The 115,343-nt window shown below is 63.6% G+C and carries 84 protein-coding genes, 1 tRNA gene and 1 pseudogene (1 of these 86 only partly in view); 39 read left to right on the top strand and 47 right to left on the bottom strand.

Going from position 1 to position 115,343, the window contains the following annotated elements:
* The 3 genes in view from LOY54_RS18265 to LOY54_RS18255 are tightly spaced (at most 5 nt apart) and all read right to left on the bottom strand, a layout consistent with a single transcriptional unit that may run on beyond the window.
* Window positions 1–413 carry the start of an alpha-L-glutamate ligase-like protein gene (locus LOY54_RS18265; RefSeq protein WP_045194737.1) on the bottom strand. 565 nt of this gene lie to the left of the window's left edge, so only the first 413 of its 978 coding nucleotides appear in the window; the start codon lies at window positions 411–413; the stop codon falls past the left edge of the window.
* Window positions 413–1,945, bottom strand: a complete 1,533-nt coding sequence (locus tag LOY54_RS18260; protein WP_258607495.1) for an inactive transglutaminase family protein — start codon at window positions 1,943–1,945, stop codon at window positions 413–415. The genes LOY54_RS18265 and LOY54_RS18260 overlap by 1 nt, the downstream gene beginning before the upstream one ends.
* Window positions 1,946–1,950: 5 nt before the next feature.
* Window positions 1,951–2,487, bottom strand: a complete 537-nt coding sequence (locus tag LOY54_RS18255) for an ATP-dependent zinc protease (RefSeq protein ID WP_026001282.1) — start codon at window positions 2,485–2,487, stop codon at window positions 1,951–1,953.
* 293 nt (window positions 2,488–2,780) lie between these two features.
* Here LOY54_RS18255 and LOY54_RS18250 point away from each other — a divergent pair, with 293 nt between their 5' ends.
* The 6 genes from LOY54_RS18250 (at window position 2,781) to prpD (ending at window position 11,161) form a co-directional block, all read left to right on the top strand.
* Window positions 2,781–3,491: a GntR family transcriptional regulator gene (locus LOY54_RS18250; protein ID WP_045194728.1), complete on the top strand. Its 711-nt coding sequence runs from the start codon at window positions 2,781–2,783 to the stop codon at window positions 3,489–3,491.
* Window positions 3,488–4,378, top strand: a complete 891-nt coding sequence (gene prpB, locus LOY54_RS18245) for a methylisocitrate lyase (RefSeq protein ID WP_045194726.1) — start codon at window positions 3,488–3,490, stop codon at window positions 4,376–4,378. Before LOY54_RS18250 ends, prpB begins: the two co-directional genes overlap by 4 nt.
* Window positions 4,379–4,455: 77 nt before the next feature.
* Window positions 4,456–5,583, top strand: coding sequence for a 2-methylcitrate synthase (prpC, locus tag LOY54_RS18240; RefSeq protein ID WP_258607494.1), 1,128 nt, complete (start codon window positions 4,456–4,458; stop codon window positions 5,581–5,583).
* A 160-nt stretch (window positions 5,584–5,743) separates the two neighbouring features.
* Window positions 5,744–8,335, top strand: coding sequence for a Fe/S-dependent 2-methylisocitrate dehydratase AcnD (gene acnD / locus LOY54_RS18235; RefSeq protein WP_258607493.1), 2,592 nt, complete (start codon window positions 5,744–5,746; stop codon window positions 8,333–8,335).
* A gap of 99 nt (window positions 8,336–8,434) precedes the next feature.
* Complete coding sequence (prpF, locus tag LOY54_RS18230; protein ID WP_258607492.1) at window positions 8,435–9,625, top strand: 2-methylaconitate cis-trans isomerase PrpF; 1,191 nt, start codon at window positions 8,435–8,437, stop codon at window positions 9,623–9,625.
* 51 nt (window positions 9,626–9,676) lie between these two features.
* Window positions 9,677–11,161, top strand: coding sequence for a 2-methylcitrate dehydratase (gene prpD / locus LOY54_RS18225; protein ID WP_258607491.1), 1,485 nt, complete (start codon window positions 9,677–9,679; stop codon window positions 11,159–11,161).
* Window positions 11,162–11,245: 84 nt separating this feature from the next.
* Here prpD and acnB read toward each other — a convergent pair whose 3' ends face one another.
* The gene (gene acnB, locus LOY54_RS18220; protein WP_045194717.1) at window positions 11,246–13,855 is read right to left on the bottom strand and encodes a bifunctional aconitate hydratase 2/2-methylisocitrate dehydratase; all 2,610 of its coding nucleotides are present in this window, start codon (window positions 13,853–13,855) and stop codon (window positions 11,246–11,248) included.
* Between the two features lie 406 nt (window positions 13,856–14,261).
* Between acnB and LOY54_RS18215 the strand changes: the two genes are divergently transcribed.
* Window positions 14,262–14,729 carry a DUF1289 domain-containing protein gene (locus tag LOY54_RS18215; protein ID WP_093381002.1) on the top strand — a complete coding sequence of 156 codons (468 nt, stop codon included), beginning with the start codon at window positions 14,262–14,264 and terminating at the stop codon, window positions 14,727–14,729.
* Window positions 14,730–14,778: 49 nt separating this feature from the next.
* On the opposite strand, the gene LOY54_RS18210 is transcribed toward LOY54_RS18215, so the two are convergent.
* Complete coding sequence (locus tag LOY54_RS18210; RefSeq protein ID WP_258607490.1) at window positions 14,779–15,642, bottom strand: universal stress protein; 864 nt, start codon at window positions 15,640–15,642, stop codon at window positions 14,779–14,781.
* Window positions 15,643–15,800: 158 nt separating this feature from the next.
* Here LOY54_RS18210 and LOY54_RS18205 point away from each other — a divergent pair, with 158 nt between their 5' ends.
* The 4 genes from LOY54_RS18205 (at window position 15,801) to LOY54_RS18190 (ending at window position 19,781) form a co-directional block, all read left to right on the top strand.
* A complete protein-coding gene (locus LOY54_RS18205; RefSeq protein WP_258607489.1) occupies window positions 15,801–16,406 on the top strand; it encodes a tRNA-(ms[2]io[6]A)-hydroxylase in 606 nt (201 codons plus the stop codon).
* Between the two features lie 136 nt (window positions 16,407–16,542).
* Window positions 16,543–17,016 carry a MarR family winged helix-turn-helix transcriptional regulator gene (locus LOY54_RS18200; protein ID WP_093381004.1) on the top strand — a complete coding sequence of 158 codons (474 nt, stop codon included), beginning with the start codon at window positions 16,543–16,545 and terminating at the stop codon, window positions 17,014–17,016.
* Between the two features lie 39 nt (window positions 17,017–17,055).
* The gene (locus tag LOY54_RS18195; protein ID WP_045194706.1) at window positions 17,056–18,252 is read left to right on the top strand and encodes an HlyD family efflux transporter periplasmic adaptor subunit; all 1,197 of its coding nucleotides are present in this window, start codon (window positions 17,056–17,058) and stop codon (window positions 18,250–18,252) included.
* On the top strand, window positions 18,249–19,781 hold the full coding sequence (locus LOY54_RS18190) for a DHA2 family efflux MFS transporter permease subunit (protein ID WP_258607488.1): 1,533 nt from the start codon (window positions 18,249–18,251) through the stop codon (window positions 19,779–19,781). Before LOY54_RS18195 ends, LOY54_RS18190 begins: the two co-directional genes overlap by 4 nt.
* A gap of 63 nt (window positions 19,782–19,844) precedes the next feature.
* Here LOY54_RS18190 and lpxH read toward each other — a convergent pair whose 3' ends face one another.
* Both lpxH and LOY54_RS18180 read right to left on the bottom strand, forming a co-directional pair.
* On the bottom strand, window positions 19,845–20,567 hold the full coding sequence (lpxH, locus tag LOY54_RS18185) for a UDP-2,3-diacylglucosamine diphosphatase (RefSeq protein WP_045194702.1): 723 nt from the start codon (window positions 20,565–20,567) through the stop codon (window positions 19,845–19,847).
* Window positions 20,564–21,067, bottom strand: a complete 504-nt coding sequence (locus LOY54_RS18180; RefSeq protein WP_045194699.1) for a peptidylprolyl isomerase — start codon at window positions 21,065–21,067, stop codon at window positions 20,564–20,566. Before LOY54_RS18180 ends, lpxH begins: the two co-directional genes overlap by 4 nt.
* 216 nt (window positions 21,068–21,283) lie before the next feature.
* On the opposite strand from LOY54_RS18180, the gene LOY54_RS18175 reads away from it, so the two are divergent.
* Both LOY54_RS18175 and cysS read left to right on the top strand, forming a co-directional pair.
* On the top strand, window positions 21,284–22,987 hold the full coding sequence (locus LOY54_RS18175; RefSeq protein ID WP_045194697.1) for a glutamine--tRNA ligase/YqeY domain fusion protein: 1,704 nt from the start codon (window positions 21,284–21,286) through the stop codon (window positions 22,985–22,987).
* A gap of 9 nt (window positions 22,988–22,996) precedes the next feature.
* Window positions 22,997–24,379, top strand: a complete 1,383-nt coding sequence (gene cysS, locus LOY54_RS18170) for a cysteine--tRNA ligase (protein ID WP_045194695.1) — start codon at window positions 22,997–22,999, stop codon at window positions 24,377–24,379.
* 55 nt (window positions 24,380–24,434) lie between these two features.
* Here cysS and LOY54_RS18165 read toward each other — a convergent pair whose 3' ends face one another.
* From LOY54_RS18165 to LOY54_RS18150, 4 genes are all read right to left on the bottom strand, one after another.
* Entirely contained in the window at window positions 24,435–25,823 is a 1,389-nt protein-coding gene (locus tag LOY54_RS18165) for a HAMP domain-containing sensor histidine kinase (RefSeq protein ID WP_045194693.1), read from the bottom strand.
* The gene (locus tag LOY54_RS18160) at window positions 25,801–26,481 is read right to left on the bottom strand and encodes a response regulator transcription factor (RefSeq protein WP_045194691.1); all 681 of its coding nucleotides are present in this window, start codon (window positions 26,479–26,481) and stop codon (window positions 25,801–25,803) included. Before LOY54_RS18160 ends, LOY54_RS18165 begins: the two co-directional genes overlap by 23 nt.
* 138 nt (window positions 26,482–26,619) lie before the next feature.
* Window positions 26,620–27,639, bottom strand: a complete 1,020-nt coding sequence (locus tag LOY54_RS18155) for a branched-chain amino acid aminotransferase (RefSeq protein WP_093381010.1) — start codon at window positions 27,637–27,639, stop codon at window positions 26,620–26,622.
* A 131-nt stretch (window positions 27,640–27,770) separates the two neighbouring features.
* On the bottom strand, window positions 27,771–28,406 hold the full coding sequence (locus LOY54_RS18150) for a LysE family translocator (RefSeq protein WP_258607486.1): 636 nt from the start codon (window positions 28,404–28,406) through the stop codon (window positions 27,771–27,773).
* A gap of 133 nt (window positions 28,407–28,539) precedes the next feature.
* Here LOY54_RS18150 and LOY54_RS18145 point away from each other — a divergent pair, with 133 nt between their 5' ends.
* Window positions 28,540–29,040 carry an Lrp/AsnC family transcriptional regulator gene (locus tag LOY54_RS18145; protein ID WP_045194685.1) on the top strand — a complete coding sequence of 167 codons (501 nt, stop codon included), beginning with the start codon at window positions 28,540–28,542 and terminating at the stop codon, window positions 29,038–29,040.
* A 194-nt stretch (window positions 29,041–29,234) separates the two neighbouring features.
* Window positions 29,235–29,765 carry a cysteine hydrolase family protein gene (locus LOY54_RS18140; RefSeq protein WP_258607485.1) on the top strand — a complete coding sequence of 177 codons (531 nt, stop codon included), beginning with the start codon at window positions 29,235–29,237 and terminating at the stop codon, window positions 29,763–29,765.
* Here the strand turns inward: LOY54_RS18140 and LOY54_RS18135 are convergent.
* From LOY54_RS18135 to LOY54_RS18090, 10 genes are all read right to left on the bottom strand, one after another.
* Entirely contained in the window at window positions 29,742–31,349 is a 1,608-nt protein-coding gene (locus tag LOY54_RS18135; RefSeq protein WP_258607484.1) for an ABC-F family ATP-binding cassette domain-containing protein, read from the bottom strand. The genes LOY54_RS18140 and LOY54_RS18135 overlap by 24 nt on opposite strands.
* Window positions 31,350–31,504: 155 nt before the next feature.
* Window positions 31,505–31,747: a hypothetical protein gene (locus LOY54_RS18130; protein ID WP_258607483.1), complete on the bottom strand. Its 243-nt coding sequence runs from the start codon at window positions 31,745–31,747 to the stop codon at window positions 31,505–31,507.
* Window positions 31,748–31,761: 14 nt separating this feature from the next.
* The gene (locus LOY54_RS18125; protein ID WP_093381016.1) at window positions 31,762–32,010 is read right to left on the bottom strand and encodes a hypothetical protein; all 249 of its coding nucleotides are present in this window, start codon (window positions 32,008–32,010) and stop codon (window positions 31,762–31,764) included.
* A gap of 8 nt (window positions 32,011–32,018) precedes the next feature.
* A complete protein-coding gene (locus LOY54_RS18120; RefSeq protein WP_258607482.1) occupies window positions 32,019–32,504 on the bottom strand; it encodes a hypothetical protein in 486 nt (161 codons plus the stop codon).
* Window positions 32,505–32,652: 148 nt separating this feature from the next.
* Complete coding sequence (locus tag LOY54_RS18115) at window positions 32,653–32,895, bottom strand: hypothetical protein (protein ID WP_093381029.1); 243 nt, start codon at window positions 32,893–32,895, stop codon at window positions 32,653–32,655.
* Window positions 32,896–32,907: 12 nt separating this feature from the next.
* Window positions 32,908–33,387: a hypothetical protein gene (locus LOY54_RS18110; protein ID WP_258607481.1), complete on the bottom strand. Its 480-nt coding sequence runs from the start codon at window positions 33,385–33,387 to the stop codon at window positions 32,908–32,910.
* Between the two features lie 118 nt (window positions 33,388–33,505).
* Entirely contained in the window at window positions 33,506–34,894 is a 1,389-nt protein-coding gene (locus LOY54_RS18105; protein ID WP_258607480.1) for a hypothetical protein, read from the bottom strand.
* Window positions 34,895–34,915: 21 nt separating this feature from the next.
* Window positions 34,916–35,773 (bottom strand): ammonia-dependent NAD(+) synthetase, encoded by an 858-nt coding sequence (gene nadE, locus LOY54_RS18100; RefSeq protein WP_258607479.1) that lies wholly within the window; start codon window positions 35,771–35,773, stop codon window positions 34,916–34,918.
* 11 nt (window positions 35,774–35,784) lie between these two features.
* Window positions 35,785–36,990, bottom strand: a complete 1,206-nt coding sequence (pncB, locus tag LOY54_RS18095; RefSeq protein WP_045194661.1) for a nicotinate phosphoribosyltransferase — start codon at window positions 36,988–36,990, stop codon at window positions 35,785–35,787.
* Window positions 36,991–36,992: 2 nt separating this feature from the next.
* Complete coding sequence (locus LOY54_RS18090; protein ID WP_258607478.1) at window positions 36,993–37,637, bottom strand: nicotinamidase; 645 nt, start codon at window positions 37,635–37,637, stop codon at window positions 36,993–36,995.
* Between the two features lie 99 nt (window positions 37,638–37,736).
* Here LOY54_RS18090 and LOY54_RS18085 point away from each other — a divergent pair, with 99 nt between their 5' ends.
* From LOY54_RS18085 to LOY54_RS18075, 3 genes are read left to right on the top strand one after another with little or no spacing between them, the layout of a single operon-like run.
* Window positions 37,737–38,297, top strand: coding sequence for an adenylyltransferase/cytidyltransferase family protein (locus LOY54_RS18085; RefSeq protein ID WP_258607477.1), 561 nt, complete (start codon window positions 37,737–37,739; stop codon window positions 38,295–38,297).
* Window positions 38,294–39,004 carry an NrtR DNA-binding winged helix domain-containing protein gene (locus tag LOY54_RS18080; protein ID WP_093381042.1) on the top strand — a complete coding sequence of 237 codons (711 nt, stop codon included), beginning with the start codon at window positions 38,294–38,296 and terminating at the stop codon, window positions 39,002–39,004. Before LOY54_RS18085 ends, LOY54_RS18080 begins: the two co-directional genes overlap by 4 nt.
* 25 nt (window positions 39,005–39,029) lie before the next feature.
* Window positions 39,030–39,497 (top strand): GNAT family N-acetyltransferase, encoded by a 468-nt coding sequence (locus LOY54_RS18075; RefSeq protein WP_093381044.1) that lies wholly within the window; start codon window positions 39,030–39,032, stop codon window positions 39,495–39,497.
* Window positions 39,498–39,501: 4 nt separating this feature from the next.
* Here LOY54_RS18075 and LOY54_RS18070 read toward each other — a convergent pair whose 3' ends face one another.
* Entirely contained in the window at window positions 39,502–40,167 is a 666-nt protein-coding gene (locus tag LOY54_RS18070; protein ID WP_258607475.1) for a hypothetical protein, read from the bottom strand.
* A gap of 82 nt (window positions 40,168–40,249) precedes the next feature.
* Between LOY54_RS18070 and LOY54_RS18065 the strand changes: the two genes are divergently transcribed.
* Complete coding sequence (locus tag LOY54_RS18065) at window positions 40,250–41,038, top strand: suppressor of fused domain protein (protein WP_258607473.1); 789 nt, start codon at window positions 40,250–40,252, stop codon at window positions 41,036–41,038.
* Window positions 41,039–41,103: 65 nt separating this feature from the next.
* On the opposite strand, the gene LOY54_RS18060 is transcribed toward LOY54_RS18065, so the two are convergent.
* Window positions 41,104–41,745, bottom strand: a complete 642-nt coding sequence (locus LOY54_RS18060) for a LysE family translocator (protein ID WP_258607471.1) — start codon at window positions 41,743–41,745, stop codon at window positions 41,104–41,106.
* A gap of 145 nt (window positions 41,746–41,890) precedes the next feature.
* Window positions 41,891–42,949 carry an NAD(P)-dependent alcohol dehydrogenase gene (locus LOY54_RS18055; RefSeq protein WP_258607469.1) on the bottom strand — a complete coding sequence of 353 codons (1,059 nt, stop codon included), beginning with the start codon at window positions 42,947–42,949 and terminating at the stop codon, window positions 41,891–41,893.
* Window positions 42,950–43,129: 180 nt separating this feature from the next.
* Between LOY54_RS18055 and LOY54_RS18050 the strand changes: the two genes are divergently transcribed.
* Window positions 43,130–44,476 carry a VWA domain-containing protein gene (locus LOY54_RS18050; protein WP_258607467.1) on the top strand — a complete coding sequence of 449 codons (1,347 nt, stop codon included), beginning with the start codon at window positions 43,130–43,132 and terminating at the stop codon, window positions 44,474–44,476.
* A 7-nt stretch (window positions 44,477–44,483) separates the two neighbouring features.
* Here the strand turns inward: LOY54_RS18050 and LOY54_RS18045 are convergent, their stop codons facing one another.
* Together LOY54_RS18045 and LOY54_RS18040 are read right to left on the bottom strand one after the other, a co-directional pair.
* Entirely contained in the window at window positions 44,484–45,245 is a 762-nt protein-coding gene (locus LOY54_RS18045; RefSeq protein WP_258607465.1) for a hypothetical protein, read from the bottom strand.
* 26 nt (window positions 45,246–45,271) lie between these two features.
* A complete protein-coding gene (locus tag LOY54_RS18040; protein ID WP_258607464.1) occupies window positions 45,272–45,835 on the bottom strand; it encodes a hypothetical protein in 564 nt (187 codons plus the stop codon).
* Between the two features lie 163 nt (window positions 45,836–45,998).
* On the opposite strand from LOY54_RS18040, the gene LOY54_RS18035 reads away from it, so the two are divergent.
* From LOY54_RS18035 to LOY54_RS18010, 6 genes are all read left to right on the top strand, one after another.
* The gene (locus tag LOY54_RS18035; RefSeq protein WP_038994517.1) at window positions 45,999–46,223 is read left to right on the top strand and encodes an MbtH family protein; all 225 of its coding nucleotides are present in this window, start codon (window positions 45,999–46,001) and stop codon (window positions 46,221–46,223) included.
* 9 nt (window positions 46,224–46,232) lie between these two features.
* The gene (locus LOY54_RS18030) at window positions 46,233–46,952 is read left to right on the top strand and encodes a thioesterase II family protein (protein WP_045194635.1); all 720 of its coding nucleotides are present in this window, start codon (window positions 46,233–46,235) and stop codon (window positions 46,950–46,952) included.
* A 63-nt stretch (window positions 46,953–47,015) separates the two neighbouring features.
* Complete coding sequence (locus LOY54_RS18025; protein ID WP_045194633.1) at window positions 47,016–47,567, top strand: hydrolase; 552 nt, start codon at window positions 47,016–47,018, stop codon at window positions 47,565–47,567.
* Window positions 47,568–47,581: 14 nt separating this feature from the next.
* A complete protein-coding gene (locus LOY54_RS18020; protein WP_258610731.1) occupies window positions 47,582–48,076 on the top strand; it encodes a DUF1543 domain-containing protein in 495 nt (164 codons plus the stop codon).
* Between the two features lie 72 nt (window positions 48,077–48,148).
* Window positions 48,149–48,817: a hypothetical protein gene (locus tag LOY54_RS18015; protein WP_258594161.1), complete on the top strand. Its 669-nt coding sequence runs from the start codon at window positions 48,149–48,151 to the stop codon at window positions 48,815–48,817.
* A gap of 60 nt (window positions 48,818–48,877) precedes the next feature.
* Window positions 48,878–49,957 (top strand): DUF1615 domain-containing protein, encoded by a 1,080-nt coding sequence (locus LOY54_RS18010; protein WP_258607463.1) that lies wholly within the window; start codon window positions 48,878–48,880, stop codon window positions 49,955–49,957.
* 81 nt (window positions 49,958–50,038) lie between these two features.
* On the opposite strand, the gene LOY54_RS18005 is transcribed toward LOY54_RS18010, so the two are convergent.
* The 8 genes from LOY54_RS18005 to LOY54_RS17970 are packed head-to-tail and all read right to left on the bottom strand — an operon-like array spanning window position 50,039 to window position 56,148.
* The gene (locus LOY54_RS18005) at window positions 50,039–50,959 is read right to left on the bottom strand and encodes a metal ABC transporter solute-binding protein, Zn/Mn family (protein WP_258607462.1); all 921 of its coding nucleotides are present in this window, start codon (window positions 50,957–50,959) and stop codon (window positions 50,039–50,041) included.
* The gene (locus LOY54_RS18000; protein WP_045194622.1) at window positions 50,956–51,855 is read right to left on the bottom strand and encodes a metal ABC transporter permease; all 900 of its coding nucleotides are present in this window, start codon (window positions 51,853–51,855) and stop codon (window positions 50,956–50,958) included. Before LOY54_RS18000 ends, LOY54_RS18005 begins: the two co-directional genes overlap by 4 nt.
* A complete protein-coding gene (locus LOY54_RS17995) occupies window positions 51,855–52,604 on the bottom strand; it encodes a metal ABC transporter ATP-binding protein (protein WP_258607461.1) in 750 nt (249 codons plus the stop codon). The genes LOY54_RS18000 and LOY54_RS17995 overlap by 1 nt, the downstream gene beginning before the upstream one ends.
* Entirely contained in the window at window positions 52,601–53,518 is a 918-nt protein-coding gene (locus LOY54_RS17990) for a metal ABC transporter substrate-binding protein (protein ID WP_258607460.1), read from the bottom strand. The genes LOY54_RS17995 and LOY54_RS17990 overlap by 4 nt, the downstream gene beginning before the upstream one ends.
* A 14-nt stretch (window positions 53,519–53,532) precedes the next feature.
* Window positions 53,533–54,102, bottom strand: a complete 570-nt coding sequence (locus LOY54_RS17985) for a DUF6162 family protein (protein ID WP_213603813.1) — start codon at window positions 54,100–54,102, stop codon at window positions 53,533–53,535.
* Complete coding sequence (locus tag LOY54_RS17980) at window positions 54,099–54,416, bottom strand: hypothetical protein (protein WP_408980525.1); 318 nt, start codon at window positions 54,414–54,416, stop codon at window positions 54,099–54,101. Before LOY54_RS17980 ends, LOY54_RS17985 begins: the two co-directional genes overlap by 4 nt.
* Window positions 54,413–54,949: a thiamine pyrophosphate-binding protein gene (locus tag LOY54_RS17975; protein ID WP_258607458.1), complete on the bottom strand. Its 537-nt coding sequence runs from the start codon at window positions 54,947–54,949 to the stop codon at window positions 54,413–54,415. The genes LOY54_RS17980 and LOY54_RS17975 overlap by 4 nt, the downstream gene beginning before the upstream one ends.
* Window positions 54,946–56,148, bottom strand: coding sequence for a PepSY domain-containing protein (locus LOY54_RS17970; RefSeq protein ID WP_045194614.1), 1,203 nt, complete (start codon window positions 56,146–56,148; stop codon window positions 54,946–54,948). Before LOY54_RS17970 ends, LOY54_RS17975 begins: the two co-directional genes overlap by 4 nt.
* A gap of 225 nt (window positions 56,149–56,373) precedes the next feature.
* On the opposite strand from LOY54_RS17970, the gene LOY54_RS17965 reads away from it, so the two are divergent.
* From LOY54_RS17965 to LOY54_RS17935, 7 genes are all read left to right on the top strand, one after another.
* Window positions 56,374–65,640: a non-ribosomal peptide synthetase gene (locus LOY54_RS17965; protein WP_258607456.1), complete on the top strand. Its 9,267-nt coding sequence runs from the start codon at window positions 56,374–56,376 to the stop codon at window positions 65,638–65,640.
* Between the two features lie 69 nt (window positions 65,641–65,709).
* On the top strand, window positions 65,710–66,768 hold the full coding sequence (locus tag LOY54_RS17960; protein ID WP_045194609.1) for a TauD/TfdA family dioxygenase: 1,059 nt from the start codon (window positions 65,710–65,712) through the stop codon (window positions 66,766–66,768).
* A gap of 9 nt (window positions 66,769–66,777) precedes the next feature.
* Window positions 66,778–69,882 carry an amino acid adenylation domain-containing protein gene (locus LOY54_RS17955; protein WP_258607455.1) on the top strand — a complete coding sequence of 1,035 codons (3,105 nt, stop codon included), beginning with the start codon at window positions 66,778–66,780 and terminating at the stop codon, window positions 69,880–69,882.
* Between the two features lie 2 nt (window positions 69,883–69,884).
* A complete protein-coding gene (locus tag LOY54_RS17950; RefSeq protein WP_258607454.1) occupies window positions 69,885–82,256 on the top strand; it encodes a non-ribosomal peptide synthase/polyketide synthase in 12,372 nt (4,123 codons plus the stop codon).
* Entirely contained in the window at window positions 82,256–85,669 is a 3,414-nt protein-coding gene (locus LOY54_RS17945; RefSeq protein ID WP_258607453.1) for an amino acid adenylation domain-containing protein, read from the top strand. The genes LOY54_RS17950 and LOY54_RS17945 overlap by 1 nt, the downstream gene beginning before the upstream one ends.
* Window positions 85,670–85,682: 13 nt before the next feature.
* Window positions 85,683–94,850, top strand: coding sequence for an amino acid adenylation domain-containing protein (locus tag LOY54_RS17940; RefSeq protein ID WP_408980524.1), 9,168 nt, complete (start codon window positions 85,683–85,685; stop codon window positions 94,848–94,850).
* A 65-nt stretch (window positions 94,851–94,915) separates the two neighbouring features.
* Complete coding sequence (locus tag LOY54_RS17935) at window positions 94,916–95,875, top strand: alpha/beta hydrolase (protein ID WP_258607451.1); 960 nt, start codon at window positions 94,916–94,918, stop codon at window positions 95,873–95,875.
* Between the two features lie 75 nt (window positions 95,876–95,950).
* Here the strand turns inward: LOY54_RS17935 and LOY54_RS17930 are convergent, their stop codons facing one another.
* The 6 genes from LOY54_RS17930 to pvdM all read right to left on the bottom strand — a co-directional run bounded on the left by LOY54_RS17930 (window position 95,951) and on the right by pvdM (window position 105,141).
* Window positions 95,951–98,410 carry a TonB-dependent siderophore receptor gene (locus LOY54_RS17930; RefSeq protein WP_258607450.1) on the bottom strand — a complete coding sequence of 820 codons (2,460 nt, stop codon included), beginning with the start codon at window positions 98,408–98,410 and terminating at the stop codon, window positions 95,951–95,953.
* Between the two features lie 93 nt (window positions 98,411–98,503).
* Window positions 98,504–100,153 carry a cyclic peptide export ABC transporter gene (locus LOY54_RS17925; protein ID WP_123565538.1) on the bottom strand — a complete coding sequence of 550 codons (1,650 nt, stop codon included), beginning with the start codon at window positions 100,151–100,153 and terminating at the stop codon, window positions 98,504–98,506.
* Between the two features lie 14 nt (window positions 100,154–100,167).
* On the bottom strand, window positions 100,168–101,514 hold the full coding sequence (locus LOY54_RS17920) for a lysine N(6)-hydroxylase/L-ornithine N(5)-oxygenase family protein (protein WP_045194596.1): 1,347 nt from the start codon (window positions 101,512–101,514) through the stop codon (window positions 100,168–100,170).
* Between the two features lie 112 nt (window positions 101,515–101,626).
* The gene (locus LOY54_RS17915) at window positions 101,627–102,490 is read right to left on the bottom strand and encodes a formylglycine-generating enzyme family protein (protein WP_045194593.1); all 864 of its coding nucleotides are present in this window, start codon (window positions 102,488–102,490) and stop codon (window positions 101,627–101,629) included.
* Window positions 102,491–102,502: 12 nt separating this feature from the next.
* Entirely contained in the window at window positions 102,503–103,774 is a 1,272-nt protein-coding gene (locus LOY54_RS17910; protein ID WP_258607448.1) for an aminotransferase class V-fold PLP-dependent enzyme, read from the bottom strand.
* Between the two features lie 17 nt (window positions 103,775–103,791).
* On the bottom strand, window positions 103,792–105,141 hold the full coding sequence (pvdM, locus tag LOY54_RS17905; protein WP_258607447.1) for a pyoverdine-tailoring dipeptidase-like protein PvdM: 1,350 nt from the start codon (window positions 105,139–105,141) through the stop codon (window positions 103,792–103,794).
* A 225-nt stretch (window positions 105,142–105,366) separates the two neighbouring features.
* On the opposite strand from pvdM, the gene LOY54_RS17900 reads away from it, so the two are divergent.
* Entirely contained in the window at window positions 105,367–105,777 is a 411-nt protein-coding gene (locus LOY54_RS17900) for a hypothetical protein (protein ID WP_258607446.1), read from the top strand.
* Between the two features lie 39 nt (window positions 105,778–105,816).
* Here the strand turns inward: LOY54_RS17900 and pbpG are convergent, their stop codons facing one another.
* Entirely contained in the window at window positions 105,817–106,740 is a 924-nt protein-coding gene (gene pbpG / locus LOY54_RS17895; protein ID WP_082075415.1) for a D-alanyl-D-alanine endopeptidase, read from the bottom strand.
* A 228-nt stretch (window positions 106,741–106,968) separates the two neighbouring features.
* Window positions 106,969–107,151 carry a hypothetical protein gene (locus LOY54_RS17890; protein WP_093381111.1) on the bottom strand — a complete coding sequence of 61 codons (183 nt, stop codon included), beginning with the start codon at window positions 107,149–107,151 and terminating at the stop codon, window positions 106,969–106,971.
* A 256-nt stretch (window positions 107,152–107,407) separates the two neighbouring features.
* On the opposite strand from LOY54_RS17890, the gene LOY54_RS17885 reads away from it, so the two are divergent.
* Window positions 107,408–108,226 carry a shikimate 5-dehydrogenase gene (locus tag LOY54_RS17885; RefSeq protein ID WP_045194586.1) on the top strand — a complete coding sequence of 273 codons (819 nt, stop codon included), beginning with the start codon at window positions 107,408–107,410 and terminating at the stop codon, window positions 108,224–108,226.
* An 85-nt stretch (window positions 108,227–108,311) separates the two neighbouring features.
* Here LOY54_RS17885 and LOY54_RS17880 read toward each other — a convergent pair whose 3' ends face one another.
* From LOY54_RS17880 to nhaR, 3 genes are all read right to left on the bottom strand, one after another.
* The gene (locus LOY54_RS17880; RefSeq protein ID WP_258607445.1) at window positions 108,312–108,956 is read right to left on the bottom strand and encodes a YceH family protein; all 645 of its coding nucleotides are present in this window, start codon (window positions 108,954–108,956) and stop codon (window positions 108,312–108,314) included.
* Window positions 108,957–109,052: 96 nt separating this feature from the next.
* The gene (gene sstT, locus LOY54_RS17875) at window positions 109,053–110,264 is read right to left on the bottom strand and encodes a serine/threonine transporter SstT (protein ID WP_258607444.1); all 1,212 of its coding nucleotides are present in this window, start codon (window positions 110,262–110,264) and stop codon (window positions 109,053–109,055) included.
* Between the two features lie 198 nt (window positions 110,265–110,462).
* Complete coding sequence (nhaR, locus tag LOY54_RS17870; RefSeq protein ID WP_045194578.1) at window positions 110,463–111,359, bottom strand: transcriptional activator NhaR; 897 nt, start codon at window positions 111,357–111,359, stop codon at window positions 110,463–110,465.
* A gap of 137 nt (window positions 111,360–111,496) precedes the next feature.
* Between nhaR and LOY54_RS17865 the strand changes: the two genes are divergently transcribed.
* Window positions 111,497–111,739, top strand: a complete 243-nt coding sequence (locus LOY54_RS17865) for a hypothetical protein (protein ID WP_045194576.1) — start codon at window positions 111,497–111,499, stop codon at window positions 111,737–111,739.
* 32 nt (window positions 111,740–111,771) lie between these two features.
* On the top strand, window positions 111,772–112,521 hold the full coding sequence (locus tag LOY54_RS17860) for a TerC family protein (protein WP_045194575.1): 750 nt from the start codon (window positions 111,772–111,774) through the stop codon (window positions 112,519–112,521).
* 77 nt (window positions 112,522–112,598) lie between these two features.
* On the opposite strand, the gene LOY54_RS17855 is transcribed toward LOY54_RS17860, so the two are convergent.
* On the bottom strand, window positions 112,599–112,775 hold the full coding sequence (locus LOY54_RS17855) for a hypothetical protein (RefSeq protein ID WP_177329140.1): 177 nt from the start codon (window positions 112,773–112,775) through the stop codon (window positions 112,599–112,601).
* A 161-nt stretch (window positions 112,776–112,936) separates the two neighbouring features.
* On the opposite strand from LOY54_RS17855, the pseudogene LOY54_RS17850 reads away from it, so the two are divergent.
* Window positions 112,937–113,675 (top strand): annotated as a pseudogene (locus LOY54_RS17850) (peptidase C39 family protein).
* Window positions 113,676–113,697: 22 nt separating this feature from the next.
* Here LOY54_RS17850 and LOY54_RS17845 read toward each other — a convergent pair.
* The gene (locus LOY54_RS17845; protein ID WP_045194571.1) at window positions 113,698–114,981 is read right to left on the bottom strand and encodes an FAD-binding oxidoreductase; all 1,284 of its coding nucleotides are present in this window, start codon (window positions 114,979–114,981) and stop codon (window positions 113,698–113,700) included.
* Between the two features lie 186 nt (window positions 114,982–115,167).
* On the opposite strand from LOY54_RS17845, the gene LOY54_RS17840 reads away from it, so the two are divergent.
* Window positions 115,168–115,244 (top strand) — tRNA-Val (locus LOY54_RS17840).
* Window positions 115,245–115,343: the final 99 nt, after the last annotated feature.

Here is a 115,343-nt window from a genome sequence, read left to right as displayed (position 1 = left end):
TCGCGGTGACCGCCCAGGGAGTACAGGCCGGTGAGGATGCTGGAGATCTGGTGCTCGATTTCCTCGTGGCTGATGATCTTGCCCGAGACCGTGCGGTAACGGTCTTCGAAGCGATCGGCAACCACCAGGATGCCGTCGCCGCCGGCACCCTGGGCAGGCTTGACGACGAAGTCGCTGCGCCCGCCGATGATCTCGCCGAGCTTGTCGATCTCTTTCTCGGTGGAGATGATCCCGTACATTTCCGGCACATGGATGCCGGCCTGGATCGCACGCTCCTTGGTGATGATCTTGTCGTCGACGATCGGGTACAAATGGCGCTTGTTGTACTTGAGGACGTAGTCCGCATTGCGCCGGTTGATACCCATGATGCCCCGGGCCTCCAGGGCTTTCCAGGTTTTCCAGAGACCGAACATCAGGCGTCAGCCTTCACGAAAGCCTTGAAACGCACCAGCTCCGTCAGGCGGTAGCCGCGGTAGCGACCCATCGCCAGCATGAAGCCCACCAGAATCAGCAGTACCGCCGGGAAGGTGAAGACGAAGTACACCAGCTCCGGCACGCTCATCAACAGATGCGCCAGGGAGGCAGCGAACAGGGTGCCGATCGCCACTTTCATGGCATGGCCGCCGCCGCGTTCTTCCCAGGTGATCGACAGGCGTTCGATGGTCATGGTCAGGATCACCATCGGGAACAGCGCGACCGACAGGCCGCGTTCCAGGCCCAGCTTGTGGCTGAACAGGCTGATGGCGGCGATCAATACCACGACGAAGGTCAGCACCACCGACAGGCGCGGCAGCATCTGCAACTTGAGGTGTTCAAGGTAGGAGCGTAGCGACAGCCCGAGCGCGGTAATCACCGTGAACAGGATGATGCCGAAGCCCAGCTGGGTTTCGCGGAAGGCCAGGGCGATCAGCACCGGGGTGAAGGTACCCAGGGTCTGGATGCCGATCAGGTTGCGCAATACCAGGATCACCAGCACGCCGATCGGGATCATCACCATGATCATGAAGGTCTGCTGGGTCTGCAGCGGCAGGCCGTACAGCGAGTACTCGAGGAAGTCGGCGTCGGTATTCTCGTCGGTCAGCTTGGCCAGGCGAATGGCGTTCATTTCGCTGTTGTTGAGGCTGAAGCTGACGTTGGCTTTCTTGCCGCCATCGACGGTGATCAGGTTGTCGTCACCGGTCCACCACAGCAGGCGGTCGGCCGGCAGGCCTTGCTCGCCGGTGTCCGGGTTGAAGTACAGCCAGTCGGTGCCGTTGAAGCTGCGCAGCCACAGTTCAGGGGTTTGCGGCTGGTCGGCGACCAGGCGGATGGTGTGGACCTTCTCCACCGGCACGTGGGCAATCGACAGCAGCAGGTCGATGACCTTGGCCTTGTTCAGCGACGAGGTATCGCCGGCCAGCAGCAGCTTGACGTTGTCGTCGTTGAGGTTGTTGACCCGCTTGATGGTCTCGCCAACGAAGGTTTCGACGTCGGCCGAGTGCTGGCGAATAGGCGCCATCAGGGCTTCGGCGGCGATCTTCTCGGGGCCTTCGACCGCCAGGCTGTCGCGGAAGGTCGGGCCCTTGATCTTGGCTTTTTCGGTGCTGTAGCGCTTGGTCAGCACCAGGCGGTAGTAGAGGGTCTGGTTGCCGCTGGCGCGACGGGCCGACCAGGTCACCTTGCGGTTGCCGTCGACGCGGTTGACGCTGACGCCGTAGTTGTTGGAGATGAAACTCTCGTTGAGGCTCACATAGTCGCGGCTCAGCGGCGGCACGAACATCTGGACCTTGACCGGGTCCTTGGGGCTGGCGACGAACTCGACCTTGGCGTCGATGTTCCACAGGTCATCGGTTTCGTCCTCGGTCACCGGAATGCCGAGAAAGAAGATCTGATAGGCCGTGACCAGGATGCCCAGTAGCACCAGGACGGTAATCAGGACTTTCAGATGGAGGGTAAGAGAGCGCATCAGGATTACTCTGCGGTGTGAGCGTCAGTGGCGCAGGCGGGTTTGCCGGCAGCGTATTTAAGGCTTGGATCGACCAGCGCGTCGAAGTGCTTGAGGGCCTCGGAGCCGATCAGCAGCGGATACTGGAACGCGCTGCGGTCGGTCAGGTTCACTTCGATGCTGCGCAGGGCCGTACCCATGCAGATGTTCATGGCAATCACCGGGCGGGCGGTATAGGCCTTGCCTTCGTCCGGGTCGTAATCTCCGGCGCGTCGCTTGATCTTGCTGACGCGGGCCAGTGGTCGTTCTATCGGATGCGAGTGGGCAGCGTCAATTGCCAGGTAGAAGCGCACCCATGACTCACCATTGCGCTTGAAGCGCTTGATGTCGCGGGCACTGAGCGAGGCGGTCTTGGCCCCGGTGTCGAGTTTGGCCGCCACTTCCAGGTCGATATCGGCCAGGCGGGCGTATTCATTAAGGCCGTACACGGTCTTTTCCGCAGCCTGGCCCAGGGCCGGCAACAGACAGAGGCTGAACAACAGGGGAAGGGGCGTAAGTCTCATAAATCCTGGCGCGGTGCTGTGCGATGTTCGGGTCAAGGCCACTGGCAGTACTGCGCAAGCTTCCTCGTTTACCTGGCACCTGCATAAACAGATGACAGACACACTATTCGTGCCCCGTCGGGAGGCGCGGCATTCTATCACGCTGGTGTGCTGGCGCCAGCGGCTGGACTCAGACAACAGTGGACACCTTGAAGTTCGTTCTTAGACGATTGTCGACAATGTTCATTTTGTCTTTGACTCCGCATGCTGTTTTAGCTAGTTTTGCCCTCATTGATTTATGAGGTGTCGACAATATGCTGGACACAGCCCAAGCCCCCGGCACAGTGGCAGACGACAGCGAAACCCTCTCGGAAAACGTCTTCCGGCGTATCCAGGCGGCCATCGTCAAAGGCGAGATCGCCCCCGGCAGCAAGATCTCGGAGCCGGAGCTGGCACGCACCTACGGCATCAGCCGCGGGCCGCTGCGCGAGGCCATCCACCGCCTGGAAGGCCAGCGCCTGCTGGTGCGCGTACCGCATGTCGGGGCGCGGGTGGTGTCGCTCAGCCATGCCGAGCTGATCGAGCTGTACGAGATCCGCGAGTCCCTCGAAGGCATGGCCTGCCGCCTGGCCGCCGAGCGTATGAGCGTAGCCGAGATCGACGAGCTGCGCCGGGTGCTCGACACCCACGAGCGCGACGCCACCTTCCAGGCCGGCCTGGGCTATTACCAGCAGGAAGGCGATTTCGACTTCCATTACCGGATCATCCAGGGCAGCGGCAACCGCACCCTGGTGCAGATGCTCTGCGGCGAGCTGTATCAACTGGTGCGCATGTACCGCATCCAGTTCTCCGCCACGCCCAACCGGCCACGCCAGGCGTTCGCCGAACACCACCGGATTCTCGATGCCATCGCCGACCGTGACGGTGAACTGGCCGAGCTCTTGATGCGCCGGCACATCGGCGCCTCCAAACGCAATATCGAGCGTCACTATCTGGACGCTACCAGCCCACGAGGTGAGTCATGAGTCAGAAAAGCAGTCCCGGCCAGCGCTTTCGCGATGCAGTTGCCGCCGAACACCCGTTGCAGGTGGTCGGTGCGATCAACGCCAACCACGCGCTGCTGGCCCAGCGTGCCGGTTTCAAGGCCATCTACCTGTCTGGTGGCGGTGTTGCCGCAGGCTCCCTGGGCCTGCCTGACCTGGGCATCAGTGGCCTGGACGACGTGCTGACCGACGTACGGCGCATCACCGACGTCTGCGACCTGCCGCTGCTGGTCGACGTCGATACCGGTTTTGGCTCCTCGGCGTTCAACGTCGCCCGTACGGTCAAGTCGATGATCAAGTTCGGCGCTGCCGCCATTCATATCGAAGACCAGGTCGGCGCCAAGCGCTGCGGCCACCGCCCGAACAAGGAGATCGTCACCCAGCAGGAGATGGTCGACCGCATCAAGGCCGCCGTTGATGCCCGTACCGACGACAGCTTCGTGATCATGGCGCGTACCGACGCCCTGGCCGTTGAAGGCCTGGAAGCGGCCCTGGACCGCGCTGCCGCCTGCATCGAAGCCGGCGCCGACATGGTCTTCCCGGAAGCCATCACCGAGCTTTCGATGTACAAGACCTTTGCCGACCGGGTCAAAGCCCCGATCCTCGCCAACATCACCGAATTCGGCGCGACGCCTTTGTACACCACCGAAGAGCTGGCCTCGGTCGATGTCTCGCTGGTGCTGTACCCGCTGTCGGCCTTCCGCGCCATGAACAAGGCCGCGGAAAACGTCTACACCGCGCTGCGCCGCGACGGCACGCAGAAAAACGTCATCGACACCATGCAGACTCGCATGGAACTGTACGACGCCATCAACTACCACGTGTTCGAGCAGAAGCTCGACGCCCTGTTCGCCCAGAAAAAGGGCTGAATGCTCGAACCTGTAGGCGCGGGCTTGCCCCGCGATTAGCCAAGATTCCATAACAATTTCAAAAGTGGAGAAAGACAATGGCCGAAGCAAAAGTACTCAGCGGTGCCGGCCTGCGTGGTCAAGTGGCCGGGCAAACCGCACTGTCGACCGTGGGCCAGGCCGGTGCCGGCCTGACCTACCGTGGTTACGACGTGCGCGACCTGGCCGAGCACGCGCTGTTTGAAGAAGTCGCCTACCTGCTGCTGTACGGCGAGCTGCCGAGCAAGGCGCAACTGGCCGAGTACCAGCAAAAGCTGAAAACCCTGCGCGACCTGCCGCAGGCCCTCAAGGAAGTGCTTGAGCGCATTCCGGCCAACGCCCACCCGATGGATGTCATGCGTACCGGTTGCTCGGTGCTCGGCACCCTGGAGCAGGAGCTGACCTTTGCGCAGCAGCACGACAAGACCGACCGCTTGCTGGCGCTGTTCCCGGCGGTTATGTGCTACTGGTACCGCTTCAGCCACCATGGCGTGCGCATCGACTGCACCAGCGACGAAGACACCCTCGGCGGCCACTTCCTGCACCTGCTGCACGGCAAGAAGCCGAGCGAGCTGCACGTCAAGGTGATGAACGTCTCGCTGATCCTTTACGCCGAGCACGAATTCAACGCCTCGACCTTCACCGCGCGGGTTTGTGCCTCGACCCTGTCCGACCTGTACTCCTGCGTCACCGCCGCCATCGGCTCGCTGCGCGGCCCGTTGCACGGCGGCGCCAACGAAGCGGCGATGGAGCTGATCGAGCGCTTCCAGAGCCCGCAGGAAGCGGTCACCGAGCTGCTGCAGATGCTCGCGCGCAAGGACAAGATCATGGGCTTTGGCCATGCCATCTACAAAGAGTCCGACCCACGTAACGAAGTGATCAAGGCCTGGTCGAAGAAGCTGGCGGACGAGGTGGGCGATACCGTGCTGTACCCGGTGTCCGAAGCCATCGACAAGACCATGTGGGAGCAGAAGAAACTGTTCCCCAACGCCGACTTCTACCATGCCTCGGCGTACCACTTCATGGGCATCCCGACCAAGCTGTTCACCCCGATCTTCGTCTGCTCGCGCCTGACCGGCTGGGCGGCGCATGTGTTCGAACAGCGTGCCAACAACCGCATCATCCGCCCGAGCGCCGAGTACACCGGCGTCGAACAGCGCAAGTTCGTGCCAATCGAACAACGCTGAGACTAGGCCGAGCTGCAAGCTTGAAGCGCCAAGCTGCAAGTAACAGCAGGGATGTGCCCCGGCAGTAAATGCTGACGCACCACTCATCTGCTTTGCTTGCCGCTAGTGGCTTGGGGCTTGTAGCTGGCTTTCGACCCTACCGTGATTGAGTCCCTGTGCCATGAATAGTGAATTTCGCAAGAACCTGCCGGGCACTGGCCTGGATTATTTCGACGCCCGCGCGGCTGTCGATGCGATCAAGCCCGGCGCCTATGACCGTCTTCCCTATACCTCGCGGGTGCTGGCGGAAAACCTTGTGCGCCGCTGCGACCCGGCCAGCCTCAATGCTTCGCTGGGCCAGCTGATCGAGCGCAAGCGCGACCTCGACTTCCCCTGGTTCCCGGCCCGTGTGGTGTGCCACGACATTCTTGGCCAGACCGCGCTGGTCGACCTCGCCGGCCTGCGCGACGCCATTGCCGAAGGCGGCGGTGACCCGGCCCAGGTCAACCCGGTGGTGCCGGTGCAACTGATCGTCGACCACTCCCTGGCAGTGGAATGCGGTGGTTTCGACCCGCAGGCGTTCGAGAAGAACCGCGCCATTGAAGACCGCCGCAACGAAGACCGTTTCCACTTCATCAACTGGACCAAAAAGGCGTTCAAGAACGTCGACGTGATTCAGCCAGGCAACGGCATCATGCACCAGATCAACCTGGAGAAAATGTCGCCGGTGATCCATGCCGAGCGCGGCGTGGCCTACCCGGACACCTGCGTCGGCACCGACAGCCACACCCCGCACGTCGATGCCCTGGGCGTGATCGCCATCGGCGTCGGCGGCCTTGAGGCCGAAAACGTCATGCTCGGCCGTGCCTCGTGGATGCGCCTGCCGGAGATCGTCGGCGTCGAGCTTTCGGGCAAGCCGCAGCCGGGCATCACCGCCACCGACGTGGTGCTGGCCTTGACCGAATTCCTGCGCAAGGAAAAGGTCGTTGGCGCCTACCTTGAATTCTACGGCGAAGGCGCTCGCGCCCTGACTCTGGGCGACCGCGCGACCATCTCCAACATGGCCCCGGAATACGGCGCCACCGCGGCGATGTTCTCCATCGACCAGCAGACCATCGACTACCTCAAGCTCACCGGCCGTGAAGACCAGCAGGTCAAGCTGGTAGAAACCTACGCCAAGGTCGCAGGCCTGTGGTCCGACAGCCTGGCCAGCGCCGAGTACGAGCGAGTGCTGCGTTTTGACCTGTCCAGCGTGGTGCGCAATATGGCCGGGCCGTCCAACCCGCACGCCCGGGTCGCCACCAGCGACCTGGCGAGCAAGGGCATCGCCGGCCAGTGGGAGGAAGTACCGGGGCAAATGCCCGATGGCGCGGTGATCATCGCTGCCATCACCAGTTGCACCAACACCAGCAACCCGCGCAACGTGATTGCCGCCGGTTTGCTTGCGCGCAACGCCAACAAGCTGGGCCTGGTGCGCAAGCCGTGGGTCAAGTCTTCGCTGGCACCGGGTTCCAAGACGGTTGCCCTGTACCTGAAAGAGGCGGGCCTGGATGACGAGCTGGAGCAGCTCGGTTTTGGCATCGTCGCCTTTGCCTGCACCACCTGTAACGGTATGTCTGGCGCGCTGGATCCGCTGATACAGCAGGAAATCATCGACCGCGACCTGTACGCCACCGCCGTGCTCTCGGGCAACCGCAACTTCGACGGGCGGATTCACCCATACGCCAAGCAGGCGTTCCTGGCGTCGCCGCCGCTGGTGGTGGCCTACGCAATTGCCGGCACCATCCGTTTCGACATCGAGAAGGACGTGCTGGGCGTGGTCGACGGCAAGGAAATCCGCCTGAAAGACATCTGGCCAAGCGACGAAGAGATCGACGCGGTGGTCAAGGCCGCGGTCAAGCCCGAGCAGTTCCGCCAGGTGTACATCCCGATGTTCGCCGTGCAGGAAGACACAGGGCCCAAGGTCACCCCGCTGTACGACTGGCGCCCGATGAGCACCTACATCCGCCGCCCGCCGTACTGGGAAGGCGCCCTGGCCGGCGAGCGCACGCTCAAGGGCATGCGCCCGCTGGCGGTGCTGCCGGACAACATCACCACCGACCACCTGTCGCCGTCCAACGCCATCATGCTCGACAGCGCCGCCGGTGAATACCTGGCGAAAATGGGCCTGCCGGAGGAAGACTTCAACTCCTACGCCACCCACCGTGGTGATCACCTGACCGCTCAGCGCGCAACCTTTGCCAACCCGAAACTGTTCAACGAAATGGTCCAGGAAAACGGCAAGGTCAAGCAGGGTTCGCTGGCGCGCCTCGAGCCGGAAGGCAAGGTCACGCGCATGTGGGAGGCGATCGAAACCTACATGCAGCGCAAACAGCCGCTGATCATCGTTGCCGGTGCCGACTACGGCCAGGGCTCGTCCCGTGACTGGGCGGCCAAGGGCGTGCGCCTGGCCGGTGTCGAAGCCATCGTCGCCGAAGGCTTCGAGCGTATCCACCGTACCAACCTGGTGGGCATGGGCGTGTTGCCGCTGGAGTTCAAGGCGGGCGTCAACCGCAAGACCCTGGGCATCGACGGCACTGAAACCTTCGACGTGCTCGGTGAGCGCACCCCGCGGGCGACCCTGACCCTGGTCATCACCCGGGCCAACGGCGAGCGCGTCGAGGTGCCGGTGACCTGCCGCCTGGACACCGCCGAAGAAGTCTCGATCTACGAAGCGGGCGGGGTGCTGCAGCGCTTTGCCCAGGACTTCCTCGAATCGGCAGTCGCGGTTTGAGGTAGGGCCTCATCGCGGGTCAAGCCCGCTCCCACTGAACTGTGGGAGCGGGCTTGACCCGCGATAGCTCCCCCAAAGCACTCACAGGACAACTCAGCCATGGCTCACGTACCCCAGATCAAAATCCCCGCCACCTACATTCGTGGCGGCACCAGCAAGGGCGTATTCTTTCGCCTCGACGACCTGCCGCAAAGTGCGCAGATCCCGGGCCCGGCCCGCGACGCGCTGCTGCTGCGGGTAATCGGCAGCCCCGACCCCTACGGCAAGCAGATCGACGGCATGGGCGGCGCGACGTCGAGCACCAGCAAGACCGTGATCCTCTCGCGCAGCATCAAGCCCGGGCACGATGTCGACTACCTGTTCGGCCAGGTCTCGATCGACACCGCGTTCGTCGACTGGAGCGGCAACTGCGGCAACCTTTCGGCAGCCGTTGGTTCGTTCGCCATCAGCTCCGGCCTGGTCGACAGCAGCCGCATCCCGCACAACGGCGTGGCCGTGGTGCGCATCTGGCAGGCCAATATCGGCAAGACCATCGTTGCCCACGTGCCGATCACTGACGGTGAAGTGCAGGAAACCGGCGACTTCGAACTGGACGGCGTGACCTTCCCGGCCGCCGAAGTGCAGCTCGAATTCATGGACCCGGCCGCCGACGAAGACGGCGAGGGCGGCTCGATGTTCCCCACCGGCAACCTGGTCGATGACCTGGTGGTGCCCGGCGTCGGCACCCTGAAAGCCACGCTGATCAATGCCGGCATCCCGACCATCTTCATCCAGGCCGAGGCCCTCGGCTACACCGGTACCGAGCTGCAGGATGCGATCAACAGCGACTCGCAGGCTCTGGCCCGTTTCGAAACCATCCGTGCCTATGGCGCGGTGCGCATGGGCCTGATCGAGCATATCGACGAGGCCGCCAAGCGCCAGCACACACCGAAAGTCGCCTTTGTCGCGCCAGCGGCGGCTTATCAGTCATCCAGTGGTAAAGCCGTGGCCGCCGGCGACGTTGATCTATTGGTACGGGCGCTGTCCATGGGCAAGCTGCACCACGCCATGATGGGCACCGCTGCGGTTGCCATTGGTACTGCCGCGGCAGTGCCTGGCACCCTGGTCAACCTCGCCGCCGGTGGTGGCGAGCGCACGGCCGTACGTTTCGGTCACCCCTCGGGCACCCTGCGCGTGGGTGCTGAAGCCCGCCAGGTGAACGGTGAGTGGACTGTCACCAAAGCAATCATGAGCCGCAGCGCTCGCGTACTGATGGAGGGCTGGGTACGGGTACCCGGTGATGCCTTCTAACCAGTAGCGGCGCTTGGCTCCCTGTTACCTACGTCAACAGAGAGATGTGAAATGAGTGCCAACGTTGATCTGAATAACCGTCCCGACTACGACCGGGTGCTGCAGGACATCGCCGATTACGTCCTCGGCTACAAGGTCGAGTCGCAGGAAGCGCTGGACACCGCGCGCAACTGCCTGATGGACACCCTGGGCTGCGGCCTGCTGGCCCTGCGCTTCCCGGAATGCACCAAGCACCTGGGGCCGCTGGTGGAGGGCACGGTGGTGCCGTTCGGTGCGCGGGTGCCGGGTACCCGCTACCGCCTGGACCCGGTCAAGGCCGCCTGGGACATCGGTTGCATCGTCCGTTGGCTCGATTACAACGACACCTGGCTGGCTGCCGAATGGGGCCACCCCTCGGACAACCTCGGCGGTATCCTGGCCGTCGCCGATCACCTCTCGCAAAAACGCGTGGCCAATGGCGAAGCGCCGCTGAGCATGCGCGTAGTGCTTGAGGCGATGGTCATGGCTCATGAGATCCAGGGTGTGATTGCCCTGGAAAACTCCTTCAACCGCGTTGGCCTCGATCATGTGCTGCTGGTCAAGGTCGCCTCGACCGCGGTGTGCGCCAAGCTCATGGGCGCCAATCGCGAACAGCTGCTGGCGGCGTTGTCCCACGCCTTTGTCGATGGGCAGGCGTTGCGTACTTATCGCCATGCGCCGAACGCCGGCTCGCGCAAGTCCTGGGCGGCGGGCGATGCCTCCAGCCGTGGCGTGCGCCTGGCCGATATCGCCCTGCGTGGCGAGATGGGCATCCCCGGGGTGCTGACGGCGCCGCAGTGGGGCTTTTATGACGTGCTGTTCAGCCACACCAACAAGGACCTGGCGCTCAAACCCGAAGGCCAACGTGCTTTCAGCCTGAGTCAGAAGTACGCAAGCTACGTGATGGAAAACGTGCTGTTCAAGATCAGCTTCCCGGCCGAATTCCATGCCCAGACTGCCTGCGAAGCGGCAGTCACCTTGCACCCGCAGGTGCGCAACCGCCTGCATGAAATCGAGCGTATCGTCATTACCACCCATGAGTCGGCGATCCGCATCATCTCCAAGGTTGGCACCCTGGCCAATGCCGCCGACCGTGATCACTGCATCCAGTACATGACCGCCGTGCCGCTGATTTTCGGCAACCTGGTGGCCGAGCAGTACGAAGATGATTTCCATGCTGCGCACCCGATCATTGACCGTCTGCGCGAGAAGATGGAGATCGTCGAAGAGCCGCGATTCACCCGCGAGTACCTGGAGGCCGACAAGCGCTCGATCGCCAATGCCGTGCAGGTGTTCTTCAACGATGGTTCGAGTACCGAGCAGGTGGTGGTGGAGTACCCGATCGGCCATCGCCGGCGCCGGGCCGAGGGCATTCCGCTACTGGAAGAGAAGTTCAAGGCCAACCTGGCGACGCGGTTTACCGGGCAGCGCAGCGCCGAGATCTTTGCCCTGTGCAAGGACCAGCAGGCGCTTGAGGCGACGGCGGTGCAGCGGTTTGTGGATTTGTTTGTGATCTGAGGGCCTCATCGCGGGGCAAGCCCGCTCCTACAGGCTCAATAAAAAACCCCGCCAATTGGCGGGGTTTTTTTACGCTAAGTCAGCTTAGGCTTGAACAACCGGGATCTTGGCGTTCGCAGCGGCTTCACGGAACTCGGCGATCTGGTCGAAGCTCAGGTAGCGGTAAACGTCGGCAGCCATGCTGTCGATGTTCTTCGCGTACTCCATGTACTCTTCGACGGTTGGCAGCTTGCCCAGGATCGAGGCAACAGCGGCCAGCTCGGCAGAGGCCAGATAGACGTTGGCGCCATCACCCAGACGGTTCGGGAAGTTACGGGTCGAAGTCGACACTACGGTCGAGTTCGCCGCAACGCGTGCCTGGTTACCCATGCACAGCGAGCAGCCCGGCATTTCCATGCGCGCGCCAGCCTTGCCGTAGATGCCGTAGTAGCCTTCTTCGGTCAGCTGGTGAGCGTCCATCTTGGTGGGCGGCGACAGCCACAGACGGGTCGGGATCGAGCCTTTGACCTTGTCCAGCAGCTTGCCGGCAGCGCGGAAGTGACCGATGTTGGTCATGCACGAACCGATGAACACTTCGTCGATCTTCTCGCCCTGTACCGAGGACAGCAGACGGGCGTCGTCCGGGTCGTTCGGGGCGCAGAGCACAGGCTCTTTGACGTCGGCCAGGTCGATCTCGATGATCTCGGCGTATTCGGCGTCCTTGTCGGCAGCCAGCAGTTGCGGGTTGGCCAGCCAGGCTTCCATCGCTTGCGCGCGGCGTTCCATGGTGCGGGCATCGCCGTAGCCTTCGCTGATCATCCAGCGCAGCAGGGTGATGTTCGACTTCAGGTACTCGGCAACGGCTTTTTCTGGCAGCTTGATGGTGCAACCGGCAGCCGAACGTTCGGCCGAGGCGTCGGACAGTTCGAACGCTTGCTCGACGGTCAGCTCGTCCAGGCCTTCGATTTCCAGGATGCGGCCGGAGAAGGCGTTGATCTTGCCTTTCTTCTCGACGGTCAGCAGGCCTTTCTGGATGCCGTAGTAAGGGATGGCATGGACCAGGTCACGCAGGGTGATGCCTGGCTGCAGCTTGCCCTTGAAGCGCACCAGTACCGACTCCGGCATATCCAGCGGCATGACGCCGGTGGCCGCGGCGAAGGCGACCAGGCCGGAACCTGCAGGGAACGAGATGCCGATCGGGAAGCGGGTGTGCGAGTCACCACCGGTACCGACGGTGTCCGGCAGCAGCATGCGGTTCAGCCAGCTGTGGATGATGCCGTCGCCTGGACGCAGGGACACGCCGCCACGGGTGCGGATGAAATCCGGCAGGGTGTGGTGGGTGGTGACGTCGATCGGCTTTGGATAGGCCGCGGTGTGGCAGAACGACTGCATGACCAGGTCGGCGGAGAAGCCCAGGCACGCCAGGTCTTTCAGTTCGTCACGGGTCATCGGGCCAGTGGTGTCCTGGGAGCCGACGGTGGTCATCTTCGGTTCGCAGTAGGTGCCTGGACGCACGCCTTTGCCTTCCGGCAGGCCGCAGGCTTTACCGACCATCTTCTGTGCCAGGGTGTAGCCCTTGCCGGTGTCGACAGGTGCTTCAGGCAGCTTGAACAGGTCGGTTGGGCCCAGGCCCAGCTCGGCGCGGGCTTTCTCGGTCAGGCCACGGCCGACGATCAGCGGGATACGGCCGCCAGCGCGGACTTCGTCGAGCAGCACCGGGGTCTTCAGTTCGAAGGTGGTGATGACGTCTTCGGTGCCGTGCTTGCAGACTTTGCCAGCGTGCGGGTAAACGTCGATGACGTCGCCCATGTTCAGGTTCGACACGTCGAACTCGATCGGCAGGGCGCCGGCGTCTTCCATGGTGTTGTAGAAGATCGGGGCGATTTTCGAGCCGAAGCAGAAGCCGCCAGCGCGCTTGTTCGGTACGTACGGGATGTCGTCGCCGAAGAACCACAGCACCGAGTTGGTGGCGGATTTACGCGAGGAACCGGTACCGACCACGTCACCGACGTAGGCAACCGGGAAGCCTTTGGCTTTGACTTCTTCGATCTGCTTGAGCGGGCCGATGGCGCCTTGTTGCTCAGGCACGATGCCGTCACGGGCCATTTTCAGCATGGCCAGGGCGTGCAGCGGGATGTCAGGGCGCGACCAGGCATCCGGGGCAGGGGACAGGTCGTCGGTGTTGGTTTCGCCAGGGACCTTGAACACGGTCAGGCTGTACTTGTCAGCGATGGCTGGCTTGCTGGTGAACCACTCACCGGCGGCCCAGGATTCCAGCACGGCCTTGGCGTGGGCATTGCCCGCCTTGGCTTTTTCGGCGACGTCGTGGAAGGCATCGAACATCAGCAGGGTGTGCTTGAGCTGTTCGGCGGCCACAGGGGCCAGTTCGGCGTTGTCCAGCAGCTCGACCATGGTGGCGATGTTGTAGCCGCCCTGCATGGTGCCCAGCAGCTCAACGGCGCGCTTCTTGTCGATCAGCGGTGAGGTGGCTTCGCCTTTGGCGATGGCGGAAAGGAAACCGGCCTTGACGTAGGCGGCTTCGTCCACTCCTGGTGGAACGCGATTGGTGATCAGGTCGACGAGGACTGCTTCTTCGCCAGCAGGGGGATTCTTCAGCAGCTCGACCAGGCCTGCGGTTTGTTCGGCGTTAAGCGGCTGGGGCACGATACCCTGGGCGGCACGCTCTTCGATGTGTTTGCGGTAGGCTTCAAGCACAGTTATTACCCTCATCAGTGGTCCCAAATGGGTGTCCGGGACGCTCATCCAGAAATTCCGGCAGCCATGCGCAATACGGCTTCTTGGGCCGCGTAGCCAGGGTTGCAGGAAATCCTTACAGAAGCTGCTTTCAAAGTTTTACGCCTGTAGAACGGAGGCTGATGAGGGCTGGCGCGGGACATGCGCGAAGCGAATATCCCGGGCCAACGCCGTTCTACCGGATGAACTGTGCTCGTGACGCTTTGAAAACAGCTTCTAACGGACATTGCTGCCTTAAAAAGGCCGGATGATTCTACGGTAAAAAGTCGATAAAGGTAAGGCGCGCTGGATGACTTTAGCGGGTGACCCTCGTTAGACAAAGGGCTAACATGGCAGCCTGTTCCACCGCCAAGCTGTCGGTTTTTTCATGTCCAATCAGTCAATTAAAACGCCTTGCGTCGGCCTCTGTTCCACGGTTTACGGGGACTTGGTGTGCCGTGGCTGCAAGCGTTTTCACCATGAAGTGATCAACTGGAACGGCTACAACGAAGATGAAAAGCGTGCGGTGTGGCTGCGCCTGGAGCAATTGCTGGTGCAGGTCATGGTGGCCAAACTTGAAGTCTTTGATGCCACGCGTCTGCGCCAGCAACTGGAGCTGCGCAAGGTCCGCTTCGTAGCGCATCAGTCTGAATATTGCTGGGCTTATCAACTGATTGCCCGCGGCGCACGGGTGATCCGTGAGCTGGAGGCTTACGGCATGGTGCTGCTGCCGGAGTTTCGCGACTGGGAATTGCCCGAGCTGCGCGATGCCATTGATCGGGAATTCTTCCTGCTGTCGGAGGCCCATTACCAGCGCTATATCGCGCCAGGCTTTCTCAAGGATGCCTTGGGGTAGGTGGTCAAGCCTGCTCCTGTAGGAGCGGGCTTGACCCGCGATGAGGCCCTCAGCCCCTGGCCAGTTCCGTCAGCTGCACCTTCACCTCCTCGGTCTTGAGCACCAGCACATCACACTCCAGCGCATCGAGCACCACTTCCGCGGTGTTGCCGATCAGCGCCCCGGAAATCCCGGTACGGGCCACGGTGCCAATCACCGTCACCGCCGCTTCGTACTTTTTCGCCGTATAGGGAATCAGCACATCGGCCGGCCCTTCGGCAACATGCAGGCGCTCGTCCTTGATGTCGAACTCGGCCTGGAACGCTGCGCATTCCTCGCGGTACTTGCGCTCGATGGTGTCCTTGAGCTGGTACACCGGGTCTGCCGCTGACAGCATCGGCGACGGGTGGGCACTGATTACATGCAGCTCGCCCTTGGCCAGGCTGGCGATCGCATAGCCGTGATCGATGATGCTGGTGTGCAGCAGGCGATGGGCCTCGTCGTGGTTGCCGACGTCGACTGCGGCAAGGATCACCCCGCCGGTCCAGGGCCGCTCGCTCTTGACCATCAATACCGCGCACGGGCACTGGCGCAGCAGCTTCCAGTCGCTGGGGGTGAGCAGGGCGCGCTTGAGCGGGTTGTCCGGGCGATGCTCCTTGATCACCAGCTCGCAGCCTTCGGCCTGCTGCACACTGACGATCGACTCGTGCAAGGTGTCGTGCCAGGCCTGCTCATGGGTCACGTTGTTGTAGCCGTCATCATGCAGCTGGCTGGCCAGCAGGCTGAGCAGGGCGCTGTGGTCGTGTTTCTTGTCGCACATCAGCAAGTGCAGGCGCGCGCCGGTGACCCCGGCGATCAGTTTGGCCCGGGTCAGCGCCCGGCTGTGAGCGTGATCGGGATCCAGTACCACCAGGATGCTGCGTACTTCTTGCATGAGCGTGAACTCCCTTCATAAATGGCGGCCAATGCCTGACTATAGTCGGCGCCAACTGCACCGGGCGTTGATATGTATCAAGCATAGTTCACTGGTGATCGGCGCTGCTGCCGGTATAATCGCCGGTCTTGCCGTTTGCCCTGCCTGTTTGTGAGCCTATGTCCCTTATCCCTGAAATCGAAGCCTTCCTTGGTTGCCGTACCCCTGATGCCTGGGTCCAGGCGGCGCTCGCCGACCAGGAAACCCTGCTGATCGATCACAAGAACTGCGAGTTCAAGGCTGCCAGCACCGCCCTGAGCCTGATGGCCAAGTACAACACGCACCTGGACCTGATCAACATGATGTCGCGCCTGGCCCGCGAAGAGCTGGTGCACCATGAGCAGGTACTGCGCCTGATGAAGCGGCGCAAGATCGCCCTGCGGCCGTTGTCGGCCGGGCGCTATGCCTCGGGCCTGCGCCGGGTGGTGCGCACCCACGAGCCGGTGAGGCTGGTCGACACCCTGGTGGTCGGCGCCTTTATCGAGGCGCGCAGTTGCGAGCGCTTTGCCGCCTTGGTGCCGCACCTGGATGAAGAGCTGGGCAAGTTCTATCACGGCCTGCTCAACAGCGAAGCGCGGCATTATCAGGGTTACCTCAAGCTTGCCCATCAATACGGCGATGGCGCAGATATCGAGCGGGTGGTGGAGAAGGTCAGGGCGGTCGAGGCCGACCTGATCAGCAGCCCGGATGAAGAGTTCCGTTTTCATAGCGGCGTGCCGGCCTGACTGACCTGTTTTGATCGGGGGCTGCCTTGCAGCCCCTTTTATCAGCCAAATACTAAGCTAGCTAATTAATGCCTTGACGTTAGCTGCCTAAGCAGTAACATTATGTAACTTACTGCCTAAGCAGGTATCTGTGTCCATGCAGCACTACACCCCGGAAAACTTCCAGAACTGCACCCTCGGCATGCTTCTGGGCCGCACCGCGCTGGTCAAGGACCGCATCATCGACAGCCACATGCAGCCTTACGGCGTGACTGCCGCGCAGTTCAAGGTGCTGATCATCGTCGCCCAATACGGCGTCGACACCCCGGCCGAGCTGTGCCGCTACCTGTCGGTTGACAGCGGTTCGATGACGCGCATGCTCGACCGCCTCGAACAGAAAGACCTGATCATCCGCCGCCGTTGCCCGGACGACCGTCGGCAGATTCGCCTGGGTCTGAGCGAAGAAGGCCAGAAGCTCGCCGACCTGCTGCCACAGATCGGCGCTGCGGCGATGAACGAGCTGGTCGGTGTGCTCGAGCCCAGCGAGCTGGCCACCCTCGAAGCGATCCTGAGCAAGGTGCTGCTGGCCGCCGGCGACACCCTGACGGCCATGCGCCTGGGCGCCAAGTAAGCGCCCATTTCACCCATTCACTCAGCCAAGGTATTAGCAATGGCCACTACTTCTTCTGCGCACGACACCACGCAGGACCTCAACAACCAGCGCAAGCGCAAGACCTGGCTGTTGGCCCTGGCGTTGCTGATCGTCGTCGCCGGCGCTGGCGTCTGGGCCTGGCACGAGCTTTACGGGCGCTGGAGCGAAGAGACCGACGATGCCTATGTCAACGGCAACGTAGTGGAGATCACCCCGCTGGTCACCGGCACTGTGGTCAGCATCGGCGCGGACGATGGCGACCTGGTCCACGAAGGCCAGATGCTGCTCGAATTCGACCCCAGCGACGCCGAGGTCGGCCTGCAGGCTGCCGAGGCCAAGCTGGCGCGTGCGGTGCGCCAGGTGCGTGGCCTGTACAGCAACGTCGATGGCAAGAAGGCCCAGGTGGCTGCGCGCCAGGCCGAGCTGAAAAAAGCGCAGGAGAACTTCAACCGGCGACAAACCCTGGCCGCCGGTGGGGCGATCTCCAAAGAAGAGCTGTCCCATGCCCGCGACGACCTGTCTTCGGCGCAAAGCGCCTTGAATGATGCAAAACAGCAGCTCAACACCACAGCGGCGCTGGTCGATGACACCGTGGTGTCGTCGCACCCCGAGGTGATGGCCGCGGCCGCCGAGTTGCGCCAGGCCTACCTCAACAACGCCCGCACCACCCTGGTGGCGCCGGTCACCGGCTACGTCGCCAAGCGCACCGTGCAATTGGGCCAGCGCCTGCAACCGGGCACTGCGACCATGGCAGTGATCCCCCTCGACCAGCTGTGGATCGACGCCAACTTCAAGGAAACCCAACTGCGCAACATGCGCATCGGCCAGCCGGTCGATATCGTTGCCGACCTGTACGGCAGCGACGTCAAGTACAGCGGCACCATCGACAGCCTCGGCGCCGGCACTGGCAGCGCCTTTGCCCTGTTGCCGGCGCAGAACGCCACCGGCAACTGGATCAAGATCGTCCAGCGGGTGCCGGTGCGTATTCATATCAATGCCGAGCAACTGGCCAAGCATCCGCTGCGGATCGGCCTGTCGACCCAGGTCGAGGTCGATCTGCATGACCAGAGCGGCCCGGTGCTGGCCCAGCAGCCGCCGCAGAAGGCCTCGTTCGCCACCCAGGTGTACGACCGTCAACTGGTCGAGGCTGATCGCCTGATCACCAGGCTGATCCATGACAACAGTGCCGGTTCCAGCAAGACGGCGCAGCGATGAGCGCCAATCAGGCTTCCTTTACCCCGCCAAGCCTGTTGCTGACTACTATCGGCCTGTCGCTGGCGACCTTCATGCAGGTGCTCGACACCACCATCGCCAACGTGGCATTGCCAACTATTTCCGGCAACCTCGGCGTCAGTTCGGAGCAGGGCACCTGGGTCATTACCTCGTTTGCGGTGAGCAACGCCATTGCCTTGCCGCTGACCGGCTGGCTCAGCCGGCGCTTCGGTGAGGTCAAGCTGTTCATCTGGGCCACGCTGCTGTTCGTGCTGGCTTCGTTCCTTTGCGGCATTGCCCAGTCGATGCCCGAGCTGGTCGGCTTTCGCGTGCTTCAGGGCATCGTCGCCGGGCCGCTGTATCCGATGACCCAGACCCTGCTGATCGCAGTCTATCCGCCGGCCAAGCGCGGCATGGCCCTGGCGTTATTGGCGATGGTCACGGTGGTGGCGCCGATTGCCGGGCCGATTCTCGGCGGCTGGATCACCGACAGCTACAGCTGGCCGTGGATCTTCTTCATCAACGTGCCGATCGGCCTGTTCGCCGCCGCCGTGGTGCGCCAGCAGATGCGCACGCGTCCGGTCAGCACCAGCCGCCAGCCGATGGACTACATTGGCCTGCTGAGCCTGATCATCGGCGTCGGCGCCTTGCAGATCGTGCTCGACAAGGGCAATGACCTGGATTGGTTCGAGTCGAATTTCATCGTCATTGGCAGCCTGATCTCGGTGGTGTTCCTGGCGGTGTTCATTATCTGGGAGCTGACCGACAAGCACCCGGTGGTCAACCTGCGGCTGTTCGTGCACCGCAACTTTCGCATCGGCACCATCGTGCTGGTCGGCGGCTATGCCGGCTTCTTCGGCATCAATCTGATCCTGCCGCAGTGGCTGCAGACGCAGATGGGCTACACCGCCACCTGGGCAGGCCTGGCGGTGGCGCCGATCGGCCTGTTGCCGGTGCTGATGTCGCCGTTTGTCGGCAAGTACGCGCACAAGTTCGACCTGCGGGTGCTGGCGGGGCTGGCGTTCCTGGCGATTGGCACCAGTTGCTTCATGCGTGCCGGTTTCACCAACGAAGTCGACTTCCAGCACATCGCCCTGGTGCAGCTGTTCATGGGGATCGGCGTGGCGCTGTTCTTCATGCCGACCTTGAGCATCCTGCTCTCCGACCTGCCGCCGCACCAGATCGCCGACGGCTCGGGGCTGGCGACCTTCCTGCGGACCCTGGGCGGCAGTTTTGCCGCGTCGCTGACCACCTGGATCTGGATTCGCCGGGCAGACCAGCACCATGCCTACCTGAGCGAGAGCATCAGCACCTACGAGCCTGCGACCCGCGAGGCGTTGAACCAGCTGGGCGGGGCGAGCGGGCAGTCGTATGCGCAGCTGGAGCGGATGCTCAGCAGTCAGGCGTACATGATGTCGACGGTGGATTACTTCACCCTGATGGGCTGGATTTTCGCAGGCTTGATATTGCTGGTGTGGCTGGCCAAGCCGCCGTTTGCGGCCAAGGCCGGGCCGGCGTCGGCGGGGCACTGATAATCGCGGGGCAAGCCCGCTCCTACCAGGAATGTAGGAGCGGGCTTGCCCCGCGATCAGTCTTCAGGGAAAAGCAAAAGGCTGCAGTTGAAACCCTTGCTCATCCACCTCCAGCGCCCAGCCTTGGCGGTCCCAATCGCCCAGCACGATACGCCGCGCCGGTTGATCGCCGACCACCAGCTTGTGAATCGCCGGCCGATGGGTGTGGCCATGCACCAGGGTGCGCACACCGTATTGCTGCATGATCCGCGGCACTTCCTCGGCGGTCACGTCGACAATGTCGTTGGCCTTCATCCGCGTCTGTGCCCGGCTTTCGCTACGCAGCTTGCGTGCAAGCTTCTGCCGGGTGCTCAGCGGCAGATGCCGAAGAATCCACAGGCTCAACGGGTTGCGCAGGTAACGACGCATCTTCATGTAGGCCAGGTCGCGGGTGCACAGGCTGTCGCCGTGCATCAGCAACACCGGCTCGCCGCCCATCTCGACCACGCTCGGGTCGGCCAGCAGGGTGCAGCCAGCGGCCTTGCAAAAGGCCTGGCCGAGCAGGAAGTCGCGGTTGCCGTGCATCACAAAGACCTGCGTGCCGCTGTCGCTCAAGGCGCGCAGGGCCTGGCAGATCGAGGTCTGGAAGGGCGTCATGGCGTCGTCGCCGATCCATGCCTCGAAAAAATCGCCAAGGATGTACAGCGCCTCGGCGTGCCGCGCACGACCGTCGAGCAGATCAACAAACGCCCGGGTAATGTCCGGGCGTTCTTCTTGCAGGTGCAGATCAGAGATCAGCAGTATCACTCAATGATCTCGGCTTTCTCGATGATCACGTCGTCCTTCGGCACGTCCTGGTGACCGGACTTGGAACCGGTGGCGACTTTCTCGATGGCGTCGACAACCTCGGTACCTTCGGTCACTTTGCCGAATACCGCGTAACCCCAGCCCTGCACGTTCTTGCCGCTGTGGTTGAGGAAGTCGTTGTTCGAGGCGTTGATGAAGAACTGCGCCGAGGCCGAATGCGGCTCCATGGTGCGAGCCATGGCGATGGTGTACTTGTCGTTCTTCAGGCCGTTGTCAGCTTCGTTCTGGATGCTGGCACGCTTGTCACGCTTCTCGTTCATGCCTGGCTCAAAACCGCCGCCCTGGATCATGAAACCCTTGATCACACGGTGGAATACGGTGTTGCTGTAGTGGCCAGCGTTAACGTATTCGATGAAGTTGGCCACGGTGATCGGGGCTTTCTCGGCGTTCAGCTCGATGACGATGTCACCGTGGTTGGTAGTCAGTTTGACTTTGGACATGCTTGAAACTCGCTCTGTTCGGGGGTTTTGCGGTGGTGTAGCTTCAAGCTTCAAGTGGCAAGCTGCAAGAAAAAGCGCACGGCGTTCGTCTTGGAGCGTGTTGCTTGTAGCTTGAAGCTGCTATTTGACCTGTCGGCAGCTCGACCGCTTCGGCTATGATAAGCGCTTTGATTCAGTCGGCCTACCCAGGCCGTGCACCCCGTATTCAAGGATCCTATGAGCAAGCCCACTGCCGACACCGCTCCCAACGCCGCTGCCAAAGGCGCTCCCGCCATCCCTGCGAACTTCCTGCGTCCGATCGTGCAGGCAGACCTGGACTCGGGCAAGCACAGCAGCATCGTCACCCGTTTCCCGCCAGAGCCCAACGGTTACCTGCACATCGGCCATGCCAAGTCGATCTGCGTGAACTTCGGCCTGGCCCAGGAATTCGGTGGGGCCTGTCACCTGCGTTTCGATGACACCAACCCGGCCAAAGAGGACCAGGAGTACATCGACGCGATCCAGAGCGACATCAAGTGGCTGGGCTTCGAGTGGACCGGCCCGGTGCGCTACGCTTCGCAATATTTCGACCAGTTGCACGACTGGGCGGTCGAGCTGATCAAGGCCGGCAAGGCCTACGTCTGCGACCTGACCCCGGAGCAGGCCAAGGAATACCGTGGCAACCTGACCACCCCTGGCCAGAACAGCCCGTTCCGCGAGCGCTCGGTTGCAGACAACCTCGACCTGTTCGCGCGCATGAAAGCCGGTGAGTTCAAGGATGGCGAGCGCGTGCTGCGGGCCAAGATCGACATGGCCTCGCCGAACATGAACCTGCGCGACCCGATCCTCTACCGCATTCGTCATGCCCATCACCACCAGACCGGTGATGCCTGGTGCATCTACCCCAACTACGACTTCACCCACGGTCAGTCGGATGCCATCGAAGGCATCACCCACTCGATCTGCACCCTCGAGTTCGAAGGCCATCGCCCGCTCTACGAGTGGTTCCTCGACAACCTGCCGGTGCCGGCCAAGCCGCGCCAGTACGAGTTCAGCCGCCTGAACCTGAACTACACCATCACCAGCAAGCGCAAGCTCAAGCAACTGGTCGACGAGCAGCACGTCAACGGCTGGGACGACCCGCGCATGTCGACCCTGTCGGGTTTCCGCCGTCGCGGCTACACCCCGGCGTCGATCCGCAACTTCTGCGAAATGGTCGGTACCAACCGCTCCGACGGCGTGGTCGACATGTCGATGCTCGAATTCAGCATCCGTGACGACCTTGACCGCACCGCGCCACGCGCCATGTGCGTGCTGCGCCCGCTGAAAGTGGTCATTACCAATTACCCAGAAGGCCAGGTCGAGAACCTCGAACTGCCGCGCCACCCCAAAGAAGACATGGGCGTGCGCGCACTGCCATTCGCCCGCGAAATCTACATCGACCGCGACGACTTCATGGAAGAGCCGCCCAAGGGCTACAAGCGCCTGGAGCCGGCCGGTGAAGTGCGCCTGCGCGGCAGCTACGTGATCCGCGCCGACGAGGCGATCAAGGACGCTGACGGCAACATCGTCGAGCTGCGCTGCTCGTACGACCCCGACACCCTGGGCAAAAACCCTGAAGGCCGCAAGGTCAAGGGCGTGATCCACTGGGTGCCGGCCGCGGCCAGCGTCGAATGCGAAGTACGCCTGTACGACCGCCTGTTCCGCTCGGCCAACCCCGAGAAGACTGAAGATGGCGGCAACTTCCTTGACAACATCAATCCTGATTCGCTGCAGGTGCTGACGGGTTGTCGTGCGGAACCTTCCCTGGGCCAGGCCCAGCCAGAAGACCGCTTCCAGTTCGAGCGCGAAGGCTACTTCTGCGCCGACCTGAAAGACTCCCAGCCGGGTCGCCCGGTGTTCAACCGCACCGTGACCCTGCGCGATTCGTGGGGCAGCTAAGGAACTCTCGTGCTTACCATCTACAACACGCTCAGCAAGACCAAGGAAGTCTTCAAACCGCTTGAAGGCAACAAGGTGCGGATGTACGTCTGCGGCATGACCGTCTACGACTTCTGCCACCTGGGCCACGGGCGCAGCATGGTCGCCTTCGACCTGGTGACCCGCTGGCTGCGTTACAGCGGCTACGACCTGACCTATGTGCGCAACATTACCGACATCGATGACAAGATCATTAACCGGGCCAACGAAAACGGCGAAAGCTTCGACGCCCTGACCGCCCGCATGATCGACGCGATGCACGAAGACGAGCGCCGCCTGAACATCCTGCCGCCGGACCAGGAGCCGCGTGCCACCGACCATATCGCCGGCATGCACGCGATGATCCAGACCCTGATCGACAAGGGCTATGCCTACGCGCCGGGCAACGGCGACGTGTACTACCGGGTCGGCAAGTTCGTCGGCTACGGCAAGCTGTCGCGCAAGAAGATCGAAGACCTGCGCATCGGCGCCCGCATCGAGGTCGACGAAGCCAAGCAGGACCCGCTCGACTTCGTCCTCTGGAAGGGCGTCAAGCCCGGCGAGCCGAGCTGGGAATCGCCCTGGGGCGCGGGTCGTCCGGGCTGGCACATCGAGTGCTCGGTGATGTCCACCTGCTGCCTGGGCGAGAGCTTCGACATCCACGGCGGTGGCAACGACCTGGAGTTCCCGCACCACGAGAACGAAATCGCCCAGAGCGAGGCCGCCACCGGCAAGCAGTACGCCAATTCGTGGATGCACTGCGGCATGATTCGCATCAATGGCGAGAAGATGTCCAAGTCCTTGAACAACTTCTTCACCATTCGCGACGTGCTCGACAAGTATCACCCGGAGGTGGTGCGCTACCTGCTGGTGTCGAGCCACTACCGCAGCTCGATCAACTACTCCGAAGACAGCCTGCGCGAGTCCAAGGGTGCCCTCGAGCGCTTCTACCACGCCCTGCGCGGCTTGCCACGGGTGGCGGCTGCAGGTGGCGAGGAGTACGTCGAGCGCTTCACCGCGGCGATGAACGACGACTTCGGCACCCCTGAAGCCTGCGCCGTGCTGTTCGACCTGGTGCGCGAGATCAACCGCCTGCGCGAGAACGATCCACAGGCCGCTGCCGGCCTGGCCGGTCGCCTGCGCGAACTGGGTGATCTGCTCGGTGTGCTGCAACTGGACGCCGATGACTTCCTGCGTGCCGGCGCCGAAGGCAAGGTCGACGCCGCCGAGGTTGAAGCCTTGATCCAGGCACGCCTGCAAGCGCGTGCCGACAAGAACTGGGCCGAATCCGACCGCATCCGCGACCAGCTGACCGCCATGGGCGTGGTGCTGGAAGACGGCAAGGGCGGCACCACCTGGCGCCTGGCTGACTAAGCAATCGCGGGTCAAGCCGCTCCTTGTAGGAGCGGGCTTGCCCCGCGATGAGGCCCTAACTGACGACACCCGTCCTGCAGTGCAACACCAGTTTCGCCCCACCCAGCTCACTCTCGCCGACCTCCAGTTCAAAGCCATGCAGGTCAACGATCGCCGCCACAATCGACAGGCCCAGCCCGAACCCCGGGTGACGCTGGCCTTCCTCACTGCGATAAAAGCGCTTCAACACCGCCCCACGCTCGTCCACGGGAATCCCCGGGCCGCTGTCGTGCACCTCGATATGCAAGCCCTTGGCATCGCTCAACGCGCGCATCAGCACCTGGCCCTGGGCCGGGGTGAACTTGATCGCGTTGCCGACCAGGTTGGCCAGCGCCTCGAACAGCAACTCGCGATCACCGTGCAGCGCCGGCAATTGCTCGGGCATTTCCAGCGTTAGTCCAATCTCGCCGTCTTCGGCCAGCGGCAGGTAGAAGTCGTGCAGCTCCTGCAGCAGCCCGTGCGGGTCAAGCTCGACAAAGCCTGCGCGGCGCTGGCGGTCTTCCAGCTCGCTGATGCGCAGCAACCCGCGAAAGCGCGCCATCAGCGTGTCGGTTTCGCCAATCGCCTGTTCCAGTGCTTCGGCCTGCGGCGAATCATCGCCAGCCTGCTGGCGGATGCGGTAGAGCTGGGCGCGCAGGCGGGTCAGCGGGGTGCGCAGGTCGTGGGCGATGTTGTCACAGACGCCTTTGACTTCATGCATCAGGCGCTCGATGCGGTCGAGCATGGCGTTGACGATGGCCGCCAGCATGTCCAGCTCGTCGCGCCGCGCCGACAACGGCAGGCGCCGGGTCAGGTCGCCGGAAACAATCTGCTCGGCGCTGGCCTGGATCGCGCGGATACGCTTGAGCGGCCTGCGCCGCAGCAGGTACCAGCCGGCGATGCCGGGAATGATGGTCAGCGACAGGCCCCAGAGCAGGGCGTGGAGGATGATCCGGGTGACCACGAACAGCGAGCCGTTGTCGCGCACCAGCACCAGCCAGCGGCCATCGCGGACCTTGATCGCCACTGCATCGCAGCTGTCACGGGGCAGGTGCGGGTCGTCGGCGTCCAGGCAGCGGCTCAGTTCATGGATCTTGCCGTCCAGGCCGAGCTCGGGCGGGATCTGGCGAACCTGCCCGCCGAGCGCATTGAACTGCGCGTCGAACAGCCCATAGGCATCAAAACTGCGCTCTTCGAAGGCCTGGCTGGCAATCAGCGCATCATCGAGCTGCTTGCCGCTCATGTGCGCGAACAGGTGCTGGCGCTGCAGCAGGGAGTGGCGGGTGAGCTTGTTCAGGTAGCCTGATACCTCGAAGTACAGCACCCCCATGAGGATGCTGCTCCAGGCCACGAACAGAAAGCTGTACAGCGCCAGCAGGCGGCTGGTGGACGAGCTCCAGCCCTTAGACGGGTTCGGCAATGGCATAGCCCGAGCCCCGCACGGTGCGAATCAGCGGTGTCTGGCCGGCGGCGTCGATCTTCTTGCGCAAGCGTCCGATGTGCACGTCGATCAGGTTGGTGCCCGGGTCGAAGTGATAGCCCCAGACTTCCTCGAAAATCATCATCCGGGTAATCACCTGGCCAGCGTGACGCATGAGAAATTCCAGCAGCTTGTACTCGGTGGGCAGCAGGTTGAGGGTCTGCTCGCCGCGCTTGGCCTCGTGGCTGATCAAATCCAGCTCAAGGTCGGCAACCTGCAGGCGGGTCTGCGCCAGCGGCACGCTGTTGCGGCGCAACAGCACCTCGACGCGGGCGGCCATTTCATCGGAGGCGAACGGCTTGGTCAGGTAGTCATCACCGCCGGCGCGCAGGCCACGGACCCGTTCGTCGACATCCGAAAGGGCGCTGATCATCAGGATCGGCGTGGCGATCTTCAGGGTGCGCAGGGTGGTGACGATGGTCAGGCCGTCGACTTCCGGCAGCATCCGGTCCAGGGTGATCAGGTCGTAGCCACCGGCAATCGCCTTGGCCAGGCCTTCACGGCCGTTGTCGGCCCAATCCACTTCCAGGCCATGGCTGGAAAGCTCGGCGACGATCTCCTGGGCGGTGACAGCGTCGTCTTCGATAGTCAGTACGCGGGGCATGCTTTTACCTGGGCGGCGGGTAGAGACTTGATTGTGCCAAAGAATAGGCGGTGCCCGGGTTAAAGAAAAATTCATCTAGGGGGGAGAGCATCGCGGGTCAAGTCGGATCGCCTTGACCCGCGATGGCGGTTCAGCGCATCAGGCGACCTTGACGATCCAGCCCGCCGGGCCTTCGATGTCGCCGCTCTGGATACCGGTCAGCTCGTTGTAGAGCTTCTGGGTAACCGGGCCAACCTCGGTTTCGCTGTAGAACACGTGCAGCTTGTCGCCATACTGGATGCCGCCGATCGGGGTGATCACCGCAGCGGTGCCGCAAGCGCCGGCTTCGACGAAGCGGTCCAGGTTGTTGATCAGCACGTCGCCTTCGATGACCTTCAGGCCCAGGCGCGATTGCGCCAGTTCCATCAGCGACAGGCGGGTAATGCCCGGCAGCACGGAGGCCGACTTCGGCGTGATGAACTCGTTGTTGGCGGTGATGCCGAAGAAGTTGGCCGAGCCGACTTCCTCGATTTTGGTGTGGGTCAGCGGGTCAAGGTAGATGCAGTCGGCAAAGCCGGCTTGCTTGGCCTTGTAGCCCGGTTGCAGGCTGGCCGCGTAGTTGCCGCCGACCTTGGCAGCGCCGGTGCCTTGTGGCGCGGCGCGGTCGTAGTCGGAAATCAGGAACTTGTGCGGGGTCATGCCGCCCTTGAAGTACGAGCCGACCGGGATGGCGAAGATCGAGAAGATGAACTCCGGCGCGGTCCGCACGCCGATGTTGTCGCCCACGCCGATGACGAACGGACGCAGGTACAGCGCACCTTTGCCATACGGCGGAATGAAACGCTCGTTGGCCTTGACCACTTGCTTGCAGGCGTCGATGAACTGTTCGGTCGGCACCTGCGGCATCAGCAGGCGGTCGCAGCTGCGCTGCATGCGCAGGGCGTTCTGGTCCGGGCGGAACAGGTTGATCGAGCCGTCCTTGCAGCGGTAGGCCTTCATCCCCTCGAAGCATTGCTGGCCATAATGCAGCGCGGTCGAGCCTTCGCTGATGTGCAGCTGGTTGTCTTCGGTCAGGGTGCCCTTGTCCCACTCGCCGTTACGGAAATAGGACAGGTAGCGCTTGTCGGTCTTGATGTAGTCGAAGCCCAGCTTGTCCCAGTTAATGCTTTCGTTACTCATGGCACCCTCGATTCGGTTGCAGATGCCTGCTCAGGCAGGCGGTTCTTATTGCGCACTCGGCCACGATAATACATCCCGTGCAGATCGGGAACGCCCAGTCATAGATTGGACCTTGGTCGCAGTGAAAATCTTCAGCCACCGAGCTGGCGCAGCAGTGCCAGACGCATGCCGAAGCCGATCAGCAGGGTGCCGAACACGCGGTTCTGCAGTTTCTGCTTCCAGGGGCTGGCAGCCAGCCAGCGCCCCAGGCGATCGCCACTCAGGGCATAGAGCCCGTCAAAACCCAGGCCGACCACCACCAGCACCGTGCCGAGCACGGCAAACTGCTGGCCGACCGCAGCGCCGTGCGGGTCGATGAACTGCGGCAACAGCACCGAGCAGAACAGCAGCGCCTTGGGGTTGAGCAGGTTGGTCAACAGGCCCTGGCGCAATGCCGCCTGCCAGTGCTCGCGCTGCTGCACCCCGCTGTGACGTGGCGGCAGCGGCGCAACCGGGGCGCAGAGCAATTGCCAGCCGAGCCAGGCCAGGTAAATACCGCCGGCAATGCTCAGCAGGTCAAACGCCCAGGGGTGGCTATGTAGCAGGGCGGCCAGGCCCAGTGCCGCCAGGCTTACGTGCGCCGCGCGGGCAAGCGCCAGGCCCAGGGCGGTCACCAGGGCCTGGCGCTTGCCCTGGCTGGCGCCGGTATTAAGCAGCAGGAACATGTCCGGGCCGGGCACCAGGTAGACCACCAGCAAGGCGGCGCAAAACAGGCTGTATTGAGACATGACGGGCTCCTGCGCAAATAACGGGACGAGAAAATTCTAAGCGCGAAAGGCCTGGCAGGTGCTTGCGATTGTTGCGTGTTTGCCCGGGTGTATTGCTATAAACTGCCACGATCTACCGTTCAGAATTAAGATCATGCCAAAACTCACCCTCGACGCTTTTGATCGCAAGATTCTCGAAGCTTTGCAGCGCAATGCCCGCCTGAGCAATGTCGAGCTGGCTGAAGCCATTGGCCTGTCGCCGTCGCCGTGCCTGCGCCGGGTGCGTCTGCTGGAAGAGGCGGGGCTGATCAAGGGCTACGCCGCGCAACTGGACCGCGATGAAGTCGGCCTGGGCCTGACCGTGTTCGTCGGGGTCAAGGTCGAGCGCCACCACGAGCCGGCCGCCCAGGCCTTTCAGCAGGCGGTGCTGGCGCTACCGCAGGTAATCGCCGCGCACCTGGTGTCCGGCGAGTCGGACTTCCTTTTGCAAGTGGTGGTGCCGGACCTGCGCAGCTATGAGCGCTTTCTCATCGATACCTTGCTCAAATTGCCCGGCGTCAGCGATATCCGCAGCAACTTCGCCATCCAGACCGTCAAGGCGCACGGCCCGTTGCCGCTGGATCACCTGGGCCTGGCCGAGGAAAACAAGCGTTGACCACTGCCTGGCCCGGGCGCATTATCGAGCTATGAAGATTTGCCTGCTGACCTCGTCGCGTACCACTACCACCGCTATACGCGGGGCGGGTACGGCTGCTTAACCTTAGGCAGCAGGTAATCCAAGGCCCCGCCAGCAATGGACGGGGCCTTGTCTTTTCTCCGTCCGGGCTGGCCAATCACACGGAGATGAAGATGCAAGCAAAACGCGCACTGCTGGTCCTGGATATGCAAGTGGGTTTGTTCCACGGCCCCGAACAACCCTGGCAGGGTGAGCAGGTGCTCAACCGGATCAACAGCCTGATCGGCGTTGCGCATAACACCCAGGCCCCGGTTTTTGCGGTTCGCCACACCGGGCCCGAAGGTTCGCCGATTGCCGCCGGCAGCCCCGCGTGGCAGTTGTTGCCGGCCCTGGCGATCGACCCCGCGCGGGACACGGTCTTCGATAAAACCCGGCCCAGTGCCTTCTTTGCTACCTCGCTGGCCGATCAGCTGCGCGAAGCCGGTATTGATGAACTGGTCATCGTCGGCCTCAAGACCCAGTACTGCGTCGACACCAACTGCCGGGTTGCCCGCGAGCTTGGCTTCAACGTCGTACTGGTCAGCGATGCCCACACCTGCATGGACACCCCAGGCTTGCCCGCCGAGGCGATCATCGCCCACCACAACCTGACCCTGGGCGGCGCCTTTGCCCGTCTGCAATCAAGCGCGGATGTGCAGTTCTGAGCCTTCGTCCAGCTGCAGGTAGCCGTCCAGCACCAGTTGCTGCATGAATACCCAGTCGTGGGACGCAACCAGCAAGGTCCCACGATACTGGCGCAGCATCGCTTCAAGGGCAGCGAGGGAGGGCAGGTCGAGGTGGTTGCTCGGCTCGTCGAGCAACAGCAGGCCCACCGGGGTGTCGCGGTACAGCACCCCGGCCAGGGTTGCCTTGAGCCGTTCGCCGCCGCTGAGCACGCCGCTGGGCAAACTGATGCGCTCGGCGCCCAGGCCCAGTTGCGCCAGGCGCGTACGCAGCAGGCTTTCATCCGGGTTGGCGCTGGCGCTGCGCAGGTAGTCGAGCACCGATTGCCCGGCGGGCAGCAGGCTGCAGTGCTGGTCGAGCAAGGCGACTTCGCTGCGTACTTCACACGTCCCCGCGGCCGGCGCCAATTGCCCGGCCAGTACCTTGAGCAAGGTGGATTTACCGCTGCCATTGGCGCCGACCAGGCCCAGGCGTTCGCCGCTATACAGGCTGAGATCGACCAGGCCTTGGTGGGCGAAGGGCAATTGCAGGTCTTGAAGTACGACTACCTGACTGCCGCTCGGTTGTAGCGGCGCGGGCGCATGGATCACGATCGGGCAGGCAGATTCAACCTGCTGCGCCGCATCGCGCACCTGTGCGTTAAGCGCCTGGCGCGCCGCCTGATGATCACGCTGCTGCTTGCCAGCGGTGGTTTCGCTGCGTTGCTGCTGGCGGTCGAGAAGGATCTTCGCCTGATTGGCCGAACGCGCAGCCTTGCTGGCGCGCGACTGCTGGCGCTGCAGGCGCTCGCGCTGTTGCTGTAGCTCGCGGGCCTGGCGCTGGCGTTCGAGCTTGAGGCGTTCCAGGGTGCGTTCGGCCTGCTCGGTCTGCGCGCTTTTGCACTGGGCGTAGACGCTGTAATTACCGCCGTAGCTGCTCAGGCCCAGGGGCGAGAGTTCGACGATGCGCTCCATGCGCTCAAGCAGCGCGCGGTCATGACTGATCACCAGCAGGCCCTTATTCCAGCCCTCGAGCAGGGTCATCAGCGCCTCCCGGCTGGTGGTGTCCAGATGGTTGCTGGGTTCGTCGAGAATCAGGTAATCGGCATCACTGACAAAGGCCCCGAGCAGCGCCACGCGCATCGCCTGGCCGCCGCTCAGCGTCGCTGCACAGTGCGCCCAGTTCAGTTGCCCCAGGCCATGCAGATCAAGCTGCGCCTGCAGGCGTTCGCGAATGTCCCAGCGCTCGCCGACGCAATCGAAGTCCGCGTCTTGGGTGCTGCCGGCCTCGATGCGCAGCAAGGCATCGATCACCTCGCGCACCTGGGCCAGGTCCGCCACTGTGGCGTCGGCATCGCTCAGATGCTGACCCACATAGTGCACCCGGCCACGACGCAAACAGCGGCCTTCGCTGGGCGGCAAGCGCCCGGCCAAAACTTGCGCCAGCAACGACTTGCCCACGCCATTGCGACCGACCAGGCCGGTGCGGCGCTGGTCGAAGGTCTCGACAAGATCGGAAAACAAAAGCCGGCCATCCGGCAAGGCCAGGGTGACGCTGTCCAGCGTCAGGATCGACGTATTCGTCATGCAAAACTCCAAGAAATGCCCGCGACGTCCCCCGCAAAGGGGCTGAAGACTGGCCGTCGCAAAGACGGCGGCATTAATGGCGCATTGGACGAATACCTCGGGGAGATGGGGGAGGGGACAGCTTAGGGCGCAGAGCGGTGCGGGTAAAGAGCCATTTAGTCCAGGTGGTCAAACCTGCGACGCCTGAAGAATAAACTGGAGCCGGAACCTGAGATGAGCAATGACACCAGCCAGATGTCCAGTCCGTACCAGTACGTGTCAGGGAATGCGAACAGACCATAAGTGCCGCCCGCCCAAAGCGAAATCCCCAGCCACTTTCTGATCGGGTAAGGTTTCAGGCAGTGGTCCACCACGGACATCAGGATCATTGCGAAGCACATTTGTGTAATTGCAGACATGGCTTACACCCTGCTCAGGCCCAGCGTTCGGGATTGAATCGGTGGCGCCTGAAGAACAGCTCCAGCCCACCGACAACGGCAAAGAGTGAAACGAGGTGCAAGTCAAAGCCAAGCCAATGGCTTTCGGTCAGCGTTAACCTGCCAAGCAAGCCGCCACCCAGGAAGGTAAGACCGAGCCATTTTCGTGGCCTGTAGGGCTTGATCAGACGGTCTATGAGGATGAAAAACGCCAGGACGAGGAAGAATTGATTGGACTCTGACATGGTCTTTTTCAGCCTCGACTTTCGATGATCATTGAGGAAGCTGAACGTTGAGGGCCAAAGCCGCCACTGACCGAAGCTTGGAGGCTGACGATGACATCTCCAGCATGGTAGGTGGGTAAGCGGCCTTTTATGAAGTCGCCTGATTCAGAGTTGGTGGCTTTTCCAAACAATGGATTGCTCAGCCAAGTGGTTAAGCCACCAAAGCCTGAGGCTAAAGTAGTTATCACTGTGTGACGTTGGTCGTTCAACCTATCCGCCTGCTGACGGCTCAACGCTCGAGAAACAGCGACTCTCATCTCACAAACACGATTACCGGCCTGCATTCTGTCGTAGAGCGCCACGAGCATTGTGTTGACTTGGTAGTGCGCCCCCTTCGCCTCGCTGATATGCAACTCGCGCAGCCTCGTGCGATCTTCCGGCAGGACCACAATGTGCGAGGCGTGGAAAACAATGCCGAAGTTGCCGGCGTACTCATAGGTTTTTTCGATCTGCACAACAACCTTCCCTGTGTAATACAGACGCGCCAGGCGCACCTCATCGACGTGCAGGGAAAGATGCCCAAATCAATTTCGGGCGTATGTCGTACTACTCCGGTATCAAGGTAGGACCGATCCCAAATTAGCGATCAGCCCCAGGAAACGCTCAGCCAACCGGCGCAAACCGACGACGTTTGAGGAACAGCCCTACACCCAAGGCGACGGCGAAGATCGACAGCAGCCCCAGGTCAGCCCCCAGCAGGCGGGCCTGGCTTGCCGCTACGCAGCCGACCGCGCCAGCGGCCACCAGCGCCAGGCCCAGCCACTTGCGCAGCGGGTAGGGCTTGAGAAAGCGATCAAGCAAAAAGAACAGCACCAGGGCCAGAACCAGCTGGGTAATCTCGGACATGTGCGGCTCCACTCAGGTCTTGATGATCAGGGTCGAAAGGGTGCTTTGCGGGCCGATGCCGCCGTTGACCCGCGCTTCAATGCTGACCAGCACGTCGCCGGCATGGTAGGTGGGCAGGATTTCGTTGGCGTACATGCGCACACCGGCACCCACCGGGACGCCGACATAGGGCGAGGCGACGGAACTGGCGGCGCCGGCGAAGGCCGAGGCGGCGAGGTTGGCGACCTTGGTGCGCTGGGCATTGAGCACGTCGCCCTGCTGGCGGGTCAACGGCTTGGAGATGCCGATCATCATGGTGCACGGCAGGTTCTTGGCGAGCATCTTGTCGTAGACCTCGACCACCTTGCTGTTCACTTCATAGTGAGCGCTTTTCGCTTCGCCAAAATGCAGCTCACGCAGGCGCCCGCGTTCGCTGTCGGTGAGGGTGATCTGCGAGACGTTGAAGACGATCCCGTGTTGGCCCATGTATTGGAAAGTCCCTTCGAACTTCATTGCACGCATCCTTTCGAGGCAAAGGCGGCGATTCTGTACAAGGATCGCCGTCGGTGCAAATCATTGTGCCAGGGTTGTGATCAACTCGTGGCTTGGAGGTGAGAGGGCCCCAAGGGGTTCACTTCACCGTCTGCAGACGCAGGTCGCTGTAGTAAAAGGCGTTCTTGTCGGTGCTGGCATTGAAGAAGTAGCCGTAGTCTTCCAGGTAGAACAGGTGATTCACGCGTTTGTACTCGTCACCCTTTACGCTGCAGTCGAGTGCCTTGGCATTGCCACTCAAGCTGGCGTTGAGGGTGTTGGCCGGCAGTTGCTGTTGCACGGTGCACTCGGTGATCTTCAGATCCTTGTCGTACTGGCCAATCACGCTGTTGTTGGTCACACCTTGCTGTGAATAGCTGAGTTTGCTGCCCACCACCATGGTCTTCCAGTCACCCTTGAAGCTCAGGCTGGTCAGCGCGCTGCTTTCACTCATGCCGGTAAAGTCGCTTTTGCTTACCAGCGGGATCAATCCGCGCCAGGTGACCTTTTGCGCCTCATAGCCTTTGCCACGCAGGATCAGCACTTGCTGGCGGCTGTTGGCATCGACGGAGAGAAAGTGCTCTTCGCGCATGGGCGACGTCTTGCCTTTCATGGTCGAGGTGCCGACGGTTTCCAAGTAGCTGAGCGGTTGAATCGGCTTGGGCAGTTGCAGGCGCTCGAGGGCGACCATCACCGACGGGCTGACCGGCGGCATCACCCCGGTGACGATCGGTGCCTTGAAGCGCGGGCTGAACGGCGCCAGTTGCGCGAGTTTGTCCGGCGTTGCACAGGCCAGATCGTACAGCGCCTGGTAATCGGCGTTGCTGCCGGCCACAGGCGCGGGCTTGGGCAGTGACGGGACCATGCCGTCGGTGACCCGGTTGTCGGCATCGACATCGTAGCCGGCCAGCAGGGTGTAGGTGCCGGTGCTGCAGTTGAAGCGGTGATGCTCACGCTTTTGCGCGTAGGGGGCGTTGTACGGCAGGTCGAGGAGGATGCTCGGCTGGTCGAAGGCGGCCCACAGGCTGACCTCGTCGCCGATTTTGGCGATGCTGTTGCGGTCGACCAGCACCCATGGCTCGCCCTCTTCACCTTTAAGCTTGCGCCAGTCGGGCTTTGCTTGAGCCTTGCAGGCCTGGGCGAAGCTGGGGTTATTCAGCAGGGTGGCATGGTAGCGAGCCGGCATCGGCTGCGGTGGGGCATAGCCGCTGGTGCTTTTGAAGTAGGCACGCTGGTCGGCGTCCAGGTACATGATCGCCACGTTCGGCTCGATGCACGAGGCTTCGAGCTGGAAACTGCGATCACTCAGGCCGTTGTTGGCCGGTACCTTGATCTGGAAACTCAGCACATCGCCTTCGCGATACAAACTGTTGGCCGACAGCGGCTGGGCGAGCATGTTGCCGATGTACTGGTCGAGGCTGTCCTTGGAAGGCGTCGCGCAGCCCGTGAGGGTCGCGGCTGCCAGTGTGGTGATGATCAGACGTTGCACAACAAGCTCCGGTGAGTCCATTCAAGGTGGCGGCATTGTAGCGAAACTTGTCTTGGGTGCCTTGGGCAATTCGCGCTTGTGCCGGGTCTTGTCGTAGGCACTGATGATGGTTGTGGCCACGGCGTCATCGACCTCTTCGCCATGCAAAAAGGCATCGATCTGCGCGTAGCTGACGCCGTAGACCTGCTCGTCGGCCAGGCCCGGGCGTAGCTCTTCAAGGTCGGCGGTCGGCACCTTGTGTACCAGGTGTTCAGGCGCACCGAGGGCGGCGGCGATGGCCCGCACCTGGCCCTTGCCCAGCCCGCTCAGCGGTGCCAGGTCGCAGGCGCCGTCGCCGAACTTGGTGAAAAACCCCATCACCGCTTCGGCGCCATGGTCGGTGCCGATCACCAGGCCATTGCGCGCATTGGCCAGGGTGTACTGAGCGAGCATGCGCAGGCGTGCCTTGACGTTGCCGAGGACAAAATCCCGCTGGCCGTCGGCAAGCGTGGCCAGTTGCGGCAACTGCCCGGCCAGGCCCTGAACGCCGTCGGCAATGTTCACCGTCACGCACTCATCGGCGCCGACAAAGGCCAGTGCCGCCTGGGCATCGGGCTCGTCGTGCTGGGTGTTGTGCGGCAGGCGCATGGCGATGAAGCGGTAGCCGTTGTCGGCCTGCTCGCTGCGCAATTGCTCGACCGCCAGCTGCGCCAGGCGCCCGGCGGTGGACGAGTCGACGCCGCCACTGATGCCCAGCACCAGCACCTTCAAGCGCGCATCGAGCAGGGTCTGCTTGATGAAGTCGATGCGCTGGCGGATCTCACTCGCCACTGCCGCACCGTCTGCGAAGGGCGCCACCACGCCCAGGGCCTGGGCAATCTCGATCTGACGACTGTTCATGTGCTGCTCCTTCACTGGCCTTCAACCTTGAACACGTGCTTGAGGTAGCTGACGAAGTTCTCGTCGCGGCATTGGGTCTTGCCCGGGCTGTCGGAGATCTTCGCCACCGGCGCGCCGTTGCAGGCGGTCATCTTGATCACGATGTTCATCGGCTCAACACCTGGAATGTCGCAGGTCAGGTTGGTGCCGATGCCGAAGCTGACGTTGATCCGCGGGCTGAGCTCGCGGTACAGGTGCAGGGTCTTGGCGAAGTTCAGGCCATCGGAAAACACCAGGGTTTTGCTCTTGGGGTCGATACCGAGTTTTTCGTAGTGGGCGATGGCCTTGTTGGCCCAGAGCAACGGGTCGCCGGAGTCGTGGCGCAGGCCGTCGAACAGCTTGGCAAAGTACAGGTCGCAGTCCTTGAGGAAGGCGTCCATGCCGATGCAATCGGTCAGGGCGATGCCCAGCAACCCGCGGTATTCCTTGACCCAGCATTCCAGCGCGGCGACCTGGCTGTCGATCAGCCGCGGGCCCAGTTGCTGGTGGGCCATGAACCATTCGTGGGCCATGGTGCCGATCGGCTTGATGTCCAGCTCGCGGGCCAGGTGCACGTTGCTGGTGCCGACAAAACGCCCCGGGAAATCCTGCTTGAGGGTGTGTACCACGTGTTCCTGGACCCGGTAGGAGAAGCGCCGGCGGGTGCCGAAATCAGCCAGTTGCAGGCCGGCCAGTTCCGCAGGCGAAGCCTCGGCCTTGAGCCAGTCGAGTTTCTGGTACAGGCGCTCGCCGACCTGCTCCATCACCACTTCGCGGTAGCGGTAGCGGTTGCGCACCTCCGAGACGATTGCCAGCAACGGGATCTCGTAGAGGATCACGTGCAGCCAGGGTCCGCGCAGGCGGATCGCCAATTGCCCGGCGTCATCGATGCCAACGTGCACGTAGCGCAGGTTGAAGCGGAACAGGCTGAGAAAGCGGATGAAGTCCGGCTTGATGAAGGGGATGCGCCCCAGGTACGCCAGTTGATCCTGAGTGATCGAGACCTCGGCCAGTTGCTCGATCTGGTAGCGGATCTCGGCCAGGTAGGGGGTCAGGTCTTCACTGTTGCGGCAACGGAATTCCCATTCCACCTCGGCGTTGGGGTAGTTGTGCAGTACCGCCTGCATCATGGTGATTTTGTAGAAGTCGGTGTCCAGCAGGTTCTGGATGATGCTTGGGCCGAAGACGCTCTCGCTCATGTTCATGCTCCCTTGAATGCGTTCAGTTGCTGGTCGAGGCTGGTGAGGTCGGCGCAGGCGATCACGCCGTGCCCGGTCATCTCGGCCAGGGCCTCGGCGCCGCCCTGGGCACAAATCGCCCGGCACGCCGGTTGATAGAGGAACACCTGCAAGCCTGCAGCCTGCAATTGCAGGGCGGTGTTCTTGACGCAGAAATCCAGGGCCAGGCCGCCGACGATCACCGCCTGCACGCCGTGCACCTTGAGGTATTCGATGACTCCGGTGGAGCGGCGGTTGGCCAGGTCGTGGTAGCAGGCGCCGTAAGGGTGCAGGTCGGGCTCGATGCCTTTCCACACGAAAAAGTCGTAGTCGATCGGCGCGGGCAGGCCGGCCAGCAGCTCGAAGCCCGGGGTGCCCGGTACGCAGTGGCTGACCCAGGTCAGGTCGGCGTTGGCCATGCCCAGCGGCTGCAGCATCTCGGCGTGGCTGCCGACCACCCAGGCGGCTTTTGGCGTGTGCGCATCCTTGCTGCCGATGCGCAGGCTGGCGCGTTCGGCCATGGCGTTGAGGGCCGGGGCGATCTCGGCGCCGCCGGGTACCGGTAACTCATGGGGGGCGTTGTCGGTGAAGCCGTTCTGGGCGTCGACATCGAAGCTGGCGATTTTCATGCGGTGCCTCCTGCGCTGGGTGTGGACACATAATTCACTAGGTGTAATATGTATGTCAACCGCTTTTTCTTTTTCACAAGCAATCATGGTGGATATAGTATGCATAGTGAAATATATGAGTCGGCTCCGGTACGGTTTCGCCTGGCGGTCTACGGTGGGGCCTTTGACCCGCCGCACCCCGGGCATTTGAGCGTGATCACCCGGGCGCTGCAGTGGGCCGAGCAGGTGCTCGTGGTGCCCAGTTACCGGCATGCCCATGGCAAGCGCATGGTCGACTTCGACCTGCGCTGGCGCTGGTTGCAGCGGCTGATCGCGCGCCTGGATAACCCGCGGGTCAGTTGCTCGGCGGTGGAGCGCGAGCTGGGCGGCGAGGGCGGGGCGGTGTACAGCTATGATGTGCTCTGTGCCTTGAGCGAGCGCAGCGGTATTGCCCGCGCTGATATCGCCCTGGTCATCGGCGAGGATAACCAGGCCAATGTCGCGGGTTTTTACCGAGGCCAGGAACTGCTGGCGGACTTCGGCCTGCTGGTAGCCGAGGAGCAACTGGGCGTGCACAGCTCGGCGATCCGCGCCGGCCTGCGCAGTGGCCAGGCGCTGCCGGCGGCCTGGTGCCTGGCCGACATCGTTGACGAGTTTGAGGTGTATAGGAGTCCACAGTGAGTGCTGCAGAAGTACTGGCCAGCGTCGACATCGTCGCGTTGCGCCTGCATCCCGAAAGCAAACAGCTGCAAGTGTTGCTGTACCGGCGCGAGCGCGCGCCCCACGAAGGTGAATGGGCGCTGCCGGGGGTGATCGTCAACGGCCGCACCCCGGACAACACCCTGGCGGCCGCGGCGGACCGGGCGATGAGCGAAAAAGCGCGGATTTTGCCGCGTCACCTGGAACAGGTGGGCACCGAAGGCAATGCCTTTCGCGACCCGCGCGGCTGGTCGATGAGCACCTACTACCTGGCCTTGCTCGGCCCGCAGGTCGAGGCCGGCAGCGAGCAGCTGTGCTTTGTCGACGTCGCCAGCGTCATCGGCCGCAAGCGGGTACTGCCGTTCGACCACAACCTGCTGGTGCAACTGGCCTGCGAGCGCCTGGCCTCCAAGGCGGTGTACACCAACCTGCCGCTGTACCTGGCGCCGGAGCGATTCACCGTGCTCGATGCCTTGAACGCGGTGCAGGCTTGCCTGGGTCACCCGGTCAACAACACCTCCCTGCGCAAGCGCCTGGAGCGCATGAAGGACGAAGGCTGGATTCGCGACACCGGCGAAAAGAACTTCCCGAAAATGGGCCGGCCGCAGCAACTGTTCGAACACACGCCAAAAGCCGAGACGCCGTTCGTATTTGACCGTAGCCTGTTGCCCGAGCGCTCTGGCGCCTGAGCCAAAATACAAAAAAGGACATCACATGCCGAACCTGGAATGGCTTGAACAGCACATGCAGCACTGCGACACTTTCGCTGAACGGCTGTACCGGCAGTTCAGCTACGAATACGCCGGTATCCCGCTCAAGCAATGGCAGCGCGAGTTTGCCGAGGGCCAGCGCAATGGCGACTGGCAATGCCTGGTGGCGCTGCAAGACGGCCGCTTGCTCGGTGGCGCTGCGCTGGCTCGCGACGACTTGCCCGGGCGCCCGGAGCTTGGGCCCTGGCTTGCATGTGTGCTGGTTGAACCGCAAGCGCGCGGGCAAGGCCTGGCGGAAAAACTGATTGAAGGAATCTGCCAGCAGGCCCGGGAGCGCGGCGTGGCCACCCTGTACCTGCACACCCATGACCAGAGCGCGTACTACGCCAAACGCGGCTGGAGCGTGCGCGAGCAGTTCGAGGCGTGGGGCAAGGCGCAGTGGTTGATGTCGCGGGAGTTGCTTGGCCAGTAGGCCCTTAGCTTCGCAGGTAGTTGTCGTGTAGGTCTTTGAGTGGCCGAGCAACTTTCAACGCCTGCTCAACCGCCATGAGCTCCCGACCTTCCAGCGTGCGCCGGCCTAACGAATAGAAAGCCCCGCCCGGGTCGACATGCGCCGAGAACAGCCCGAAAACCTCATCGCCTGTCACCTCGAGCAGCAGTTCCATATGCGCTTCAAACGGCGTGCAGGCACTCAGGTAGGTCAGCCCCCCAACCACCGCGCTGGCACTCCAGCAGGCTTCTTCCAGGGCAATGATCGGCCCTTGTTCAGTAGCGATTTGCCCCAGCGACCAGGCGCTCTGCTCGTGTGGCAGCGACCTGAGCATGGGCAGTAGTTGCTCGCTGCCAAGGATGTCGAGTTCATGGCTGTCGCCCCTGCTGCAGAGCACCTTTGCCTTGAGCAAGTAGCTCTGGGCAATTTCCGAAGGCTGTTCGCTCCAGCCATTGACGGCGGACAGCGGCGGGCACCATAGCAGTTGCACGGTCTCGCCAGCCTGCACAGCATCGTGCCGGTCGAACTGCGCCCAGGTCTTGTCGCCGGCTTTCGGCACAAGGGCCAGCAGGTCGAGGCTCGGCGCGCTGTAGTCAATGCCGGGCACGTTGCGCCAGCTTGAGGGCCAGCAGGTTTTCAGCGCAGGAGGCATCAGATCGGTTTGCTGGTTGGCCAAGGGTAGTACGGATGCTAGTGAGTGGTTAGCATTGCTGTCCACTTCGCAAGGATCGCCGATGAACATCTTCAAAAAACTGCTCGACGCATTTAAACAGCCAGCGTCCCAGGAAACCCCGCCAATCCTGCAAGCTGAAGCCGACAACCAGGCCGCCAGGCTTGCCAGCGAAGCCTGCCTGGATCGTCACTGGAGCAGTGTCGGCACAGTGGAGCGCGATGTCCTGGCCTACCTCATCAGCCCCAGCTTTGCCGGTGGCCCGCACTGGCCCTCGACCCGCCAGGCCTACCGCGTGGTGCGCCGTGGCGACTCGATCATCCTGGCAACCGAAGGCTTGTCCGACCCGTTCGACGATGACCAGGGGCAGGGCAATGGTTTCGAGATGGAGTTGTTCGTCGAAACCCCGGACATTCCCGAACATGCCCGTGGGCCGTTGGGCGAAGTCGACCCGTTCAAGCGCAGCTGGGCCTTCGAGCTGATCGAGAACATCGCCAAGACCGTGGCCGATGCCGGTGGCATCACCCAGCAGTTGGAGCGCTACGGCGCGCTGTCCCTGGAACTGCCCGGGTTCAGTGAATCGCACCACATAGCCAGTCAGGTGCCCAAACACTTCGTCACCGACGACGACAGCATCGGCGTACTGTTGGGCGGCCCGGCGCCAGACTTCCCGACCCGCCTTCAAGACATGCCGCTATCGCCCGTCACCTTGGTACCGGTGGTGCTGATCACCGCGGCGGAGCTTGAATACATCCGCGCCGGCGGCGGCGCGGCTCGTGCCGATCTGGTCAGCCGCCTACAGGCGGCCGGAGTGGGGCATGTCAGCAGCCTGCAGCGCGCCAGCGTGTTGTGATGCGACCGCTACGCGTTCGATCGCTGGCAAGGGCAGCGCCCACAAGGTTTACGCTGCTCTGCGGATCAAGCGCCCTGACGGCGCATGGTCAGGATCGCCGCGCCAAAGCAGATAAACGTCGAACCCACCACCCGGCTCACCCAGCGTGAGAACGCCGGCCGGGTCAGGACGCCCTTGGCCCGCGAGGCGAGGGCGGCGTACAGGCTTAGCGAGGTCAGCGACAAGGCCATGAAGATCGCCGTAAGGATCAGGAACTGCGGCAGCAGTGCGGCGCTCTGGTCGATGAACTGCGGGAACAGCGCGGTGAAGAACATCGTCGCCTTGGGGTTGGTGGCAGCGGTGAGGAACGCCGATTTGTACAGCTTCAAGCGCGATGGCTTGACCTGTTCCTGGCCTGCGGTAACCTCGCTCGCCAGCATCGGGCTCTTTTTCATCAGCTGTTTGGCACCGAGGTAGAACAGGTAGCCGGCGCCGAGGATCTTCACCGCGTTGAACAGCCATTCGGAGCTGGCCAGCAGGGCACCCAGGCCGAGCATGGCCGCCGCTGACAGGCAGAACAGCCCGCTGGCATTGCCCAGTGAAGACCACACCGCGAAACGCGGCCCATAGGCCAGGCTGTTGTTGATCGCCATCAGTGTGGCGGGGCCAGGGCTGGCGATGGCAATCGCGGCAACCAGGGTGAAGGCAAGCAGTGCGTGAAGATCCATTTTCAGGCTCTAGAAGGTGGAGTAGGCACAGAATGTAACAGGATCAGCCACCGCTCTGCTCGGCAAACCACTGCATCACCAGCGCACACGCCGGATGCCCGGCCCCTGCCGCCAGCCATCGCCCGCCTGAGCCCTGGCGGCGCCATCAAACCTTGGCAGGCGCCTGCAGCGAGGCCATGTCGATGACGAAGCGGTAGCGCACATCGGAGCGCTCCATGCGCTCGAAGGCCTCGTTGATCTGCTCCATGCGGATCATTTCGCAGTCGGGCAGGATGTTCTTCTTGGCGCAGAAGTCGAGCATCTCCTGGGTCTGGGCAATCCCGCCAATCGGCGAGCCGGCCAGGCGCCGGCGGCCGAGGATCAAGGGTACGGTCTGTTGCTCGTCGATCGGCCCGACCTGGCCGACGATCACCAGGGTGGCGTCGATGTCGAGCAAGGCCATGTAGGGCGAAACGTCGTGGCGCACCGGGATGGTGTCGATGATCAGATCGAAGCTTGAACGGGCGCTGGCCATGGCCTTGGCGTCGGCAGACACCAGCAGCTTGTCGGCACCCAGGGCCAGGGCGTCAGCGAGCTTGTCGGCGCTGCGGCTGACCACGGTGACATCGGCGCCCATGCCAGCAGCCAGTTTCACCGCCATATGGCCCAGGCCGCCCAGGCCCAACACCGCCACCCGGCTGCCGGGGCCGACATTCCAGGTGCGCAGCGGCGAGTAGGTGGTGATCCCGGCGCACAGCAGCGGCGCCGCCTTGGCCAGGTCCAGGCCTTCGGGCACGCGCAGGACGAATTCCTCGCGCACCACAAGGTGCTTGGAGTAACCGCCGTAGGTCGGTGCCCTGGTGATGCGGTCCAGGCCATTGTAGGTCTGGGTGTTGGTCTCGCGGCACAGTTGTTCTTCACCCTTGCGGCATTGGTCGCACTGCTGGCAGGAGTCGACCATGCACCCCACCGCCACGGCGTCGCCGACCTTGTAGCGTTTCACCTCGCTGCCGATTGCCGTGACCCGGCCGACGATCTCGTGCCCGGGCACGATCGGGTAGCGGCTGATGCCCCAGTCGTCGCGGGCCTGGTGCAGGTCGGAGTGGCACACCCCGCAGTAGAGGATCTCCATGGCTACGTCGTTGGCGCGCAGCTCGCGGCGTTCGAACGGGAAGGGGGCGAGGGGCGCGTCGGGCCGTTGCGCTGCATATCCGATGGTGTACATAGGCACCTCTGAAGTTTACGGACGGAGGGCAAGCTCAGCGCTTCAATATAGCTACCCGGGCGACTTTTGCCGGCCGTAGCCTCAGGCGACCAATGGTGGCGTTATGTCAGTTAAGCGGTTTGACAGGGTATTCACCGTGGCTATGATCCAGAAACAGCCCATGAGCAGGGAGCACAGGGCATGAGCACCGTTTCAGTTGTGCCGATCATCGATATATCGGAAAGCATGAGCCAATATGGGCACGTCGAGCAGGCGCTGATCGACACCCAGGCGTTCCTGCGCTTGCACAAGGCCGGCGACAAGCTCGCGGTGGTCGCCTGTGACCACAAGGCGCGCACGGTATTCACCGGCAACGGTGGCCTGGCCACGGTCGACCCGCTGCTCAACATCACCGCCAGCGCTGCCACTGCGGTCGCCGGGCTGGCCTTTGACGGGCTGTCCAGCGCCATCGGCCTGGGCTTGCAGCACAGTCGCAGTTTTCTCGACGCCTCGCGGCTGTCCCGCGCCTGCGTGCTGCTCAGCGACGGTCAGCATAATGACGGGCCTCCACCGCTGGAGGTGCTGCCGATCTATCCGGTGATGGCCTGCGCCCTCGGCCCGCAGGCAGACCAACACCTGTTGCAGCAGATTGCCCAGCGCACCGGGGGCCGCTACTTCTATGCGCCGCGGGCAGTAGATTTGATGAAGGTCTACAACCAGATCCGCGCCTCCAGTGCCAGGGCGGCGCTACTGAACAACCAGTTGTGCGATATCGCCCAGCATGGCTACCAGTTGATTCCGGTGGTGATCGGCCAGCGCCCGGGTGCTGCGCAATTGTCGCTGGTGTGGTCGCGCCGCGAAGTCAGCTATACCAGCGCCAGCCCGCGCGGCAATCAGCTCTCAGTAAGCCTGGTCGACCCCAGCGGCGCCGTCAGCCTGCGGGCGCCGAGCATCATCGGTGCCGGTTTTGTCATCTTCAATATTCCCCAGCCGGCACCGGGGCAGTGGTACCTGCAGGTCGAGTTCGCCGGCAGCGGGCAATCGATCAGTTGCACCGCCGGGGCGTTGCAGCACGGGGCAACGGTGCGCAGTGGCCTGGCCGACATCCGCCTGAGCGTGGAAATGGCCGCGCGGCACACGGCCGGCCAGCCGCTGTCGCTGACGGTGCACCTGGAGGCCGGTGGCGAAGTGCTCAGCAATGTCCGCGCCCATGCCATCGTGCAGGGGCCGACCATCAGCCTGGCCGACGCCCTGATCAAATACGACGACCAGCTCTACACCGTGCAGGCGCTGCCGTTCGACCGCGCCCAGGGCATCGCCGAACCGCTGGCGCGCCTGGCTGCGCTGCGTCATACCTTGCTGCCGGAACTGGACATCCTCGCCCATCAGGAACGGGTGGTGCACCTGGGTAGCGGCGCCGGTCAACTCGGTACCTGGCTCGACACCCCGGTGCCGGGCTCCTACAGCGTGCAGGTAGTGGTCAGCGGCGAAAGCCAGGCTTCGGGACCGTTCCAGCGTTGTGGGCTGGTCAGTGTGCTGGTGACTTAAGTAGCGATCACTGAGCGCCGTTGCAGGCCCACCAGTAGAAGGCGGCCATCTCTACGTCAGCAGGCGTCCATTGCTGAAGATGCCCGCTAGCGGCGCACTGGAAGTAATGGCCGGTGGCGTTCATGGCAGCGGCAATACCGTCGAGCAGCGGAAGATAAGCGTCGATGTAGTGGTTCAGATTGCGGTTGAGGTCTGGCGCGTTGAATGTTTCCAGGCGGGAACGATCATGGTTTGCGGTGCTCCATCTGCGTAGAAATTCGGTTTGCACACCTGGGGGGGACAAGGAGTTGGTGAAGTAGGAGGCATGGCGGTCGACAGCGGCACCTTTCACTGGCTGGCAGAACCGGTAGATTTTCGACGCAATCACCAGGCTTACTCCCGGCAGTTGGCAAAGCGCGTGCAAGCCAGCGGTTAGAGAGTTTGGTGACGAGCAAAGCTGCAAGGCATTTTGCATCAGCTGTCGCTCATGAGCTGTAGCTTGAGCGATCAGCTGGTGAATGTTGGCCTGGTTCCCTGCCCAGGCCGAGACATTCAGGACAATCAAATGTGCTGTTGTTGGGGTAAGCGGATCTAGCCAAGCGGCGACCTGGGACTCCAGGTTGATGATGCGTTGCTGACTGCAGGCATTACTGTCGTGTAGCGGCCAGGCGTAGCCGTGGCGTGCTGTAAGCAGCAGGTCTACCAACACCGGACTGGGTGACCAAATACCTGCGTTGTGCGTAACAAAACTGCCTGCAGGCAAACTTGGTGCCGAGAGTGGAGGGGGCATTGAAACTCCGCAGTTGAGGCGTGTAGCTACAGATGGATTGATTCGGGGCGGGCTTCGACTGCTCCCGGGCGCTCCCAGGATAGCGCTGGCTGGGTGCGTACCAGATCGAGTCGGGTCCCGCTGAGACGATAGCTGTTCAGATGTTTGAACCAGCGGTCGCCGCTGTCCTTCTCGAAGGTAACGATGAACAGCAACAGTGATTCGTCGGCCTGTTGCCATTCGCTCTGAGCCTTTTCGAGCACAGATTCAAGCGCCGCAGCATTGCAATAGGAGATAAAGGTCGAAAACAGCGGCTGGGCTTTTCGAGCATGCAGTTTGCGGATTTCGTTGACGGTATCCTTCTGCGCTTCGATCCATTCCCATTCAATGTGCGAGACGACCTGACCATTGGGATAGGACATTACTGCATCGAGGCGACCGTTTTTTTCGTACAACGTGCGCGCTCCCAGCAGACTGCCACATTCGCGCACCACGAAGCCCACATGGGCTGTCCAGTTTGCCGGGTTGGTGTACTGGCCTGTGACGACGGGGAAGTCCTTGTACCAGTGGCAATTGAACAGAGTCATGAAGTCTTGTTCGATCTGTTGCATGCAACCCGCTCCATGGGGGATGAAAGGCATAAATGCTACTAAAAGGCCATCATCTCATCCAGAGATGTTTACTCCACTTAATTTATTGCACCTGTCGTTCGTTCTCTTGAAAGCCACCGTACGCCATTAGCGTGACGGGCCCAATCAATCGAGGAGACAGGCAATGACATCGGTATTCGACCGCGAAGACATCGTGTTCCAGGTGGTGGTCAACCACGAAGAGCAGTATTCGATCTGGCCCGACTACAAGGCGATCCCGGCGGGCTGGCGGACCGTGGGCAAAAGCGGCCTGAAAAAAGAATGCCTGGCCTACATCGACGAAGTCTGGACCGATATGCGTCCTTTGAGCCTGCGCCAGAAGATGGCCGAAACCGCTGCGGCGCAGTAAGGGGCGGCCGTGTCTGCATTGACCCTGCTGTGCCTGCCGTATTCCGGCGCCAGTGCCATGGTCTACAGCCGCTGGCGGCGCAAGCTGCCGGCCTGGTTGCAGGTGCGCCCGGTGGAACTGCCCGGGCGCGGCGCGCGCCTGGGCGAGCCGCTGTTGACCGACATGCAGGTGCTGGCCCGCCAGTTGGCCAGCGAGCAACGGCTGGCGGCCAGCCAGCCCTATGCCTTGCTCGGCCACAGCCTGGGCGCCTTGCTGGCCTTCGAGCTGGCCCACGAGCTGCAGGCGCTGGGCTGTCCGCCGCCGGTGGCGCTGTTCGCCTGCGGCACGGCCGCGCCCACCCGGCGTGAAGACTACGACGGCGGCAAGTGGCGCGAGCCCAAGAGCGATGAAGTATTGATCGACGAGTTGCGCACCTTGCAAGGCACGCCGGAAGAGGTGCTGGCCAATCAGGAGCTGATGAGCCTGACCCTGCCGGTGCTGCGCGCCGATTTCCTCTTGTGCGGGCGCTACGTATATCGCCAGCGCCCGCCGCTGCGTTGCCCCGTGCATGTGCTCGGCGGGGAAGACGACAAGGCCAGCGAAGAGCAACTGCTGGCCTGGCGCCAGGAGAGTGTCGGCGACTTCTCGCTGGAGATTTTCCCCGGTGGCCACTTCTTCATTCACGAGCATGAAGCGCGCGTGCTCGGCGTGCTCAGCGCTGCCCTGGAGCCCCATCGGCTGTCGGCTTGAGCATTGACGCAGCGCGGTCTGATGGGCGAGCCTTGGGCTTTACCCGCAACCCAGGGGCAGAGGATGTTGATCAAGCCGAACCAGGCCAGCTTGCTGGTCATCGATGTTCAAGAAAAACTCATTGGCGCGGTCAGCGACCCGGCCGGCACCCTCGCACGCACCCGCTGGCTGTTGGCGGCGACCGCTACCCTGGGCCTGCCGACGGTGTTTTCCGAACAGTATCCCAAGGGCCTGGGGCCGACCGTGGCGCAGCTCAAGGAGGCTTCGCCCGGCGCTGCGGTGGTCGAGAAGCTGCACTTTTCCTGCGTGGCTGCCGAGTGCCTGCCGGCAGCGCTGCTGGCCCGCGAGCAGGTGATCGTCTGCGGCATGGAAACCCATATCTGCGTCTTGCAAAGCGTGCTCGGCCTGCTTGAGCTGGGTAAGCAGGTGTTCGTGGTCGAGGATGCCTGCGATTGTCGCGGCGCCCACAACCGTGACGCCGGCATTGCCCGCATGCGTGCCGCCGGGGCGCAGATCGTCACCCGCGAGATGGTGGTGTTCGAACTGATGGGTAGCTCGGCCCATGAGCAGTTTCGCCACATCAGCAAGACCTACATGGTGGGCGAACAGCCGTGAGCGCTACACCTTCGATGCTGTATGTGGTGATGCTCGGCGGCAAGCACCCGCGGGCCAGGATCGAGGTGCACGATGTGGCCTTTGTCGTCGGGCCGTCGCTGGCGGCCTGTTACCCGCAGTTGCGCGAGCAGTGGTTCGGCAGCGCCAAGGGCCTGCATATCGACTCCTGGCTTGAGGTCGACGGGGTAGAGGGCTTCAAGCTGGGCTGGTCGGACCTGCAACCGGCGCCGGGCGAGCCGCGCCTGTACTTCATCAACCTTGGCGGTTACGAGCCGGGCTGCTTTGGCGAGGCGCATCACTACCTGCTGGTGGTCGCCAGCAACAAAGAGCAAGCCAAGGCCAAGGGCAAGCAGCAGATGGCCCTGCACTGGAGCAAACCGCACACTGACGCGCTGCTGGATGTCGACGACTGCGTGGCGGTCGACCAGGTCGGCGGGCGCTATGTGACGCTGCAGCCGGGGCCGCACGCAACCTTGGCCCAGTACAGCGACTACATCATCCTGTCCTGAGCCGCAGGTGGTGGTGTTGCGCGCTGCTGTGCATTACAGTGCGCGCCACTTCATTACTTACAGGATGTTCAGATGAAACCGCGTGCATTGCTGACTATCGGCTCGACCCTGGCCCTGGCCTGCCTGCCGTTGTTTGCCCAGGCCCAGGCCACCGTTGCCCAGGTCTTCAATGGTGAAATGCTCGGCACCAACCTCAAGTACTTCGAGTCGGTCGCAGGCATTGCCCGCACCAGCTTCGGTGACAAGCACACCTATAAGGTACAGGGCTGCGAAATTACTGCCGACGCCGCCGGCGGCAGCATCAACGACCTGCGCCTGCAGCTGTCGCCGACCTGCAAGGCCGACCTCAGCTCGTTCATCGGCACCTTCGCGCCAGCGGCCAACCAGCCGCTGACCATCGCCGCCCTGCATGAATCCACCGGTGGCCCGCTGGAGTTCTACGCCGACTGCCTGGAGATGTGTGGCAACGCCGCCGACCCATCGGTGTATGCCTTGTGGGAAGGGCCGCATGCGGTCGGCTTCACCCAGGTCCTGGCCGAGGTCATGCTCACCGACGACGCAGCCATCGCCGCCTCGAGCAAATGGGCAGACGAGATGAAGAAGCACAAGGGCGAAGACTTCGTCATGGAAAACCAATACAACTGCGAGCGCAGCTTCGATCCGGCTGCCCTGCAGAGCTTCAAGCCGGTGGCGATCACGGCGGTGACCATCGGCACGCAACTGAGCAAACCAGGCTGCTGATTGCAGTCGTGTCCGCGCGCCGCTACTGTGCAGCTATTGCCCGATGCGGCGGGAGGGCTTATGCAGGTAACCGGTTGGCTGGTTGTGATCAGCGCGCTGCTGGCGCTTCAGGGTTGCGTCACCCAGAGTGAAGCCCCTGAGCAGGACCCGGCCAAGGTGCGCGCGCAGATCGTGCGCCTGCTGCCGGCCAGCGCCAACGACCGTGAAGGTTGGGCGCGGGATATCCAGGGCGCCTTCGCCGCGCAGCAGCTCAGCGCCAGCAAGAGCAACCTGTGCGCGGTACTGGCGGTCACCGAGCAGGAATCAACCTTCCAGGCCGACCCGAAAGTACCGGGCCTGGGTCGCATCGCCCGGCAAGAGATCGACCGCCGCGCCGCCAGCCTGCACATTCCCAAACTGCTGATCGACGCCACCCTGCAGACCCGCTCGGCAAGTGGCAAAACCTACGGCCAGCGCCTTGATGCGGTGCGCAGCGAAAAACAGCTCAGTGACCTGTTTGACGAACTGATCGGCGCCTTGCCCATGGGCAAGACCCTGCTCGGTGGTTTGAACCCGGTGCGTACCGGCGGGCCGATGCAGGTCAGCATCGACTTTGCCGAGCAGCATGCCAAGGGTTATCCCTACACCTATGCCGGAACCATTCGCCAGGAGGTCTTCAGCCGCCGTGGCGGCATGTATTTCGGCATCGCCCACCTGCTCGGTTACCCCACCCACTATAACCGTCAGCTGTACCGCTTCGGCGACTTCAATGCCGGTTGGTACGCCAGCCGCAATGCAGCGTTCCAGAGTGCTCTGAGCCGCGCTACCGGGGTGAAGCTGGCGCTCGACGGCGACCTGATCGCGCCGGGGGCGATCATGCCCGGCAGCACCGAGCAGGCGGCCAGGCGCCTGGGGCAGAAGCTGGACTTGCGCAATGTCAGCATCCGCAACCAGCTGGAGAAGGGCGATAGCCTGGAATTCGAAGACACCCGCCTGTACAAGGGCGTGTATGCCCTGGCCGACGGTGCGGCGGGCAAGGCGGTGGCGCGGGCGCAGCTACCGGGGATCGAACTGAAAAGCCCGAAGATCACCCGCAAACTGACCACGGCCTGGTTTGCCAAGCGCGTTGATGAGCGTTATCAGCGCTGTATGAAACGTTGAGCATCGCGGGTCAAGCCCGCTCCTACAGTAGATCTGCGTACACCGGACCTGTGGGAGCGGGCTTGACCCGCGATGAGGCCCTCAGCCATTGCCTGCGACCAAAGCCCCCACCACTTGCTCGACACTGGCCTTCAACCCCGCCAGTGAATCCTGGGCATCGGTCTCCACCACCAGCAGCTTGGCCCCGGACGCGGCAATCACCTCGGCGACTTCCTTGCCCGGCTGCTTGTGATGCAGCACCAGCGCCACCTCCTGGTTCTTGAGCTCATCGCCCAGGCGCTTGAGCGCCGCCGCATCCCACTGGTCATCGGCCACCTGCGGGTGGTCGATCAGGTCCAGGTTCAGGCCGCTGACCAGGTAATCCAGGCGATCCGACAGGTTCACCACGCTGAGGTTGTCCGCTTCGGCCAGGCGCGCTTCGCTGCCGGCACTGAGCTCGAGCAACTGGCGTTTGAGCGCCGCCAGGTTGCTCTGGATTTTCGGTTGGTCGGCCGGGCTCAAGCGCCCCAGGTCGTTGGCCAGCACGTCGGCCATGCGCCCGAGGTTGCTCGGGTTCAGCCAGGGGTAGCCGGCAAAGGCATTGTTGCCCTGCACGGCGATGCCCGGCAGGGCGCCATCGACCGGGCGCGCGGCGTCGATCTCGACGATGCGGATATTGCTGCGCCGCGCCACCGGGTACAACGGGTCGTCGCTCCAGATCGAGCGCAGGCCGATCACCGCATCGGCGCCGCCAGCAGCCTTTTGCAGGCTGGCACCACCGCGGCCGCTGAAGTACGAGGGCTGGCGCGAGGCCGGAATATTCGCCGGCGCTGCCCGTTGCAGTTTTACCGAGGTGCCGTCGAGCAGGGCGCTGGCCAGGGTGTTGGTCACCGGCAGTGAGGCCAGGACGGTCACCCCGGCCGCTTGTTGTTTGGCCGCTGCCGGGGCGCTCTGGGCCAGGCTCAGGGTCGGCAGGCCGGCCAGGGCCAGGGCCAGGCACAGGTGCTGGAGTTTGAAGGTCATGCCGGGTTTCCTTGCAGGCGTGGAACAAGGCCGCGGGCGAGGGCGGCGAGGGCGAAGCAGCAGCCGGCGACGAGGATGATCGCCGCACCCGAAGGCACCGGCAGGTCGAAGACGATCGGCAGCAGGATGCCTACCAAAGTGCTCAGGGTGGCGATCAGCACCGAAGCCCAGAAAAAGCCCTTGAGCGACTGGCTGATCAAGCGCGCCGCCGCTGCCGGAATCACCAGCAAGGCGCCGACCAGAATTGCACCGATGACTTTCACCGCCGCCACCGTGACCAGGGTCACCAGCACCACGAACAGGTAGTCCAGGCTCTTCACCGCAACGCCGCGCACCGCCGCCAGTTGCGGGTTGAAGCTGGCCAGCATGATGCGGTTGTACAGCGGCAGGGCCAGGGCCAGCACCAGGCTGCCGACAATGCCGAGCACCAGCAGGTCCTGGCCGCTGACGGTCAGCACCGAGCCGAACAGCACGTTCTCGAGGATGTGCACGTTGATCTTGCCGGCCAGCATCAGCAGCAGGCTGGCGCCCAGGGCCAAGGATACCGAGAGGAACACGCCGATCAGGGTATCGGGCGACAGCCCGGTGCGGTTGCGCAGAAAGTTCAGCAGGATGCCGAACAGCAGGCAGTAGCCGAACAGGCTGCCATAGGGGCCGGTGTAGGGTTCGCCAAGCAGGATGCCAATGGCAACGCCGGTCAGCGCCGCGTGGCCGACCGCTTCGGAGAAGAAGGCAAAGCGCTTGACCACCACCAGGGTGCCAAGGCCGCCGAGCACCGGGCCGATCATCAGGCCGGCGAGCAGGGCATTGACCACAAAGCCGTAGGCCAGGGCCTCGGGCAGGTAACCGGCAGTGGCCCAGCCCTGGATCAGCAGGCGAAATTCTTCGTAGTTCATCAGGCAGTGCTCTCGCTGCGCGGGTGGATGGAGAACAGGCTGAGCAGGCGGTCCGGGGTCAGTGCCTGTTTCGGCGGCGCATCGAACAGCACCCGGCGACTCAGGCCGGTAACGCGGTCGGCCAGGCGTGCCACGGCTTCCAGGTCGTGTTCGATCCACAGCACTGTGGTGCCGGCAGCGCGCCACTCGTGCAGCAGGCGCTCGAACACCTGGATACCGGCCTCGTCCAGCGCCGACATCGGCTCATCGAGCACCAGCAATTGCGGCGCCGGGATCAGCCCCTGGGCCAGCAGCACGCGCTGGCGCTCGCCCCCGGAGAGCGCGCCCATGCGCCGCTTGCGCTTGTCGAGCATGCCGACCCGCTGCAGCGCCGCGTCGATGGCCGGCGCCACCTTGGCTGACAGGCCGAGAAAGGCCGGGCGGCGCTGGCACATGGCGGCCATAAAGTCGTCCACGGTCATTGGCAGGCCACGGTCGAATTCCAGGGCCTGGGGTACGTAGCCGATGATCTGCGGGTCGCCCGGCCAGGTCAGGGTCAACTGGCCCTGGTGCGGCATCTGCCCGAGCAGGGTCTTGATCAGCGAGCTCTTGCCGCCGCCATTGGGCCCGACCAGCGCATGCACGCTGCCGGCGGCAACGTTGAAGCTGACCTTGTCGAGGATGCGCGTGCGGCCCAGGGTCAGGTCGACCTCGGCGAAGGCAATGTCCGGCCCGCAGGCGCGGTTGAGCAGCGGCTGGGCCACGGTCATGCCTGGGACTCCTTGATCGCCCGCACCACGGTGTCGAGGTTGCGCTTCATCTCGACTTCGTACTTCTCCTTGCTGTATTCGCCGTAGGAGATGTGCGTCAGCGGGTAGATCTTCACCCCTGACTCGCGCTGGATGGTTTCGACATAGGCCGAAGGGAAGTCCATCTCCGAGAAGATCACCTTCACATCCAGAGCCTTGAGCTGGTCGATGGTCTTTTTCAGCTGGCTCGGGCTGGGCTCGATGCCATGGGCCGGTTCTACCACGGCGGTGACCTCCAGGCCGAACTCGCGCACCAGGTAATCGTAGGCGGCGTGGATGGTCGCCACGCGAAATTCGGCGCCCGGCGCTTCGGTGACCTGGGCCAGGGCTTCGGCGCGCAGCTTGCGCAGGCGCTTGGCGTAGGCGCGGGCGTTCTGGCTGTAGTACTTGGCGTTGTCCGGGTCGAGCTTGCCCAGTTCGCGGGCGATGTTGTTGACCTGGGCGATGCTGGCGCTGATCGACAGGAAGGTATGCGGGTTGACCACCTTGCCGGCGCCGCGCGCGGCCACGCCGGTGGCGGCCAGCAGCGGTACGTTGCGGTTCGATTCGATGGTGGCGATGGCGGGTTTTTCGCTGGCGGCGATCATCCGGTCGGCAAAGTCGTCATGGCCGACGCCGTTGAGCACGATCACGTCCAGGGTACCGATGCGCTTGATGTCCTCGGCCCGTGGCTCGTAGGCATGGGGGTTGAAGCCGGCCGGAATCAGCGGCACCACCTCAGCCTTGTCACCGACGATATTGCTCACGTAGCTGTAGTACGGGTGCAGGGTGATGCCGATGCGCAGCGGCTTGCCGTTATCGGCCACGGCCAGGGCGGGCAGGGCGCAGGCGAGGAACACACTTAGAAGGCGACGGGCGAGGGTGGCGCGAAACATGGGGCGTCCTTGTGTCAGTGACGATGCTGGCGGGTGACGCCGGCGTCGTAGTGGGCGGCGATCTGTTGCCAGCCGGCGGCGATCAGCGCGGCCTGGCTGAAGTCGGCAGGGGCGCTGGCGGAAGGACTGCGCTGCAGCCAGACATCAGCGACACCATCGTGGGCCTCGGGCACCAGCAAGAGGAAGCTGCCGGCCACCGTGCTGGCCTGGCTCAGGCCCAGGTAGGCGCGTTCCTGCAGCAGTTGCCAGTGGTGCTGGCCGCGGCTGGCGGCGCTGGCATCGGCGACGAAGGGCGGGAAGCCTTCTTCGGCCAGGTCTTCGACGGCCAGCAACTGTGGGGCTTCTTCGCGGCGTGCCTGGATCTCGTCGAAGGCCACCCGCAGGTCGGCATACACGCCTTGCTCCGCGGCCGTCAGGTCGCGGCGGGCATCCAGTTGGTGGGCCTCGATGCTGACCTCGTCATGCCGTTCGCCGCGCAGGGCGACGATGCCGGCGGCCACCGCCAGGATCAACAAGCTGACCAGCAGCACGTACAGGGTTTCATGCCCGGCACCGGCCGGGCGCACCACCTGCACGCGGCTCATTGCTCGATATCTGCGTAGTCGATTTCCACCACGTGGCCGGGGCCTGCGTCGAACAGCACATAGAACTCGCCTTCAGGGCGCTTGAAGGTCAGCTTGGAGTTTTCCCCCAGCTTGCCCGGCACCAGGATCTCTTCGTTGTAGCCGATCACGTCGAGGGTTACCCCGGGCGCGCCGCTACCGTCGGAAAAGCCGCCGGTGCATTCGATTTGCCCGCCATCGATCGGCTTGCATTCGCACATCGGGTTGTGGGCCATGGCCTGGCCGCTTGCGCCAAGCAGCAGCAACGCCAGCAGCAGTTTGCGCAACGTCATCATTTGCCTCCTTGTTTGTTCAGCCAGGCGACGGTGGCCGGCGAGGCCTTGCTCAGCGGCACGGCAGCCTGGTGCATGCTGCCGTCCCAGCCTTCGAGGGTGATCCAGATTTCGGCATCGGCGCGGGTCTTGGCCGGCACTGGCAGGCTGGTGCTCATGCGGTACGGGGGGCCGAAGAAAATCGTCCCGGCGGCGCGCAGGCTGCGCGGCTTGCCGATGCGCAGGTAAGCCGCCTTGACCTCGGGAATGCAGGCCTGGCACAGGGCAATGTTGAAGGCCTTGAAGTGACCGGCAGGGCCATCGGCGCGCGGTGCTTCATCGCGCAACTCGGCCAGCTGCACGCTCCACGGCCCGACCTTGATCTCGCCCAGCTCGCGCTCGCCCAGACCGCTGTCACCGCGAAACAGCGCGGCATCGGCAAAGTACTTGGGCATGAAGCCGAGCGGGATCAGCAACAGCAGGATGTTCAGGTGAAAGCGCCACTTGTGCCAGAAGCGGCTCAACGGGCTTTGCGGCGCAACTGCTGCCTTGCTCATAGGCTGGCCTCCGTGGCGGTGTCGGTAGCACTGGCGGTTTGCTTGCGCGGCCGTTGCTCGCGCTTGAGGGCGGCAGCGGTGGCCTGGGCGGTGCGCTTGGTCCAGATCAGCAGGCCGCTCAAGACCATCATCGACAGCACCAGGCCGAAGAACGCCCAGATCAGCTTGATCGCCAGGCCGCCGAAGTCACCGGTGTGCAGCGGGCGCATGGATTCGGTGACGAACTCCAGGGTCGAGCGGTCGTTGATCAGGAACTGCGCCTCGATCTTGCTGTTGTACGGGTTGACGTTGACGGTCTGGAACATCAGCGGGTACCAGCCGCGCCCGCCCAGGTAGACGTGGGCGTAGGCGTTGCCGGGCAGCGACACGAAGCTCACATCAAGGCCGGGGATCTGCTCTTTGGCGATGCGCGTGGCGTCATCCAGGCTGATGCGTGGTGCCGGTGCCCCGGATTCGGTGCGCGGCACGTCTTCGCGGGCAATCACCGGTACCACCGGTTCGGTGGAAATGGTGATGTGGTTGTCACCGAGGATCGCCTGGATCAGGAACCAGGTACCGGTGATGGAAATCACCGCAATGAACCAGATCGACCAGATGCCGCTGAGGCGGTGGAAGTCGCCCCAGAAGATCCGCGCGCCATGGTTAAAGCGCAACGTCGGCTTAAAGAAACCCTTCCAGAAGCGTTTATAGACCACCAGCCCGGTAACCAGCGAGGCCAGCATCGGCAGGCCGAGCAGCGACACCAGGTACCAGCCCCAGCTGTAGCCATTGGTGAACGGCACCAGCCACCAGCCGTGCAGGGCACGGGTGAAACCCTCGAAGTTGAACGCCGGGCTCTTGCCCTGGATCGCCCCGGTATAGGGGTTGACGTACAGGGTCGGGGCGCTGCCGTCGGGGAAGGTGACCGCCGCGGTCAGGGCAAAGTGCGAACCGTCCGGCTGGCTGATAAAGCGCACGGCCATGTCCGGCTCGGCCTTGTGCAGGGCATCGAGCACCTGCTGGAAGCTCAGCCGCTCGGCGTCGCCGTCGGGCTTGCTGGCGCGCACATCGGGGTTGGCCAGCCAGACGATCTCCTGGCTGACCACCGCCAGGGTGCCGGTGACGCAGACGATCAGGACGAAAAACCAGATCGGCAGGGCGAGCCAGCTATGGACCAGGAACCACAGCCTGGATTTGGACTTTTTCGCTTTCTGGGACATTGCAGGTGTCTTTTCAGAGAAATTGAGGTCGAGCCAATGCTCAGCCTTGGGACTGCAATAGATAAGACGAACGAGAATCGTAAAACCCGCAGGGTTAGTTGAAAGCAAATGTTTCAAAGCTCCTGGGTCATCAGCCCGATGCGCTTAATTTTCATTCGCGGTCATCCGTTTTTCTTGAATTACCGGGCCTGCAGGCTCGTTGTTCCCCTGGATGGATGAAAGTCGATGAATGCCGAAGATGCCCGCAAGCTTGCCCGCCGATTCATAGAGTTGCCGTTGGAAAAGCGCCGCATCTTTCTTCAGGGGCTGGCCCGTGAAGGGGTCGACTTTGCCCAGTTCCCGATCCCGGCCCAGGTGCCGGTGGCCGGGCAGGGCGGCTTGTCCTATGCCCAGCAGCGCATGTGGCTGTTGTGGCAACTGGAGCCTGGCAGCGCGGCCTACAACCTGCCCAGCGCCGTGCGCCTGCAGGGCAACCTGGATGTCGAGGCGCTGGAACAGGCGTTTGCCAGCCTGGTACAGCGCCACGAAACCCTGCGCAGTGTGTTTGTTCAGCAAGCCGATGAACGCCTGGCGCTGATGCCGGCTGCGCAATGGCCGCAGGTCGAGCACCTGGACCTCGGTGTGCTGGATGCCGCCGAACGTGAACAGCGCGTGCGGGACCTGGCCGAGCAACAGTCGCTGCAGCCCTTCGACCTGGCCCGGGGGCCGTTGCTGCGGGTGCTGCTGCTCAAGCTCAAGGCCGATGAGCACGTGCTATTGATGACTTTGCACCATATCGTTTCCGACGGTTGGTCGATGAACGTCCTGATTGAAGAGTTCAGCCAGTTGTACGCCGCGCACCTGGGCAAGCAGGTGCCGGCCCTGGCCGCGCTACCCATCCAGTACAGCGATTACGCCCTGTGGCAGCGCTGCTGGCTGGAAGCGGGCGAGAAGCAGCGTCAGCTCGACTACTGGCGCGCGCAGTTGGGCGAGGAGCACCCGCCGCTGGAACTGGCGCTGGATCATTCGCGCCCGGCGTTGCCCAGCTATCGCGGTGCACGCCAGCGCTTGAGCCTGGACCCGCAACTGGCCGAGGCCCTGGGCGCGTTTGCCCGCAGCCAGGGCGTGACCCTGTTCATGCTGCTGCTCGGTGCGTTCAACATTCTCCTGTACCGCTACACAGGTCAGCGTGACCTGCGCGTTGGCGTGCCGATTGCCAACCGCAACCGCAGTGAGATCGAAGGCCTGATCGGCTGCTTCGTCAACACCCAGGTACTGCGTACCCGGCTCGACGGGCAGACGACCGTCAGCCAATTGCTGGCGGCGGTCAAGGACACGGTGTTGGGGGCCCAGTCGCACCAGGACCTGCCGTTCGAGCAACTGCTGGAGGCCTTTGCCCTTGAGCGCAGCCTCAGCCACACGCCGTTGTTCCAGGTGATGTACAACCATCAGCCGCAGGTCGCCGACGTCACCACGCTGCACCTGGCGGGCGGGCTGCAGATGAGCCAGGTCGACTGGCAAAGCCGCACCACCCAGTTTGACCTGAGCCTGGATACCTTTGAGCAGGGCGGGCGTCTGCAGGCTGTAATCACCTACGCCAGCGACCTGTTCGAGGCGCCAACCATCGAGCGCATGGGCCGGCATTGGCAGAACCTGCTGGGTTCGATGCTGGCCGCACCGCACGCGCCTGTCGAGCAGTTGCGCATGCTTGATGATCAAGAGTTGCAGCGTATCGTCGTCGACTGGAACGCGACATCCGTTGATTATCCGCTGCAGCAACCGCTGCACCGGCTGATCGAAGCCCAGGTCGAGCGCAGCCCCCATGCCACGGCGTTGCTGTTTGCCGATCAAACGCTCAGCTATGCCGAGCTCAACGCCCGCGCCAACCAGCTTGCCCATTGCCTGATCGAAGCCGGCATCGGTGCCGACAGCCTGGTCGGCATTGCTGTCGAGCGTTCGCTGCAGATGGTTGTCGGCCTGCTGGCGATCCTCAAGGCCGGCGCCGCCTACGTGCCGTTCGACCCCGACTACCCGGCCGAGCGGCTGGCCTACATGATCGAGGACAGCGGCGTGCGCCTGGTACTGACCCAGGCGGCGCTGACCGAGCGCTTGCCGCTGCAGGCGGTGCAGGTGATGGTGCTGGACCAGGCCGGTGCCTGGCTGGGTGGCTACGCCACGAGCAACCCGAACATCGTCGTCGACCCGCTGCAGCTGGCCTATGTGATTTACACCTCGGGCTCCACCGGCCGCCCCAAAGGCGCCGGTAACAGCCACGCGGCGCTGGTCAACCGGCTGTGCTGGATGCAACAGGCTTATGGCCTGGAGGCCGGCGACACGGTACTGCAAAAAACCCCGTTCAGCTTTGACGTGTCGGTCTGGGAGTTCTTCTGGCCGCTGCTCAGCGGTGCCCGCCTGGCGGTGGCCGCGCCGGGCGAACACCGCGAGCCTGCGCGGCTGATTGCCACGATCGAGCGTTATCAGGTCACCACCCTGCATTTTGTTCCGTCGATGCTCCAGGCATTTATTCATGAGCCGGGTGTCGAGGGTTGTCGCAGCCTCAAGCGTATCGTCTGCAGTGGCGAGGCGCTGCCGGTGGATGCCCAGCAACAGGTGTTTGCCAAGTTGCCGCAGGCCGGGCTTTACAACCTATACGGCCCTACCGAGGCGGCCATCGATGTTACCCACTGGAGCTGTGTGGACGAGGGCCGCGACAGCGTGCCGATCGGGGTGCCGATCGCCAACCTGCGTACCCTGGTGCTGGATGCTAGCCTCGCGCCCGTACCGCCCGGTGTTGCGGGTGAGCTGTACCTCGGGGGGCAAGGCCTGGCCCGCGGTTATCACCGCCGCCCGGGGTTGACCGCCGAGCGCTTTGTGGTTGACCCGGTTGGCAGTGGCGAGCGCTTGTACCGCACTGGCGACCGTGTGCGACAGCGGGTCGACGGGGTTATCGAGTACCTGGGGCGCTTTGATCATCAGGTCAAGATCCGCGGCCTGCGCATTGAACTGGGCGAAATCGAGGCGCGCCTGGTTCAGCATGCTCTGGTGCGCGAGGCCGTGGTGCTGGCCCCGGAGGGCAAGCAACTGGTGGCGTACCTGGTGTTTGAAGGTGAGGCGCCGGACGACTGGCAAGCCCGGCTCAAGGCCTGGCTGCTGCAGAGCCTGCCCGAATTCATGCTGCCCAATCACCTGATGGTCTTGCCGGCGTTGCCGCTGACACCCAACGGCAAGCTCGACCGCAAGGCGTTGCCTGCGCCCCAGGCTGCCCCCAAAGGCGCCTACCAGGCCCCGGGCAGTGAACGTGAACGCGCCCTGGCGCAGATCTGGCAGACCCTGCTGGGGCATGAGCGCATTGGTCTGGATGACAACTTTTTTGAGCTGGGCGGTGACTCGATCATTGCCATCCAGGTGGTCAGCCGCGCGCGCCAGGCCGGCCTGCTGCTGGCGCCGCGCGATCTGTTCCAGTACCAGACGTTGCGCAGCCTGGCGCAGGCGGCGCAAGCCGGTACGGTACGCGAAATCGAGCAGGGGCCGGTGCATGGCGATGTAGCCTTGACCCCGGTGCAACAGGGCTTTTTTGAGCTGTCACTGACGCAACCGGCGCACTGGAACCAGTCATTGCTGCTCAATGCGCGGCAAACGCTGGAGCCTGCGTTGCTGGAAGCGGCGCTCAAGGCGCTGGTCGATCACCATGATGCCCTGCGCTTGCGCTTTGAGCCGCTGGGCGCGAGCTGGCGCCAGTTTCACCAGGCCCCGCCAGCGGCCCTTGAGCTGTGGCAGCGTCAGGCCGATACGCCGACCCAGCTACTTGAGCTGTGCGAAGCCGCCCAGCGCAGCCTCGATCTGCAGCAGGGGCCGTTGCTGCGGGCCCTGTTGGTGCACATGGGCGATGGCAGTCAACGCCTGTTGCTGGTGGTTCATCACTTGCTGGTCGACGGGGTTTCCTGGCGGATCCTGCTCGAAGACCTGCAGTCGGCCTATACCCGGTTGCAGGCCGGGCAAGCTGTTCAACTGCCCGCCAAGACCAGTGCCTATCAGGCCTGGTCTGTGCAGTTGCAGGATTACCTCGAGCGTGCCGGCGAGCAACTGCCGTATTGGCAAGCGCAGCTTGAGCACGCTGTGGACCTGCCCTGTGACAACCGCCAGGGCACGCTGTACAACCGCGACGCGGCAAGCATTGAAATCCGCCTCGATGTGCAGCACACCCGGCAATTGTTGCAGGACGCGGTGGGCGCTTACCGCACCCAGGTCAATGATCTGCTGCTGACCGCCCTGGCGCGGGCGGTGTGTCGCTGGACGGGGCATGACAGTGCGTTGCTGCAGTTGGAGGGCCATGGCCGCGAAGATCTGTTCGAGCACCTGGACCTGACCCGTACCGTGGGTTGGTTCACCAGTATTTTCCCGCTTCGGCTGGTGCCCGAGGATGATCTTGGGGCTTCGATCAAATCGATCAAGGAGCAGTTGCGGGCGGTGCCTGATCGAGGCCTGGGCTTTGGCGTGCTGCGTTACCTGGGGAGCGCGCAGCAGCGCGCAAGCCTGGGCGGCGATGCGCTTGCACCGCGGATCACCTTCAACTACCTGGGGCGCTTTGACAGTCAGTTCGACGAGCGCGCCTTGCTGTATCCGGCCAGTGAGCCGGGTGGTGCCGGGCAGGCCAGCGATGCGCCATTGGCCAACTGGCTGAGTATCGAGGGGCAAGTCTATGAAGGGCAACTGGGCCTGCGCCTGACGTTCAGTCAAGCCATGTTCCAGGCAAGTACCGTCCAGGTCTTGGCCGATGCCTACCTCGATGAGCTGCAAGGCTTGATCGGGCATTGCTGCCAGCTGCCAGGCGCGCAGGCGACACCGTCGGATTTCCCCCTGGCCAGGCTTGGGCAGGCGCAACTCGATCAGCTTGCGCCGCTGCTCGGCCAGGTCGATGAGCTTTACCCGCTGTCGCCCATGCAGCAGGGCATGCTGTTTCATGCCCTGTACAGCAACAACGGTGCCGAGTACGTCAACCAGCTACGGGTTGACGTCGACGGCCTGGAGCCGGAACGCTTTCGCCAGGCGTGGGAGGCGACGGTGCAGGCCCACGATATTCTGCGCAGTGGTTTTATCTGGGACGGCGGCCTGGCACAGCCGCTGCAGTTTGTCTGCAAGCAGGTCCGGCTTGATCTGCGCGAGCATGATTGGCGCGGCGATGCCGGGCTGGCGTCCAGGCTCCAGGGCCTGGCCCTGAGCCGGCGTCAACACGGCTTCGACCTGCAGGTCGCGGGCTTGTTGAACTTCGATCTGGTGCGCACCGGTGAGCAGCGGCATCACTTGATCTACACCCACCACCATATCCTGATGGATGGCTGGAGCAATGCCAGGCTGCTCGGCGAAGTGCTGGCGCGTTACAACGACCAGCCTGGCGCCTTGCCGGCAAGCCGCTACCGCGACTACATCGAGCATTTGCAGGGTCTTGATGGACGGGCGGCCCAGCAGTTCTGGACTGCGCAGCTGCAGGCGCTGGACGAGCCACTGCACCTGGCGCGCTACCTGCCCGAAGCGGGCCGGGCACAGGCCCAGGGCCTGCGTGCAAGCCTGGTCCAGCGCTTCGACGCGCAGCACACCGCGCAGCTAAGTGCCTTCGCCCGTCAGCAGAAAATCACCCTCAATACCCTGGTGCAGGCGGCCTGGTTGCTGTTGCTGCAGCACTATAGCGGGCGCCGCAGCGTGGTGGTGGGCACCACGGTGGCCGGGCGCAGCCTGCCGCTGCCGGGGATCGAGCAGCAGATTGGCCTGTTCATCAACACCCTGCCGATCATTGCCAGCCCGCGGCCCGAGCAGACCCTGGCGCAGTGGCTGGAGCAGGTGCAGGCGCTCAACCTTGCGGTGCGCGAGCACGAGCAAACCCCGCTGTTCGAAATCCAGCGCTGGGCGGGGCATCAGGCCCATGCGTTGTTCGACCATATTCTGGTGTTCGAGAACTACCCGCTGGCCGAGGCGTTGCAACAACAGCAGGGCCCGCGGTTTGGTGCGGTGGCGAACCAGGAGCAGACCCACTACGCGTTGTCGGTGGCGGTGAGCGTGGGCGATGAGCTGCAGCTCGATTACGACTATGCCTGCGACGCCATCGGCGAGCAGGCGCTGCAGGGCCTGGCCGAGCATTTGCGCACTGTGCTCGAGCAATTGCCGCACGCGTTGTCGACGCCGCTGGGCGAACTGCAGATGTTGGCGCAGGCCGAACGCGAGGCGGTGTTGCAGCGGGCTCAACCTGAGCCGCCGGTGGACGTGCCGCCGTTGGCTATCCATGACTGGGTGCGGCAGCAGGCGGCGCGCACGCCGCAGGCCTGTGCCGTCGAGTATGCCGGCCAGCGCCTGAGCTACGAGCAATTGAACAGCGCAGCCAACCAGTTGGCAGTCCGTTTGCGTGAGGCTGGGGTAGGGGCCGAGGTGGTCGTCGCCATTGCTGTCGAGCGAAGCCTGGAGATGATCATTGGCTTGCTGGCGATCCTCAAGGCCGGTGGCGCCTATCTGCCACTGGACCCCGGTTATCCGCAGGCGCGCATCCGCTTCATGCTCGACGACAGCGCCGCGCGCTTGTTGCTCGTTCAGCCGGGCCTTGCGCTGGACGTGCCGGCGGGCGTTACCCGCCTGGTGCTCGACAGCGCAGCCTACGCCGGGCCGCCAATCGCCGATGTCAGCACCTGCCTGCACCCGGACAACCTGGCCTACATGATCTACACCTCAGGCTCCACCGGCACCCCGAAAGGCGTGCAGGTGCGGCACGGGGCGCTGGCCAATCACATGCACTGGATGCAGCGCACCCTGCAACTTGAGCCTGCCGACCGGGTTCTGCAAAAGACCGCCCTGAGCTTCGACGCTTCGGTCTGGGAGTGCTGGCTGCCATTGATCTGCGGGGCGCAACTGGTCATTGCCGAGCCGGGCTTGTCAGCCGATATGTCCAGGCTCTGGGCCCGGGTCGAAGCACTGGGCATCACCATTGTCCAGGCGGCGCCTTCGCTGCTGCAGGCGGTACTGCCGGCGGCGACGGCGCAGAGCATGGCCAGCTTGCGCTATCTGATGGCAGGGGGCGAGGCCTTGAGTGCAACCCTGGCCAACCAGCTGTTGCAGCGCTGGCCGGGTACGCTGGTCAACCTCTACGGGCCGACCGAAGCCACCATCCAGGTCACCTTCGCCATGCTCACCGGGGCGCTGGAACGGGTCATGGTGCCGATCGGGCGGCCGCTCGATAACGTCCGGCTGCTGGTTTTGGGGCCGGCCCTGCAGCCAGTGCCTGCGGGCGTGGTTGGCGAGTTGTGCATTGCCGGCGACGCACTGGCGCGGGGTTACCATGCGCGGCCCGGGTTGACGGCCGAACGCTTCGTGCCGGACCCGTTCGCCGCGCAACCTGGCGGGCGCCTGTACCGCACTGGCGATCTGGGCTGCTACGCGGCAGATGGGCAGATCGAGTATGCCGGGCGCGCCGATCATCAAGTCAAGGTCCGTGGCTTTCGTATCGAAACCGGTGAGATCGAGCGTCATTTGCTGGCCGATGCGCGGGTCCGTGATGCGGTGGTTGTGGCCCAGCAAGAGCAAGGTGTACAGCAGTTGGTGGGCTACCTGGTGGGGGCCGACCGGCAGCTGTTCGAGGACGCGGCGCAGGGCCAGCAACTGTGCAGCGAGTTGCGCCAGTCCCTGGCTTTGAACCTGCCGGCGCACATGCTGCCGACACGCCTGAGCGTCATTGCCCATCTGCCCTTGACCCCGAACGGCAAGCTCGACCGCAAGGCCTTGCTGGCGCTGGCCGACAGCAGCGTCGCCAGCAAGCCTTATCGGCCCGCCAGCACCGCGCTGCAGCAGCAGGTCGCCCAGGTCTGGCAGGAGGTCCTCAAGCTTGAGCGGGTCGGGCTCGACGACCAGTTCTTCGAGCTGGGCGGCCATTCATTGCTGGCGACCCAGGTGATCAGTCGACTGCGCCATGAACTGCAGCTGGACCTGCCTTTGCGCGCGCTGTTCGACAGCCCGTCGCTACAGGCATTCGTCGAGCAGTTACCGGCAACCGGAAGCCGACGCGTGCTGCCGGACTTGCATGGGGTCGATGCTTCGCAGCCGCAGCCGCTGTCTTATGCTCAGCAGCGCTTGTGGTTCCTCTGGCAACTTGAACCGCAAAGTTCGATGTACAACATTCCGCGCGCGCTGGAGTTGCTCGGCCCATTGCAGGTCGAGGCCGTGCGCCTGGCCTTCGAAGCCCTGGTTGCGCGCCACGCGGTGCTGCGCACGACGTTCTTTGAGGATCAGGGCGAAAGCTGGCAGCGGGTCCAGGCGCACTTGCCCGTGCCGTTCGAGAGTGTCGATCTGCAGGCCCTGGACAGCGCCAACCGACAGGTGGTGCTGGCGCAACAGGTGCAGCAAGAGGCCCTGCGCCCCTTCGACCTGCAGCGTGGGCCGCTGTTGCGGGTGCAGTTGCTGTGCACCGAGCCAGAGCGCCACGTGCTGCTGGTGACGCTGCATCACATCGTCGCCGACCACTGGTCGTTTGCCATTTTGATCCGCGAGTTCAGCGCGCTCTACCAGGCATTTGCCACCGGTGTGGCGCCTGGCTTGAGCGCGCCAGGCCTGCAGTACCTCGATTTTGCGGTGTGGCAGCGTCAATGGCTGGCGGCTGGGGAGCATGACCGGCAGTTGCAGTACTGGCAGCAGCAACTGGGCAGCGAGCATTTCTTCACCACCTTGCCGGCCAGTGGCAGCGGCGCATCCGCCGATCAGCAGCAAGACTGCGAGGTGTACGAGTTTGCCCTTGAGCAGGGCTTGAGCGAGCGCTTGCGTCAGTTTGCCAAGGCACAGGGCCTGACCCTGTACATGCTCCTGCTGGCCGGCTTTGCCCTGGTCGTCAGCCAGCGCTGTGGCGCTGCCCGGGTCCGCCTGGGGACGGATGTCGCCAACCGAAATCACGCCGGCGTTGAAGAAATGGTCGGCTTCTTCGTCAATCAATTGGTACTGCAACTCTCGGTAGATCAACAACAGACGATCGGCAGTTTCCTGGCGTCCTGCCGCACCACGGTCATCGGTGCTTCGGACCATCAGGACCTGCCGTTCGATCGCCTGGTGGAGGCGCTGCGGTTGCCGCGTCGTTCAGGCAAGTCGCCGTTGTTCGCGATCAAATTCATCTACCAGGAACAAGGGGCGCAGCCGGTGGCTATCGATGGGCTGCAGATCAGCCCCTGGGCCGCGGGACAGGCGGCGGCGGAGCTGGACCTGATCGCCGAGTTCGTCAACTCGTCGACGACCATCGGGGTTGGCTTCAAATGCATTGCCGGGCTGTACGAAAGCAATGACATGGCCTGTCTGTTTGCGCAGACGGCCTTGGTACTCGAACAGATGATTCAGGCGCCAGAGCAACCGCTCCAGGCTCTGCTCGACGCCTCGCGGGCCGTGCAGGAGCAGGCCGGCAAGGATCAGGCGCTAGCGCGCAGAACGCAATTGCTGCAGCAGCACCCGATTCGTCGGCGCTCGCCGCAGCGCGCAGGCAGTAACCAGGTGAATTGAAGCAGCGCCCGGACGGATCTATCGATTGGCTTTGCCGCCAATGTCGAATCAGCGAATGGAAGGTGTTAAATGTCGGATTTCCAGTCTCACGTCATACCGGCACTGGCCAAAGGCAGAAGAAAGAGCCTTGGTGCCAGCGCCCAGCAGTTGGTGGCGTTTTCGCCGCTGCTGGAAGGCGGCTCTATGCCCTTGCTGTGTCGCCCGACCGTACCCGGCGTGGGCCTGGTGCAATGGGCCAGCGAAAACCGCGAACTGATCGAGCAACAGCTGGACAAGCACGCGGCGATTCTTTTTCGTGGTTTCGATGTACAGGACATTGAAACCTTCAACCGCTGTGTCGATGTGATCTCCGGCGGCGCGCTCGAGTACCTGTTCCGGGCTTCGCCACGTACCCAGATTACCCGCAAGTTGAATGTCTACAGCTCCACAGACTACCCGGCGGTGGAGAAGATCTTCCCGCACAACGAGCACTCCTATTCGCCAGTATTTCCCTTGCACCTGTATTTCTACTGTGACCTGGCGTCACAGACCGGGGGCGAGACGCCCTTGGGTGATACACGGCTGATTCTCGATCGGATCGATCCTCAGGTGCGTGAAGCGTTTGCCCGCAAAGGCGTGCTGTATGTGCGCAACTATGGGGATGGCATGGGCTTGCCGTGGCAGACCGTGTTCCAGACCGAAGACCGCGAGGCGGTTGAAGCCTACTGCCGCAAGATCGGCGTCGAGCCGCAGTGGAAGCCCGGTAACCGGCTGCGCACGCGCCAGCGCGGTCCGGCCATGGTCCGTCATCCGCGTACGGGCGAGACGGTCTGGTTCAATCACGCGACCTTTTTCAATGCGCTGACGCTGCCAGACAGTATCCGCACCAGCCTGCTGGCCGAGTTCGCGCCGATGGACCTGCCGCAGAACACCTTCTTCGGTGACGGCTCGGCAATCCCCGAGCACTACATCACCCACCTGCAACAAATCTATCGAGAGGTCATGGTCGAGTTCCCCTGGCAGCAGGGCGACGTGGTGATTCTCGACAACATTCTTACGGTTCACGCGCGCAACGAATACACCGGGCCGCGAAAAATACTCACTGCAATGGCTATCGCGCTGAACAGCGTCGATGTGGCAATTGGTTAAGGATTCCCCATGAACGCTCCAGTCGACCCTTCCGAAGTTTTCCAGGTTTCCGCCCAGCAAGCGTCCATTCTCGATGCCCAGCAAGCCCGTGGCACGATCCTCGGCGCCCAGTTGATCATGACGTTCGATGCCCCCATCGATCGCCAGCGGCTCGAGCAGGCGGCGATTGACCTGAGTGAACGGCACGAGATCCTGCGCACCGAGTACCGAAACATGCCGGGGATGAAACGTCCGGTTCAGGTGATTCATGCCCAGCCGCGCCTGTGTCTGCTGTCGGTGGCGCCGGGCACCTTCGAACAGGCGGGTCCAGCGTGCCTGGCGCAATTGGCAAACCACAGCCTGGTGCTGGGCCTGGGCAGTGGCGAGGATGCACACCGCTTACGAGTCGCTGCGCCCCTGGCGAGCCTGGATGAGGTTGCCCTGGGCTTGCTGGAGGAGCAATTGCGCGCGCTCTACCAGGGGCAGTCGCTGGCCCCCTTCGACGGGTTGCAATACGCCGACTACGCCGATTGGCAGACCGGTCTTGCGCAGGAGGACATCGGCCGCAAGGGGGGTGAGTTCTGGCGCAATCTGTACCGCGACATGCAGGTCGACTCGCGTCTGCCTTATGAACGGCTCACCCCGTTCATGGGGGCATTGCAGCAACACGAGCAGCATTTGCCAGCGGTTGTGCCGGCGCTGCGCACCCTGCGCCAGCAATGGCGACTGGACTCGGACGCAGCATCACTGCTGTTGCTCTGGGGGCTGTTCGTCGGTCGCCTGAGTGGCCGCGAGCATTGGCTGGTGGCCTGCGCAATGAGCGGGCGCAACGAGCAGTTGCACTCTACCCTGGGGCATCTGGCCTGGCGTTTGCCGGTTGCCTTCAGTCGCCAGGCTGATCTGTCCGTGGACGGCTACGCCGAGCACTTTGCCGCGCAGCTGCAGTTGAGCCAGTCCTGGCAGGACTGCTTCAACGAACTGGACATGCTCGGTGGCCAGGGCGCGGGGCTGGACTTCGGTTTTTCCTGGGCTGATCAGCCGCTTGAGGGGGGCCGGCTGGATCGCCCCAGCCTGGAAAAACTCCACCTGCAGGTAGCTCCCAGCGGTGATGATCTGCTGTTGCGCCTGCTGTCGCCGACCGGCTCATTCAGCGCCGAACTGGGGTGCGCCTGGCTGGCTCAGTTTGCTGAGTTCGTCACTCAAGCCGTGGCTGACCCCCGGCAAGCAGCACAAAAGGTTGCCCTGGTGGATGCCGCCCAGGCCCGACCGTTGCAGCAGGCACTGGATCGCAGTCTGTCGCTGGGCGAGAGCGCCAGCCGCCAGTTGCACCAGTTGTTCGAGCGCCACGCGCAGCAGCATCCCGAACGGACAGCGATCCAGATCGGCGAGCAGCAGGTCAGTTATGCCCAGCTTGAGCGCCGTGCCAACCAGCTGGCCCGCGTTCTGAACCAGCGCGGAATCGGCCGTGAGGCGATTGTTGGCGTCTACGGCGCACGTTCGGTGGAGATCATCGTGGCGTTGCTGGCTATCCTCAAGGCGGGAGCGGCGTACCTGCCGCTGGACCCGCAGTATCCGGCGCAGCGCCTGGCCTTCATGCTCGAGGACGCTGGGGTAGAGTGCCTGATTGCCTTGCAGGCGCTTGATCCGGCTATCGCCATGCCGGCGACGACAACCCTGCTCAGCCTGGATGACGAGGCGCTCGATCAGGTCGATGACAGCCCGCTGGCCAGTTGCGGCGAGGCGGATGACCTGGCGTACGTGATCTACACCTCAGGCTCCACCGGCACACCCAAGGGGGTGATGGTCAGCCACGCCAATGCGCTGGCCTCGACCCAGGCGCGGGTGCAGTTCTATCAGCAGCCGGTGCAACGCTTCCTGATGCTCTCGTCGTTCTCGTTCGACAGCTCCGTGGCGGGGATTTTCTGGTCCCTGGGGCAGGGCGGCAGCCTGTGCCTGCCGCTTGAGCAGGCGCACAAGGACCCTCAAGCCATTGCCCAACTGATAGAGCGCCAGGCCATCTCGCACTTTCTCGCCCTGCCGTCGCTGCACGCCCAGGTGCTTGAGCATCTGCAGGCGGCGCCCGCGTTGCGTTGCGCCATTGTTGCCGGCGAGGTCTGTCCTCCCGAGCTGCTGCGCCGCCACCGCCAGGCACTGCCGGGGGTAACGCTGGTCAACGAATACGGGCCCTCGGAGAGCACTGTCTGGTGCTGCGCCTACCAGGTGGCGCCAGGGGATCGCGTTGATCACGAACTGCGCGTCGCCATCGGCGAGCCCATTGCCGGCACTCGCCTGTATGTGCTTGATGATCAACAGCGCTGGGCGGGGGTTGCCCAGGAGGGTGAGTTGTACGTTGCCGGTGCCGGGCTTAGCCGGGGATATCTCAACAGGCCCGGGCTGACGGCCAGCCGCTTCGTTCCGGATCCGTTCGCCAGCGAGCCGGGCCAGCGCTGTTATCGCACCGGCGACCTTGCCTGTGTGCGCGCCGACGGCCTGGTCGATTACCTCGGTCGGCTGGATCATCAATTGAAAATTCGTGGCCACCGCATCGAGCTGGGTGAGATCGAAGCGCTGCTGGGTTCGCAGGAGGGCGTGCGCGAGGCGGTGGCCATCGCCCGCGACACCGCCGCCGGCAAGCAACTGGTGGCTTATGTGGTGTTGGCCGCCATGGCCGATGCGCAGCCGCGGACCGTGCAATTGCTGGGACTGTTGCGAGAGCAGTTGCCTGAGTACATGGTGCCCTCGACGTTGCAGGCGGTGCAAAGCCTGCCCCGTACCCCCAATGGCAAGCTTGACCGGACCGCCCTGGCTGCGCGGGCATTGGACGGTGTTGCCTACGTCGCGCCGGGCAATGAGCTCGAGCAATTGTTGGCCGAGGTCTGGCAGGAGGCTTTGCAACTGGAGCGGGTGGGCATCAACGACAACTTCTTTGCCCTGGGCGGGCATTCGTTGCTGGCCACGCGGATTCGTTCCCAGGTTCAGGCGCGGCTCAATGTCACCTTGCCGCTCAAGGTGTTCTTCGAGGGCGAAACCGTGGAGCTGCTGGCCCGGCAGATCGAGATGCACCGTGACGAGGCGGTCAGCGAAGACAAGGTCCAGGCGCTCGAAGCGCTGTTTGCCGAGGCTCAGGAGCAATGAGCATGCTTGAGCAACGAATGCTGGCGCTGGCTGAGCGCTTCACCCGTTTTTCCGCTGCTGAACGGCGCGCCTTGCAGGCGCGCATGCTTGAGCAAGGCCTGTCGCTGGAAAGCCTGCCGATTCCCCGGCGCGAAGACCCCAGCGAGGCGACACTCGCCTCGCATGCCCAGCAGCGGATGTGGTTTCTCTGGCAACTGGAGCCGGACTCCACGGCCTATAACCAACTGGCCGTGCTGCGCTTGCGCGGACAGTTGAATGTCGAAAGCCTGCGGCAAAGCTTCGAGGCGCTGGTGACCCGCCATGAAGTCCTGCGCACCCGTTTTGTGCTGCAGGACAGCCAGGTGTTGCAGCAGGTCGAGGCCGTTGCGCGCTTTGAACTGCAACTGCTCGACTTTAGCGGCGAGAACGGCCAGGCACTGGCGGATCAGGAGATTGAACGCCAGGCCCGGCAAGCCTTCGACCTGGAGCAGGGGCCGTTGCTGCGGGCCACGCTGCTCAGGCTGGATGCCGAGCAACATGTGCTGTTGTTCTGCACCCATCACATCGTCTGTGATGCCTGGTCCCTGCCGATTCTGGTCGAAGAAGTGACCCACGGCTATGCGCGCCTGGTCGCGGACGCCGAGCAGGCCGCACCCGCGCCGCTGGCCGTGCAATATGCCGACCATGCACGTTGGCAGCGCCTGTGGCTGGACGCCGGTGAAGCGCAACGGCAGCTGGCGTACTGGAAAGCCAACCTTGGAGAGGAGGCGGTCAAACTCGAGCTGCCCCTCGATTACCCACGCCCGGCGTCGCGCAGTGCACGTGGCGCACGGGTGCCGATTGCCTTGTCCGAGAGCCTTGCGCAAGCGGTGCGCGCATTCGCCGCGAGCATGGGCGCGACGCCGTTCATGGTGCTGCTGGCATCGTTTCAGGCGGTGCTGCATCGCTACAGCGGCGCATCGGATATCCGCATTGGCACGCCGATCGCCAATAGGACACGGGCCGAGGTCGAGCCGCTGATCGGTTTCTTCGTCAATACCCAGGTACTGCGGGCACAGGTCGATGGGCAGATCTCGTTCGTCGAGCTGGTGCAGCAGGCCAAGCAGCGCGTGCTCGAGGCCCAGGCCCATCAGGACCTGCCGTTCGAGCACCTGGTCGATGCCTTGCAGCCGCAGCGCAGCCTGAACCAGAGCCCGCTGTTCCAGGTGATGTTCAACCACCAGGTGGCGCAACCGGCGGTTGACCAGTGGCGCCTGCCGGGATTGACCGTCGAGGCGCTCGATCGGGGCAGCGACACGGTGCGTTTCGATCTGACCCTCAACACCGAGGACCAGGGCGGGGTACTCAAGGCGTCGCTGGCCTATGCCTGTGACCTGTTCGAGCCAGCCACCATCGAGCGGCTCGGCGAGCACTGGCGTTACCTGCTTGAGCGCTGCCTTGCCGAGCCGCACCAGCGCCTGGCGGAACAGTCGCTGTTCGACGATGCCCAGACTCGTCAGTTGCTCGACGCCTGCAATGACCCGCAAGCCAGCGTCCCGGCTTGCCTGCTGAGCCTGATCGCCGAGCAGGTCGCAACCCGGCCCCAGGCAACCGCGCTGGTGTTTGCCGAGGCGACCTTGAGTTATGCGCAGCTCGACGCCCAGGCCAACCGGCTGGCCCAGCGCCTGCGGGCGTCGGGGGTTGGGCCGGACGCTCTGGTGGGCATCGCCGTCGAGCGTTCGATGGCGTTGGTCGTGGCCGTGCTTGCCGTGCTCAAGGCCGGTGGCGCCTATGTACCGCTGGACCCTGAGTATCCGCGCGAGCGCCTGGCCTACATGATCGAGGACAGCGGTATCGCCCTGCTGCTGAGCCAGGCGCCGGTGCTCTCGCGCCTGCCCGCCGACCTGCCGTTGCCTGTGCAGTTGCTTGACGATCCGTCTCTGGAGCAGTGCAGCGACCAGCCTTTGCCGATTGTGCAGCAGGCCGAGAACCTCGCCTACCTGATCTATACCTCCGGTTCCACCGGCCGGCCGAAAGCGGCGGGTAATCGCTATGGGGCCTTGAGCGGGCGCTTGCAATGGATGCGCGATACCTATGCCATGAGCCCCGCAGACGCGGTGCTACAGAAAACCTCAAGCAGTTTTGATGTCTCGGTCTGGGAGCTGTTGCTGCCGTTGACCTGTGGTGCGCCGGTGGTGCTGGCGCAACCGGGCGACCAGCGAGACCCGGAGCGTCTGCTGGCGCTGATCCAGGCTCATCAGGTCAGTACCTTGCACTTTGTTCCCTCGATGCTCCAGGCGTTCATTGAAACCCCTGGGCTTGAAGGCTGTACATCGTTGCGCAATCTGTTCAGTGGGGGCGAGGCGTTGTCCCGCGAGCTGCAGCACAAGGTGCTGCAACGCCTGCCCCACGTAGCCTTGTACAACCGTTACGGGCCCGTGGAGGCGACCATCAATGTCAGCCACAGCCAACGCGCAACCGCCGGCGATACACGGGTAGGCATTGGCCGGCCGCTGGTTGATACCGCCTTGTACGTGCTCGGTGGCGGTCTTGAGGTGCTGGCCCCGGCGGCCATCGGTGAGCTGTACATCGGCGGCGCGGCGCTGGCGCGTGGTTATCACCGCCGCCCTGGGCTGACGGCCGAGCGCTTTGTCCCCGATCCGTTCGGCCGCAGCCCGGGCGCACGTCTGTACCGCAGCGGTGACCTGGTGCGGCGGGGGGCTGACGGCGAATTGCAGTTTGTTACCCGTATCGATCACCAGGTGAAGATCCGCGGCATGCGTGTCGAACTGGGGGAAATCGAGTCGCAGTTGCTGGCCCTGGCACCGGTGCGCGAAGCGGTGGTGCTGGCCGTAGACGGCAGCCTTGGCAAACAGCTGGTTGCCTACGTGGTCGCCGATGCTGGCACCCCGCCAAGCCAGCTGCGCGAGCAATTGCAGGCAGTGCTGCCGGACTACATGGTGCCCGCGCACGTGGTGCTGCTTGACCAACTGCCCGTGACGGCCAATGGCAAGCTCGACCGCATGGCCTTGCCGCAGCCCGGGCTGGAGCGCGCGCAGGAAGATTATCAGGCACCGGCCAATGAGCTGGAGCAGCGCATTGCAACGATCTGGGAGGCGGTGCTCAAGCGCCAGGCCATCGGTCGTCAGGACAACTTCTTCGAGCTCGGTGGCGACTCGATCATCTCCATTCAGGTGGTGAGCCGCGCACGCCAGGCCGGCATTCATTTCACCCCGCGCGATCTGTTCCAGCAGCAGACTGTCCAGGGCCTGGCCAGTGTCGCCCGGCTGGGTGGCGTGCAGCGCTTCGAACAAGCGCCGGTGGTCGGTGAGGTGCCATTGCTGCCGATTGCCCAGGCGTTTTTCGAGCAGTCACTGCAGGCCCCTGGGCACTGGAACCAATCGGTCCTGCTGCAACCGCGAGCGCCCTTGCAAGCCGAGCTGCTGGAGCAGGTGCTGCAAGCGCTGGTGGTGCATCACGATGCGCTGCGCTTGAACTTCCAGCGCCAGGCCGACGGTAGCTGGCAGGCCACCTACGGTGCGTTGACGCGCCTGCCAGCGGCATTGCTGTGGCAGGCTGACGTGGCGGATGAGCAGGCCCTGACCGCGCGCTGCAACGAGGTTCAGCGCAGTCTGGACTTGCAGCACGGGCCGCTGCTGCGCGGGTTGCTGGCAACCTTGGCCGATGGCTCGCAGCGGCTGCTGCTGGTGGTTCACCACCTGGCGGTCGATGGTGTGTCGTGGCGCCTGTTGCTCGAGGATATCCAGCAGGCCTACCAGCAGCTGATGGCTGGCCAAGCGCTGCGCTTGCAGGACAAGACCAGTTCGCTCAAGGCCTGGAGCGAGCGTTTGCAGGTGCGAGCCCGCGAGCGGCGCATGGACACCGAGCTGGCTTACTGGCGTGAGCAGTTGAGCTGCGCCAACGACTTGCCATGCCGTGACCCGCAGGCGAGCCTGTTGGCCAGTCACGCCCGCAGCGTCCAGACCCGGCTCGACAGCACCGCGACGCGCCAGTTGCTGCAACAGGCGCCTGCTGCCTACCGTACGCAGATCAACGACTTGCTGCTGACGGCCCTGGCCCGTGTCATCAGCCGTTGGACCGGCGACCGGCATACCTTGATCCGCCTGGAAGGCCACGGCCGTGAAGCGCTGTTTGACGATATCGACCTGAGCCGGACCCTGGGCTGGTTTACCAGCGTGTTTGCGTTGCGCCTGACGACTTGCGACGACCTTGGGCAATCGATCAAGCAGATCAAGGAGCAACTGCGCCAGGTGCCTGACAAGGGCATCGGCTACGGTCTTCTGCGCTATCTGGCCGATGAGCCGACGCGCCTGCAGTTGCGTGGCCTGGCGCAACCGCGGATCACCTTCAACTACCTGGGGCAGTTCGATGCCAGCTTTGCCGATGGGCAAGGCCTGTTTGTCCCCAGTACCGAGGACAAGGGCGAGGAGCGCAGCCCGCAGGCACTGTTGAGCAACTGGCTGACCTTGAACGGCCAGGTCTACGCGGGCGAACTCAGCCTGGAATGGACTTTCAGCGAGCAGATGTTCGACCGTGCGCAGATGCAGACGCTGGCCGATGAGTATGCCAACGAGCTGCGCAGCCTGATCAGCCATTGCTGTGATCCACGCCACCGTGGCGTCACCCCGTCCGACTTCGCGCTGGCGCGCTTGAGCCAGGCGCAACTGGACCGGCTGGCGTGCAATGGCGCGGATATCGAGGACCTCTATCCACTGTCGCCGATGCAGCAGGGCATGTTTTTTCATTCCCTCTATGAGCAGGGGGCGGGTGACTATATCAATCAGTTGCGCGTGGATATCCGCGGGCTGGATCTGCAGCGCTTCCGCGATGCCTGGCAGGCGTGCCTGCAGGCCCATGAAGTGCTGCGCAGTGGTTTTATCTGGCCTGACGATGCCGACACGCCTGTGCAAGTGGTGCTCAAACAGGTCGAGCTGCCGTTTGAGGTCCTTGACTGGCGCGGGCGGCCGGGCAGTGCCCAGGACCTGCAGGAACTGGCGGACACTGAGCGGGCACGGGGTTTCGAGCTGAGCTGCGGGCCATTGCTGCGTTTGCTGTTGGTGCGTAGCGGCGAGCATGACTATCACCTGATCCACACCAGTCATCACATCCTGATGGACGGCTGGAGCAGCTCGTTGCTGATGGGCGAAGTGCTCCAGCGTTACCAAGGGCACGCCGTGCCAGCGCGGCCTGGGCGTTATGCCGATTACATCGGCTGGTTGCAGGCGCAGGATGATGCGCGCAGCCGCGTGTTCTGGGAGGCGCAGTTGTCTGACCTCGCCGCGCCGACCCTGCTGGCACCGGCCCTGGCTGGCGCGCACGGGCGGGCCGCTAGCGGTCAGGGCCAGTACCAGGCGAGCCTGACGCCGGGGCAAAGCGCTCGCTTGAGCGAGTTTGCCCGGCAACAGAAAGTCACCCTCAATACCCTGGTACAGGCAGCCTGGCTGGTATTGCTGCAGCGCTATACCGGCCAGCCTTCAGTGGCCTTGGGCGCCACGGTGGCGGGGCGGCCGGCGGAGCTTGCCGGCATCGAACAGCAGGTTGGCCTGTTCATCAACACCCTGCCGGTCATTGCCAGCCCGGCTGCAGAGCTCAGCGTCGGGCACTGGCTGCAACAGGTCCAGGCGCAGAACGTGGCGCTGCGTGAACATGAGCAGGTGCCGCTGGCCGATATTCAGCGGTGGGCTGGACGGGCGGGCGAGCCGCTGTTCGACAGCATCCTGGTGTTCGAGAACTATCCTATTGCCGATGCGCTGCAACAAGGTGCGCCTGAAGGGCTGCAGTTCGGCGAGGTGCAGATGCAGGAGCAGACGCACTTTGCGCTGACCCTTGCGGTGGGGCTCGGCGAGGTGCTGACCTTGCAGTTCAGCTACGACCGGGCGCTGTGCGATGACACTGCGGTGACGAACCTGTGCGGCCATCTGACCCAACTGCTGCAAGGCTTTGTCGAGCAGGTCGATCAGCCGCTTGGCCAGTTGCCGATGCTGGGTGAACGCGCGCAACGCCAGGTTATCGACGGCTGGAACCATACCGCGCAGCACTATGCCGACTCGCGCTGCGTGCACCAGGTGATTGCCGACCAGGCCCAGCGCACGCCCGCGGCCACTGCCCTGGTCTTCGCCGGTCAGGCCATGTCCTACGCGGCGCTGGAGCTGCAGGCCAACCAATGGGCCCAGCGCCTGGTTGGCGCAGGCGTGGGCCCGGAGGTGCTGGTCGGCATCGCTGCCGAACGCAGCCTGGAAATGGTCGTCGGCTTGCTGGCGGTGCTCAAGGCCGGCGGCGCCTATGTGCCGCTGGACCCCGATTACCCCGCCGAACGCCTGAGCTACATGATCGAGGACAGCGGTATCGGGCTGTTGCTGACCCAGTCGGCACTGCTCGAGCGCTTGAGCCTGCCGGGCAGTCTGCAGACCTTGCTGCTGGACCGGCCCGAGGCACTGACGCCCGCCCAGGGCATGGCGCCAGTGCCGTGCACGCCTGATGCGCAGAACCTGGCCTACGTGATCTATACCTCAGGCTCGACCGGCAAGCCCAAGGGCGCCGGTAACCGCCATGTGGCCCTGAGCAACCGCCTTAACTGGATGCAACAGGCTTACGGCCTGACACCTGACGATGTTGTGCTGCAGAAGACCCCGTTCAGTTTCGACGTCTCGGTCTGGGAGTTCTTCTGGCCGCTGATGTTCGGTGCCCGCCTGGTCATTGCCGAGCCCGGCGATCATCGGGATCCTGCAAGGCTGGTTGCTTTGATCCGCAACCAGGGCGTCAGCACCCTGCATTTTGTGCCGTCCATGTTGCAGGCGTTCATGCAGGACGAGGCGGTGGCCTGTTGTACCTCGCTCAAGCGGATAGTCTGCAGTGGCGAAGCACTGCCGGTGGATGCCCAGGCGCAAGTTTTTGCCCTGTTGCCCGGTGCGGCGCTTTACAACCTGTATGGGCCGACTGAAGCGGCCATCGACGTCACCCACTGGACCTGCCGGGAAGAGCCGGGGGACAGCGTGCCGATCGGTGAGCCGATCGCCAACCTGCAAACCTGGATTCTCGATGCGAGCCTGCAATTGCTGCCGGCGGGGGTGATCGGCGAGCTGTACCTTGGCGGCGAAGGCCTGGCCAGGGGATATCATTTGCGTCCAGGACTGACCGCCGAGCGTTTCGTCGCCAGCCCGTTCGACGCTGCTCAGCGCCTGTACCGCACCGGTGACCTGGCGCGCTACCGTGCCGATGGGGTGATCGAATATGCCGGTCGCATCGACCACCAGGTAAAAATTCGCGGGCTGCGTATCGAGCTGGGCGAAATCGAGGCACGCCTGGTCGAACACGCGTCGGTTCGCGAGGCCGCGGTGCTGGCGGTGGGCGACAACGCCGCCCAACGCCTGGTGGCCTATGTAGTACCGAGCGCGGACTTTGCCAGCGCCCAGGCCGAGCAAGGCGCCTGGCGCCAGGCGCTGGACCAGCACTTGAAGGCAAACCTGCCCGACTACATGGTGCCCGCTCGCATCCAGTTGATCGAGCGGATGCCACTCAGCCCCAACGGTAAACTGGAGCGCAAGGCCCTGCCTGCGCCTGACCTGGAACCGAGCCAGCAATACGTGGCACCGGTGGCGGAGCTGGAGCGGCAGATTGCCCAGATCTGGCAAAGCGTGCTCAAGTGCGAGCGCGTCGGTTTGACCGACAACTTTTTCGAACTGGGCGGTGACTCGATCATTTCCATCCAGGTGGTCAGCCGCGCGCGTCAGGCGGGTATCCATTTCACCCCCAAACAGCTGTTCCAGCATCAGACCGTGCAAAGCCTGGCGGCGGTTGCGGCAACCGGCGCCGCGGCCCTTGAGATCGATCAGGGGCCAGCCAGCGGGCGGGTGCAGTTGCTGCCGATCCAGGCGCAGTTCTTCGAACAAGACATGCAGACACGCCAGCACTGGAACCAGTCGGTGCTGCTCAAGCCCGCCGAACGCCTGCAGGCGCCAGCACTGGAGCAGGCCCTGCAAGCGCTGGTGCAGCATCATGACGCGTTGCGCCTGAACTTCAGCGCGGCAGACGGGCAATGGCGGGCCGATTACCGCAGCCTGCAACAACAGGCGCAGCACTGGCGGCACGAAGGGCTGCTGTGGCAGGCAAGCGTGCACGACCAAAGCGAACTGGCTGCAGCCTGTGAACGGGCCCAGTGCAGCCTCGACCTTGCACAGGGGCCGCTGCTCAGAGCGTTGCTGCTCGACCTGCCTGACCAGCAGCAGCGCTTGCTGCTGGTCATCCACCACCTGGTGGTGGACGGGGTTTCCTGGCGCATCCTCTTTGAGGACCTGCAGGCAGCCTACGCCAGCGCCGTGGCCGGCACGCCCGGCAACCTGCCGGCCAAGACCAGTTCGGTGCAGGCCTGGGCTGCACGCTTGCAGCGCTATGCCCAAAGCGAGGCCGTGCGCGGGCAGGTCGACTACTGGCAGGCGCAATTGTCGGTGGCGGGCAGTGCGCTACCCTGCGACGATCCGGGCGCCAGCCTGCATAGCCGTTACGCCCACAGCGTGGTCACTCGCCTGGATGCCGGGCTCACCCGGCAATTGCTGCAAGTGGCGCCGAATGCTTACCGGACGCAGGTCAACGATGTGCTCCTGGCGGCGCTGGCGCGGGTCATCGCGCGCTGGAGCGGGCAGGCCGATACGCTGATCCAGCTGGAAGGGCATGGCCGCGAAGACCTCTTCGATGACATTGACCTGACCCGGTCGGTTGGCTGGTTCACCAGCCTGTTCCCGGTGCGCCTGAGTGCCCGTGATGACCTGGGCGCGACCCTGAAAACCGTCAAGGAGCAGTTGCGCGCGATCCCCGACAAGGGGCTGGGCTATGGCGTGCTCGGCCATTTTGCTGAACCAGGCGATCGCGCCCGGCTCACAGGGCTGGCGGTGCCGCGTATCACGTTCAACTACCTGGGCCAGTTCGACAGCAGTTTCACCGACGACGCGGCGCTGTTCACCCCGACTGGCGAGGCGCGGGGGGCCGAGCAGGGCGCCGATGTTCCACTGGCCAACTGGTTGATGCTCAATGGCCGGGTGTTTGATGGCGAGCTGAGTATCGGCTGGACGTTCAGCACGCAAATGTTCGCTGCCTCGACGGTGCAGCGCCTGGCCGATGACTATGAGCAGGAACTGGCAGCGTTGGTCGCCCATTGCTGTGACCCACGCAGCCAGGGCGCCACGCCGTCGGACTTTGCCCTGGCGCAACTGACTCAGGCACAGCTCGATCAGTTGGACCTGAGCGCAGTCGAAGACCTCTATCCGCTGTCACCGATGCAGCAGGGCATGCTGTTCCATGCCCTCGATGGTCGCGAGCAGGGCAGTTACGTCAACCAGATGAGCGTCGAGGTTTTCGGCCTCGATGTAGAGGCTTTTGCCGCCGCCTGGCAGGCCACTGTGCAGGCCCACGACATCCTGCGAACCCGTTTCATCTGGCAGGGCGTTGGCGCACGTCCCTTGCAGGCAGTGCAAGCATCGGTGGAGGTGCCCTTTACCGTTCTTGACTGGCGTCAGCGTGCCGACCTGGACGAGGCGCTGGGCGCGCTGGCGGCCAGTGAGCGCAAGCGCGGTTTCGACCTGGGCTGCGCGCCGTTGCTGCGCCTGCATGTGGTGCACTGCGACGGGCAACGCTACCAGCTGATCTACACCAGCCACCATATCCTTATGGACGGTTGGAGCAATTCACAACTGATGGGGGAGGTGCTGCAACGCTATCGTGGCGAGCAACCGGCTGCGCTGCACGGCCGTTACCGTGACTATATCCAGTGGCTGCAGGCTCAGGACGAGCAGGCCAGTGAAGCGTTCTGGAAAGCGCAACTGCAGGACCTGGTCGGCCCCACCCGGCTGGCCGCAAGCACGGCACATGACGCTGGCAACCGCCACCAGCGCGAGTACCGGCACGTGCTGGAAGGCTCGCGCAGCCAACGCTTGCATGGGTTTGCCCGCGAGCAGAAGGTGACCTTCAACACCCTGGTTCAGGCCGCCTGGGCACTCTTGCTGCAGAGTTACAGCGGCCAGCAAACGGTCGTGTTCGGTGCCACGGTAGCCGGGCGTCCGGTCGAACTGCCTGATGCCGAACGGCAGATGGGGTTGTTCATCAATACCCTGCCGGTTGCAGCCACGCCGCGCCCGGAGCAAAGCGTCGGCAGCTTCCTGCAGGCGCTGCAGGCGAAAAACCTGAGCCTGCGCGAGCATGAACATACCCCGCTGTTCGACATTCAACGCTGGGCCGGACACAGTGCTGAATCGCTGTTCGACAACATTCTGGTGTTCGAGAACTACCCGGTGTCGCAGGCCCTGGAGCAGGGCGCAACCCAGGACTTGCGTTTTGGCCGGCTCAACAGCCACGAGCAAACGCACTACCCGCTGACCTTGCTGGTTTCGACGGGCGAGGAACTGGTGCTGCAGTTCAACTATGCCTGCGCGTTGTTCAGCGATGCCCAGATCGAGCGTATCGCCAGCCACCTGGACAACCTGCTCGAGCAACTCTGCCAGGCGCCGCAACGGGCCCTCGGCGAGTTGGACATGCTAACCGGCAACGAGCGCGGGCTGCTGCTCGAAACCTGCAACAGCAATACCCTGGCCTTTGCTCACCAGCGCTGTATCCATCAGCATATCGAAGCGCAGGCCGCGCGCAGGGCTGACGCAACGGCATTGATCGACGGTCAGGCGCACATCAGTTATGCCCAGTTGAACCAGCGGGCCAATCTTCTGGCCTGTGCCTTGATCGAGCTTGGCGTGGGCCCCGAGGTGCGGGTCGGCGTGGCGATGCCGCGCTCGAGTGAAATGCTGGTGGCCTTGCTGGCGGTGCTCAAGGCAGGTGGTGCGTATGTGCCGCTGGACCCCGACTACCCGGCCGAGCGTGTGGCCTACATGCTTGAAGACAGTCGCGCCCGTGTCCTGCTGAGCCAACAGCAGGTGCTGGAGCACCTCAGCGTGCCCGCCAGCGTTCAGGTCGTGCCGGTGGAACGTGGCTATGGCGAGCAGGCGGCGACCACGCCTGGCAACCCGCAGACAGCGGTCTCGGCGCAGAACCTGGCGTATGTCATCTATACCTCCGGCTCCACCGGCAAACCCAAGGGCGTGGCGATTACCCATCGCAACGTCGGCGCACTGATTCAGTGGTCGCAGCAGGTTTACAGCCAGGAAGATATCCAGGGTGTGCTGGCGTCGACGTCAATCTGCTTCGACCTGTCGGTGTGGGAGCTGTTCGTCACCCTGGCCAATGGCGGTCAGGTGATCATGGCGCGCAATGCCCTGGAGCTACCGACGCTGGCGGCCCGCGAGCGGGTACGTTTGCTCAACAGTGTGCCCTCGGCAGTCGCGGCCCTGCAGCGTGCCGGGCAGATTCCGCCGGGCGTGCGCATCGTCAACCTGGCCGGCGAGCCGCTCAGGCAGGCGCTGGTGGAGCAGATGTATGCCAGCGGCACCATCGAGCACGTCTACGACCTGTACGGACCGTCGGAAGACACCACCTACTCGACCTGGACGCGCCGTCACCCTGGCGGCACACCGAGTATTGGCCGGCCGTTGGCCAACACCCGCGCCTACGTCGTCGATGGCCGCTTGCAGCCGACCGCCCTTGGGGTGGCCGGTGAGTTGCTGCTGGCCGGCGACGGGGTTACCCGTGGCTACCTGCTGCGCCCGGGTCTTACCGCCGAGAAATTCGTGCCGGATCCCTTCGGTGTGCCCGGCGCCCGCCTGTACCGCAGCGGTGACCTGGTGCGCTACCGCGACGACGGCGAGCTTGAGTACATCGGCCGCCTGGATCATCAGGTCAAGGTCCGCGGGTTCCGCATCGAGCTGGGCGAAGTCGAAGCACGCCTGCAGGCCCTGGCCCAGGTGCGCGAGGCTGCGGTGCTGGCGCTGCAGGGGGCGCGGGGCGCGCACCTGGTGGCCTACCTGGTGGTGGATGGCGACCTCGCGCCAAGCGCCTACGCCCAGGCCGGCGAAGCCATCAGGCACGCGCTGCGAGCCGACCTGCCCGACTACATGATTCCAGCCCACGTGCTGTTCCTTGAACAGTTGCCGCTGACCCCCAACGGCAAACTTGACCGCAAGGCGCTGCCGGCAGTCGACAGCCAGGTTGGCAGCAGCGAATTCATTGCGCCAGGCACTGAGCTGGCCTGCCAGGTGGCACAGATCTGGCAGCAGGTGCTGCAGGTCGAGCGGGTTGGCATGAACGATAACTTCTTCGAGATGGGCGGTCACTCCTTGCTGGTGGTGAGCGTCGTGTCGCGAATTCAACTTGAGCTTGGTATGAAACTGACAGCGCAAACGGTTTTTCAATTCCCGGTCCTCGGCGCCTTGGTCGCCGAGCTGGAACAGAGTGGGTCTTCGCTGAACAGTGACAAACTCAGCAGGCTCGATGCGTTGCTCGACGAAATGGAGGCCATCTGATGGATCAGCAGGTCGCCTTGAAGATTGCTCAGCGTTTCATTCTTCTGCCGCTGGAAAAACGCCGGCTGTACCTGGAAAAAATGCAGGCAGAGGGCATCTCGCCCGCCAACCTGCCGATACCGCGGGTGAGCGATGAGTTCGAACAACTGCCACTGTCTTTTGCCCAGGAGCGCCAGTGGTTTCTCTGGCAACTGGACCCTGACAGCGCCGCCTACCACATCCCCACCGCGCTGCGTCTACGTGGCCCGCTGGACATCGCCAGCCTGCAGCAGGCCTTCGACCTGCTGGGCGCGCGGCATGCCACATTGCGCACGCGGTTTGTCCAGAACGCCCAAGGTGGCACTTGCCAGGTCATTGATGCCCAGGCCAATTTGCGCATTGCGGTGCAGCCGTTGAGTGTGCCGCCGGGGCAGTCGGCCGAGCAGGCGCTCAGGCAGTTCATCAGCGCCGAAACCGCGCAGCTGTTTGACTTGCGCCAAGGGCCCTTGTTGCGGATCAAGCTGCTGACCCTGGGCAACGACGATCACGTGCTGGTGTTGACCCAGCATCACATCGTCTCGGATGCGCGCTCCATGCAGGTCATGGTCGAGGAGCTGGTGGCCCTGTACAGCGCCCGCTTGCAAGGACAGCCTTGCAGCCTGCCGGCAGTGGCGCTGCAGTACAGTGACTATGCGATCTGGCAGCGGCACTGGATGCAAGCGGGTGAGCGCGAACGCCAATTGGCCTACTGGCTTGAGCAACTGGGCGATCAGCAACCGGTGCTGGCGTTGCCCACCGACCGGCCGCGCCCGGCCAGCAGGAGCTTTCGCGGTGCACGTGTGGAGATACAGCTGGACAGCGACCTGAGCCAGGCACTGCAAGGGCTGGCGCGACAACAGGGTGCAACGCTGTTCATGCTGTTACTGGCATCGTTCCAGGCGCTGCTGGCGCGCTATAGCGGCGAGCGGGATATTCGCGTCGGAGTACCGGTGGCCAACCGCAACCGCCCGGAAACCGAGCGCTTGATCGGTTTTTTCGTCAATACCCAGGTGCTGCGTGCCGAGGTTGACGGGCACCTGCGTTTCAGTGAGCTGCTGGCCCAGGTTCGCGAGCGGGCGCTGGGCGCCCAGGCGCACCAGGACCTGCCCTTCGAACAACTGGTCGAAGCCCTACACCCGGAGCGCAGCCTGAGCCATAGCCCGTTGTTCCAGGTGATGTTCAATCATCGCAGCGACACCCCGGGCGCGGCGCCTCAGGCCGCGCTGGCCCTGCAGGTCGAGGCGGTTGGCCAGGACAGCCAGGATGCACAGTTCGACCTCACCCTGACCACCCATGAATCCGCGCAAGGCATTGGCGCCAGCCTCAACTACGCTACGGACCTGTTCGACGCGGCCACCATCGAGCGGATGCTCGGGCATTGGCAAGCGCTGCTGCGGGCGGTGGCCGCTGACCCGCAGGCACGTCTGGGCCAGCTGGCGTTGCTCGACCCGGCGCAACAGCAGTCAACGCTGCGCTGCTGGAACCCGGCGCCGCAACAGTTCCCTGTGCGCCATTGCATCCATGAACTGTTCGAAGCCCAGGTCGAACGCAACCCGGATGCGCTGGCGGTGTCGCGCGGTGAGCAGCGCTTGAGCTACGGCCAGCTCAACAACCGCGCCAACCAGCTGGCCCATCGGCTGATTGCCATGGGGGTGGGGGCCGATGTCCGGGTGGGCCTGGCGGCGACCCGCGACCTGCCGATGATCGTCGGCCTGCTGGCCATCCTCAAGGCCGGTGGCGCCTATGTTCCGCTCGACCCCAACTACCCGCAGGACCGCCTGGCCTACATGATGCAGGACAGCGGCATGTCGATGTTGCTGGCGCAGGAGCAATTGCTGGCGCAGCTGCCGGTGCCGGAAGGCGTACCAACCCTGCTGCTGGACGTGGCGGATGACGGTGATTGCAGCAACCCGCAGCTCAAGCTCGACCCGGACAACCTGGCCTATGTGATCTACACCTCGGGCTCGACCGGGCTACCGAAGGGCACCTTGCTGGCGCATGCCAATGTCGTGCGTCTGTTCGCGGCCACCGAGCAGTGGTTCGCCTTCAACAGTGCCGATGTGTGGAGCCTGTTTCACTCATTCGCCTTCGATTTCTCGGTGTGGGAAATCTTTGGTGCCTTGCTGCACGGCGGCCGGCTGGTCATGGTCGACCAGGACACTGCCCGCTCGCCCGAGGCGTTCCTGGCGCTGCTGCAGCGCGAGCGGGTCACGGTGCTCAACCAGACCCCCTCGGCGTTCAAGGTGCTGGCCCAGGTTGCCTGCGCCGCGCCCGCCGGGACGCTGGACCTGGCCTTGCGCTATGTGGTGTTTGGCGGCGAAAACCTCGAGGTCAGCAGCCTGGCGCCGTGGTTCGAGCGCTTTGGTGACGAGGCACCGCGCCTGATCAACATGTATGGCATCACCGAGACCACGGTGCACGTGACCTATCGGCCGTTGTCCAGGGCTGATCTGGGCAGTGCCCAGGGCAGCCCCATTGGCGAACCGATTGGCGACTTGTCCTGGTACGTGCTCGATGGCGACCTCAACCCGGTACCTCACGGCTGTGTGGGTGAGTTGTATGTCGGGCGCGCGGGGCTGGCCCGTGGCTATTTGAATCGCGGTGGTTTGAGTGCCAGCCGCTTTGTTCCCGATCCGTTCGGCAACCCCGGCGGGCGTCTCTATCGCACTGGAGACCTGGCGCGCTTCACCGCCAGCGGCACGGTCGAGTATGCCGGGCGGGCTGACCATCAGGTGAAGATCCGTGGTTTTCGCATCGAGCTGGGCGAGATCCAGGAGCGTTTGCAAGCCCTGGCAGAGGTCGACCAGGCCCTGGTTCTGGCGCATCAGGGCGTGGCCGGGCAACAACTGGTGGCCTACCTGATCGCTTCGCGCGCGGACATCGCCCTGGCCAGCGCCGAGGACCAAGCTCAGGCCGTGGAGCGTTTGCGCGGCTTGTTGTTGCAGGCGCTGCCCGAGTACATGGTGCCGACCCACATGGTCTTCCTCGCGGCGTGGCCGTTGACCGCCAACGGCAAGCTTGATCGCAAGGCCCTGCCGACGCCTGACCAATTGCAGGGATCACGCCGTTATCGCGCCCCGCAGAGCGCGCTCGAGTTGCAACTGGCAGAGGTCTGGCAAGAGGTACTGCAGGTGCCCCAGGTTGGCCTCGACGATGACTTCTTCAGCCTTGGCGGGCACTCGCTGCTGGCCACCCAGGTGATTGTCCGCATCCGTGAGCAGGTGAACCTCGAAGTGCCGTTGCGTGAATTGTTTCAGGCCCGCGACTTCAAGGCTTTCTGTGCGCTGGTGGCAACGCTTCAGGCGCAGAGCTCGCCGCTGGAAGACGAATTGGCTAAATCTCTGCAGGCCCTCAAACGTTTAACTGGAGATGAACTTGAAAAGCTAATTTCCTAATGAGGGTCTGGGTGTGCAAGAGCTGATCGGGGCAGTTGGAGCGCTTTCGTCGAAGGAACGCAAAGCCTTGGCGATACTGCTGAAGCAAAAAGGGATCAACCTCTTCAATGTCGCGCCGATTTTCAAGCGCAAAGCCGACGAGCCCTTGTTGTTGTCCTATGCGCAGGAGCGCCAGTGGTTTCTCTGGCAGATGGAGCCAGACAGCGCCAACTACCATATTCCACTCGCGCTGCGCCTGCGCGGCGAGCTCGACCTTGGCGCCTTGCAGCGCAGTGTCGAGGCGTTGCATCTGCGCCATGAAGCGTTGCGCACCACCTTTGTCGACGACGACCTGCAGGCTCTGCAGGTCGTCCACCCGTCCATGACTGCGGACTTCACCTGCCTGGACTGGTCGAACGAGCCTGCGTCGGCGCGTTCTGAGGCGCGGCTGAAGGCCTTCGTCGAGGAGCAGGTCGGCCAGCTGTTCGATTTACGCAAGGGGCCGCTGTTGCGCGTCTGCCTGCTGCGCCTTGATGCCGATGATCACGTATTGCTGCTCATCCAGCACCATATTGTCTCTGACGGTTGGTCCATGGAGATCCTGCTGCGCGAGATTATCGAGTATTACAGCGCGTTCACCCAGGGCCGGGCCCCGGACCTTGCGCCACTGCCGATCCAGTACGCCGACTACGCCCTCTGGCAGCGCCAGTGGATGGAGGCAGGCGAACGTGAGCGGCAACTGGCCTACTGGACTGCGCAGCTGGGTAGCGAGCATCCCTTGCTTGAACTGCCCACTGACCGACCGCGTCCGGCTGAGCAAAGTTATCGCGGTGCGCGGCTGGCGCTGAGCCTGCCCAATAGCCTGGCCGATGCGCTCAAGCGTTTCGCCGGGCAGGAGAATGTCACCCTGTTTACCCTGCTGCTGAGCAGCTTCGAGCTGTTGCTGCACCGCTACAGTGGCCAGGCCGAGATTCGTGTCGGGGTACCCTCGGCCAACCGCAACCGGGTAGAGACCGAGGGGCTGATCGGTTTTTTCGTCAACACCCAGGTGATCAAGGCCTGCTTTGACGATCAGTTGACCTTCCGCCAGTTGCTGCAGGCCGTGCACCAGACAGTGCTCGATGCCCAGACTCATCAGGATTTGCCGTTCGAACAACTGGTCGAGGCGTTGCGCCCGGAGCGCAGCCTCAGCCACAGCCCGCTGTTCCAGGTCATGTACAACCACCAGAGCGACGCGCGCACGCGTCACCAGCTGGCGGGGCAGGGCGGGCCCCTGATGATCGAGGCGCTGGCGTGGGAAAAGCACACCGCTCAGTTCGACCTGATGCTCGATACCCATGACAGCCCGAGCGGGCTTGCCGCCGGCCTGACCTACGCCAGCGACCTGTTTGAACGCGCGACCGTCGAGCGCATGGCTGCGCACTGGCTGGGCCTGTTGCAGGCGATCGTGCAACAGCCCGATCAGCGCGTCGCGGTCATGCCCCTGCTCGACAGCGATCAGTGGCAGCAACAGGTCGTGCGCTGGAACGACACGGCGATGGACTACCCCTTGGCGTGCTGCGTGCATCAGTTGATCGAACAACAGGCGCAGGCCACACCCGACCGGGTAGCCCTGGTTCTGGGCGAAGCGCAGCTCAGTTACCGCCAGCTCAATGAAGTCGCCAACCAGTGGGCACACCGCTTGCTGGGCGCAGGTGTCGGGCCCGATGTGCTGGTGGGTATTGCCGCCGAACGCAGCCTGGAAATGGTTATCGGCCTGCTGGCGGTGCTCAAGGCTGGCGGCGCTTATGTACCGCTGGACCCGGATTATCCAGCGGAGCGCCTGGCCTACATGATGCAGGACAGCGGCATGCGCCTGCTGCTGACCCAGCAATCGCTACGTGAGCGCTTGCCGGTGCCGGCCGATGTCGAATGCCTGCTGCTCGATCAACCTCAGGATGGCTGGCCTGTCAGCAACCCGGCGTGCTACCCGCACCCGCAGAACCTGGCCTATGTCATCTACACCTCCGGCTCCACGGGCAAGCCAAAAGGCGCGGCCAACCGCCACCTGGCCCTGACCAACCGGCTGTGCTGGATGCAACAGGCCTATGGCCTGGGCGAACAGGACCGGGTCTTGCAGAAGACGCCGTTCAGCTTCGACGTTTCGGTGTGGGAGTTTTTCTGGCCGCTGATGACGGGGGCACGCCTGGTGCTGGCGGCGCCGGGTGATCACAAGGATCCTGCGCGGCTGATCGAGGTCATCCGCCGTGAACAGATAACCACCTTGCACTTTGTGCCCTCGATGCTGCAGGTGTTCATGCTCGATGACCAGGCGGGTCTGTGCACCTCGCTGAGCCGAGTGATTTGCAGTGGCGAGGCGTTGCCGGCGGATGCCCAGCAACAGGTTCTGAGCCGCTTGCCGCAAGCCAGCTTGTACAACTTGTATGGACCGACCGAAGCGGCAATCGATGTTACCCACTGGACCTGTCGCGACGAAGGCCGCGACAGCGTGCCGATTGGCCAGCCGATTGCCAACCTTGGCACCTATGTGCTGGACGACGAGCTGACGCCGGTGCCCGTGGGGGTAACGGGTGAGCTGTACCTGGCCGGTATCGGGCTTGCGCGCGGCTATCATCGCCGTCCGGGCCTGAGCGCCGAACGGTTTGTCGTCAGCCCGTTCGCCAGCGGCGAGCGTATGTACCGCACCGGCGACCTGGCGCGTCAGCGCAGTGACGGGGTGATCGAGTACCGCGGGCGGATCGACCATCAGGTAAAAATCCGTGGACTGCGCATTGAGTTGGGCGAGGTCGAGGCACGCTTGCTGGAACAGGATGAAATCCACGAGGCGGTTGTTCTGGCCGTTTCCACTGGCAATGGCCAGCAACTGGTGGCGTATCTGGTGCCGGCCCGGCGCGACTGGCCTGGCGACGACCGCCAGCGCCAGGCGCAGGCGCGCGAGCTGCTGCGGTCGCGCTTGCTGGCGGCCTTGCCCGACTACATGGTACCCAGCCAACTGATGTTCCTCGACAGCCTGCCGTTGAGCCCCAACGGCAAGCTGGAACGCCGGGCGCTGCCGGTGCCTGATGCAGAGCAGATGCAGCAGGCCTATGTGGCCCCGGGCAGTGCCGTGGAAGTGGCGCTGGCGGCGCTTTGGCAAGAAGTGCTCAAGGTTGAACGGGTGGGTCTGAACGACAACTTTTTCGAACTCGGCGGCGACTCCATCGTGTCCATTCAACTGGTCAGCCGCGCGCGGCGCCAGGGCATCGTGTTCACCCCCAAAGAGCTGTTCCAGCACCAGACGGTGCAGAGCCTGGCGGCTGTCGCCCGGTCTCGCGAGGTCGGCGAAGGCGATGCAGTGGACCAGGGCCTGGTCAGTGGCGCGGCGTTGCTGCTGCCGATCCACCAGGCGTTTTTTGCCAGTGACATCCCCCAGCGTCACCAGTGGAACCAGTCGGTGCTGCTCAAGCCATCGCAGCCGCTGCAGGCCGACCTGCTGGAGCGTGCGCTGCAAGCGTTGGTGATGCACCACGATGTCTTGCGTTCGTGCTTCAGCGCCGAACAGGTGCGCTATCTGCAGCCCGAGCGCCTGCTTGCGCACTGGGCGCAGGCCCCGCTGCTGTGGCAAACTGCGCCAGTCGACCTGGCCGCGCTTTCAGTCGACTGCGACGAGGCCCAGCGCAGCCTGCAACCGGCACAAGGGCAGTTGCTGCGGGCGCTGTTGGCGACCCTGGGCGACGGTCAGCAACGGCTGTTGCTGGTGGTCCACCACCTGGCTGTGGATGGTGTGTCCTGGCGCATCCTGTTCGAAGACCTGCAACAGGCCTACACACAGTTGGCGGCAGGCCAGCCAGTGGCCTTGCCGGCCAAGACCACTTCGGTCAAAGCCTGGGCCGAACGTCTGCAAACCTATGCGCGGGGCGACAACCTGCAGGCGCAGCTGGGCTACTGGCAGCAGCAGTTGCAGGGCGCATGCGCCGAGCTGCCCCAGGATCACGCCGACGGTACGCTGCGCAGTCGCGATGCGCTGACGCTGTACAGCCAGTTGAGCCCGCAGCTGACGCGCAAGCTGTTGCAGCAGGCCCCCGCGGCTTACCGCACGCAGATCAACGACCTGCTGCTGGCAGCCCTGGCCAGGGTGTTGCAGCGCTGGACCGGCGCCGACCATTGCCTGATCCAGCTTGAAGGCCATGGCCGTGAAGAGCTGTTCGATGAGGTCGACCTGACCCGCACCCTGGGTTGGTTCACCAGCATGTTTGCGCTCAAGTTGCAGGCCTTCGAGCAGTGGAGCGACACCCTCAAGGGGATCAAGGAGCAACTGCGGGCGGTGCCGGACAAAGGCATCGGCTACGGGGTGCTGCGTTACCTGGGTGATCAGCAGGCGTGTGAAAGCCTGGCGCAATTGCCGGTGCCGCGGGTGACCTTCAACTACCTTGGGCAGTTCGACGCCAGTTTCAGCAGCGATCAGGCACTGTTCGTTCCCGCCGCTGAAAACCGAGGGCTTGAGCGCAGCCTGGACGCGCCGCTGGGCAACTGGTTGAGCCTCAATGGCCAGGTGTACGACTCGGCCTTGAGCATAGGCTGGACCTTCAGCCGCAGCATGTTCGATGAGGCGACGATCGCGCACCTGGCCGCGAAGTACAGCGAGGAGCTCGAGCGTCTGATCGAGCATTGCTGCGATCAGGGCGTTGGCGCGGTGACCCCCTCGGACTTCCCGCTGGCGCAGGTTTCGCAGGCCTGGCTTGACCAACTGCCGATTGCCGCCGGCGAAATCGAAGACATCTACCCGCTCTCGCCGATGCAGCAGGGCATGCTCCTGCACACCCTGGAAGACAACGAGTCGGCGCTTTACATCAACCAGGTGCAATTGCCGGTGCAGGGCCTGGATGTCGAGCGATTCTGCCAGGCCTGGCAGGCGGCAATCGACCGCCACGAGGCCCTGCGTACCAGCTTTCATTGGCCGGATCGGCAGACGCCGGCGCTGCAAGTCGTGCAGCGCCGGGTCAAGCTGCACGTACAGACCCTCGACTGGCAGGATCAACCCTGGGATGAACAGCGCGTCGCGCAATGTGCCAGCGCCGAACGGGCCCGCGGCTTTGATATCGGCGCCGCGCCGTTGCTGCGCCTGTTGCTGATTGGTACCGGCCCCGGGCAATACCGGATGATCTGGACCAGCCATCACATCCTGATGGATGGCTGGAGCAATTCACGTCTGCTCGCAGAAGTGCTGCAGCACTACTGTGGCGCGCAGGTTGCGGCGCCAGGCGGGCGCTTTCGCGACTTCATCGGCTGGCTGCAGGGGCAGGACGCCAAGGGCCTCGAACAGTTCTGGAAGCAGCGCCTGCAGGCCTTGGTCGAGCCGACTTCGCTGAGCCAGGCGGTGCATCCGCGGCACAGCAGCAGCGAGCCCGGTCACCGGGCGCTGTACACCCGCTGGGATGCAGCGCGCACTGCACGGTTGCAGCAGGTGTGCCGTGACTTGCGTATCACCCCCAACACCCTGATTCAGGGCGCCTGGCTGCTCTTGCTGCAACGCTACACGCGCCAGGACACCGTGGTGTTCGGCGCCACGGTTGCCGGGCGACCGGAGGGCCTGGCCAATGCCGACACCCTGCTGGGCCTGTTTATCAATACCTTGCCAGTCATTCACCGCATCAGGCCGGAACAAGCGCTGGATGCCTGGTTGCGCGACCTGCAAGCCTACAACCTGGACGTGCGCGATCATTCCCATGTGCCGCTGGCGGATATCCAGCGTTGGGCAGGCATGGGCGGACAGGCGTTGTTCGACAGCATCATCGTGTTCGAGAACTACCCGATCGATGAGCGGCTTGGCGAGGCCCGGGACAGCGGCCTGCACTTTGGCGAGTCACGCAATCACGATGTCACCAACTTCCCGATGGACCTGGCCGTCCACCTCAACGACAGCCTGTCGATCGAATACCTGCATTTGCGCAGTGCCTTCAGTGAGCAGGCCGTCGAGGGCATCCGTCACGCCATGGAGGGGCTACTGACGGCCATGCTCGAGACACCGCTGCAGCGGGTGGGTAACCTGCAACGCCTGGATACCGCGCAGTGGCAGCAACTGCAGGCCTGGGGGGCACAGCCGGCGCGGCAGTACCGTCCGCTGTCGGTGGTCGAGCTGATTGACGAACAGGCCCGGCGTCAGCCCGGGGCGATTGCGGTGGAATGTGCGGGGCAGCGCCTGGACTATGCCGCCCTGCAGCGCCAGAGCAATGCTCTGGCCGCGACCTTGATGGCGCAGGGCGCGGGCCCTGAAGTTCTGCTCGGGGTGGCCCTTGAGCGTTCGCCGCAGATGATCGTGGCACTGCTGGCCGTGCTCAAGTGCGGCGCGGCGTATGTGCCGCTGGACATCGATTACCCGAGCGAGCGCCTGGCCTACATGATCGAGGACTCGGGCATGGCCCTGGTCATTACCCACAGCGATCTGCTCGGGCGCCTGCCGCTGCCGGCGCTGTTGCCACGGGTAGAGATGGATCGACTGCCGCTCGATGAACAGCGCGTCGGGCCAGCGCTTGCCTGCGGCGATGATCGCAACCTGGCGTACCTGATCTACACCTCCGGTTCCACCGGTCAGCCCAAGGGCGTGGCGGTTACCCGCGGGCCCTTGAGCATGCACTGCCAGGCAATTATCGAACGCTACGAAATGAACGCCAGCACCCGCGAACTGCACTTTATGTCGTTTGCCTTCGACGGTGCCCATGAGCGTTGGTTGAGCGTCCTCGGCAGCGGCGGGGCGCTGGTCATTCGCGACGCCGAACTGTGGACACCGGAGCAGACGTTCAAGGCCCTTGGGCAGCAGGCAATCACCATCGCCTGCTTCCCGCCGGCCTACCTCAAGCAGGTTGCCGAGTATGCCCGCCAGTGTGGCGAGCCTGCGCCTGCGGTGAACATCTACTGCTTTGGCGGCGACGCCGTACCCGAACAGACCTTCGAGCTGGTCAAGGCAGCATTGCGCCCGCAGTACTTCACCAATGGCTACGGACCGACTGAGACCGTGGTCACCCCGCTGCTATGGAAAGTGCCGGCCGATTCGACCTGTGAAGCTGCGTATGCACCGATCGGCCGCGCCGTCGGCTTGCGCGCCTTGCAGGTCCTGGACGATGACCTCAACCCGTTGCCTGCAGGTTTCGCCGGCGAGCTGTACATTGCTGGCGAGGGGGTCGCCCGAGGCTACCATCGTCGCCCGGGCCTGACCGCCGAGCGCTTCGTACCGGACCCTTTCGGCCAGCCAGGAACCCGGGCCTACCGCAGTGGTGACCTGGTGCGCCTGCGTGAGGACGGCATCATCGACTACGTCGGTCGCATCGATCACCAGGTAAAGATTCGCGGCTTTCGCATCGAGCTGGGCGAAGTCGAGGCCTGCCTGCGTCAGCAACCCGGGGTCAGCGATGCGCTGGTCATTGCCCGTGACTTTGCCGCCGGCAAGCGCTTGATTGCCTACGCGGTCACCCCGCACGGCATCGATCAGGGGCCGGCGCTGCTCAGCGGTCTGCGCGCGGTGCTGCCCGACTACATGGTCCCGGCACAGGTTATCTGCCTCGCGGCACTGCCGATCTCGCTCAACGGCAAACTCGACCGCAAGGCCTTGCCAGAGCCGGATTTCAGCGCCGATAGCTACCTGGCCCCGCGCAGCGAGCAGGAACACCTGCTGGCGCAGGTCTGGGCCGAGGTGCTGCAAGTCGACAGGGTTGGCATCAGTGACAACTTCTTCGAGCTGGGCGGCGACTCGATTCTCAGCTTGCAGGTCATTTCCCGCGTGCGTAATCACCCGCAGCTGGACATCAACCTCAAGCTGCGCGACCTGATGCGCTACCAGACCATTGCCGGCCTGTTCGATCAGCAGGTCTTTTGCGGTGCTGCGCAGCAGGAGGACCTGAGCCATCTGGTCAGCGATGGCCGGTTCAGCCTGTTGCCGATCCAGGAATGGTTCTTCGCCCAGAACATGCCAGAGGCGCACCACTTCAACCAGGCATTGATGCTGCGCTCGCGCCAGGCACTCGAGCCGCAGGCGCTGGAGCAGGCTTTGCAGGCTGTGGTGCAGCAGCATGATGGCTTGCGCTTGTGCTTTGCCAAGGAGGGCGAACGTTGGTATCAGGCGTATCGGCCACAGCAGGCCCAGGCCGACAAGCCGCTGCTGGAGCAGGTGAGCGTGGCCGATGAGGCGGCGCTGGAAGACTTGACGGCCCGGGTGCAACGTAGCCTGGACCTGCAGCAAGGGCCATTGATGCGCGCCCTGCATATCACCTTTGCCGGCGAGCAGCGCTTGCTGCTGGTCATTCACCACCTGGCGATTGATACGGTGTCCTGGCGCATCTTGCTGCAGGATTTGCAACAGGCCTACGAGGCTTGCAGCCAGGGCAACAGCCCAGCGTTGCCGATTCGCACCAGCAGCTACCAGGCCTGGGCGACCCGTCTTGAACAACAAGCGCCGCTGCTGGTGGAGCGCGAGCTGGGGTACTGGCTCGAACAACTGCAAGACTCGGGGCAGCCTTTCCCTTGCGATAACCCCCGCGGCAAGAACCTGGTCAGCTTCCATGCGGTAGAGCGCATGGAGCTCGACGCCCAGCGCACCAGTGAACTGTTGACCCAGGTGCCGGCGGTCTACCAGACGCAGATCAATGACCTGTTGCTGGGCGCCTTGAGTCGCGTGCTGTGCCGCTGGACCGGGCAGGATGCGGCGTTGATCCAGCTTGAAGGTCACGGTCGTGAAGACCTGTTCGACGAGCTGGATTTGAGCCGTAGCCTGGGCTGGTTCACCAGCATGTACCCGGTACGCCTGGTGCCCGGTGCCGAGGATGACATCCGCGCCAGCCTGCTCGGGGTTCAGCGCCAGTTGGCGGCGGTTCCCGACAAGGGGCTGGGTTACGGCGTGTTGCGCTACCTGGCGGGCAACAGCCTCAGGCAGCAGTTTGCCGGGCTGGCCCAGGCCAGAGTGACGTTCAACTACCTGGGCCAGTTCGACCAGAGCTTTGACGAGCGCGCCTTGTTGGTGCCGGCCGAGCAAAGCGTGGGGGCGTGCTACAGCCTGCAAGCGCCGCTGGGCAACTGGCTGGAGATTGTCGGCCAGGTGTTCGACGGCCGCCTGGCCTTGCGTTGTGTGTTCAGTACCCGGCGCTATCGTCGTGAAACCATTCGCCAGTTGATGGACGACTATCAGCGCGAGCTGCAGGCGATCATCAGCCATTGCCTGGCCCAGGCCGCCTGAGCCGCCAACCTGTGTGCCGGCAAACCTTTGCCGGCACGATTCGATACACCGTTTAGGAAGCTCAAATGTCTTTGCACCCTGATCTTGCTGATTTCCTCGACCTGGCCGAGGAAAGCCGCGGCCCGCTCGATCTGCCTTTTCATCAACAAACCCCGGAGCAGGCCCGGGCCGCGTTCGAGCAGACTACCCAGCAACTGCGCTGGCCCGTCGAGCAGCGGCTCGACTGTCAGGAACTGACGGTCACCAGCCGCGACGGCGGCGCGGTGCCGGTGCGCCTGTATCGTGCCCGGCAATGCGAGGGGGCCTTGCCGTTGCTGGTGTACTTCCACGGCGGTGGCTACGTGGTGGGCAGCCTGGATTCGCACGACGGCGTTTGCCGCGAGTTTGCCGCAGGCGGCCAATGTGCGGTGCTGTCGGTGGGCTACCGGTTGGCGCCCGAACACCGTTTTCCGCAGCCGCTGCTCGATGGCGAGGATGTCCTGGCCTGGTTGCCCGGCCAGGCCCGGGCCCTGCAGCTGGACCTTGCCCGGGTCGCGTTTGCCGGCGACAGTGTCGGCGCGACCATTGCCACCGTGTTGGCGACCCAGGCTGCCCAGGCGGGGCCGGACGCGGCGCTGCAGCCGCGCTTGCAACTCCTGTGCTATCCGGTGACGGATGCCTCCCGGCGCAGCGCCTCCATGGAGCTGTTCGCCGAAGGCTACTTGCTCGAGAGCCAGACGCTGGAGTGGTTCTACCAGCACTACCAGAGTGCTGCGCAAGACCGCTGTGACTGGCGCTTTTCGCCGTTGCTGACAGATAAGCTGAGCAACGTTGCCCCCGCCTGCATTGCCCTGGCCGGGCTTGATCCGCTGCTTGATGAGGGCCGGGCCTATGCACGCCGGCTGCAGGAGCAGGGCGTACCTGTAACGCTCAGGGAATACCCCGGCCTGACCCACGACTTTTTGCGCCTGGGCTCGGTGGTTGGTCAGGTCACGGACATCTACACGCAGTTATGCACAGACCTGCGCCAGGCGTTCGAGCGTTGAGGCAAAGGTTTCACCCTGGCCATGAAAAAGGGGCACTGAACCGACGTTCAGTGCCCCTTTTTCCTGTGCCCTGGATCAGAACGAATACTTGAGGCTGGCCATCACATTGCGCGGCTCGCCGTAGAAGGTCGAACCGTAGGAGCCCATGCCGCTGAAGTACTTGCGGTCGGTCAGGTTGTTGAGGTTGATGTTGCCGCGCAGGTTGTCACTGAAATCGTAACCGGCCAGCAGGCCGACCAGGGTGTAGCCCTTCTGGTCGAAGCGGGCGGGGATTGCGCCGGGGCCAAAGCCCAGGGTGGTGTCGTAGTAGATATTGCTCTGCCACGAGACGTTGCCACCCACTGTCATGCGGTTGAGCAGGCCGGGCAGGCGATAGGTGGTTGCGAACCGGGCAATCTGTTCAGGCTGGGTGGTGCTGACCTTGTTGCCGTCCTTGTCTTCGGAGGTGCGGTAGGTGTAGCCACCATGAACATTCCAGTCGGGAAGCAGTTCACCCGAGACTTCGATTTCAAAGCCTTTGGTGGTAGCGCCTGACACCGCCTTGTAAGCCGTGGCGTTGGGAATGTCCACACGCAGGCCGTCGGCTTCGGCGACGTTGTCCTGCTTGGAGGTGAACAGCGCGAGGCTGGCGTTCAGGCGGCCCTCGTAGTATTCGCCCTTGATCCCCACTTCGTAGCTTTCACCGGTCAGTGGCTCCAGCGGCGTGCCGTTGCGATCGGGGTTGAACGGTTGCGGTTTGAAGATATCGGCGTAGCTTGCGTAAACGGTGTGGTAGTCGTCCAGGTCATAGGTGATGCCCGCGTAGGGGGTGACCACGCCACTTTCGCGGGAGTTGTAATGGGTGTTGGGGTTGGGCAGCAACGGGTTGAAACCATCCTGGTTCCAGTAGTGGTCGGTGACCCGTGAACCGAGAATCACGTTCAGCCGGTCAGTCGGTTTGAGGATGGTCGCAAAGTACCCGGCACGCTCACGGGCAACGGTGTCGTAAGGCACGGTGAACAGCAGTTTGCTGGGCTTGAGCGGATTGTTGTCCCAGTTGAAAAAGTCATCGATCTTGTAACTGCCGAACGAATGGGTACCAGATTCGTTTTCGTTGCGTGCCCAGTTCAGGCCCATGACCATTTCATGGGTGCGCCCGAACAGCTGGAAAGGGCCGGTGGCATAAGCCGCTACGTCGACTTCCTTGGAGGTCGAGTAGTACTTGCTGGTAAAGGCGTTGGCCGAGTGGGTGACCGCGTCGATCTGGCCGTTGGCGGTGGCGGTGAGGTTGTCGACGTCATAGCGGCGGAAATTGGTCTCGACCTTGAGCAGCCAGTCATTTTCAAAATGGTGTTCGATGTTGGCGAAGTAGCGTTGGGTTTCGGTGTTGCTGTACGACCATTTTGCCCCGGAGTTGGTCGAACGCGACGGCTTGACCGTCGCGCCGTTGGTGTAGAACGCCGGCAGGTTGGAGTTGGTCGAGCCGTCGGCATTGCCTTTCTGATAGTCCATGCCGAAAGCGAAGGTGGTGCTGTCGGACAGGTCGGCCTCGATGATGCCGTAGAACACGTGGTCTTCACGACGCAGGTAGTCGATGTAGCTTTTTTCATCCTGAGTGGCAGCCACCATTCGGCCACGAATATGCTTGCTGTCGGTCAACGGGCCGGACAGGTCGACTTCGGTGCGGTACTGGTCCCAGCTGCCCGCGCCGGCGGTCACATGCCCCTGGAACTGCGCGGTCGGTTTTTTGCGCACGAAGTTGACCACGCCCGACGGGTAGCCGGTGCCATTGAGCAAGCCGGCCGAGCCGCGCAGGATCTCGATACGGTCATAAATGGCGGTGCCGATCAAACCGTAGTTGTCGCGCAACGGGGCGTTGGTGCTGAGGCTGGGCAGGCCGTCGAACTGAAAGTTGGAAATCTCAAAGCCGCGGGAATAAAAGGTATTGACCTCGGTATTGTCCTGGCTGACCGTCACCCCGGGCGTCTGGTTGAGCACATCGGCGATGCTCAACAGCCCTTGGTCTTCGATCTGCTGACGGGTGATTACGCTGACAGACTGCGGGGTCTTGCGCAGCGACAGGTTCATCTTGGTCGCCGTACTGGTTTCACCGGTGGTGTAGGACCCGGTGCCCTCAGTGGTAAGGCCCAGGGATGAGCTGTTGACCGTGGTGGCATCCAGGGTCAGGTCGGCGCCGCCCTTGTTGCCATGGATGGTCAGCACATCGCCTTGCAGGTTGTAGCGCACGCTGGTCCCGCCGAGCAGTTCGGCAATCGCCTGGGCAGGCTCCTTGGTGCCGTTCAGTGCGCGGCTTCTAAGCCCGGCGACGTCGTCGGGGCTGTAGAGAATCTGGATGTTGGCCTGGGTGCCGAACGCCTGCAGGGCGCTGGCCAGCGATTGCGCTGGAATTGCAAACGCGACCATCTGCGCATGGGCCTGGGCAGTGACAGCCAGGGCGCTGAGGCCGACCAGGCTGCTCAGTGCCAGTGGCCTGGTTAAAGTCCGACGAATCAGCAAAGCCCTGGTGAAGGGTGGCAAGCGGTATGCAGTGGTCAACGGAGGCTCCAGCGCGAAGGCAAACAAGTGAGAATGATTAGTATTTTTTGTAAGACGCTCTAGCAGGCCAAATCCGGAAAACTTTTTTCTTTTTCAAGCCATGGCACGTTCGGCCACGACTTGTCCGTTCTTCATCCGGATCAGTTGATCGGCGATATCGAAGTAACGGTCGTCGTGGGAAATGACGATGATGGTCTTGCCCAGGCGCTTGAGGTCGGGCAACAGCTCGGTGTAGAAAATGCGCCGGAACGTCGGGTCCTGGTCGGCGGCCCATTCATCGAACACCAGCACCGGGCGCTCTTCGATCCAGGCATTGACCAGTGCCAGGCGCTTGCGTTGCCCGGTCGACAGGTCGGTGGTGCTGAAGGCGCCGTCACGGATACTGACTTTGTGAGCGATCTCCAGGCGTTCCAGGTATTGCGAGGCCTGGGCAGGTACCTGCAGGCCGTCATTGACCAGGTCGTCGAACAGGTAATAGTCAGCAAAAATGGTGGTGAAGAGTTGCCGGTAGTCATCGCGGGCGCGATCGTCGATGACCTCGCCGTTGAGGCGGATCTGGCCTTGCTGTGGCGGGTAGAGCCCCAGTAACAGCTTGATCAGCGTGGTCTTGCCGCAGCCGTTTTCGCCGACGATGAAGACAATGTCGCCCTGGCGGATATCCAGGTTGACCGGCCCCAGGTGAAAGGGCGCGCAGCCGTCCCGGGTCGGGTAGCTGTGACAGACATCAAGCAGTTGCAGGCGCTCGACGCTCACTGTCGGCGCGCCCTGGTCGCTGAGCAGCAGGTGCGGCTCGGGCGATGAAAACTGCTCGGACAACTCGGCGATCCGGCGAAAGGCGATCTGCGCCCGGCTGACTATGGGCAGGGTGCTGACCAGATGCTCCAGCGGCCCCTTCATGTACAGCAACACCAGCACGAAGCCACTCATTACCGCTTTGTCGGCGCTCGGCCAGAACGACTGCAGGGCCAGGGCCAGGCCGATGACCACGAAGAACAGCATCGAGCCGAGGCTTTTGGCAATCACGAAAGTATTGATCGAGCGAATCTGGGTATTGCAGATATGCTCGGCAACCTTTTGTATCCCCGCGACGAACATGCGCTGGCGCCGGGGGCGGTGGATGCGCAGCTCCTTGGCGCCCTCGGCGATCGCACTGTAGTGTTTCTGCAGTTCATCCTCGGCTTCGCGAGCGGCCATGAAGCCCTTGATGCCACGAGCCCTGGCCACGTACTGGATCACCGTGCCGATGCCGATTGCCAGCAGCATCATGACAAACATTGGCCAGGACAGCATTGCCAGGTAACCCAGGCAGCCCAGGGTCACGGTCAGGGAAATGGCCAGGGGCGCAAAGGCGAAGGCGAACGAGCTGATGGTATCGATGTCGTGGGTCAGCACCGGAATCAAGCGATGGCTGCGGTAGCGTTCGATCTGCCCGATCGGGGCGCTGAGGACCTTTTCCCCCAGCTCCTTGCGCAGGTTGGCGATGATCTTCTGACCGATGCGGTTGCTGCCGATATCGGACAGAATCGAGCTCAGTAACGCCACCACACACAGCCCGGCGAAACTGGCAATCAGCGACGGGCCAAGGCCTTGCGGGCTGTGCAGGCCATCGTTGATGGTCGCCAGCAAGGCGGTGACACTCAAGCCACCGATCATGCCCAGAACAATCGACACGACCACCTGCGGCCAGAAAGGGCGCAACAGCGCCAACAGCTCGCGCATTGCGCCACGGTATTGCTTGCTCATGAAGGGTTCCTGGCTCAGGCGCTGGTCAGCGCAGTCGGCGCATGGGAAGTGGCAAAAGCAGGTACTGCCTGCTTGCCCAGGGTGTCGTACAGCGACTGGCCAATTTCGGCCGCGCGAATCGGCAGCACCGAGAGCAAGGTGTCGCTCAGGCCATGGGTGGCTTCACAGAAACCCTGCAAGTACACCGCGGCCTGCAGGTCGCTACTGGCCAGGGCGCGGTAGTCGCGGCCGACGCTGTAGTCCTCCAGGTAGTCTTGTAGCGGTGCCAGCAGCTCGCGGTGCGAGCGGCGCTCGTAGCCGGTGGCGAGGATCACGGCATCGTAACGATGGGTCTGCTGTTGCCCGGTCGAGAGGTCTTCCAGGGTCAGCTCGATGCCATCGGCCGTGGCGGTGGCCGCCTGCACCTGGCGGCGGCAGAGCACGGCGTGACGGAACTGATGGGCGACCTTCTGGCGATAGAGGATGCCGTAGATGCGTTCGAGCAGGTCGATATCAACGACCGAATAGTTGGTGTTGTGATATTCATCAATCAGCTTCTTGCGCTCCGGGCTGCTCTGGTTGAACACCAGGTCGGTGTACACAGGGGCGAAGACTTCGTTGACGAAGGGGCTATCGTCGGCCGGCTTGAGCGCCGAGGCGCGCACGATCATGTCGACCTTGACCGACGCAAAGCTGTCGTTCAGATCGATGAAGGCTTCCGCGGCGCTTTGCCCCGAGCCGATGATCGCAATGCGCATGGGTTTGCCTTCGGTGCAGGGCAAGCCGGCCAGGCTGCTGAGGTAGCGAGAATGGTGGAAGACTCGCGGATCGTCCTTGAAGGCCGCAAAGATGCCGGGGACTTTCGGTGTGCCGCCACTGCCGACGACCACCGAGCGGGTCAGGCGGCCATGCTCCTGGCCCTGTGCGTCACGCGAAATGACCTTCAGGTGGCGGATCCGGCCGCTGTCGAGCACCGGCTCAATGCGCAGTACTTCTTCGCCGTAGCTGGCCTGCGTGGCGAAGTGCTCGGCGGCCCAGCGCAGGTAGTCGTTGTACTCCAGGCGGCAGGGATAGAAGGTGCCGAGGTTGATGAAGTCGACCAGGCGCTGCTTCTGGTGCAGGTAATTGACGAAGCTGTAGGGGCTGGTGGGGTTGCGCAGCGACACCAGGTCCTTGAGAAAGGAAATTTGCAGTTCGCTCTGGGTCGCCAGGGTGTTGCCGTGCCAGCGGTAGTCCAGCTGCTTGTCGATGAACAGCGCATCCAGCGCGTGACCATTGGTTTGCGCGAGCTCTTCCAGGGCAATGGCCAGGGCCAGATTGGAAGGGCCGAAGCCCACGCCGACGAGGTCGTGGACCTTCTGGGGGAAATGGATCTGGCTCATGCTATCGGTTCCTTCAGTGTCGGGGCCGATAGCCTCGAAGGCGGCCCCCGGGGCTTGGGGATTACAACGATAGGACGAGTGGCTTGCGGGACAATTTAGCGCCGTTGGCCCGTCACGGTTCGCGGACCAGGCGTACGCCAATCCAGTCTCCGCGGTTGCCTGGCAGGTTGGCGTTGCGGTTGCCGGAGCGCGAGAAAATCGGCGCCTCGCCCCAGTCGTTGCCACGAATCACCACCACCTTGCAGTCGGCCTGCTGCCAGGCACTGCCGTCGTTCGGGGCGCCTTCGTAGCTGTCGTGATAACAGTCGGCGACCCATTCGTAGACGTTGCCGTGCATGTCGTACACACCAAAGGCGTTGGCCGGGTAGCTGCCCACCGGCGAGCTGAAACTGAAGCCGTCCCTGGGCCCGTAGACGTTGGCGTTGCGGCTGATCTGGTAGTCGCCGTCCGGGTCCATGTCGAACGGGAACGGCCCGTTGCTGCCGGCGCGGGCGGCGTATTCGCGCTGTGCTTCGCTGATCAACTGGTAGCGCTTGCCGGTCTTTTTCGTCAGCCAGTCGGCATAGGCCTGGGCATCGTGATAGCTCATGCACACCGCCGGTTGTCGCGGGCCTTGCTGGTAGCGCGGCTTGCTGGCCTTGCACTCGCGGCCCGGGCGGGTGTCGCCGTCGGCAATCTTGGCCCCGGACTCGCGCAGGTAGGCGTCCCATTCACCGGCAGTTACCTGGTAGCGGCTGACCGCGAACGGCTTGGCGAAGGTCACGGTGTGTTGGGGGCCTTCGTCGGGCTGGCGGCCGACTTCGTCGTCCGGGGTGCCCATGGTGTAACGGCCGGCCGGCAGCATGACCATTTCCGGGCAGCTGCTTTTACAGTCGCGAAAGACCTTGCCCGGTTGTACCGCGTCGGCGGCCTGGGCGCTGGCGATGCTGGTCAGCAGCGCGAGTACGGATAGCGGGTAGAGCAGTGGTGAAGACATGCGAAGGCCTTTTCAGAGTTTTTTGATCAGCAGGGCCATGGCCCGATCGATTTCCTGCTCGTTGTTGAGCAGGCCCGGAGCGAAGCGAATCACCGGGCCGACGTCGCGCGACACGGCGTCGACCATTACCCGGTTGTCGACCAGGTAAGCGGCGATGGCATCGGCGTTGCGTTCCTTGACCCTGAAGAAGGTGAAGCCCGCCGAGTGTTCGCTGCTGAGCGGGGTGACCAGTTCGATGGCCTTGTGCTCTTTGAGCCGCTGCTTGAGCAGGTCGTTGAGCTGGTGGATGCGCGCCTGGACATCGGCCTTGCCCAGTTGCAGGTGCAGCTCGAAGGCCTTGCCCAGTGCCCAGCGGTGCTCGAAGGCGTGGTAGCCGCCGGGGGTCATGATGGTGGCGAAATCTTCGTCCTCGGAGAAGGTGGCGAAGGTCGGGGTCAGGTGCTGCATCTTCTCCGAGGCGGCGCAGATGATCCCGGTACCACGCGGGCCGAACATCCATTTATGGGTGCCGGCGATGAAGTAGTCGCAGTTGAAGTCGGCGAAGGTGCTGTTCTCGACACCGAAGCCATGCACGCCGTCGACCACGTAAATGATCCGCTGGTTTTCATCGCGGTCACGGTTGTGCCGGCGCACCAGCTCGCCGATCTGCCCGACCGGCAGCTTTACGCCGCTGCCCGAGTGCACCCAGGTCATGCCCAGCACCCGGGTGTTGGGGGTGATGGCCTGGTCGATCGTGCTCAGCACCTGGTCGGTGGAAATTTCCCAAGGCTGGCTGAACAGGCGCAGCTTGCGCACCTGGGTGCCTTCGTGGCGCTGGCGAAAGGCCAGGGTGCGGTTTGTGGAATAGTGCTCGTGTTCGGTGGTGAGGATTTCCTGCTGCGGGCTGACCTGCAAGCGCCCGTAAATCATCCCCAGGCCTTCGGTGGTGCTGCCGGTCAGGGCGATCTGCCGGGGCCTGACTTGCAGGTAGCGCGCCGCCCACTGGCGGACCTCGCCTTCACGCTGCCATTCGTACTGGCTCTCCCAGTCCATGCGGCTGGCCGGGTTGCGGTCGACTTCAGCGCGGTAGTAATCGATGGCTTCCTGCACCGGGCGTGGGTGGGCAGTGACCAGGAAATTGGCAAAGTGGGCGTAGTCCGGATCCAGGGGGAACAGCTGGCGCAGGTTGCGCCATTTGTCGCTGCCGCTCAGCGGCGCCGCAGTGGCCGCCAGCGCCTCGGGTAGCAACGGCAGGCTGGCGGCGAGCAGGCCGGCCTGCTTGAGAAAGGTACGGCGATCTGTCATGGCGGGCGGCTTCCGGCTCAAGGGGTGGCGGTGGCGGCAACGGGCTGGGCGGTTTTTTGCACCTGCGCCCACACCCGCAGGAAGTTGCCGGCCCACAGCTTGCCGATGTCGGCCTCGGAGTAACCGCGGGTGAGCAGTTCGGCGGTGACGTTGCGGATCTCGCTGACATCCTTGAAACCCTCCAGGCCGCCGCCGTCGTTGAAGTCGGAGCTGATGCCAACGTGGTCGATGCCGACCTTCTTCACCGTGTAGTCGATGGCATCGACAAAGTCCTTGAGGGTGGCTTTGGGTTCTTGATCGAGGATGCCGTAGAGGCTGCTGGCGTACTCGCCAAAGCGGGCCTCGGGCCAGATGGCGATTACCGCGTCGCCGGGCATCAGGGCGTTGGCCAGGCCTTGCAGCGGTTGCAGGTCGAAGCGCACGCGCAGGGCTTCGAGCTTGTCCAGGGTCGGCTTGCTCAGCGGTTTGAGGTACTGGCCAAAACCGACCACCTGGATGACGCCGCCGCTGTCCTTGATCAGCTGCATTTCCTTGTCGCTGAGGTTGCGCGGAATATCCACCAGCGCCCGCGGCGCCGAATGCGAGGCCACGAACGGCGCCTGGCTCAGGCGTGCGACGTCCTCCAAGGCCAGGGTCGACATCTGCGACACATCGATGATCACCCCCAGCGCGTTGAGGCGCTTGACCGCCTGCTCGCCCAGTGGCGACAAGCCGCCGAGGGCGTCGGCGGTGTCGTTGAAGAACGGCAGCGGGCGCGAGGAGTCGGCCCAATCGTTATTGCCGGTGTAGCTGAAGCCGAACATGCGCATGCCGCGCTTGGCCCACAGGTCCAGCTGTGACAGGTCGTGGCCCAGCGGGTAGGCGTTGAGCATGCTGATGAACACGGCGAACTTGCCTTCGCCATTGAGGCGCCGGAAATCATCCGGGGTATAGGCAATGCCGACCTGGTTGGGGAAGTCGCGGACCATGTTGCTGATGATCTTGTAGCGCACCTCCTGCTGGTGCCGGGCTTCGTCGACAAAGCCCGGGGTCGGGCGGTGCGGGGCATTGGCGCCGTTCCACAGCTCCGGCCAGCCGAAAATGGTCAACGCCGCACCCGACAAACGCCCTTGCCCGGCCTTGACCAGATCGAACTGGCCGTGGCCGTCCTTGTCGATCTCGTTGCCGGCGTTACCGAAGTTCAGCGGCACAGTGACATGGCTGTCGAACGACAGCATGTGCTCGTGCAGGGCATTGGCCTGTTCGACGATCGGGCGCGGGTAGCCGTGCTGGGATTTGAAGTACAGGTAGCCGGCGCTGGCAGCGGCCACTGCCAGGGCCAGGGGCAGGCCGATGTAGAGGGCTTTGCGGGAACGGGATGTGGTCATTGCCATCTCGACGTTAGGCTGATCGGAGCGGTTTGCCCGGTGCACAGGCGTGCCGTGGGCAAAGCTTGGGTATCAGGAGGGACGAGTGGCGTGCGGGCAAATTTATCCGGGGGGGCGCCGGGTTCAAGTTTGCGCCTATGTGGCCGATAGCTGGGTTAACCCCAATACCATCAGGACGATAGAAACATGGCAGGTTTTAGCGCCGTATCAATCAACGGGACCCCATTGAACAGCAGCATCAACACCGGCATCACCGTCACCGGCCAGGAAAGACAGGCCGGGATGGAAGCGGCGGGCGCGGTCAGCGTCGACCTGTCCAAGCTGCGTGAAAGCGTCAAGGGCGAAGAGGCCAAGGAAAAGGAAGAAGCCAGTGCCGGCGACGAACCGGCGCACATCAAGCAATTGCGCGAGATGATCAAGAAAATGCAAAAGCAGTTGGCCGAGCAGCAGAAACGCTTGCAGGAAGTCCTGGCCAGCGACATGGAGCCGATCCTCAAGGCCTCCGCTGTTGCTGCCGCGCAATCGGCGGTGGGCGCGACCACGGCGTCGATCGCCAGCGCCACGGCAACGCTGCTCAAGGCGCTGACCGAAGCCGGTGGCAGCAGCTCAGGTTCGTTGGTCAGCACCAACGCCTGAAACGAAAAAGGGCCTGTGCATGCACAGGCCCTTTTGTTTTCAGTCAGCCAGTTGCCGGTTCTGCGTGCGCTCTGACTTGTAGCGCATGGCTACTGCCGGGGCCGGCTTGGTGCTGCCGGTCTCAAGCCACTGGCGCATGCGGCTGGCGTCGGCAAAGTGGGTGTACTTGCCAAAGGCATCGAGGATCACCATGGCCACCGGGCGGTTGTCCATCTTGGTCAACAACACCAGGCAGTGGCCGGCATCGTTGGTGAAGCCGGTCTTGGTCAGCTTGATGTCCCAGTTGCTCTTGTTGACCAGGTGGTCGGTGTTGCGAAAGCCCAGGGTATAGTTGGGTTTTTTGAACGCCACGGTCTGCTCGCGGGTGGTGCTCAAGCTGCTCAGCAGCGGGTAGTTGCGCGCCGCCATCAGCAGCTTGCTGAGGTCGCGGGCAGTGGACACGTTGCTGGTCGAAAGCCCCGTCGGCTCAACATAACGGGTGTGGCTCATGCCTAATGCACGGGCCTTGGCGTTCATCGCCTTGATGAAGGCGTTGTAGCCGCCCGGGTAGTTGTGCGCCAGGGTTGAGGCCGCGCGGTTTTCCGACGACATCAGGGTGATCAGCAGCATGTCCTTGCGGTTGAGCTGGCTGCCCAGCTTGACCCGCGAATACACCCCTTTCATTTCCTTGTTCTGGGCGATGGTGACCGTGAGCATCTCGTCCATGTTCTGCTTGGCGTCGAGCACCACCATGCCGGTCATCAGCTTGGTCACCGAAGCGATCGGCACCACCCGGTCAGGGTTGTTGGCGTAGAGCACCTTGTTGGTTTGCAGATCGATCAGCAGGGCGCTGCCGGAGGCCAGGTGCAATTTCGCTGGATCGCGTTGTTGCTGGGCCGGGGGTTGAGCAGCAGCGGTCGACGTGACAGTCGCAGTACCTGTGAGCAACAGCAGCAGGCTTAGAATCGAAAGGGAAGTTTTCACGTTGAGGCTCACTAGAAGTTGTTATGTCGTTGGCTGTGCAAGGGTTTTCCCCCAAAAAACCGCTGCATTTTGGAGTATGGCTCAGATCCTGTCGATTGCCCGGGCGGTGCTATCGTGCAGATGAAAAAAACTTAATCCAAGCGCCTTTCAGAGGCCCATAAAAAGCCCCGCCAAAGGGCGGGGCAAAGGGCTGTGCGGAGCAACGCACGATAAAACAGTGGGCAGGCCTCAGGCTTGCAGGCCGGGGCCCTCGAGACGCTCGGCGAGGGCCTGGGCGGCCGGCAGGGAGGTCAATGGCCCGGAGATCGCTTCGCCATTGCGCACCAGGTACCAGCAGGCCAGCAAGCCCAACTCCCTGAGCGAGGTGGGGACGGCGCTGCCGATGACGGACATGATGTTGATAGGGGCCATTGGGGTTCCTCCCGTGAGTCATGGGCCTACCTTAGCGTCGAGTGCCGGGTGGTTGAAATCAACGCGCTTGATAGTGATCATCAGCCACGACAGTTCATAGCCACTCCTCACAGCACAACGCCGACGTCGGGGATATTTATAAGACTGCGGGAACCGAAAAAATCACACAGGTTCAGAGTAAAGGTTATGTAAGGGCCGATCAGCGGTCTGCGGCGGGCGAGGGCGCAGTGCCAGTCCGTTTCCTGAGGAGATTTCAATGGCAACATTTCCAGGCAAAGACACCCAGCTGTGCATCTCGTTGGCGGGACGGCCGGGCACCTTTGGCGTGCGCTTTCACAACCATCTGTATCAGCAGCTGGATCTGGATTTCTACTACAAGGCCATGACTACCGATGACCTGCCGGCAGCCGTTGCCGGTATTCGTGCCCTGGGCATCCGCGGCTGTGGCGTGTCGATGCCTTACAAGGAAGCCTGCCTGGCCCTGGTCGACGGCATTGACCCGTCGGCGGCGGTCATCGAGTCGATCAACACCATCGTCAATACCAATGGCCACCTGGAAGGCTATAACACTGACTACCTGGCCGTGCGCCATTTGCTCCTGCGTCACCAGGTGGATCCGTCGACGGCGTTTGCCCTGCGCGGCAGCGGCGGCATGGCCAAGGCGGTGGCCAGTGCCCTGCGCGATGCCGGCTTTAGCCAGGGCATCATCGTTGCCCGCAATGAACAAGCCGGGCGGCAACTGGCCGACAGTTGCGGCTATCGCTGGCAGGCAGAGCTGGGCGACCTGTGCCCACCGATGCTGGTCAATGTCACGCCGATCGGCATGGCCGGTGGGGTTGAAGCCGAACAGTTGGCCTTCGCCCCCGAGGCGATAGCGGCGGCGCAGCGGGTATTCGATGTGGTGGCGATGCCGGCGCTGACGCCGTTGATCGTCGAAGCCCAGCGTCTGGGCATACCGGTGATTACCGGGCTGGAGGTGATTGCCTTGCAGGCGCTGGAGCAGTTCGTGCTGTACACCGGGGTGCGGCCAACGGCGGAGCAGGTGGCGCGGGCAGTGGCGTTTGCCCGCGGCTGAAGGGTAAAACCTATCGCGGGGCAAGTCGGGTCGCCGCACCGCCGCTCCCACAGTGGGTCTGATGGTACACAACCCCGCGATGCTGTTACTCGAACTGCGCCAGGCGCTCTTCCAGCGCCGCAATCCGTGCTTCCAGCGCTTCGACCCGCTCCAGCGATACCGCGCCACCGGCCGAACGCTCCGGCCCTTGCTGGCGCGCCGCCAGGATCGCCTCGATCTCGGCCGGATCGCCCAGCGCATGGGTGTAGCGATCTTCACGCTGCCCGGCCTGGCGCGGCAGGTGCAGGGCAAAGCCGCGGGCGATCAGGCGCTCAAGCTGGTGCACCACCTGCTCGGCATCTTCGAACTCATGCATGCGGCTGCTGCGGGTCAGCAGTTCGTTAACCGTTTGCGGACCGCGCAGGAACATCAGCCCCAGCAGGGTTACCTGCGCCGGCACCAGCTCCAGGGCCTTGTCCACGCGCTGCTCCCAGCGGTCGGCGCGGCTGCCCATCTGCAGGCGGGTCAGGCCCTGGCCTTCGAGCGCGCGCAGGGCCTGGCCAACCTGGCCCTGGCTGAGGTTGGTGACCGGTTCCCGGCTGGTCTTCTGGTTGCAGGCCAGCACCAGGGCGTTGAGGGTCAGCGGGTAGGTTTCCGGGCTGGTGGCCTGTTTTTCGATCAGCGAGCCGAGCACGCGGATCTCGGTGCTGGTGAAGCGGGCGTCGGAAGCGGTTTCGTGTTCGGCGGACATGGCCCTGTCTCTATGCGAAGAAAGGCCTCTAGCCTAGGTGCGCAACAGGGTAAAACACAAGCAGCCGGTGCAGGACGCACCGGCTGCAGGTCAAGCTCAGGCGGCCTGGCGCTCTTTGGCCAGGCAGGCCGCGGCGGTGAACAGTACGTCGGTGGAGGAGTTCAGCGCGGTTTCCGCCGAGTCCTGCAGCACACCAATGATGAAACCGACGGCCACCACCTGCATGGCGATCTCGCTGGGGATGCCGAACAGGCTGCACGCCAGCGGGATCAGCAGCAGCGAGCCGCCGGCCACGCCCGAGGCGCCACAGGCGCAGACAGCGGCGACAACGCTGAGCAGGATCGCGGTCGGGATGTCGACGGCGATGCCCAGGGTGTGTACGGCAGCCAGGGTCAGCACGGTGATGGTGATTGCCGCGCCGGCCATGTTGATGGTCGCGCCCAGCGGGATCGACACCGAGTAGGTGTCTTCGTGCAGGCCGAGTTTCTCGCTCAAGGCCATGTTGACCGGGATGTTGGCCGCCGAGCTGCGGGTGAAGAAGGCGGTGATGCCACTTTCACGCAGGCACAGCAGCACCAATGGGAAGGGGTTGCGGCGAATCTTCCAGAACACGATGATCGGGTTGACCACCAGCGCCACGAACAGCATGCAGCCGATCAGCACGGCCAGCAGGTGCAGGTAACCGAGCAGGGCGTCCAGCCCGGACTGCGCCAGGGTCGAGGCGACCAGGCCGAAAATCCCCAGCGGCGCGAAGCGAATCACCACGCGTACGATCAAAGTCACGCCGTTGGACAGGTCGGCAACCACCGTGCGCGTGGTCTCCCCGGCGTGACGAATGGCCACACCCAGGCCAATGGCCCAGGCCAGGATGCCGATGAAGTTGGCGTTCATCAGCGCGCTCACCGGGTTGTCGACCACGCTCAGCAGCAGGCTTTGCAGCACTTCAGTGATGCCACCGGGAGCACTCAAGGCAACGTCCGAGGTGCTCAGCGCCAGGTTGGACGGGAAGGCCATGCTGGCAATCACCGCGACGACGGCGGCGGCGAAGGTGCCGAACAGGTACAGCACCAGGATCGGGCGGATATGGGTTTCGGTGCCGTGACGGTGGTTGGCGATCGAGGCCATGACCAGGATGAACACCAGGATCGGCGCCACCGCCTTGAGCGCGGAGACGAAGACCTTGCCGACGAAGCCGAGGCTTGCGGCGGTCGTGGGGGCGAACACGGCCAGGGCAATGCCGGCAGCGAGGCCGATCATGATCTGGACCACCAGGCTGGTGCGGTTCAACAGGTTTAGAACAGGGGTCATGGCAGGTGTTTCTCTGTCTTGTTCAGGGCGCGGTGGGCGAACCACGGCGCTGGAGCATGGGGCACCTGGCGGGGCAGGGCCGAGAAAAAGGGCGCGACTTTAGCACAGCAGGGCACATTTGGTGTTTGCGCTGCGTCAGACGGTAGGACGCAAGTGTAGTCTGCGCGCCCTTTGCAAACGACGATGAACCCGCGCCGGCTACCAGTTGAACAGCTCGCGGCGGGCGCCTTCGGTAATGGCGACGATACCCGGGTGCTTGACCTTGCGCTCCACTGAAATGGCATAGAACGACTCGTTGACCGCGTCGGTCTGGCCGATCAGCTCGACGCCATACTGCTTGCAGACCTCGTCGGCGATCACGCTGGGGGCAATGAAAATGCCGCTGCCCGATTGGCCGAAGGCCTGCATCAAGGCGCTGTCGTCGAACTCACCGACGATCCGCGGCTGTAATTGCTGTTCGGCGAACCAGCGCAGCAGGCGGCTGCGCACCACGGTTTCCTGGCCGGGAATCAACAGCGGCGCGTGTTGCAGGCAGGCCGGGAAGTTGCGCCCGTACTGTTCAGCCAACGCCTGTGTGGCAAAAAAGCTGATGCCGCATTCACCCAGCTTCTGGCTGTAGCCCTTGATGTCCAGGTGGCTGGGCATGGGGCTGTCGGAAATCACCAGGTCCAGGCGCTGGATCGCCAGGTCTGCCAGCAGCCGTTCGAGCTTGTCTTCGCGGCAGCTCAGGCGCAGGGCGTCTTCCATGTCCATGGTCGGCGCCAGCAGGCGGTAGACGATGGACTTGGGCACCACATCGGCCACCCCGACCCGGAACAGTATCTGCTGTTCATCCGGCCGGGCCCGCAGCATCGCCTCGAGCTCGCCGCCAATCTGGAACATCTGCTCGGCGTAGGTCAGGGTCTGCCGGCCGCTCTCGGTCAGCTCCAGCTGGCGCCCGACCCGGCGAAACAGCTCGATGCCGTAGGTTTGCTCAAGCAGGGTGATCTGCCCGCTGATGGTCTGCGGGGTCAGGTTCAGTTGCTCGCAGGCACGCACGATGCTGCCGGTCTTGGCCACTACCCAGAAGTAATGCAACTGGCGGTAATTGAGCATGGCGATTTTCCGATTCGTAAAAACCGAAGTATAACCGCTGAAAATACGAATTTTCCTGATGTATCTGGCTCTTTAGAATCCCTTGCCATCACGGTGCCCCTGAATGCGCACCGATTTAATTGCATGGAGACCCACAGATGCTTCACTTCAAATCCATCGGTACACCCCTGGTGTTGCTGTTGGCCCTGCTGGCCATGAGTGGTTGCGAGCAGGCGGAAAAGTCCGCCCAGCAAATGCTCAACCAGGCGGCGGAGTCGGCCAAGGAGGCCATCGACAAAACCAACGAAGCCGCCCAGCAGGCCCTGAGCGAAGCCACCGGCTCCGAAGGCAGCGACAAGGCAGGCAAACCCGAGCGCGACGCCAGCGCCCAGGACATCTGACCCACCCCTTACCCCGATGCAGGATTTGATTCATGGAATACTTGTTGGAACTCGCTGCAAGCCCGACCGCCTGGGTCGCCCTGGCCACCCTGGTGGCCATGGAGATCGTCCTCGGTATCGACAACCTGATCTTCATCTCGATCCTGACCAACAAGTTGCCTGAAGAGTACCGCTCCAAGGCGCGGCGCATTGGTATCAGCATGGCCCTGATCATGCGCCTGGGCTTGCTCAGCACCGTGGCCTGGATCGTCCAGCTGACCGAGCCGGTAGTCGATGTATTCGGTCATACCTTCTCCTGGAAGGACATGATCCTCATCGCCGGTGGCCTGTTCCTGCTGTGGAAAGCGACCAAGGAAATCCACGAGAGTGTCGACCCGCGCGCCCAGGCTGAAGCCAAGGCGTCCTCGACCATCACCCTGGGCTTTGCTGCGGCGATTGGTCAGATCCTGGTGCTCGACATCGTCTTCTCGATCGACAGCATCATCACCGCCGTGGGCATGACCGAGCACCTGCCGATCATGATCATTGCCGTGATCAGTGCCGTGATCGTGATGCTGGTGGCCGCCGACCCGCTGGCCCGCTTCATCAACGACAACCCGACCGTGGTGATGCTGGCCCTGGGCTTCTTGATCATGATCGGCATGACCCTGATCGCCGAAGGTTTCGGTGCTCATGTACCCAAGGGTTATGTGTATGCGGCGATGGCCTTCTCGACGGCGATCGAGATCCTCAACATCATGTCGCGCCGGGCACGCTTGAAGCGCGAGGCGGTTGAGGGCTGATAAAGCCATCGCGGGGCAAGCCCGCTCCTGCAGTCACTGTGGGAGCGGGCTTGCCCCGCGATGCTTTTCAAAGATTTCTAATGCGCCCCGGCATGCCGGCGGCTGCGCCGTAGCGGTACAGCGTCTTTGCCTTCAGGCTGGATGCGATGGTGCGGGTGATGACGCCGGGCGATGCGCAGCACCCCCCAGAGCATGGCAGCAGCGACGCTCAACCAGGCGCCGAGCAGCAGCAAAATTGCCATTGTCAGGCTCATGTGTGCCTCCTCAAATCCGCGCCAAGGCAACGAGGCTCGCCACGCGGACACGTCTTCAGTCTAGCCCGTTGCAGGTTGCAGGCTATTGACCGATGGTCTAGAGGCTTGGGCCGCTTTGTTCTAAGCCTGCAACGGGCTATACCCACGGCGCGCGCCAGCCTATGATCAGCGCTCAGGGCCGGGCAGTGGCTGCCGGCCGTCATCGAGCGAGTGTTCATGCCTGCACCGACTTCCCTAACCGCCTTCACCCCGCGCCGCCTGCTGCTGGCCTGTGCGCTCGGCCTGGCCCTGGCCGGCTGTGCCAGCCAGCCGCCATCCCAGCTGAAAAACCTGCCGCAACGGGTCGAGATCGGCTCGGTGCCTTTCTACCGTGGCGAAGCCAACCAGAGCGCCTCGATGGCCCTGGCGGCCTTGCTCTCGCAACAGGGGGTGCGCATCACTCCGGGGCTGCTCGACAAATCGCTGGGCCTGCCGCAGCACATCGACCAGCTTGAGCAGGCGATCCCGCGGGTGGGCCGCGAGTACGGCATGGTCGTGTATCCGCTCGAACCACGCCTGGACGCCTTGCTGGCGCAGGTAGCGGCGGGCAACCCGGTGTTGCTGCGCTTTCAGCAAGGTTCGACGTTCTGGAGCGAGCCGCGCTATGCCTTGCTGGTCGGCTATGACCGTTACAAGCAGCGGGTATTGTTGCGGGCAGGGATGAACCGGCGCCTGCTGATGGAGTTCGATGACTTCGAATCAGCCTGGCAAAAGCAGGGGAGTTGGGCGGTGCTGGTGCAGCAGCCGGGCCAGTTGCCGGCCCAGGTTGACCGTCAGCGCTGGCTGAAAGCGGCCAATGACCTGGCCCAGGCGGGCCAGGAACAAGCGGCCCGGCAGGCCGTCAGCGCCCTGGGGCAGTGACGGCGCGAGCCGGGCAGGGGGCTTAGAAGCCCAGACGATCGCGCAGGCTGTAGTACCAGGCGCCCAGGGCGCTGAACGGTACACGCAGCAGTTGGCCACCCGGGAACGGGTAGTGCGGCAGCTCGGCGAAGGCATCGAAACGCTCGGCTTGGCCACGCAGGGCCTCGGCCAGCACCTTGCCCGCCAGGTGGGTGTAGGTGACGCCGTGGCCACTGCAACCCTGGGAGTAATAGATGTTGTCGCCCAGGCGGCCCACTTGCGGCAGGCGCGACAGGGTCAGCAGGAAGTTGCCGGTCCAGGCGTAGTCGATCTTCACGTCCTTGAGCTGCGGGAAGGCCTTGAGCATTTTCGGGCGGATGATCGCTTCGATGTTGGCCGGGTCGCGCGCACCGTACACCACGCCACCGCCGAAGATCAGGCGCTTGTCGCCGGTCAGGCGGTAGTAGTCGAGCAGGTAGTTGCAGTCTTCGACGCAGTAGTCTTGCGGTAGCAGGCTGCGCGCAAGCTCTTCGCCCAGCGGCTCGGTGGTGATCACCTGGGTGCCGCATGGCATCGACTTGGCGGCAAGTTCCGGCACCAGGCCGCCGAGGTAGGCGTTACCGGCAACGATGATGAACTTGGCGCGTACTTTACCTTGTGGGGTGTGCACCACCGGGTTGGCACCGCGCTCGATGCGGATGGCCGGCGATTGCTCGTAGATCTTGCCGCCCAGCGACTCGACCGCGGCAGCTTCGCCCAGGGCCAGGTTCAGCGGGTGGATGTGGCCGCCGCTCATGTCGAGCATGCCGCCGATGTACTGGTCGCAATCGACCACTTCACGGATGCGCTTCTGGTCCATCAGCTCCAGCTGGGTGTGGCCGAAGCGTTCCCACAGGCGCTTTTGCGATTCCAGGTGGCCCATCTGCTTGGGCGTCAGGGCGGCGAACACGCCACCGTCTTTAAGGTCGCACTGGATGTTGTATTTGGCCACGCGCTCACGGATGATGCGCCCGCCTTCAAAGGCCATGTGGCCCAGCAGTTGTGCCTGCTTGGGGCCGACGGTGCGTTCAATGACGTCGATGTCGCGGCTGTAGCTGTTGACGATCTGGCCGCCATTACGGCCCGAGGCGCCAAAGCCGACCTTGGCAGCTTCCAGCACGGTGACCTTGAAGCCGCTCTCCAGCAGGAACAGGGCGCTGGACAGGCCGGTATAGCCGGCGCCGATCACGCAGACATCGGTCTGTACCTCTTCCTGCAGCGCCGGGCGCGGCGGAACCGGATTGGCCGATGCGGCGTAGTAGGACTGAGGGTAGGGGGTATTGGCCATGCTGCGAAACCTCTGTTTTATATTTTTTACGACTGTACCGATGCTATCAATAATAATAAACACCCGCTAGTCGTGTGTTGAAAATCCTTTACCCCGGCTTTTGGCAAATACTTTTGATATTCAGTGGCTTAGCGTTAAAAAAAGAGTTGACACCTTTCGGCGATTGGGTAGAATGCGCCCCACAGCAGGCACATAGCTCAGTTGGTTAGAGCACCACCTTGACATGGTGGGGGTCGTTGGTTCGAATCCAATTGTGCCTACCAAATCAAATCCGCCCCTGCTGGCGGTACACAAAAAGGCGATCCGCGAGGGTCGCCTTTTTTGTTTGCGGGCATTTTTTGCCGGCAAAGCAAAGCTGCTGA

Origin of the sequence: Pseudomonas sp. B21-032 (assembly GCF_024748965.1) — a bacterium.
GTDB lineage: Bacteria > Pseudomonadota > Gammaproteobacteria > Pseudomonadales > Pseudomonadaceae > Aquipseudomonas.
The sequence above is the reverse complement of the archived record's forward strand: the minus strand, read 5'-3'. Positions and strand labels throughout refer to the sequence as shown.

Coding starts and splice junctions, on each gene's coding strand:
- LOY54_RS18020 (WP_258610731.1), top strand. CDS start 47,582: ATGCTGTATGTGGTGATGCTCGGCGGCAAGCACCCGCGGGCCAGGATC.
- LOY54_RS17985 (WP_213603813.1), bottom strand. CDS start 54,102: ATGAGCCGCGTGCAGGTGGTGCGCCCGGCCGGTGCCGGGCATGAAACC.
- LOY54_RS18155 (WP_093381010.1), bottom strand. CDS start 27,639: ATGAGTAACGAAAGCATTAACTGGGACAAGCTGGGCTTCGACTACATC.
- LOY54_RS17965 (WP_258607456.1), top strand. CDS start 56,374: ATGAATGCCGAAGATGCCCGCAAGCTTGCCCGCCGATTCATAGAGTTG.
- prpB (WP_045194726.1), top strand. CDS start 3,488: ATGAGTCAGAAAAGCAGTCCCGGCCAGCGCTTTCGCGATGCAGTTGCC.
- nhaR (WP_045194578.1), bottom strand. CDS start 111,359: ATGCTCAATTACCGCCAGTTGCATTACTTCTGGGTAGTGGCCAAGACC.
- LOY54_RS17975 (WP_258607458.1), bottom strand. CDS start 54,949: ATGAGCAAGGCAGCAGTTGCGCCGCAAAGCCCGTTGAGCCGCTTCTGG.
- prpC (WP_258607494.1), top strand. CDS start 4,456: ATGGCCGAAGCAAAAGTACTCAGCGGTGCCGGCCTGCGTGGTCAAGTG.
- LOY54_RS17845 (WP_045194571.1), bottom strand. CDS start 114,981: ATGGCCAATACCCCCTACCCTCAGTCCTACTACGCCGCATCGGCCAAT.
- LOY54_RS18005 (WP_258607462.1), bottom strand. CDS start 50,959: ATGACCTTCAAACTCCAGCACCTGTGCCTGGCCCTGGCCCTGGCCGGC.
- LOY54_RS18090 (WP_258607478.1), bottom strand. CDS start 37,637: ATGAAAATCGCCAGCTTCGATGTCGACGCCCAGAACGGCTTCACCGAC.
- LOY54_RS18195 (WP_045194706.1), top strand. CDS start 17,056: ATGGCCACTACTTCTTCTGCGCACGACACCACGCAGGACCTCAACAAC.
- LOY54_RS18150 (WP_258607486.1), bottom strand. CDS start 28,406: ATGTCTCAATACAGCCTGTTTTGCGCCGCCTTGCTGGTGGTCTACCTG.
- LOY54_RS18015 (WP_258594161.1), top strand. CDS start 48,149: ATGAAACCGCGTGCATTGCTGACTATCGGCTCGACCCTGGCCCTGGCC.
- LOY54_RS18125 (WP_093381016.1), bottom strand. CDS start 32,010: ATGTCAGAGTCCAATCAATTCTTCCTCGTCCTGGCGTTTTTCATCCTC.
- LOY54_RS17970 (WP_045194614.1), bottom strand. CDS start 56,148: ATGTCCCAGAAAGCGAAAAAGTCCAAATCCAGGCTGTGGTTCCTGGTC.
- LOY54_RS18175 (WP_045194697.1), top strand. CDS start 21,284: ATGAGCAAGCCCACTGCCGACACCGCTCCCAACGCCGCTGCCAAAGGC.
- LOY54_RS17865 (WP_045194576.1), top strand. CDS start 111,497: ATGCTTCACTTCAAATCCATCGGTACACCCCTGGTGTTGCTGTTGGCC.
- LOY54_RS17960 (WP_045194609.1), top strand. CDS start 65,710: ATGTCGGATTTCCAGTCTCACGTCATACCGGCACTGGCCAAAGGCAGA.
- LOY54_RS17990 (WP_258607460.1), bottom strand. CDS start 53,518: ATGTTTCGCGCCACCCTCGCCCGTCGCCTTCTAAGTGTGTTCCTCGCC.
- LOY54_RS18135 (WP_258607484.1), bottom strand. CDS start 31,349: ATGACGAATACGTCGATCCTGACGCTGGACAGCGTCACCCTGGCCTTG.
- LOY54_RS18060 (WP_258607471.1), bottom strand. CDS start 41,745: ATGGATCTTCACGCACTGCTTGCCTTCACCCTGGTTGCCGCGATTGCC.
- LOY54_RS17920 (WP_045194596.1), bottom strand. CDS start 101,514: ATGAGCCAGATCCATTTCCCCCAGAAGGTCCACGACCTCGTCGGCGTG.
- LOY54_RS17915 (WP_045194593.1), bottom strand. CDS start 102,490: ATGTCTTCACCACTGCTCTACCCGCTATCCGTACTCGCGCTGCTGACC.
- LOY54_RS17935 (WP_258607451.1), top strand. CDS start 94,916: ATGTCTTTGCACCCTGATCTTGCTGATTTCCTCGACCTGGCCGAGGAA.
- LOY54_RS17910 (WP_258607448.1), bottom strand. CDS start 103,774: ATGACAGATCGCCGTACCTTTCTCAAGCAGGCCGGCCTGCTCGCCGCC.
- LOY54_RS18260 (WP_258607495.1), bottom strand. CDS start 1,945: ATGCGCTCTCTTACCCTCCATCTGAAAGTCCTGATTACCGTCCTGGTG.
- LOY54_RS18130 (WP_258607483.1), bottom strand. CDS start 31,747: ATGTCTGCAATTACACAAATGTGCTTCGCAATGATCCTGATGTCCGTG.
- LOY54_RS18180 (WP_045194699.1), bottom strand. CDS start 21,067: ATGTCCAAAGTCAAACTGACTACCAACCACGGTGACATCGTCATCGAG.
- LOY54_RS18255 (WP_026001282.1), bottom strand. CDS start 2,487: ATGAGACTTACGCCCCTTCCCCTGTTGTTCAGCCTCTGTCTGTTGCCG.
- LOY54_RS17860 (WP_045194575.1), top strand. CDS start 111,772: ATGGAATACTTGTTGGAACTCGCTGCAAGCCCGACCGCCTGGGTCGCC.
- LOY54_RS18190 (WP_258607488.1), top strand. CDS start 18,249: ATGAGCGCCAATCAGGCTTCCTTTACCCCGCCAAGCCTGTTGCTGACT.
- LOY54_RS17995 (WP_258607461.1), bottom strand. CDS start 52,604: ATGACCGTGGCCCAGCCGCTGCTCAACCGCGCCTGCGGGCCGGACATT.
- pncB (WP_045194661.1), bottom strand. CDS start 36,990: ATGAGCGAGAGCGTCTTCGGCCCAAGCATCATCCAGAACCTGCTGGAC.
- LOY54_RS18010 (WP_258607463.1), top strand. CDS start 48,878: ATGCAGGTAACCGGTTGGCTGGTTGTGATCAGCGCGCTGCTGGCGCTT.
- LOY54_RS18055 (WP_258607469.1), bottom strand. CDS start 42,949: ATGTACACCATCGGATATGCAGCGCAACGGCCCGACGCGCCCCTCGCC.
- LOY54_RS18040 (WP_258607464.1), bottom strand. CDS start 45,835: ATGCAACAGATCGAACAAGACTTCATGACTCTGTTCAATTGCCACTGG.
- LOY54_RS18250 (WP_045194728.1), top strand. CDS start 2,781: ATGCTGGACACAGCCCAAGCCCCCGGCACAGTGGCAGACGACAGCGAA.
- LOY54_RS17885 (WP_045194586.1), top strand. CDS start 107,408: ATGGCAACATTTCCAGGCAAAGACACCCAGCTGTGCATCTCGTTGGCG.
- LOY54_RS18025 (WP_045194633.1), top strand. CDS start 47,016: ATGTTGATCAAGCCGAACCAGGCCAGCTTGCTGGTCATCGATGTTCAA.
- sstT (WP_258607444.1), bottom strand. CDS start 110,264: ATGACCCCTGTTCTAAACCTGTTGAACCGCACCAGCCTGGTGGTCCAG.
- LOY54_RS18165 (WP_045194693.1), bottom strand. CDS start 25,823: ATGCCATTGCCGAACCCGTCTAAGGGCTGGAGCTCGTCCACCAGCCGC.
- LOY54_RS18045 (WP_258607465.1), bottom strand. CDS start 45,245: ATGCCCCCTCCACTCTCGGCACCAAGTTTGCCTGCAGGCAGTTTTGTT.
- LOY54_RS18210 (WP_258607490.1), bottom strand. CDS start 15,642: ATGCAAGAAGTACGCAGCATCCTGGTGGTACTGGATCCCGATCACGCT.
- prpF (WP_258607492.1), top strand. CDS start 8,435: ATGGCTCACGTACCCCAGATCAAAATCCCCGCCACCTACATTCGTGGC.
- LOY54_RS17950 (WP_258607454.1), top strand. CDS start 69,885: ATGCTTGAGCAACGAATGCTGGCGCTGGCTGAGCGCTTCACCCGTTTT.
- LOY54_RS17925 (WP_123565538.1), bottom strand. CDS start 100,153: ATGAGCAAGCAATACCGTGGCGCAATGCGCGAGCTGTTGGCGCTGTTG.
- LOY54_RS18075 (WP_093381044.1), top strand. CDS start 39,030: ATGCCGAACCTGGAATGGCTTGAACAGCACATGCAGCACTGCGACACT.
- prpD (WP_258607491.1), top strand. CDS start 9,677: ATGAGTGCCAACGTTGATCTGAATAACCGTCCCGACTACGACCGGGTG.
- LOY54_RS18035 (WP_038994517.1), top strand. CDS start 45,999: ATGACATCGGTATTCGACCGCGAAGACATCGTGTTCCAGGTGGTGGTC.
- LOY54_RS18070 (WP_258607475.1), bottom strand. CDS start 40,167: ATGCCTCCTGCGCTGAAAACCTGCTGGCCCTCAAGCTGGCGCAACGTG.
- LOY54_RS18000 (WP_045194622.1), bottom strand. CDS start 51,855: ATGAACTACGAAGAATTTCGCCTGCTGATCCAGGGCTGGGCCACTGCC.
- LOY54_RS18050 (WP_258607467.1), top strand. CDS start 43,130: ATGAGCACCGTTTCAGTTGTGCCGATCATCGATATATCGGAAAGCATG.
- LOY54_RS18200 (WP_093381004.1), top strand. CDS start 16,543: ATGCAGCACTACACCCCGGAAAACTTCCAGAACTGCACCCTCGGCATG.
- LOY54_RS17890 (WP_093381111.1), bottom strand. CDS start 107,151: ATGGCCCCTATCAACATCATGTCCGTCATCGGCAGCGCCGTCCCCACC.
- LOY54_RS18140 (WP_258607485.1), top strand. CDS start 29,235: ATGCAAGCAAAACGCGCACTGCTGGTCCTGGATATGCAAGTGGGTTTG.
- pvdM (WP_258607447.1), bottom strand. CDS start 105,141: ATGACCACATCCCGTTCCCGCAAAGCCCTCTACATCGGCCTGCCCCTG.
- LOY54_RS17980 (WP_408980525.1), bottom strand. CDS start 54,416: ATGATGACGTTGCGCAAACTGCTGCTGGCGTTGCTGCTGCTTGGCGCA.
- nadE (WP_258607479.1), bottom strand. CDS start 35,773: ATGAACAGTCGTCAGATCGAGATTGCCCAGGCCCTGGGCGTGGTGGCG.
- acnD (WP_258607493.1), top strand. CDS start 5,744: ATGAATAGTGAATTTCGCAAGAACCTGCCGGGCACTGGCCTGGATTAT.
- LOY54_RS17855 (WP_177329140.1), bottom strand. CDS start 112,775: ATGAGCCTGACAATGGCAATTTTGCTGCTGCTCGGCGCCTGGTTGAGC.
- LOY54_RS17945 (WP_258607453.1), top strand. CDS start 82,256: ATGGATCAGCAGGTCGCCTTGAAGATTGCTCAGCGTTTCATTCTTCTG.
- LOY54_RS18110 (WP_258607481.1), bottom strand. CDS start 33,387: ATGAAGTTCGAAGGGACTTTCCAATACATGGGCCAACACGGGATCGTC.
- LOY54_RS17880 (WP_258607445.1), bottom strand. CDS start 108,956: ATGTCCGCCGAACACGAAACCGCTTCCGACGCCCGCTTCACCAGCACC.
- LOY54_RS18145 (WP_045194685.1), top strand. CDS start 28,540: ATGCCAAAACTCACCCTCGACGCTTTTGATCGCAAGATTCTCGAAGCT.
- LOY54_RS18085 (WP_258607477.1), top strand. CDS start 37,737: ATGCATAGTGAAATATATGAGTCGGCTCCGGTACGGTTTCGCCTGGCG.
- LOY54_RS17955 (WP_258607455.1), top strand. CDS start 66,778: ATGAACGCTCCAGTCGACCCTTCCGAAGTTTTCCAGGTTTCCGCCCAG.
- LOY54_RS18065 (WP_258607473.1), top strand. CDS start 40,250: ATGAACATCTTCAAAAAACTGCTCGACGCATTTAAACAGCCAGCGTCC.
- LOY54_RS18115 (WP_093381029.1), bottom strand. CDS start 32,895: ATGTCCGAGATTACCCAGCTGGTTCTGGCCCTGGTGCTGTTCTTTTTG.
- LOY54_RS18160 (WP_045194691.1), bottom strand. CDS start 26,481: ATGCCCCGCGTACTGACTATCGAAGACGACGCTGTCACCGCCCAGGAG.
- LOY54_RS18215 (WP_093381002.1), top strand. CDS start 14,262: ATGTCCAATCAGTCAATTAAAACGCCTTGCGTCGGCCTCTGTTCCACG.
- LOY54_RS18205 (WP_258607489.1), top strand. CDS start 15,801: ATGTCCCTTATCCCTGAAATCGAAGCCTTCCTTGGTTGCCGTACCCCT.